Source organism: Runella sp. R0.1_18, from assembly GCF_057652155.1.
Genome location: NZ_JBYFCK010000001.1, coordinates 517337 through 632679, shown reverse-complemented (window position 1 = coordinate 632679; position 115343 = coordinate 517337). Strand labels below are relative to the sequence as shown.

At 45.2% G+C, this 115343-nt stretch carries 95 protein-coding genes (2 of these 95 running past the window's edge); 47 read left to right on the top strand and 48 right to left on the bottom strand.

Annotated elements, in window-relative coordinates; all coding sequences use genetic code 11:
- From AC23P2_RS02720 to AC23P2_RS02690, 7 genes are all read left to right on the top strand, one after another.
- On the top strand, positions 1-38 hold the end of the coding sequence (locus tag AC23P2_RS02720; RefSeq protein WP_487771762.1) for a hypothetical protein. It extends 1546 nt beyond the left edge of the window; only the last 38 of its 1584 coding nucleotides appear in the window; its start codon lies off the left edge, out of view; it ends in the stop codon at positions 36-38.
- Positions 39-134: 96 nt separating this feature from the next.
- Positions 135-1010, top strand: coding sequence for a class I SAM-dependent methyltransferase (locus AC23P2_RS02715; RefSeq protein ID WP_487771761.1), 876 nt, complete (start codon positions 135-137; stop codon positions 1008-1010).
- A 208-nt stretch (positions 1011-1218) separates the two neighbouring features.
- Entirely contained in the window at positions 1219-2157 is a 939-nt protein-coding gene (locus AC23P2_RS02710) for a glycoside hydrolase family protein (RefSeq protein WP_487771760.1), read from the top strand.
- A 109-nt stretch (positions 2158-2266) separates the two neighbouring features.
- Complete coding sequence (locus AC23P2_RS02705) at positions 2267-3103, top strand: phytanoyl-CoA dioxygenase family protein (RefSeq protein WP_028523866.1); 837 nt, start codon at positions 2267-2269, stop codon at positions 3101-3103.
- Entirely contained in the window at positions 3100-4074 is a 975-nt protein-coding gene (locus AC23P2_RS02700) for a glycosyltransferase family 2 protein (protein ID WP_487771759.1), read from the top strand. The genes AC23P2_RS02705 and AC23P2_RS02700 overlap by 4 nt, the downstream gene beginning before the upstream one ends.
- Entirely contained in the window at positions 4071-4886 is an 816-nt protein-coding gene (locus tag AC23P2_RS02695) for a glycosyltransferase family 2 protein (protein WP_487771758.1), read from the top strand. The genes AC23P2_RS02700 and AC23P2_RS02695 overlap by 4 nt, the downstream gene beginning before the upstream one ends.
- Before the next feature lie 86 nt (positions 4887-4972).
- The gene (locus tag AC23P2_RS02690) at positions 4973-5710 is read left to right on the top strand and encodes a glycosyltransferase family 2 protein (protein WP_122932564.1); all 738 of its coding nucleotides are present in this window, start codon (positions 4973-4975) and stop codon (positions 5708-5710) included.
- Between the two features lie 149 nt (positions 5711-5859).
- On the opposite strand, the gene AC23P2_RS02685 is transcribed toward AC23P2_RS02690, so the two are convergent.
- On the bottom strand, positions 5860-7662 hold the full coding sequence (locus AC23P2_RS02685) for a hypothetical protein (protein WP_487771757.1): 1803 nt from the start codon (positions 7660-7662) through the stop codon (positions 5860-5862).
- A gap of 290 nt (positions 7663-7952) precedes the next feature.
- A complete protein-coding gene (locus tag AC23P2_RS02680; RefSeq protein ID WP_487771756.1) occupies positions 7953-8966 on the bottom strand; it encodes a DUF4238 domain-containing protein in 1014 nt (337 codons plus the stop codon).
- Positions 8967-9163: 197 nt separating this feature from the next.
- Here AC23P2_RS02680 and AC23P2_RS02675 point away from each other — a divergent pair, with 197 nt between their 5' ends.
- Both AC23P2_RS02675 and AC23P2_RS02670 read left to right on the top strand, forming a co-directional pair.
- Positions 9164-9442, top strand: a complete 279-nt coding sequence (locus AC23P2_RS02675; protein ID WP_487771755.1) for a type II toxin-antitoxin system RelE/ParE family toxin — start codon at positions 9164-9166, stop codon at positions 9440-9442.
- Positions 9443-9456: 14 nt separating this feature from the next.
- Complete coding sequence (locus AC23P2_RS02670) at positions 9457-9798, top strand: HigA family addiction module antitoxin (protein ID WP_487771754.1); 342 nt, start codon at positions 9457-9459, stop codon at positions 9796-9798.
- A 126-nt stretch (positions 9799-9924) separates the two neighbouring features.
- Here AC23P2_RS02670 and AC23P2_RS02665 read toward each other — a convergent pair whose 3' ends face one another.
- The 4 genes from AC23P2_RS02665 to AC23P2_RS02650 form a co-directional block, all read right to left on the bottom strand.
- A complete protein-coding gene (locus AC23P2_RS02665) occupies positions 9925-11391 on the bottom strand; it encodes a TonB-dependent receptor (RefSeq protein WP_487771753.1) in 1467 nt (488 codons plus the stop codon).
- 138 nt (positions 11392-11529) lie between these two features.
- Entirely contained in the window at positions 11530-11748 is a 219-nt protein-coding gene (locus AC23P2_RS02660; RefSeq protein ID WP_487771752.1) for a hypothetical protein, read from the bottom strand.
- Between the two features lie 49 nt (positions 11749-11797).
- Positions 11798-12247 carry a hypothetical protein gene (locus AC23P2_RS02655; RefSeq protein WP_487771751.1) on the bottom strand — a complete coding sequence of 150 codons (450 nt, stop codon included), beginning with the start codon at positions 12245-12247 and terminating at the stop codon, positions 11798-11800.
- A 38-nt stretch (positions 12248-12285) separates the two neighbouring features.
- Positions 12286-12849 carry an RNA polymerase sigma factor gene (locus AC23P2_RS02650; RefSeq protein ID WP_487771750.1) on the bottom strand — a complete coding sequence of 188 codons (564 nt, stop codon included), beginning with the start codon at positions 12847-12849 and terminating at the stop codon, positions 12286-12288.
- Positions 12850-12971: 122 nt separating this feature from the next.
- Between AC23P2_RS02650 and gatC the strand changes: the two genes are divergently transcribed.
- Positions 12972-13259 carry an Asp-tRNA(Asn)/Glu-tRNA(Gln) amidotransferase subunit GatC gene (gene gatC, locus AC23P2_RS02645; protein ID WP_183978239.1) on the top strand — a complete coding sequence of 96 codons (288 nt, stop codon included), beginning with the start codon at positions 12972-12974 and terminating at the stop codon, positions 13257-13259.
- Between the two features lie 62 nt (positions 13260-13321).
- Here gatC and AC23P2_RS02640 read toward each other — a convergent pair whose 3' ends face one another.
- On the bottom strand, positions 13322-15130 hold the full coding sequence (locus AC23P2_RS02640) for a hypothetical protein (RefSeq protein ID WP_487771749.1): 1809 nt from the start codon (positions 15128-15130) through the stop codon (positions 13322-13324).
- Between the two features lie 219 nt (positions 15131-15349).
- Here AC23P2_RS02640 and AC23P2_RS02635 point away from each other — a divergent pair, with 219 nt between their 5' ends.
- The gene (locus AC23P2_RS02635) at positions 15350-16177 is read left to right on the top strand and encodes a DUF2911 domain-containing protein (RefSeq protein WP_487771748.1); all 828 of its coding nucleotides are present in this window, start codon (positions 15350-15352) and stop codon (positions 16175-16177) included.
- Positions 16178-16236: 59 nt separating this feature from the next.
- Here AC23P2_RS02635 and AC23P2_RS02630 read toward each other — a convergent pair whose 3' ends face one another.
- Together AC23P2_RS02630 and AC23P2_RS02625 are read right to left on the bottom strand one after the other, a co-directional pair.
- A complete protein-coding gene (locus tag AC23P2_RS02630) occupies positions 16237-19674 on the bottom strand; it encodes a 3-keto-alpha-glucoside-1,2-lyase-like domain-containing protein (protein ID WP_487771747.1) in 3438 nt (1145 codons plus the stop codon).
- A gap of 68 nt (positions 19675-19742) precedes the next feature.
- Positions 19743-21014 carry a Gfo/Idh/MocA family oxidoreductase gene (locus tag AC23P2_RS02625; RefSeq protein WP_487771746.1) on the bottom strand — a complete coding sequence of 424 codons (1272 nt, stop codon included), beginning with the start codon at positions 21012-21014 and terminating at the stop codon, positions 19743-19745.
- Between the two features lie 358 nt (positions 21015-21372).
- On the opposite strand from AC23P2_RS02625, the gene AC23P2_RS02620 reads away from it, so the two are divergent.
- From AC23P2_RS02620 to AC23P2_RS02600, 5 genes are all read left to right on the top strand, one after another.
- Positions 21373-21663: a helix-turn-helix domain-containing protein gene (locus AC23P2_RS02620; RefSeq protein WP_487771745.1), complete on the top strand. Its 291-nt coding sequence runs from the start codon at positions 21373-21375 to the stop codon at positions 21661-21663.
- A gap of 148 nt (positions 21664-21811) precedes the next feature.
- The gene (locus AC23P2_RS02615; protein ID WP_487771744.1) at positions 21812-22600 is read left to right on the top strand and encodes a hypothetical protein; all 789 of its coding nucleotides are present in this window, start codon (positions 21812-21814) and stop codon (positions 22598-22600) included.
- A gap of 173 nt (positions 22601-22773) precedes the next feature.
- Positions 22774-23277 (top strand): hypothetical protein, encoded by a 504-nt coding sequence (locus tag AC23P2_RS02610; RefSeq protein ID WP_487771743.1) that lies wholly within the window; start codon positions 22774-22776, stop codon positions 23275-23277.
- Between the two features lie 19 nt (positions 23278-23296).
- Positions 23297-25624, top strand: a complete 2328-nt coding sequence (locus tag AC23P2_RS02605; protein ID WP_487771742.1) for a TonB-dependent receptor — start codon at positions 23297-23299, stop codon at positions 25622-25624.
- Positions 25624-26463: a DUF4249 domain-containing protein gene (locus tag AC23P2_RS02600; RefSeq protein WP_487771741.1), complete on the top strand. Its 840-nt coding sequence runs from the start codon at positions 25624-25626 to the stop codon at positions 26461-26463. The genes AC23P2_RS02605 and AC23P2_RS02600 overlap by 1 nt, the downstream gene beginning before the upstream one ends.
- Positions 26464-26509: 46 nt before the next feature.
- Here AC23P2_RS02600 and AC23P2_RS02595 read toward each other — a convergent pair whose 3' ends face one another.
- The 5 genes from AC23P2_RS02595 to atpA form a co-directional block, all read right to left on the bottom strand.
- The gene (locus tag AC23P2_RS02595) at positions 26510-27337 is read right to left on the bottom strand and encodes an FkbM family methyltransferase (protein ID WP_487771740.1); all 828 of its coding nucleotides are present in this window, start codon (positions 27335-27337) and stop codon (positions 26510-26512) included.
- A gap of 23 nt (positions 27338-27360) precedes the next feature.
- Positions 27361-28806: a hypothetical protein gene (locus tag AC23P2_RS02590; protein WP_487771739.1), complete on the bottom strand. Its 1446-nt coding sequence runs from the start codon at positions 28804-28806 to the stop codon at positions 27361-27363.
- 575 nt (positions 28807-29381) lie between these two features.
- On the bottom strand, positions 29382-30272 hold the full coding sequence (gene atpG, locus AC23P2_RS02585; protein WP_487771738.1) for an ATP synthase F1 subunit gamma: 891 nt from the start codon (positions 30270-30272) through the stop codon (positions 29382-29384).
- Between the two features lie 70 nt (positions 30273-30342).
- Positions 30343-31263 (bottom strand): class I SAM-dependent methyltransferase, encoded by a 921-nt coding sequence (locus AC23P2_RS02580; RefSeq protein WP_487771737.1) that lies wholly within the window; start codon positions 31261-31263, stop codon positions 30343-30345.
- A gap of 27 nt (positions 31264-31290) precedes the next feature.
- Entirely contained in the window at positions 31291-32868 is a 1578-nt protein-coding gene (gene atpA / locus AC23P2_RS02575) for a F0F1 ATP synthase subunit alpha (RefSeq protein WP_183978253.1), read from the bottom strand.
- 305 nt (positions 32869-33173) lie between these two features.
- On the opposite strand from atpA, the gene AC23P2_RS02570 reads away from it, so the two are divergent.
- Complete coding sequence (locus tag AC23P2_RS02570; RefSeq protein WP_487771736.1) at positions 33174-33986, top strand: DUF5672 family protein; 813 nt, start codon at positions 33174-33176, stop codon at positions 33984-33986.
- Positions 33987-34049: 63 nt separating this feature from the next.
- Positions 34050-35198, top strand: coding sequence for a glycosyltransferase family 9 protein (locus AC23P2_RS02565; protein ID WP_487771735.1), 1149 nt, complete (start codon positions 34050-34052; stop codon positions 35196-35198).
- Positions 35199-35236: 38 nt separating this feature from the next.
- Here the strand turns inward: AC23P2_RS02565 and AC23P2_RS02560 are convergent, their stop codons facing one another.
- From AC23P2_RS02560 to AC23P2_RS02545, 4 genes are all read right to left on the bottom strand, one after another.
- A complete protein-coding gene (locus AC23P2_RS02560) occupies positions 35237-37948 on the bottom strand; it encodes a family 78 glycoside hydrolase catalytic domain (RefSeq protein ID WP_487771734.1) in 2712 nt (903 codons plus the stop codon).
- Positions 37949-38093: 145 nt separating this feature from the next.
- Positions 38094-39620 (bottom strand): bifunctional phosphoribosylaminoimidazolecarboxamide formyltransferase/IMP cyclohydrolase, encoded by a 1527-nt coding sequence (gene purH / locus AC23P2_RS02555; protein ID WP_487771733.1) that lies wholly within the window; start codon positions 39618-39620, stop codon positions 38094-38096.
- Between the two features lie 219 nt (positions 39621-39839).
- Entirely contained in the window at positions 39840-41876 is a 2037-nt protein-coding gene (locus AC23P2_RS02550; protein ID WP_487771732.1) for a M13 family metallopeptidase, read from the bottom strand.
- A 109-nt stretch (positions 41877-41985) separates the two neighbouring features.
- Positions 41986-42819, bottom strand: a complete 834-nt coding sequence (locus tag AC23P2_RS02545) for a lysophospholipase (RefSeq protein ID WP_487771731.1) — start codon at positions 42817-42819, stop codon at positions 41986-41988.
- 161 nt (positions 42820-42980) lie between these two features.
- Here AC23P2_RS02545 and AC23P2_RS02540 point away from each other — a divergent pair, with 161 nt between their 5' ends.
- Positions 42981-45737, top strand: coding sequence for a DUF1553 domain-containing protein (locus tag AC23P2_RS02540; RefSeq protein WP_487771792.1), 2757 nt, complete (start codon positions 42981-42983; stop codon positions 45735-45737).
- A 97-nt stretch (positions 45738-45834) separates the two neighbouring features.
- The gene (locus tag AC23P2_RS02535) at positions 45835-47232 is read left to right on the top strand and encodes an MBL fold metallo-hydrolase RNA specificity domain-containing protein (RefSeq protein WP_487771730.1); all 1398 of its coding nucleotides are present in this window, start codon (positions 45835-45837) and stop codon (positions 47230-47232) included.
- Positions 47233-47301: 69 nt separating this feature from the next.
- Here AC23P2_RS02535 and AC23P2_RS02530 read toward each other — a convergent pair whose 3' ends face one another.
- The 7 genes from AC23P2_RS02530 to acpP form a co-directional block, all read right to left on the bottom strand.
- Entirely contained in the window at positions 47302-47598 is a 297-nt protein-coding gene (locus AC23P2_RS02530) for a DUF952 domain-containing protein (RefSeq protein ID WP_028523896.1), read from the bottom strand.
- Entirely contained in the window at positions 47595-48665 is a 1071-nt protein-coding gene (locus tag AC23P2_RS02525; protein WP_487771729.1) for a TerC/Alx family metal homeostasis membrane protein, read from the bottom strand. The genes AC23P2_RS02530 and AC23P2_RS02525 overlap by 4 nt, the downstream gene beginning before the upstream one ends.
- A 133-nt stretch (positions 48666-48798) precedes the next feature.
- Complete coding sequence (locus AC23P2_RS02520) at positions 48799-49518, bottom strand: alpha/beta fold hydrolase (protein WP_487771728.1); 720 nt, start codon at positions 49516-49518, stop codon at positions 48799-48801.
- Entirely contained in the window at positions 49518-50756 is a 1239-nt protein-coding gene (clpX, locus tag AC23P2_RS02515; protein WP_487771727.1) for an ATP-dependent Clp protease ATP-binding subunit ClpX, read from the bottom strand. The genes AC23P2_RS02520 and clpX overlap by 1 nt, the downstream gene beginning before the upstream one ends.
- 253 nt (positions 50757-51009) lie before the next feature.
- Complete coding sequence (locus AC23P2_RS02510) at positions 51010-51615, bottom strand: superoxide dismutase (RefSeq protein WP_487771726.1); 606 nt, start codon at positions 51613-51615, stop codon at positions 51010-51012.
- 64 nt (positions 51616-51679) lie between these two features.
- Positions 51680-52126 carry a nucleoside deaminase gene (locus tag AC23P2_RS02505; RefSeq protein ID WP_028523908.1) on the bottom strand — a complete coding sequence of 149 codons (447 nt, stop codon included), beginning with the start codon at positions 52124-52126 and terminating at the stop codon, positions 51680-51682.
- 86 nt (positions 52127-52212) lie between these two features.
- Positions 52213-52452 (bottom strand): acyl carrier protein, encoded by a 240-nt coding sequence (acpP, locus tag AC23P2_RS02500; RefSeq protein ID WP_028523909.1) that lies wholly within the window; start codon positions 52450-52452, stop codon positions 52213-52215.
- Positions 52453-52943: 491 nt separating this feature from the next.
- Between acpP and AC23P2_RS02495 the strand changes: the two genes are divergently transcribed.
- Positions 52944-54443: a glycoside hydrolase family 32 protein gene (locus AC23P2_RS02495; RefSeq protein WP_487771725.1), complete on the top strand. Its 1500-nt coding sequence runs from the start codon at positions 52944-52946 to the stop codon at positions 54441-54443.
- Between the two features lie 51 nt (positions 54444-54494).
- Positions 54495-55424: a carbohydrate kinase family protein gene (locus tag AC23P2_RS02490; protein WP_487771724.1), complete on the top strand. Its 930-nt coding sequence runs from the start codon at positions 54495-54497 to the stop codon at positions 55422-55424.
- 79 nt (positions 55425-55503) lie between these two features.
- On the opposite strand, the gene AC23P2_RS02485 is transcribed toward AC23P2_RS02490, so the two are convergent.
- The 5 genes from AC23P2_RS02485 to AC23P2_RS02465 all read right to left on the bottom strand — a co-directional run bounded on the left by AC23P2_RS02485 (position 55504) and on the right by AC23P2_RS02465 (position 64283).
- On the bottom strand, positions 55504-56790 hold the full coding sequence (locus AC23P2_RS02485) for a monooxygenase (RefSeq protein ID WP_487771723.1): 1287 nt from the start codon (positions 56788-56790) through the stop codon (positions 55504-55506).
- A gap of 245 nt (positions 56791-57035) precedes the next feature.
- Positions 57036-57713: a hypothetical protein gene (locus tag AC23P2_RS02480; RefSeq protein ID WP_487771722.1), complete on the bottom strand. Its 678-nt coding sequence runs from the start codon at positions 57711-57713 to the stop codon at positions 57036-57038.
- An 80-nt stretch (positions 57714-57793) separates the two neighbouring features.
- Positions 57794-59518 carry a SusD/RagB family nutrient-binding outer membrane lipoprotein gene (locus AC23P2_RS02475; RefSeq protein ID WP_487771721.1) on the bottom strand — a complete coding sequence of 575 codons (1725 nt, stop codon included), beginning with the start codon at positions 59516-59518 and terminating at the stop codon, positions 57794-57796.
- A gap of 40 nt (positions 59519-59558) precedes the next feature.
- Complete coding sequence (locus AC23P2_RS02470; RefSeq protein WP_487771720.1) at positions 59559-62867, bottom strand: SusC/RagA family TonB-linked outer membrane protein; 3309 nt, start codon at positions 62865-62867, stop codon at positions 59559-59561.
- A gap of 651 nt (positions 62868-63518) precedes the next feature.
- Positions 63519-64283, bottom strand: a complete 765-nt coding sequence (locus tag AC23P2_RS02465; protein WP_487771719.1) for a patatin-like phospholipase family protein — start codon at positions 64281-64283, stop codon at positions 63519-63521.
- 87 nt (positions 64284-64370) lie between these two features.
- Here AC23P2_RS02465 and nspC point away from each other — a divergent pair, with 87 nt between their 5' ends.
- The 5 genes from nspC (at position 64371) to AC23P2_RS02440 (ending at position 68657) form a co-directional block, all read left to right on the top strand.
- Positions 64371-65528 carry a carboxynorspermidine decarboxylase gene (gene nspC, locus AC23P2_RS02460; protein ID WP_487771718.1) on the top strand — a complete coding sequence of 386 codons (1158 nt, stop codon included), beginning with the start codon at positions 64371-64373 and terminating at the stop codon, positions 65526-65528.
- A 145-nt stretch (positions 65529-65673) separates the two neighbouring features.
- Entirely contained in the window at positions 65674-66084 is a 411-nt protein-coding gene (locus AC23P2_RS02455) for an RrF2 family transcriptional regulator (protein WP_122932518.1), read from the top strand.
- Positions 66085-66155: 71 nt separating this feature from the next.
- Positions 66156-66569 (top strand): cytochrome B, encoded by a 414-nt coding sequence (locus tag AC23P2_RS02450; protein WP_487771717.1) that lies wholly within the window; start codon positions 66156-66158, stop codon positions 66567-66569.
- 180 nt (positions 66570-66749) lie between these two features.
- Positions 66750-67499: a hypothetical protein gene (locus AC23P2_RS02445; protein ID WP_487771716.1), complete on the top strand. Its 750-nt coding sequence runs from the start codon at positions 66750-66752 to the stop codon at positions 67497-67499.
- Between the two features lie 12 nt (positions 67500-67511).
- Entirely contained in the window at positions 67512-68657 is a 1146-nt protein-coding gene (locus AC23P2_RS02440; RefSeq protein WP_487771715.1) for a M28 family metallopeptidase, read from the top strand.
- Here the strand turns inward: AC23P2_RS02440 and pnuC are convergent.
- A complete protein-coding gene (pnuC, locus tag AC23P2_RS02435) occupies positions 68654-69319 on the bottom strand; it encodes a nicotinamide riboside transporter PnuC (RefSeq protein WP_487771714.1) in 666 nt (221 codons plus the stop codon). The genes AC23P2_RS02440 and pnuC overlap by 4 nt on opposite strands.
- A gap of 141 nt (positions 69320-69460) precedes the next feature.
- Here pnuC and glgB point away from each other — a divergent pair, with 141 nt between their 5' ends.
- Positions 69461-71494, top strand: coding sequence for a 1,4-alpha-glucan branching protein GlgB (glgB, locus tag AC23P2_RS02430; protein ID WP_487771713.1), 2034 nt, complete (start codon positions 69461-69463; stop codon positions 71492-71494).
- Positions 71495-71574: 80 nt separating this feature from the next.
- Here the strand turns inward: glgB and AC23P2_RS02425 are convergent, their stop codons facing one another.
- Positions 71575-72306 carry a hypothetical protein gene (locus AC23P2_RS02425; RefSeq protein ID WP_487771712.1) on the bottom strand — a complete coding sequence of 244 codons (732 nt, stop codon included), beginning with the start codon at positions 72304-72306 and terminating at the stop codon, positions 71575-71577.
- Between the two features lie 101 nt (positions 72307-72407).
- Here AC23P2_RS02425 and AC23P2_RS02420 point away from each other — a divergent pair, with 101 nt between their 5' ends.
- Entirely contained in the window at positions 72408-73532 is a 1125-nt protein-coding gene (locus AC23P2_RS02420; RefSeq protein WP_487771711.1) for a hypothetical protein, read from the top strand.
- 46 nt (positions 73533-73578) lie between these two features.
- Here AC23P2_RS02420 and AC23P2_RS02415 read toward each other — a convergent pair whose 3' ends face one another.
- On the bottom strand, positions 73579-76167 hold the full coding sequence (locus tag AC23P2_RS02415; RefSeq protein ID WP_487771710.1) for a TonB-dependent receptor: 2589 nt from the start codon (positions 76165-76167) through the stop codon (positions 73579-73581).
- Between the two features lie 212 nt (positions 76168-76379).
- On the opposite strand from AC23P2_RS02415, the gene AC23P2_RS02410 reads away from it, so the two are divergent.
- The 5 genes from AC23P2_RS02410 (at position 76380) to AC23P2_RS02390 (ending at position 86031) form a co-directional block, all read left to right on the top strand.
- The gene (locus tag AC23P2_RS02410; protein ID WP_487771709.1) at positions 76380-80222 is read left to right on the top strand and encodes a PVC-type heme-binding CxxCH protein; all 3843 of its coding nucleotides are present in this window, start codon (positions 76380-76382) and stop codon (positions 80220-80222) included.
- A gap of 68 nt (positions 80223-80290) precedes the next feature.
- Positions 80291-82687, top strand: a complete 2397-nt coding sequence (locus AC23P2_RS02405) for a TonB-dependent receptor (protein WP_487771708.1) — start codon at positions 80291-80293, stop codon at positions 82685-82687.
- Between the two features lie 111 nt (positions 82688-82798).
- Positions 82799-83383 (top strand): Crp/Fnr family transcriptional regulator, encoded by a 585-nt coding sequence (locus AC23P2_RS02400; protein ID WP_487771707.1) that lies wholly within the window; start codon positions 82799-82801, stop codon positions 83381-83383.
- A 238-nt stretch (positions 83384-83621) separates the two neighbouring features.
- Positions 83622-84908, top strand: coding sequence for a parallel beta-helix domain-containing protein (locus AC23P2_RS02395; RefSeq protein ID WP_487771706.1), 1287 nt, complete (start codon positions 83622-83624; stop codon positions 84906-84908).
- 25 nt (positions 84909-84933) lie between these two features.
- Complete coding sequence (locus AC23P2_RS02390; RefSeq protein ID WP_487771705.1) at positions 84934-86031, top strand: SO2930 family diheme c-type cytochrome; 1098 nt, start codon at positions 84934-84936, stop codon at positions 86029-86031.
- Between the two features lie 140 nt (positions 86032-86171).
- On the opposite strand, the gene uvrA is transcribed toward AC23P2_RS02390, so the two are convergent.
- The 4 genes from uvrA to AC23P2_RS02370 all read right to left on the bottom strand — a co-directional run bounded on the left by uvrA (position 86172) and on the right by AC23P2_RS02370 (position 93293).
- On the bottom strand, positions 86172-89024 hold the full coding sequence (gene uvrA, locus AC23P2_RS02385) for an excinuclease ABC subunit UvrA (RefSeq protein WP_487771704.1): 2853 nt from the start codon (positions 89022-89024) through the stop codon (positions 86172-86174).
- Between the two features lie 39 nt (positions 89025-89063).
- Positions 89064-89450 carry a hypothetical protein gene (locus tag AC23P2_RS02380; RefSeq protein ID WP_487771703.1) on the bottom strand — a complete coding sequence of 129 codons (387 nt, stop codon included), beginning with the start codon at positions 89448-89450 and terminating at the stop codon, positions 89064-89066.
- Positions 89451-89452: 2 nt separating this feature from the next.
- The gene (locus AC23P2_RS02375) at positions 89453-89998 is read right to left on the bottom strand and encodes an ADP-ribosyltransferase (RefSeq protein WP_487771702.1); all 546 of its coding nucleotides are present in this window, start codon (positions 89996-89998) and stop codon (positions 89453-89455) included.
- A 79-nt stretch (positions 89999-90077) separates the two neighbouring features.
- Positions 90078-93293, bottom strand: coding sequence for a S41 family peptidase (locus AC23P2_RS02370; RefSeq protein ID WP_487771701.1), 3216 nt, complete (start codon positions 93291-93293; stop codon positions 90078-90080).
- A 267-nt stretch (positions 93294-93560) separates the two neighbouring features.
- On the opposite strand from AC23P2_RS02370, the gene AC23P2_RS02365 reads away from it, so the two are divergent.
- From AC23P2_RS02365 to frr, 7 genes are read left to right on the top strand one after another with little or no spacing between them, the layout of a single operon-like run.
- Entirely contained in the window at positions 93561-93770 is a 210-nt protein-coding gene (locus tag AC23P2_RS02365; protein WP_487771700.1) for a hypothetical protein, read from the top strand.
- A 17-nt stretch (positions 93771-93787) separates the two neighbouring features.
- Positions 93788-93844, top strand: coding sequence for a hypothetical protein (locus AC23P2_RS02360; protein ID WP_487771791.1), 57 nt, complete (start codon positions 93788-93790; stop codon positions 93842-93844).
- Between the two features lie 35 nt (positions 93845-93879).
- Entirely contained in the window at positions 93880-95148 is a 1269-nt protein-coding gene (locus AC23P2_RS02355; RefSeq protein WP_487771699.1) for a glucuronyl esterase domain-containing protein, read from the top strand.
- A 47-nt stretch (positions 95149-95195) separates the two neighbouring features.
- Positions 95196-96098, top strand: coding sequence for a DMT family transporter (locus AC23P2_RS02350; protein WP_487771698.1), 903 nt, complete (start codon positions 95196-95198; stop codon positions 96096-96098).
- A 36-nt stretch (positions 96099-96134) separates the two neighbouring features.
- Positions 96135-96635, top strand: coding sequence for an acyl-CoA carboxylase biotin carboxyl carrier protein subunit (locus AC23P2_RS02345; RefSeq protein ID WP_487771697.1), 501 nt, complete (start codon positions 96135-96137; stop codon positions 96633-96635).
- 17 nt (positions 96636-96652) lie between these two features.
- Positions 96653-97372: a UMP kinase gene (gene pyrH, locus AC23P2_RS02340; RefSeq protein WP_487771696.1), complete on the top strand. Its 720-nt coding sequence runs from the start codon at positions 96653-96655 to the stop codon at positions 97370-97372.
- 41 nt (positions 97373-97413) lie between these two features.
- A complete protein-coding gene (gene frr, locus AC23P2_RS02335; RefSeq protein WP_487771695.1) occupies positions 97414-97974 on the top strand; it encodes a ribosome recycling factor in 561 nt (186 codons plus the stop codon).
- Between the two features lie 54 nt (positions 97975-98028).
- Here frr and AC23P2_RS02330 read toward each other — a convergent pair whose 3' ends face one another.
- The 3 genes from AC23P2_RS02330 to AC23P2_RS02320 all read right to left on the bottom strand — a co-directional run bounded on the left by AC23P2_RS02330 (position 98029) and on the right by AC23P2_RS02320 (position 101033).
- Positions 98029-98325 carry a rhodanese-like domain-containing protein gene (locus AC23P2_RS02330; protein ID WP_028523942.1) on the bottom strand — a complete coding sequence of 99 codons (297 nt, stop codon included), beginning with the start codon at positions 98323-98325 and terminating at the stop codon, positions 98029-98031.
- 13 nt (positions 98326-98338) lie between these two features.
- Positions 98339-100168 (bottom strand): T9SS type A sorting domain-containing protein, encoded by a 1830-nt coding sequence (locus tag AC23P2_RS02325; protein WP_487771694.1) that lies wholly within the window; start codon positions 100166-100168, stop codon positions 98339-98341.
- Positions 100169-100238: 70 nt separating this feature from the next.
- Positions 100239-101033 (bottom strand): PASTA domain-containing protein, encoded by a 795-nt coding sequence (locus AC23P2_RS02320; protein ID WP_487771693.1) that lies wholly within the window; start codon positions 101031-101033, stop codon positions 100239-100241.
- 199 nt (positions 101034-101232) lie between these two features.
- On the opposite strand from AC23P2_RS02320, the gene AC23P2_RS02315 reads away from it, so the two are divergent.
- The 3 genes from AC23P2_RS02315 (at position 101233) to AC23P2_RS02305 (ending at position 104006) form a co-directional block, all read left to right on the top strand.
- Positions 101233-102480: an ABC transporter permease gene (locus tag AC23P2_RS02315; RefSeq protein WP_487771692.1), complete on the top strand. Its 1248-nt coding sequence runs from the start codon at positions 101233-101235 to the stop codon at positions 102478-102480.
- Between the two features lie 63 nt (positions 102481-102543).
- Positions 102544-102990: a DMT family transporter gene (locus tag AC23P2_RS02310; protein WP_472492235.1), complete on the top strand. Its 447-nt coding sequence runs from the start codon at positions 102544-102546 to the stop codon at positions 102988-102990.
- A gap of 2 nt (positions 102991-102992) precedes the next feature.
- The gene (locus AC23P2_RS02305; protein ID WP_487771691.1) at positions 102993-104006 is read left to right on the top strand and encodes a DNA cytosine methyltransferase; all 1014 of its coding nucleotides are present in this window, start codon (positions 102993-102995) and stop codon (positions 104004-104006) included.
- Here AC23P2_RS02305 and AC23P2_RS02300 read toward each other — a convergent pair.
- Entirely contained in the window at positions 104003-105532 is a 1530-nt protein-coding gene (locus tag AC23P2_RS02300; RefSeq protein WP_487771690.1) for a hypothetical protein, read from the bottom strand. The two genes, AC23P2_RS02305 and AC23P2_RS02300, sit on opposite strands and share 4 nt — an antisense overlap.
- Positions 105533-105679: 147 nt before the next feature.
- Here AC23P2_RS02300 and argS point away from each other — a divergent pair, with 147 nt between their 5' ends.
- The gene (gene argS, locus AC23P2_RS02295; protein ID WP_487771790.1) at positions 105680-107458 is read left to right on the top strand and encodes an arginine--tRNA ligase; all 1779 of its coding nucleotides are present in this window, start codon (positions 105680-105682) and stop codon (positions 107456-107458) included.
- 54 nt (positions 107459-107512) lie between these two features.
- Here the strand turns inward: argS and AC23P2_RS02290 are convergent, their stop codons facing one another.
- The 3 genes from AC23P2_RS02290 to AC23P2_RS02280 all read right to left on the bottom strand — a co-directional run bounded on the left by AC23P2_RS02290 (position 107513) and on the right by AC23P2_RS02280 (position 110068).
- Positions 107513-108124 carry a Uma2 family endonuclease gene (locus AC23P2_RS02290; RefSeq protein WP_487771689.1) on the bottom strand — a complete coding sequence of 204 codons (612 nt, stop codon included), beginning with the start codon at positions 108122-108124 and terminating at the stop codon, positions 107513-107515.
- A 147-nt stretch (positions 108125-108271) separates the two neighbouring features.
- Complete coding sequence (locus AC23P2_RS02285) at positions 108272-109408, bottom strand: aspartate aminotransferase family protein (protein ID WP_487771789.1); 1137 nt, start codon at positions 109406-109408, stop codon at positions 108272-108274.
- A 141-nt stretch (positions 109409-109549) separates the two neighbouring features.
- Complete coding sequence (locus tag AC23P2_RS02280) at positions 109550-110068, bottom strand: Riean_0653 family protein (RefSeq protein ID WP_487771688.1); 519 nt, start codon at positions 110066-110068, stop codon at positions 109550-109552.
- Between the two features lie 210 nt (positions 110069-110278).
- Here AC23P2_RS02280 and AC23P2_RS02275 point away from each other — a divergent pair, with 210 nt between their 5' ends.
- Together AC23P2_RS02275 and AC23P2_RS02270 are read left to right on the top strand one after the other, a co-directional pair.
- On the top strand, positions 110279-110632 hold the full coding sequence (locus tag AC23P2_RS02275; RefSeq protein WP_487771687.1) for a hypothetical protein: 354 nt from the start codon (positions 110279-110281) through the stop codon (positions 110630-110632).
- 3 nt (positions 110633-110635) lie between these two features.
- Positions 110636-111058 carry a hypothetical protein gene (locus AC23P2_RS02270; RefSeq protein WP_487771686.1) on the top strand — a complete coding sequence of 141 codons (423 nt, stop codon included), beginning with the start codon at positions 110636-110638 and terminating at the stop codon, positions 111056-111058.
- Between the two features lie 30 nt (positions 111059-111088).
- Here AC23P2_RS02270 and AC23P2_RS02265 read toward each other — a convergent pair whose 3' ends face one another.
- From AC23P2_RS02265 to eboC, 4 genes are all read right to left on the bottom strand, one after another.
- A complete protein-coding gene (locus tag AC23P2_RS02265) occupies positions 111089-112462 on the bottom strand; it encodes an alkaline phosphatase family protein (RefSeq protein ID WP_487771685.1) in 1374 nt (457 codons plus the stop codon).
- Positions 112463-112564: 102 nt separating this feature from the next.
- Positions 112565-113761 carry a metabolite traffic protein EboE gene (gene eboE, locus AC23P2_RS02260; protein WP_487771684.1) on the bottom strand — a complete coding sequence of 399 codons (1197 nt, stop codon included), beginning with the start codon at positions 113759-113761 and terminating at the stop codon, positions 112565-112567.
- 98 nt (positions 113762-113859) lie between these two features.
- Positions 113860-115026: a 3-dehydroquinate synthase gene (locus AC23P2_RS02255; RefSeq protein WP_487771683.1), complete on the bottom strand. Its 1167-nt coding sequence runs from the start codon at positions 115024-115026 to the stop codon at positions 113860-113862.
- A 15-nt stretch (positions 115027-115041) separates the two neighbouring features.
- On the bottom strand, positions 115042-115343 hold the 3' end of the coding sequence (eboC, locus tag AC23P2_RS02250; protein WP_487771682.1) for a UbiA-like protein EboC. The gene runs 574 nt beyond the window's last position; 302 of the gene's 876 nt are visible here — the last part of the coding sequence; its start codon lies beyond the right edge, outside the window; the stop codon is at positions 115042-115044.

Sequence of the window (115343 nt, the reverse complement as noted above, 5' to 3'; positions counted from 1 at the left end):
AAGTAGAAAATACCCGTGTTTTTGTACGAACCGAATAATAAATCTATGCTTTGGTATAGAAACCAACTTTGCCAAACTATAAAAGTTGCGTTAATTTTGACCCAGTCGATGACTCTTTAAGAATCTTACATAGAATGACACATACTCAATTCCTTGCTTCATTGGTTTGCCCTAAAACGGGGCAGCCGTTACAAGTTGCCGAAGATGGCCAATCGCTCACTGCTCCCGATGGCACAGTTTATCCTGTATTGGATTCAAATATCATTGATATGGTGCATCCTCGTGAGTTGTTTGAAGATGACGCCCGCGAGCAGTACCTCTACGACCAAGCCTACCAGCGGTATGACCGTGGCGTTTCGTGGGTATTTGAAACGTTGAACCATTCAGACGAAGCAGCCACTCGTCAATTTATGATTGGATTGATGAACTTGCAAGCTGGTCAAACCGTCCTTGAAGTAGGAGCAGGAACGGGGAAAGATTCGGCCTTGATTATTGAGCAAATCAGTCCTGGGGGAACGGCCGTATTGTCGGATCTTTCACCCAACATGTTGCGTTTAGCGACCAAAAAATTGCAAGCTAGTGAGGTAAATATTCATTTCTTTTTAGGAAATGGGTCGTACTTGCCTTTTGCAGACGGGACGTTTGACTCGGTATTTCACTTTGGAGGAATCAATACATTTTCGGAGCGTAAAAAAGCATTTGCTGAACTAACCCGCGTGGTGAAAGTAGGAGGAAAAGTCGTGATTGGAGACGAAAGCATGGCACCGTGGCTTCGCAATGAACCCACCTACCAAACGCTTTGGAAAGCCAACCCACTGTTCCGTGCCGAGGTACCCATCGCTGACCTCCCTGCTAACGTTGAGAACTTTAAATTACACTATATATTCGGTAATTGCTTTTACGTGATGGAATACACCGTGGCAGCAAAAGCCCCTGAAATAGACATTGATTTGCCAATTCCTGGCAAAGATTTTGTGGATAATTGGCGTTTGAGAGCAGAAAAAGCTTAGTAGTATGCGTCTGACTATCGTCTGACGCGCACTAGATTTTGCGTCAGACGATAGTCAGACGCAAAAAATTGTATCGAACAAAGGGCTGCTTTAATCGTGCTAAGGGTTGCTCACAACCCGAATTTAGCAGGTTGTGAGCAACCTGTTACACTAACAGTATCAAAATACAAAGCAGAAAACGGGTAAAACCTGTAAACAGCAAACTGAAATGGCTTGGCAAAAAAAAGGAGTAATTTATAAACCAGATGGGTCGTTGGCGCACAGTCGTTCGCACGCACAGGTGCCTTATGCGTACAAACACCCTGATTTTTTACGTATTTATTTCTCGTCACGCGATGACAAAGGACAATCGCGCCCTACGTTTATCGACGTGGACTACGACGACCCTAAAAAGATTTTATACATCCACGATAAACCTGTATTGGAACTTGGCGGCCCAGGCGAATACGACGAAACAGGCGCCATGCCTGCGTGGTTTGTGGATATGCCTAACGGGGATATCTGGTTGTACTATACAGGCTGGAACCGCACGCACAACTCATATCGCCTTTCGATGGGGCTTTCGGTAAGCCATGATGGAGGGTTGTCATTTAAAAAAATGTTTACGGGACCTATCATGGATCGTAGCATTCAGAACCCACTATGGGCTGCGCAACCTTCGGTAATGCGTGAAGATGACGGAACATGGCGTATGTGGTACATTTCGGGGCATAAATGTGAGTATATTCACGGCTACCCTGAACCTTATTATCGTTGTCAGTCGGCCACTTCAACGGACGGAATTTACTGGACAATCAGCGATGTGCCTACGTTAGATTTTGACGATTTCTTACATGCCGTTGGTCGTCCGAGTGTATTTAAAGAAGACGGGGTTTATAAGATGTACTATTCGTACCGCCACACGCGCGACTACCGTACCGACCGTAATCAAAGCTACCGACTTGGGTATGCCGAATCGCTCGACGGAGTGCATTGGGAGCGTAAAGACCATTTGGTGGGCATTAATAAATCAGAGACGCCAGGGGATTTTGATTACAACATGATTGACTACGCCTATTGTTATGAACACAAGGGCAAAAAGTATTTGTTGTACAACGGCAACGGTTTTGGAGCGGCTGGTTTTGGATACGCCGTTTGGGAAGACTAAAAGTTGGAACGTTTGTCGTAACTTTACTTTTGATTTTTGACCAAGGTCATTCTTTCAAAAGGCCGTGATTCGTAACATTGGGGGTTGTTAAACCAAACAAATCAGTACCATGTCAACATTAGCAGAGCAATTTCGTCAAGATGGGTTTTTACTCATTCGTAACTTCTTAGATAAAAGTGTGGTGGAAAACATCTACCGCGAAGCGCGTGAAATATTTGCCGTTCAGATAAAGCATGTTACAGGCCGTACGGTTGATATCGACGACCGCGACGCCTTCGAAAATGCCATGTTTGAGTTTTTTCAAAAAGACTTTACAGCGTTTCGAAATACAGGCGTCACGGTGCAACATAGCTTGTCGCTGCACCAGTTTGCCGTGAGCGAAAAAATTGTCAACCTCTTAAAAGAAGTGGGCATTGAACAACCTGTGATAGGAGCGCGTCCTGCAATGCAATTTAATAGCCGTTTTTTGTCAAAAGATGGTAGTAAGCACTGGAAACTCGATGCCCACCAAGACTGGCGCACAGGTCAAGGCTCACTTGACAGCACGGTGATTTGGTTTCCGATGGTGGATGCGGGCGCTGATTTGGGTGCGTTGCAAGTGATTCCGCGTAGCCACACGTGGGGATTGTTGGAGTCGAGTACGTCGGGATATCAAGGAGGAATTACTGCCCAACTGAACGACGAAGATTTTGTCCAAACCGAATTCCAAGTAGGAGATTTGTTGATTTTCTCAGCTTTTTTGGTGCACCAATCGGGTAATAATATTACCAATAACATTCGTTGGTCGGTGCAGCTTCGTTACAACAACTTGGCTGAAGCCACTTTTATCGAAAGAGGTTATCCAATGGCCTATATATACAAACCAGAGGCTGAATTGGTGACACCCAATTTTCCAACTGTAGAACAACTTGAAGCTGTTTTTGCTTCACCAACACCTGCCGTATGATTAAAGTAAGCGTCACGATTCTTACGTACAACCAGAAAGAATTTATTGGCAAAGCCATAGAAAGTGCGTTGTCTCAGAAAACAAATTTCGATGTTGAAATATTGGTAGGAGACGATTGCTCGACGGACGGTGCGCAAGAAACTATTTTAGCTTACCAAAAAAAATATCCTGATAAAGTAAAGGCCGTTTTGCATTCCAAAAACTTGGGACAAAATGGCCTTTTCAATACCATTGAGACCCTCAAGCTGGCCAAAGGGACATACATTGCTCCGATGGACGGGGACGATTATTGGACCGACGACCAGAAACTTCAGCGACAAGTCGATTTCATGGAAGCACATCCTGATTTTTCGGCTTGTTTTCATAATGCACTCATTACCTACGAAGACGGTACGCCCTCGCACGAACTAAATTCGCCCGACCAGAAAAAAGTCGTTACAGCGGCAGATTTGGTGGGAGAAGATGAAATTTGGTTCATGGCTACGTCGGCGGTGATGTTTAAAAATGGCATTATGCACTACCCCGACTGGTTTTTGAAATCGTCGAGTGGAGATATTCCGCGTTACGTGATTTTGGCCAAATACGGCCCCATTGGGTACGTGCCAGGGGTAATGTCGGTGTATCGAAAAAATAGGGGAGGGGCAAGTTTTAAAGACCACTACCGCGATGCGCGCTTTTTGTATAATCGAATTGCGATGTACGAAGGCATTGATAAAGAATTAGATTATCTCCACCATTCGCTGCTGCGGCTTAACATCGCGCGTTATTACCGAATGCTTCTCGATGCCCGACAGTACCAAAAGAGTTATTTTCGTCGGGCGGCACTGGCGTTGAAATACCTCAAATTGGGAAAGCCACCCCGCGAAATTTCCAAAGAAATTATCCGAGATTACGTGCTTCCAAAGTGGATGATGAATGTTTATAGTTTCTTTGCGCTGTTGCCTCACCGTTTGAAAGAATCTTCCCGATGAAAGTTAGCGTTTGTGTTCCCACTTTCAACCACGAAAAATACATTGCACAAATGCTCGAAGGTGCGTTGATGCAACAAACGACCTTTCCGTTCGAGATTGTGGTGGGCGACGATGCTTCTACTGACGCAGCCCCGCGCATCATTCAGGAGTACGCCGAGCAGTTTCCTGACAAAATTAGGGCGTATCTTCACCCCGAAAACTTAGGGCCAAAAGAACCTCGTGAGTTTGGCGGGCGAAACAATGTGCTTTTTTTGCTCAAAGCTTGCCAAGGCGATTACGTGGCGCTCTGTGAAGGCGATGATTATTGGACTGACCCGCTGAAGCTGCAAAAGCAAGTCGATTTTATGGAAGCTCACCCAGATTTTGCCATTTGCCACCATAATCTGGAGGTGATTTACGAAGATAATTCACCGAGCCACCCCTTCAATGAACCTGACCAAAAGGCAGTTTCTACGGTAAAAGATGTGTTGGAAGACCGTTGGTTCATTGGAACGGCCAGTTTGTTATACCGAAATTTTTTCCGTACCGACGATTTTGCCGAATGGCATCACCGCGCGGCGGCGGGTGATTGGGCGTTGGTGATTCAACTGGCAGCGCGCGGGAAAATTGGGTATTTGCCCGAAACAATGGGAAAATATCGAAAACACCGTGGAGGACTTAGCAATGTTCACGCAACGACCAACCCGTACTTCCTCCAAAACCGACGCCAAATGTTTGCCGATGTAAACGAATGGCTTGATTTTATTTACGACGATACGGTTCAGAAAACCTTGCAGTATTACGACCGTTTACTGGAAAAAATTGGAAATTAGGTCAAAATGACCCAATTTTGCTGTATAATCCTCTAAAGATTAACTATAAACGCTCTCTCCCATTGGGGGTGGGGGGCTAACATTCAATGAAATTAAGCGTTGTCATACCCGCCTATAACGAACAAGATTCTTTGCCACAAACATTAGGCACGTTATACCAAACGTTGTCTAAATACGACATCCCGCACGAGATTTGGGTGACCAACGACAACTCAAAAGATAAAACTTTACAGGTTTTACAAGAGCTGTCGAAAGAAATTCCGACCTTAGTTTATGAAACCAACCCAGGGCCGAATGGTTTTGGGTACGCCGTTCGCTATGGTCTTGAGCGTTTTTCGGGCGACTGCGTGGCGGTTTTTATGGCCGATTTATCGGACGACCCTGAAGACTTGGTGAAGTTTTACAAAAAGATGGTCGAAGGAAACTACGACGCTGTGTTTGGATCGCGTTGGGGCAAAGGTGGAAACGTCTATGACTATCCGACGATAAAAAAAGTAATCAACCGTTTGGCCAATTTTATCATTCGGATGGTGATGGGCATTAAGTACAACGACACTACCAATGCCTTCAAACTCTATAAACGCGAAACCATGGAAGGGCTCAAGCCTTTTCTTTCTCCTCACTTTAACTTGACAGTAGAATTGCCGCTCAAAGCAATTGTGCGAGGATATAGCTACGCCGTTGTTCCAAACAGCTGGACGAATCGTAAGTATGGCGAATCGAAACTCAAAATCAAAGAAATGGGAAGTCGCTATTTCTTTATTTTGATGTACTGTTTTATCGAAAAAACGTTCTCTCGCGGCGATTATCGCAAGAAAAATTAATGTCGAATGCAGAGTGCAGAATGTCGAATGGGGCTGTGGGGCGGGTTGCTTACAACCCGATTGCCAGAGCAGCTAGGCTCACCTCCTTTCACGAACGTCTGGTTGTTCACAACCAGACGCACAGCTACAAAACCAGGCGCATATCCTACTTAATTCGTATCAACGGTTACGGTGGCAGAAGAACCGTTAGTTATACCCGTTCCGCAGGTGTTGTTGAGCGAAACTACTTTGTATTCGGTGGTAGTGCGTGGGTTGACCGTAATTTGGTACGGATTGATAAACGTACCATTGACGGTGGTTCCGTCCGATAACACAAAGGACCAAGGCGGCAGACCATTTTTGAACGCTACTCGTATCCGAGCCGCTCCTCCAGGCCGAATCACTCCTCCGCCCGTAACGGCTGCGGAAGCCGCGTTTTGCATCATTACGTTGATATTGGTAGGAACCCCCTCGGTAAACGGAAACGTGCCAATAACGCGCAATTGGTGCGTAGTGAGGGTATCTTTTAGGAATGGCGGTGAAATCTTAGCGCGAAGCGCACTTAAACCGCCTACTGTGGGAAGATTGACCCATTTTCCGCTGGTATCGGCAATTTGTACAATAAATTTATTGGCATTTTCAAAGCGGCCTGTGGTCGTAAACGGTACGGTAATTTCGGTACCTGAACAAATGATTTTATCCGAAAGGTTGCCCGTGGTGATGGTTGCAGGCGGGATTTTTACTTTGACCACAGCCGTTCCCGAAAACGTTCCTACTCCGCAGTACCCCCCCGCCGACGTAATTTTATAAGTCGTTGGGTCGTTAGGGCTTACCTTTAACGTGTAAGGCGTCACCCGAATGTCGTTTTGGTACGTACCGTCTGATAGTAAGACAAACCAAGGTCCACCACCCCCAAAATTAACAGTGAGGTTGGTAGAGCCTCCTTCGGGGATTTCGAGCGAGTCGCGGCGAAGGATCGCTGTGGCTGGAGCCGAAACGTTGACATCGACGGTATCACTAGAAATCGTTGGAAAAGTAGAAACCACCCGAAGTTTATAATTGCCTGGCTTCAATGAAAAAGGCGTTTTGGCCATGATGGGGCTTTCGGTGGCGAGTTCTGAAATGTTGGTAAAATTTTGTCCTGTGGTATCGCTAAGTTGGACAACGAAGCCGTTGCCAATGTTGTATTTTCCCGTCGCGTTGAAATTGATTTGAAAGGGCGTTCCTGTACAAATACGAAATCCTGCTTTGGGTACGGCTTTGAGGGCAATGACGGGCAACGTGTCTTGGCTTACTTGTACCACTAACTCGCCCGAACTAGTACCGCTTCCGCAGGCATTGAGGATGGACGTAACTTTGTACGAAGTGGTTTCTTTGGGGCTTACTTGCGTCACGTAGGGGTTGACCAAAGTATTAGTGACAACAGTGCCGTCCGAAACGGTAAACGACCAAGGAGCGGCTCCCGTGAGCGACACCCGATAGGTCGCCGCTTGGCCTGGGCCAATTTTAGCGATGCTGCCACCGTCGTTGGTTTCTATTTTAGCTTGGGGCAACGGCAGAACCATCATCCTAGTAGGCGCACTAACTACTTGTGGGTGCGTAGAAATGATGCGGACAGCTATTAATCCCGAACGGTTTTGGGGAAGTACAATGCGGGCAGGGCCGTGCCTGAGCGAATCAGAAAGGGTGATAAAACGTCCTGATACGTCCGAAATCTGAACCAAAAAGCGATTTTTTTCTTCAAATTTGCCATCGAAGTCGAACGGGACAAAGATGGTGCTGCCAGGGCAGACCGAAACGTGCGATAAGTCGTAGATACGGACGGCGGCGGTGATGACTACAGCGGCGGTGTCGGCGCGGTAGGTAGTGTCTCGTTGAAGACCAGTTGAGTTGGGCGTCGTTTGCTGTGCGTACGAACACAATCCTATTCCTGTGCAAATGACTAGAAGACAACTAACAATGATTTTGTACATAGTGAACAATTTATGCACAAAATTAGGTGTTAAGGCGTTCTTTATGCTAAAAAATAAAAAAAAGATTGGCTTGAGATAGAAAACTATCTTGTTGGGACTTTACAAACAAGAGTGGTTGTGTCTTACGTGAGGTATCGCAATTCCGCCCCAAAAGAAACCATTGAAAGATTCAAAGTAGGCATGTAACAAAGCCGTTCACATATTACTTTAGTAAATTATTCTAAAATTTCATCGCCTTCTCGTAGGTATAACCTATTCTTAACTTGGCTCTTCACTTGATCGTAACTTTATTAAACTGTATGTTCATCTCTTTTGCTGTCTTTCGTATAGTCGGGTACATCCTTAAGCTGTGGAATAAATTGGCACATATCATACCAAACATGGCGTAGGCTATTTTCATCGTTACTTAGCAGTTTTTGAAAACTGACTTCAAACGTTGCTCGATTTATCAACTTTACCAAATCAGGTTTGGCTAACTGATGATAAATCTGTTTTAGACTGCCTACCTGTTCAGTAGAGCGAGCTGTTATTAATAAAAGATATTTTGGAGTTAAGGGGAATACAAATTCGGCAAAATTGGAAAATTTGAGATTATGCACCCTTTCATTGTTGTCAATGCAAAAACCTGGATTATCCGAAGTAATAAATGGTCTCTGATGGTTTGTCTCAAAAATATACCATTCACAGCCAAGAAGTGAACCTGCTATTTCTTTTATGATAGTTTCTTCATTTTGATAAAGTTTTACTATACGTTCCGTATGAAGGTCTTGCGGAGTATTGGGGTCATGGGCAAATTTATGGACATAGTTACGACCATATTCTACAAAATCTTCAAAGCTCATCACACCTTCCCGCTTTAGTATTTTCTCAAACGTGGCTCGGGCTTCAAAAACTTCATCAAATCTTCGGTCAAATGCTGTAATTAGAGTTTGAGGACTTTCAAACACTCGTCTGAACATTGGATTGCGCTGCTTCATTGCAAGCAACATTACTAATACTTCTTTAGCATCTTGCATTGAAAGTGTTTGCAAGGGAGATAATAAACGAGCAAGTATCTTTTCAAATCTGTTTTCGACGCGGGCATTAAAAACTTTTTCAATAGCATCTTTATCTGATAGACCTAACCGTTCTAAGTTTTTTTCGTTTTTTATAGTATAAAAATCAGGTAGATAACCAAGCTGTCCTTTAGTTACCTCCTTCACGTACGGGGAAAATTTATGTGCTTTGTTATGAAGTGAATAAAGTTTTTTTCGGTTGCTCTCAAACTGTTTTAGATATACTTTAGGTACATAATGCTGATTCATGGTATAACTTTGAATTGATAAATCTGTATTAGGAGTTAGTTTTTATCAGGCTTTACCTGAATATCGGCCGATTTTCTTTTATTACTTATTCTGGCAGGCAATGAATTAGTTAAAAATTCTTATTTCACAAATATAAAAAATATTGCTTGTAACCCATAACGTTATATGTTATGTTTGTGACAATACTATGTACATGAATGATAGATAATTTCCAACATAAAGGTTTGCGGCTTTTTTTTGAAAAAGATGAGCATTCAAAATTACAACCGCACCATGTGGAAAAAATCCGTCGCATACTTTATCGGTTAGATGAAGCTCAAACAATTGATGATATGAATATTGTAGGTTGGGGGCTTCATCAATTGACGGGTAATCTGAAAGGCTTTTGGTCAGTCAAGGTCAACGGTAATTATCGGATTATTTTCCGCTTTGAAGACGGTAATGCTTATGACGTAGATTATATTGATTACCATTAAAAGGAGAAAAAAACATGAAAAGAGGAATGAGACCACCGCACCCAGGTTCAATGATACGTGACATAATTGAAGGTATCAAAGAGGAAACAGGGCAAGATTTAACCATTCGTCAAGTGGCGGAAGGGCTAGGTGTTACGCCTAAAACACTTTCAGGTATTTTGAACGAACACCAAGGTATCAGCTCAGAAATGGCTATTCGTCTTTCAGAAGCCTTCGGTGATAAACCTGATTTTTGGTTGAAGTTACAACGTGACTATGAACTCTGGCACGCAGAGCAAAGAGTAAACCGCTCGGTTATTAAACATTTTTGGCCTTTATCAGAGTCAAATACTCAAATGGGTTTACAAACAGCGTAGTCAAAGCAATCTATTAAAAGTAGAATGCCAGTGTATTGTTTATTATGGAACAAGAAAAAAATTGGAAATGACACACCCATCAAATGATTTTTGAGCGCGTTATTGAGATAAGACGTCCCTCCTTCTTTACAAATTCCCTACTGCTTGGTGAATGTGTGCGGCCATTTTTGGCTCGTACACCACGCAGGGGAATCCAAACAAGCACTTGTTTTTAATCATTTCGGCTACTTCGGTTGGTACACTTTCTTCCCAGCCAGGCTCGCCTCGCTTGATGAGTTCGAGAACGCGGTCGGTCGAAATCCGTAGGTTTTCTTCGTTGTAGTCGCGGATGTCCTCGATTTTATCGTTGCACACCAAATAGTGGAAAAGCGGCTGCAAATTGGTGGACAACTCGAAGTTTTGGCAGGTGTACAGTTTTCCGTTTTTAAACGTAGGATAAACAAACAGCTTCACATTGCGGCTAAACAAGGTCGAAAACGACTCCAAAATGCCGCCTGGAAGGTTTTGGTAATAACTTTCTTCAAAAATGTACTCCAAGTTAGGAACCCCCAAAACCAAACCAATTTTGAGGCGGGTGGTTTTGGCCAAAAACGCCACCAAACGGTGGTACTCGTGATAGTTGGAAATCATTACCGTCTGCCCAATCGAACTCAGCACGTCCACGCGGTCGAGGAAATCCTTCTCGTTGATGTCTTTTTCTGCTCCACGGAGGTTTTGGAGCGTAAGCTCGGCTACCATCATCACTTTCTTTTCGTCCACGTCGGGTTCGGCCTTAAACTGCTTGAGGCCATTGCGAAGCATATCAATGTGAACATTGGTGATGGGACGAAGCCGCCCGCGCAGCAACAAAATATGTTTTTTGTAGAGGGCTTCCGATGGTTGTAATACTTGCCCGTCGGGGCCAAACATGGCTACTTCGGTAAAGCCGTGTTTGACCAAGTATAAACTCAACAGTCGGTTGTCAACGTGGTTAAAATCAGGGCCTTGAATCCGAATCATGTCGATGTGGACACGGTCGGGGCCGAGGTCGTCCATCAACGACATCAACAACGTTTCGGGCGATTTGTAGTAGTTAAAACAGGCATAAATCAAGTTGACCCCAATTACTCCTAGCGCCTGTTGCTGCAAAATGCTGTCGTTGTCAAGCATTTTGATGTGAATCACCACGTCGTTGTACGGAGCACGGGGCGTCAGTTGAAAACGCAGTCCTAGCCAGCCGTGGCCTTCGTTGCTTTTTTGGTAATTGAGGGCAACGACGGTATTAGCAAACGCAAAAAACAAACTATCCGCACCGCGTTTTTCGGCCAAACGTTGTTCGACGAGGTCATACTCGTGCTGAATCATTTTCATCAAGCGCGATTCCACCACGTAGCGACCGCTGGGTTCGGGACCGTAAATTTCGTCGCTAAATTTCATGTCGTAGGCCGACATGGTTTTGGCGATGGTTCCTGAAGCGCCTCCTGCTTTAAAAAAATGAGCGGCAGTGTCTTGACCCGCCCCGATTTCGGCAAAAGAGCCATAAATGCGGCGGTCTAAGTTGATGCGAAGGGCTTTTTGTTTGGTGCCGATGTGTTTATCGTACTTGATGCTCATGGGAAAGACGTTTGTTGATACCCAGTTTTGTAACCTTTTCAAGGTTTTTTAAGACAATAGCTTGAAAAGAAAAGCGAATACTTGGTCTTGACAAAAATACAATAAACTCCCAAATCAGCACGCTTGCTTGCGGACAAACTACTCTTTTTCTGACATAAAATATGCTACGATGGTATAGGCGACGCCTACTAAAATTACCCTGAAAAACCAGTTTATGATTGTCTCCATGGTCGAATGAGAATGTTCATTGACCTCAATCAACGCGTGGACAGCGTACATGGCTACAAGGATAAACAATGCCCAACCAACGGGGGAGGTGGGCTTAAAAAAAATACCTTTTCGAATAAACCAGTGCATAAAAGTGGCGATTGTATAGTATATGGATGAAATATTGAGCCTGAAAAAATCAATGGAAATGCTGGAGAAGGGCGTGGAATCCGATAAAGAGGGCAGCTCCAAATCCCACAAAAATCAAGAAAAGATTCCAGAAACGTACTTTGAGTGTGATGATGAGCTCACGGTGTTCGGCATCGTAAAGCACGTTGAGGAGCGAGAGCAGGTTCATCCCTGCCGCTACCATCGGAAAAAGTACAAAGACTAAAGGCGAAAACCAGCCGCCGTGCGAGCGGTCAAAGGCTTCGAGGGTGTTGAATAGCATGTCCAACACGCGAATGCTGCCGCCCGAGACGAGTTGCATGACAACGCAGGCCAGCAACAAACATGGAAGTGCCACCAGCCACCACCCCATGGCTGCCGATTTGCGGGTGTTGAGGATGGGTAATTTTAAATACGCCTGATGTTCGGTCATCACCTGAGGTTTTTTTAAGTTCTGTAATTTTTTTTCGAATTCGTCCATTGGTTCCATGGCCAACTTGAGTTAAAGTGGTTGGGTAATTAGCCGCATTTTTGCCGTAAATAGTCGATACCCCGCGACAACAGTGACTTGATGGTGCCTTCGGGTTTGTCTAAAATAAGACTGATTTCAGCAATGCTTTTTTCTTCAAAATACTTGAGCGCAATCACCTCTTGGTATTTGATGTCGAGGGTTTTGAGGTGACGTTGTACGTCGGCAAATGCTTCATAATCGGCCATTTGGCGCTCGGTTTCGTTCTTTTCGCGTTCAAAAACAGTGAGCAGTTCGCGGTCAGAAAGCATATCGTCCGACAACTGTCCAAACAAATCGGGGCGGTATTTTTGGTTACGAAAAAAGAGTTTGATTTCGTTGGTGGCAATTTTGTACAACCAAGCGGAAATGTGGTGTCCTTCAAAACGGTATTTTTTTAGGTTTAAAAACGCCTTCAAAAACGTTTCGGCAGCCACGTCGCGGGCAATGTCATAATCTCCCACCCGACGAAAAGCGTATCCAAAAATTTTGGAATAATACGCATCGTAGAGTTGCCCAAATGCCTGTGCATCGAGGGGTTGGGAGACGTTTATGGGTTCAGCGACGGTTTTCAAACTCAATAACAATTTGAATCCATAATGCAAGAGCAGAAAAAAGGTTGCAGTTTTCCACCAAAATAATTTTTGATTCCTTCAAATTGTGGATAAAGTGATAATTTTGTGGAAAAATTGAGAGAATGCAAATAGATAAAGATACACTTCACAAAATTGCGCATTTGGCGCGTTTGGAAGTGAAACCCGAAGAAGAAGCTCCGTTGCTGAAAAGCCTAGAAAGTGTGTTGTCGTGGATGGAGCAGTTGGATGAATTAGATACGACAGATGTAGCACCTCTGACCCATATATCGGCCGAAATCAACGTGATGCGTGAAGATGTGGTTGGAAATCACTTGCCTAGAGAACAAGCGTTGGTCAATGCGCCTTCACAAGACGGAACATACTTCCGCGTGCCGAAGGTGATTGAATAAAATACAGAACCTCCCGAAAGTTCAAACCTCCCGAAAGTTTTGAACTTTCGGGAGGCTAATAATTACACCATTGCAGGCACAGGCAAGACAATTTGCTGTACGGCTTCTTCAAACTGCGCCAACTCCGCCCGCATTTCATTTAAGTAGCTTTCGGCCTCGTTTTTGAGTTGCGGAATCAGCCGCTGATAGTACGAAATCCCTTCCAAAAGATTGGCCTTGAATAACTGTAGCGACCGAAGTTTTTTGGTCGTAAGTTGTTCGGTATTTTTCTTCAAATCTTTCTCAAAATAGTCGATGTACATCCGAAGTTCATTCACAAACAAATTTGAGCGCTTCACCGAATTGAGCAAATTGGTGCGTCCGTAAATGTGATCCACCATTTGTTTGAACGAAAATATGCCCGAAAAATACGCCAAGTTAGGACCAGGGCATACCGAAACTGCCTTTAAGTTGTGGGCGGGAGCCAAACCGTCTTTCAACAAAGCCGAAGCGCCTAGCCCTTCACATAAACAATCTTTTTCGACCACCGTAGCAAGTTGTGTTTCTAAGTCGGCGGTAGTTAGCCCTTGTTCTTGCAATTGCTTGATTTTTAGGTGCTGATACTGGCGAGATGCGGCACAAATGGGAATTTCGGTAAACTCGGTATTGGATACCAAAAACTTCTTGTAACAGGGGCTTCCAGGGCGGTTTTTGGCAATGCGTTTTTCAATTTGCAGGTGTGCGGAGCTTTTGCGAAAATTATTAAACGGAATCCCAAGCGGTGAAGCGTGGCTCAGGTAATAATCGTCGGGCTTGGCCGTGGCAAGTTGATGAAGCGTGACTTCATCGACGCTGGTGGCTTCGGGAACCAACAAAAATGGACTTCCCCAGCCAGTGGCGTCGGCTTGGTAGTAGTCAAGTAAAAACTGGTTTTCGTTGGCGGTTCCAATTCCTCCTTGCACCGTAATCCGAAGGTGAGGAACGGTCGCAAAGGTGGGTGCTCCCTTGGTGGTTAGGGCTTGGTTGCAAAGTGTCCAAAGTTCTTCGGCGAGCGCTTCGCGGTTGTTTTTGAACTCTTCCATGATGGGGCCTAACAACAAGCCGTCGGTAGCAAAAGCGTGCCCACCGCAGTTGAGTCCCGATTCAATCCGAAATTCGGAAACCCATAAACCTTTTTTTGCCAATAGTTTACCTTGCGTAAGCGCCGAACGGTAGTCGCTCACTTTTAGGATAATTTTTTTCTTCAACCGACCTGTTGCGTCGGGTAGAAAGTCGGGAAAGGTGTCGATGTAGGCGTACAAGCGCGGGTTATAACCTGCGGAAAATACGACCGAGGATTCTAAGTCGCTGGTAGCAAAACCCCGTAAACTCGACAACGCATCCGAAAACTCCTTAGGAAGCATTTCGCCGTCTTTGGTGTAGGTATTACGATCGACTTTGGACATAATATTGACGTCGATAGCCCCCGCTTTTACTTCGCTCCGAAGCTGCTCTTGAAGTTCTATTTTGGCAGGGCCGTCTTCGAGCGTCGTCATTTTTTGGTAAATCAGCTTGACAGGCGAGTCGTCAGGAAGGAGTTCAAAGTACTTCACGAGGTCGTTTCCAAGGGAAAAAGGAAGATTTCGTAACGTTTCTATTTGTTGTTTGACGATACGGTTGACCAAGTTGAGGTACGACGCAATCCGACGCGCGCGGTAATCTTCTTCGTAGGTAGCAATGGGGGCAAAAGAATCATTCACCCATGGACTGTATAATTCTCGGAGGCGTTCCATGAGTTCGTCTTCAATGATTGAAATCACTGACGAAATCCCGTAACGAGCGACTTTAATGGGTGTTTCCATTGTAAACCCCAGCCCCATGACAGGAATATGAAAGGTGTGTTGTTTGGCCATGTGAAAGCAGTTGTTAGTAAAATAAAAACATAGATAGGCAAAAGCATACCTCTTCAAAAGTCGCGATATTCTGCGGTGGAAAAGATGACGTAGGTCAGGAAAAGTAGGATTAAAAACGTAGGCAGGTGAATTTTTTAGCCGCCGAATGAGTTTGTAGAATAGCTAATAGCCTATCGAATGTATTAGTTTATTTCCCAAAACAAAATCTCAAAAACTCAAATGAAAAAAGTCGCTGTACTTCTTTTGTCCCTCATCTCGCTGGGGTCAATGGCGCAAGGAATCAAGACGCCTGCTCCTAGTCCAACCCAAACCCTCAAGCAAGATTTTGCACTTTCGTCTATCGAAATCAACTACTCTCGCCCAGCTGCAAAGGGTCGTAAAGTATTTGGTGACTTAGTGCCTTTCGGAAAAATTTGGAGAACAGGTGCCAATGGCGCTACTAAAATCACGTTTGGTGAGGATGTAAAAGTAGGTGGAATGCCCGTAAAAGCAGGGTCTTACGCTATCTATTCGGTGCCTAATGCTAACGAATGGGAAATCATCATCAACAAAGGCGCGAATAACTCAGGTTTGACGGGATACAAAACCGAAGACGACGTAGCTCGTTTCAAAGTGAAGCCTATGGCATTGCCAATGAACATTGAGTCGTTTACAATTATGTTGGGCAACTTAACGGCTTCATCAGCAAGCGTACAAATTTTGTGGGAAAACACGGCGGTAGAATTCCCCGTTGTAGCTGATATCGACAGCAAAATCATGGCGCAGATCAATTCGGCTATGACAGTAGATAGCCGCCCGTATTTTCAAGCAGCTAGCTACTATTTCGATAACGGAAAAGACATTAACAAAGCATTGGAGTGGGCAAACAAAGCGGTAGAAGCTCAGCCTACGGCATTTTGGGTAATGCACTTGAAAGCTAAAATCCAAGCAAAAGCTGGTGACAAAGCAGGTGCAAAAGCAACAGCCATGAAGTCGATTGAATTGGCCAAAGAAGCTAAAAATGATGATTACGTAGTGCTTAATCAAAAATTGATTGCTACACTTTAGTCTTTAAATGAGTTAGTTGGAGGTGATTACACCTCCAACTAACTTTCAGTATTCTCCTTCTATTTTTTCTTCCGTTTTTTCTTATCAGTCGGAGCAGGTTCTGGGGCGGGTTGTTCAACAGGCGGAACTACCGTCAAATCTTTCACCCGAATGTTGCGGAAACGAACCACATCGCCGTGGCCCAAAAAGCCGATATATCCCGAAGTACGGTTCAAACCAGGGTGGTCGCGGTGGTCGGCAGTTCCATTTTTAGAAGCTTCGGCTAGATCGCCATCCAAAATGACTGTTCCGTTGAGGGTTACTTTTATTTTTGACCCTTTTACTACTACTTCTTGGTAGTTCCATTGTCCAAGCGGTTTGTGGAATCCTCGTTTGGCAGGGATAATTCCGTAAGCCGAGCCGTGGTATTGGTAAGGCTGTAACGACTTATAAATCTCGGCTTCGTTGTCCAAAATCTGTAATTCGGTTGCGCCTACATAAGCCGCATCACCCTGAAGCGGAGCGCGTATTCCAAGGCCGTTGTTGGCACCAGGTGTTAGTTGAAACTCAAAACGGAACTCAAAATCGCTGTATTCGTCTTTGGTATAAAGATTGCCTTTGCCACCACGATTAGGATAAATCACCATGTCGCCGTTTTCAATGATGTAGTCGGTGGTGTTGCCTTGCCATTCAAACATGTTGGTGCCGTCAAACAATACCTTGAAACCGTCTTTTTTCTCTTGTTCACTCAATGCAAATGGTTCAGGGCTAGGCAATTCTTTGACATAAATGTCGCGGTAGGCCACCAACGTACCGTGGGCTTGAAGTTCAAGCTGTTCTTTGGCAAAAATTGGAATTTTTCTATCCCAATAATTTTCCAAAATCACGTTGTCCACCACTAACTCGCCGTTCAAATACACCGTTACGCGGTCACCTTTCATGATAATACGGAAGGTGTTCCAATCGCCGATGGCATTGTCGGCTACCTTGAGTGGCTTGCTTGGGTTCTTTTGGTTGTTGTACAATCCACCCGAACCAACTTGCGCCCCCACCTCTATGCGTGAGGTATCCCATACTTGTACTTGCGGAGAGCCACGCAAGTAAATGCCTGCGTCGCCTTTCGGCTCGATTTTCCAGTCCACAAACATCTCAAAATCACCGTACTTTTTCACCGTGCAGAGGTTGTCGCCGTGACCCGTAAAAACCAAATCGCCATCTTTGACAATCCACCCTTTGCGCATGTTTTCGTCGGCTTTGAGTTGCTTGGCGGCGAGCGTATCGGGGTGCATTTTGGCGCGGGCAATTGGGTTGGCGACCAATCCTTTCCAGCCTGTTAGGTCTTTCCCATTAAACAATGATACAAAGCCATCTCCCGCTGGAAGTTCGGCCAAGTGTTTGCGTACGGCTTCCTTCTGGGCATCGCTTGATGCAAAATTGAGAGCTTTGCTGAGGTACGAACGAACTGCTGCGCCGTTGAAGTCTTTGTTGGACAACGCAGCATTGATGACTACTTGGGCGGCTGTTTGCTGGAGTGCGGCATCGTCTAAGTAAGGGCCTGCAAGTAAGAGGGCATTAAATGTACGATTGCGCACCAATTCTTTCAAAACACTTTCTTTTTGTGCCGATGTTTTGGCAATTGACAATGCTTCGCGCAGTGAAAGGACTCGCTGCGTTGGATTTTGCTTTGACGCCGTTACTGCGCGGATAATTCCCGCCACAGCTTGCTCGGTGAAAGAGGCATCGGTCGTGCTTTTTCCAATGTTGTGCAACTCAGGAATGGCACTTACATCCGACCAGTTGGCAAGGGCTGCCAGTGCTGCTTGTTGGGCTGAACTTGAGCCGTTGGTAAAAGAAGAACTCACAAACTGTAAGGCTTTACGGGTGCCGATGTTGGCCAAAACACGCAAATATGCGGGCTTTTTCTCTGCACTTACGTTGTTGATTTGTCCTAATAAAAGTTGGGTTTGTTGGTTGGCATTTCCTGTACCTTTGAGGGCAGCGGTAATGGCTTCTTGGGTAGCCAACAATTCAGTAGGTGCCGAAACCGTGCCTAAGAGTTCGTACAAGGTTGGTAAATCCTTCGGCATCGAAACGCGCTTAAGGGCAGAAAAAGCAGCATTTTTAACGCTGGGGTCATTATTTTTTAATTGTCCCAACACTACATCAATTTTTGAATCAGCCGCGCGAGCCGCCAAAAACTCAAGCAAAGCCACTTGGGCATTGGCTGGTTGTGTCGGCAGCGCCGTTGCTACTTGATTGACCACATTGTCTCCTTTGAGCGACAAAAGTGCCGTTTTTACGGCCTTCACTTCGTCATCTGAGCTTTTTTTCGATACCTCCAATAAGTTTTTCAAGACACTTTCTTGGCCAATTTTTGCCGATGCACCAATCGCCGCAATTTTAACCACACTTACTTTGCTAGAAAGTTGCTTGAGGAGTGCAGGAAGGGCAGTTTTGGCGTCGGCTTGCCCCAACATCGTAATCACCTCGGCTTGGGCTTCGGGTTTGAAACGTGGCAAAGCGGCTATCCACTGCTGCGTATTGGCGGGAGTAAGAAACTTTTGAGCCAGTTTCAAAGCGGCAATTCGCTCTTCTATGGCAGGACTAGCTACTGCTTTTTGGAGACTTGGGACGCTCAACGCTCCCTGCGCATCGGCCAAAATTTTCAAGGCAGCCGTGCGAGTAGGAGTTTGTTTGTCGGAGGGAGCGTTCTTTAAGAGTGCAGTGGCACTTTTAACAGCCAACGCTTTTTGACCATTTTCAACCAAACGTTCTAAATAGACAAGGTACGACGAAGTAGCGTTTGCAACGTCGTACGAATAATTGGCTTTAGCAGCGGCGTTCGATAACGTATATACAGAGGTGTTACCCCCAATTTGGGCCAAAGCGTAAAGTGTTACCTTTTGTAAATTGCCCGTGGCACCCGCAGCGATTCGTTCAATGGCAGGGGCGGCATCGCTAACTTTAGCGTCGCCAAGGGCTTCAATGAGGGAGATTTGTGCCTCACCCGTCGCGGTAGAAAGCGCTTGGTTCAAGGCTTTTGTCGCTTGGGCAGTTCCAATTTTACCAAGGGCTCGCGCAGCAGGGCCACTTAATTGTGCGTCTGTCAAGTAGTTGGCCAACGTACCTACTACCTCGTCTTTTCCTACTTGTTGAAGTTGAAAAATCAGAAAGGCTTGGTTGTTTTTATCGCTCACGCGAGGCAGGGCTTCGGCGTAGGCTTCGGCAGCCATTTGTCGCCATTCGTCTTTGCCAGCTTGGGTAACGTAATACGTAAATCCACCCACCGCGTATTGTACTTTGGCGTGTTCCGCCTTATCGGGCGATGAGAGCTGCGAAGCCAACGCCGTGATTCCTGTTTTGCCAAGTGCCGCCATGTCGTCCATGTTTTTTTGCTGCTGTTTGGCGTTTTGGGAGGGAAATTGCCGTAAAAGATTGGTAATTCGGGCATCCACTTGCGCCTTGACGGCGGTGGTACTCAGCCAGAGTCCTAAAAGTAAATGTATGGTATATTTCATAGAAAGTCCTGTTTGGTTGCGAAAAATTAAAAATTCGACATTCTAAACTCGTTATTCGACATTTAAAATTACATAGTCCAAGGGCCGCGCATGGGTTGGTCGATGAGGCGATTGGCGCCTTCGTCGTCCACAAAGAGCTGCTTGATGGGGTCAAACTTGAGCGAGCGACCCAAACGCAATGCCGTCAATCCCATGTTCACAATCGTGCAAGAACGGTGGCCATTCTCTTCGTTGAGCGCAAATTTTTGACGTTTTCTTACCGCTTCGGCAAAGTCAGTGACTTGAGGCTCGGGGTCGGGGAAAGCGGCTAATTTTTTCTCCAAATCAGGAATATCTGACCTGAAATTGGGGTAAAGTTTGCCTTTTGGTCCTTCGATATACGGAACGTTTTCGTCTTTTCCTTCGCCGTCGAGAATGATTTTACAGCCGTCGGCGTAGGTATATTCGATACGGTGCCAAGTGCCTACGGCGTCTGTATGTTGCTGTGGTGCATCAATTTCCACGCTGATGGGGCTGGTATCGTCTTTCCCGAGGAAATACTGGATAGGGTCTAAGTAATGTTGCCCCATATCGCCCAAGCCACCGCCGTCGTAGTCCCAGTAACCACGGAAGGTATTGTGGACGCGGTGGGTGTTGTAAGGCTTGTACTGCGCAGGGCCGAGCCACATATCGTAGTCAAGGTCGGCGGGAACGGGTTCGGGTGTTAGGTCGGTTTTACCTACCCAGTAAAACTTCCAATCGAAGCCCGTGTGGCGGCTTACGGTGACTTTGAGCGGCCAGCCCAATAGCCCACTTTCTACCAATTTTTTGATGGGACGAACGGTAGAGTTCATGCCATAAAAGTTGGACTCGAACCGAAACCAAGTGTTGAGGCGGAAAATCCGACCGTGTTGCTGTACGGCTTCCACCAAGCGTTTTCCTTCGCCGATGGTTCGGGTCATCGGTTTTTCGCACCATACGTCTTTGCCTGCGCGGGCGGCATCGGCAGCAATGATACCGTGCCAGTGGGGGGGAGTAGCTACGTGAACAATGTCCACTTCGGGCAATTGAATCAGTTCTCGGTAATCCCCAAAGGTTTTTACGCCTGAAGCATTGTTGCCTAGTTCGTCGAGGGCTAGTTTGATGTGTCGTTTGTCCACGTCGCACACGGCTACTACGCGCGTACCTGCGTACGGAATGTGGCCACGGCCCATGCCGCCTACGCCGACGATTCCTTTGGTAAGTTGGTCGCTAGGAGCGAGATAGCCTTTGCCCAGCACGTGCCGAGGCACAATAGAAAACGTGGCTAAGGTAGCCAGCGAACCTTTGAGAAATTTTCTCCGAGAAGTCTGTGAGGTCATAGCAGATAGTCAATTAGGTGCTTATGTCAGTAAGGCAACAGTGACTATACATTACTCATTTTTTTTAAAATAAGGCCAAGGGTTATTGAAGAAAAATAGAAAAGGGGAGAAGTACCCAAGCTTTGACTATTTAATCAATTTAAAACTAAATTCATTTGAAAATTAACGAAGCCAAATTATCTTTGTCCGTGGATATGCAAAACATACCCATTATTACCGCTAGACGGACTGCCCTATTTTTGACATTGAAATATACGTTACAAGTGACCGTTGCCAAAAGCGCGGGGTGTTGGTTTTTTATGCCTTTTAAGGCTTAACTAACTAACTAACTAACTAACAGTGTTTTTTAATTAAATGTATGGCAGCCAAACAAAATCAGACGGGAAATATTGAACAACCAAGCCGCTTAGAGGTATGCTTGTTGAAAGAAGGGGTAGCACTTAGCCGCCGAGAGTTGAAAGTGCTTGGGGCTGCTTTAGAAGGAAAGCCCAATAATGAAATAGCCGAAGAACTTGTATGTTCTCTTGCGACGGTTAAAACCCACAAAAACCGCCTCATTGCGAAGCTAGGTTTGCAGGGCAGGTGCGAATTCCATCAATTTTTATTGCATTTACGCGCAAAGTTGGAGAAAATTCAACCTTTGGGTTGACAAAACGTTGTTTTTTGTGCGTGAACTTTGCCGCTGACTATTGCGCATAGTTCAAAAAAAGAGAAAGCCCCGCGTCAGTTTGGCCACCGTGCGGAGCTTCTCGTAGCAGTTCAAACAATTATTTAATCATTTAAACCAGTACAAAAGTATGAAAAAAATCGTTTTATCAACGATGGGGGCGTTCTTTTTGACCGCCCTAGTAATGAGTTGTGACCAACCTAAAGAAACGGAGGTAGCGCCAACCACAGCTAAAACCGAAGAGGAACTATTAAGCGCGATAGACCAAATGGAAAAAGAGGAAGGGGTGAAGTTCTTTAAACAAGATGTGGTATTGAAGGATAAAAGTACAGGTACAAAAATAATTCTTCGATTAGCTAGTTTAGATAAAGAGACGCTCGAAGAACATCTGACAAACATTGATTTTCAGGTTAAGCCGTTGTTTGATGATGTTTCACCAAATCGACTAGTAAATGAACCTGAGCTTGAACAAAAATCATCGCCTAACCAAAGAAGCTCGATGATTGTGGAAGTTCTAGAAAAACAATTACCAAAAGGAGCTACAGGTTACCGTTTATCAGTAAAGGAAAAAACTATAAACGTATTAGGAGCTAAAAATGCTAAAGTTAATTTGGAACAAAAACAGTACGAGGTCATTAGTGATCCATGGCCAGAAGAATTCATTATTAAGGTTAATAGTGGACAAAATGTGTCTTATGCTTTGGATAAAAAAATGAACTGGACTAGTTCTTGGACTTCATTTTATCAGTCTGGGGGGTGGTATCCTCTCCAAGGTCCTACGACAGTTTCCCATTGGCTAGATGGGCCTCAATCCCATGGATTAAGTCCTTGGAAAGCTCGTGCAAAGGTCGTTTATTATTCTATGAGCCCAATGCAGGATGTGAGAGGATTCGACGCAGATTTTTTTGACCGTAAATGAGGTAGAATGCTTTTGCAATGGTTGTTTGAAAGTCACCTAATAATATCTTTAATAAATTTATTTTATTAAAGGCTTACAATCAATCTTCGCAAGTTAACGAATGAAGTAATAATTTTTTGTCTAACACTTTTGTGGGGAATATAAATAATTCCCCACTTTTAAAACATATTTTAATGAAATATCTGTCAATTTTTCTAGTAGTATTATTAGCCTGTCTTTTGAGCTGTAAAAATCAAGAAGATGCTATGATTGAGGCTGAATTAGACAAAGTTCGTACTTCTTGGAATATTCAGTCATTTGAGGTGAGTGGTAACGTTCCAGATTCCCTAAAAAACGTTTTAAAAAGCGGCGAGTTTTTACTAGAAAAGTGTGCTTATTCTAGAAAGGTAAAAAAAACTTCAACAAGAGCATGTACAGGAGATTTCTTTTTTAATGGGGATTTTTTTGGGGGGAGATACGAATATAGTGCAGATACAAAGCGATACGCGATATCTATCAGTATTCAGACTCAATTTCCTGACCCACCTAAAAAACCTACCTCTAGCCAGTTGAAGATAATGGCACTGATGAGTGGCGAGTGGTCTTTGAGTGTAGTGGATAAAAAAATGACTGCCGTCCAAATAAAAAATAGCACACTGCCAGAGGTAAAGGTAGGTTTTGTAGCTGCCGAAAAATAACACGTATTTAATTTCAGCTATGAACTATTGTTGGTTATTTGTTTTTTTGAGTGCTATCGTTCAGGCACAAACCGTTACGTTGAGTGGGTATGTTCGAGAAAAAGGAACGCAAGAAAGCCTAGTGGGAGTAAGTGTGGGTATGGAGGGGACTACGATTGGGACAGTCACCAATGCGTATGGATTTTATTCACTTCGTTTGCCTGCCAATCAGGTCGTTTTAATTCGGTTTTCGGCCTTGGGGTATGCCACTGAAGAACAGACGATGACCCTGACTCAATCACTACAACAAAATATAGCGCTTACTGCTCAAGCCAAAGAGCTAGACGAGGTCAAGGTAAGCGGGCAGCACCAACCCACGGAAGTAGCACAAATGAGCGTAGTGCGCTTACCCGTCTCACAAATCAAACAAATCCCAACCCTATTGGGCGAAAAAGATGTTATTAAAGCCTTGCAGTTGTTGCCAGGTGTGCAAAAAGGAACGGAAGGCAGTACCGCCCTTTATGTAAGAGGTGGAGGGCCTGACCAAAATCTCATTCTGTTGGACGAAGCCCAAGTATATAATGCCAATCATTTGTTTGGTTTTTTCTCAGTTTTTAACGGAGATGCAATCAAAAACGTTGATTTTTGGAAAGGGGGCTTTCCTGCTCGCTACGGAGGACGTTTGTCGTCGGTCATTGATTTACAGATGAAAGAAGGTAGCAAAGACAAAGTTCGAGGAGAAGGGGGAGTAGGGTTATTATCAAGCCGATTGACGCTAGATGGCCCAATCAAAAAAGGAAAATCGTCGTTTCTTTTTTCAGGCAGACGCACGTATTTAGACTTGCTAACGATGCCCTTGATGCCAAAAGAAGAGAAAGTAGGCTATCATTTTTATGATTTGAATGCCAAAATAAATCTGGATTTAGGCGAGAAAGACAAACTATATCTAAGCGGGTATTTTGGTAGTGATGCGCTACTTGTCAAAGAATACATTGAGCGAACATCTTCCACGATTAAAACCAACTCAGGCTTAGGGTGGGGAAATGCCACAGGCACTCTTCGATGGAATCATTTGGTGAACCAAAAGCTTTTTGTGAATACGACTTTAGCAGTGACCGATTTTCGTTTTCGATTATTTGACACATTTGAGCGTGTTCGTACTGATGGTGGAGAAAACAGCCATACTTTTACAGAATTTACCTCTTCCATTCGAGACTATACCCTTAAAACGGATTTTGATTATTTCCCCAACAATGCCCACCAAGTAAAATTTGGAGCATTGGTGACTCATCATCGCTTTAAACCAAGGGCGTATTTTAAAGAAAATCGAGAAGATAACACTCAAGAAAAAGATAATCAAGTTTCTAGTAATCAGGAGTTTGCTGTATATGCTGAAGATACGTATAGTTATAAGAGTTTGTCATTAAATGCAGGTTTGCGCCTGAATGGCCTCCAAACTGCTGCTCGTACCTATGTTTTTCTAGAACCTCGTCTGACGGCTGGGTATTCTTTGGCTCGCAATTTGTCCCTAAAAATGTCGTATGCGCGCAACAATCAGTTTATTCATTTATTAACAAACACAGGTACAGGTTTATCGACTGACCTATGGGTACCAGCCACGGAGCGGGTTCCTCCTCAGCAATCTGATCAAATAGCTGTGGGGTTGAGTAAAGTATTTCCTAAAGCAGGGCTTCAATTGACCATTGAAAGTTACCGTAAGTGGATGCGAGGCATTGTTGCGTACAAAGAAGGAGCCACATTTTTGTCGTTTGATGAAGGAGCCAAACCTTTACAATGGGAAAACAACGTAACGACAGGGCGTGCGTGGTCGTATGGCACAGAGGTGCTTCTTCAAAAAAATAAAGGTCGATTGACGGGATGGGTGGGTTATACGCTTTCGTGGACGGTACATCAGTTTGATTCGCTCAATAATGGAAAACGGTTCTATCCACGCTATGACCGTCGCCATGATTTTTCGTTGGTAGCTTCCTATAAATTATCTCCGAAAGTTACCCTTTCGGCCAATTGGGTCTATGCCACAGGCAATGCGTTGACAGTACCCCAAGGCTTTTATTTCACACAAGGGGGGCTAGGACAAACGTTTCCTGAGCGTTTTGACTATCTAGGGAGTCGCAATAGTTTTCGAGCCGAAGCTTACCACCGATTAGATGTTGCCGTGCAATTTCACAAGAAAAAACGCTGGGGAGAACGTACTTGGGAGGTAGGGCTTTACAATGCCTATAATCGCCAAAACCCGCTTTACTATTATTTAAAAACCGAAAACTCCCCTGAGGGACAGCGGAGTAGGCTGGTAAAACGAGCTTTGTTTCCTGTAATCCCTGCGGTAACGTATAACTTTAAATTTTGATGAAAATAGGTAACTTTTTTGTCGGGCTGGTGAGTATTTGCCTTTTGTCTTGCCAAAGTGGTGTTGAAATAGAACGAATTTCGGCTGAGAATTTAGTTGCCGTTAGTTCATTGATTTCTCCGCAAGATTCTATTGTAAAGGTATATGTTTATCAAGGGAAGGCACTGGGAAGTGTGGTTCGTTCGGGCGAAGCAGTCATCAAAGACGCCAAAGTCAGCATAGAGGATGATAGCACAGTACATTCATTGCCTTTTGATGCAAAAAATAATAGCTATTTTATTGATAATCGCACCCTAAAAGTTAGAGCATCAAAAAGTTACCGACTTCGAGTGTCACTTTCAACTGGTGCTATTCTCAAAGGAAATTGTACAGTACCACCTAATCCTGATAAGGTTGTCGTTGCGGGGAATAAAGAGGGAAATGATTATGCTTTTTCCATTCAAAAACCTGCAAACAATGTTTCTTTTTTTACCTTTAATTTTGAGCTAAAAAATATTGTTTTTGTCCCAAAATTAGGAGCTTCAACAGGGCCTTATTTAGGCTTGTTAGTTGGGAATGCGCTATTCGATGCGAAAGATTTTACAGTCAATTCTATTGAAAATAAGGTCTTTAATGCCTATTTGGCAGAATCTGTATCATTACAAACAATGCTTTATTCGCTTGACAGCCACAGCTATCATTACCTCAAAACAAAAACAGAAGCCTATACGTGGGGAGCGAACACGAGTGGCCTTATCCCTAATTTAAAAGAACCCAAACCTCTTTATTCCAATATTGAGGGAGGGGTAGGTATTTTTGGGGCGTATAACCAGTCGAAAGTAATTTCGGTAATCAAATAAATACAAGCAGGGCCTGTCTCCTCGAAGACAGGCCCTGCCCATTTGCCTACTTAGGCGTAGCGTAAATATTAATGGTTTTTTTCCAGTTGACAATTTCTTCCTTGGTGTTGATTGGAATAACCTCAGCGGTTGTTTCAAATTCTTCGACGTAATAAATTTGGTATCCGTGCTGGGCAATCGTCGTAAAAAGCTCCATTTTTTCAGCATCGGTATTTTTTCCAAAGCTTTCGGCTACGATTACAGGTTTGTATTGAGCTATTAAATCAGATATTGATTTGAGGATTTCTTTGTCATAGCCTTCGGTGTCTATTTTAATAAAGGACAATTTAGGCAACCATTCTGCATAATTTTTTTCTAAAAATTGCTTCATTGGTACCCCTTTAATTTTTTCGGGGTGGATAAATTTTCCATGACGGCTATCTTTGGTGGGCGAAATCCCTCCGTTGACAAAGGAGGCTTCGGAAGAAATAAAATAGAACTCTTCTTCTTGAACCGAAATGGCAAACGGCAAAGGGTGAATTGTTGCCTTATCTTGATTGAGCAAAGCGTTTTCTTGCAAGATTTTAAATACGTAAGGGTTAGGGTCAAATCCTAAAACAAGCCCATTTTTTTCCGCTGCTAACGCCATCGGGACGGTTGTATCTCCAATATTTGCCCCAATATCAATGGCCAAATCCCCTTCTTTGATAAACTGACGGAAAAAATCTACCATTTCTTGTTTTAGCCCAAGTGGCGTAATGAATGGATTTGTCCATTCTGCAAAGTCAACTTTGCCTTCTTTTTCCAAATAATATTGCTGAAGGCGGGATGGATACTCTTTGGTAAAACGTCGAGCAATTTTTCGCCGAAATGAGTTCTTGAAGTAATTAAACATAGAAATGATAATTTTAAAGGAGATTAAATGGAATAAATGGCGAATCGACCATCAAAAAAAGATAAATGGTATTCTTTTACAGTTTTTATACCTTTAATAGGATAAAAACTGGCAGATTCGCTTTGATAATCAATTAGAATAAAATGAACTTTATTGTTTCTAGCCCACTGGAAAAAATCATTAGCTGAAGCTTCTTTATTTTTTAACAAATTAGATTTCTGCAAATCAAAATTTGTATGAGATAAAAGGCTGTTAAAATATTTATATTCATTAAAATAAAAAGTGATTGGAACTAATCCTTTTCCTTTGGAAGGAAGAACAAGACGTAATGCTCTATATTTGTCAGGTAAATAATCAGAATAATTTTTATGAATAGTTTGTACACTCCCTACAAAACCAACGGTAATGTAAAAAAAAGAAACAATTTTTACGTACAAAGGCACTTTCATGTTTGTACTACTCGTATTCAATAACTCTAATATATAGATTATTAAAAAAGGAATAAACATTATCTCATATATACCACTAGCACGTTTTGTGATTAACCAAAAAGAAAGTATTAAAGATATAAGATAAATAGAAGTAATAGAATTTAGAGAATGCCAATTCTTTTTTAACCATATATTGGTGGTAATAAATAAAAAAGTTATGGCCTGTTGTTCAGGGGATTCAACAAAAAGCTTCGGAAATTCAATAACTACTTTTAATTTAGACCAGAGACCTAACGCATTTTGGGTAGCTGGGTCATGGCTAAACTGAAACCACCATGTTTCTACCCCATTAGATGTTGAAATAATATCGTAAAAATATAGAGAACTTGTTAAAAACGCTGATAGGCAGAATAAAACTAAATTAGTGCACTTTTTTTTGTATAGATAAGTAATGCCTCCTGCAATTATAAAAATAATACCATTTAAGTGACTTAATAAAGATAAACCAGCAAAAAAACCTGAGAAAAAAGCAAAATTCTTATTTGAACTGTTTCTATGAATGAAATAAAATGACCCAAAGCCGAAAGACGTTATCATCATCTCTGGCCTATTTTCAAAACTCATTTGAACCATCAAGGCATTTGAAAAAAGTAGCACATACATGAGTGGAATAATGAATGATCTATTTGGTGAGGACGAATATTGATGATAGATTATTTTGGTCATTAATAAAATCAACAATATAAAAAATAATAACCCGGATAGTTTAACAGCATAGAGAGATTCTGGAAATAATCCAGTAAGAATTGCTCCGACAGCAATAAATAGCTTATGACTTACTAAATATTGGTTTTCCCAACCTAATAAACCCCGAAAGAATTCAGAACGTACTTTACCTTCATGCCATAACCAGTAAGATTGCTCGGCAAACCAAGCATCATCCCCTGTTGGAAAACGGCGGTAGTATGTTAGAATTGCGAGAAAAAATAAAAATAAAGCTAAAGTACGTAGGTAAGTAGTGAGGCTTGTTTGTATCATAAATGATTGGTTATGTCTATTTTTGTCGAGCTGGTTTTTTTAGTAAGTAAACATAGAAATGATAATTATAAAGGAGATTAGAATAGAGAGTGAATCAATTAAGATTGTACCAAATATCAATATCAGGTTTTTCAGTAATTTCACCAGCCATATTAGTAGAAAGCCTAGAGTGGCCATAAAAAGCGACTGCCATGCCTCCAACAACTAAGAATTGTACACGGTGTTTATTTAAAGAGGTGAAGATGTACGAAATAGGGCTGTAACTCATGCTATCCCTTTGGTGTGGGCTTGTGATTTTTGGAGGTTATGTTTTTTTGTTCATCCCTAATATGCCCCATGAAGGTATTGGACATTGCGTGGCGCTTCATTACCTCAGTGGCATTAACTGAATTTATTGAAGTTGTGCTATCTTTCATTTCATGAAAGCTACTATATTTTTCTTTTTTATTCATATGAAAGTATTTCTTCGATTATACAAATATACAAAATAAGTGAGAAATCAGTTAATAATGCGAATCACAAAAAAAGCCTGTCTTCTCAAAGACAGGCTTTTAAATATAAAAATCGTTGGGGGATTATCCTTGGGATAAGGCTTCGGCACCACCCACGATTTCGAGGATTTCTTTGGTAATGGCCGCTTGGCGTGAGCGGTTGTATTCCAAACGCAACGCTTTCAAAAGCTCTTGCGCGTTGTCGGTGGCTTTGTCCATCGCCGCCATACGCGCACCGTGTTCCGAAGCATTAGATTCGAGTACAGCACGGTACAATTGAATTTTGAGCGTCTTAGGAATCAAATCTTGGACGATTTGCTCTTCTGATGGCTCAAATACGTAGTTAGCACCCGAAGCAGATACGTTTTGTGATGCTGTTTCGTCAGCGACGATTGGCAAAAACTGTTCGGTACGGATGATTTGGGTCGCAACGTTTTTAAATTCGTTGAAAACCACTTCTACCGCGTCGTATTTTCCTGCCTCAAAGTCGGCCATGATGCTTTCAGCGGCTTCTTTTACGACGCCAAAGCTCAAACGAGTATATACATCCATGTAGGTTGTATTTACGTTGAAGCCCCTGCGCTGAAATGCCTCACCTCCTTTTTTTCCCAACGCCAAAATCTCTACATTGCCTTTGGCAGCTTGCGTAGCGTATTTTTCGTTGATGAGAAGGTTGGCGGCTTTAGCGATATTGGAATTGAACGCCCCACAAAGGCCACGGTCAGAAGTAACAGTGACAATCAACACTTTTTCTACCGAACGGACCTGCTTAAATGGGCTTTCTGCGGCGGTTTCAGCCCCTGCTGATACCGTTGCAAGCATTTCACTTAACTTCTTGGCATAAGGGCGCATCTGAATGATGGCGTCTTGCGCACGGCGAAGTTTAGCGGCGGCCACCATTTTCATGGCCTTCGTAATTTGTTGCGTCGAGTTAACCGACGTGATTCTACTGCGAACTTCCTTCAGTGAAGCCATTGTGTGTTACCGTTAACTGTTATTTGTTAATAGTTTCCGTACAGGATAAAACTATTTAAACTTACTGCTTTTACTTGGTTTTTCTCAGCCAGATACTCGAACCTCGTCCGCGTGTGGCGTAGGTTGGCATGTGCTGTGATAACCATTCAGAATGAAACGTTTGAAGAAAATCGTTGTAAAACAACACTTCAAACTGGTTTTGGTACATCAAAAACGCCCGCATCATGTAGGCTTCATTCCAGCCAAAACGCCCGTTTCCGTCGATTACCCATGCTTTAGGGTACTCAAAAGGATAAAATACGTCGTGAACATGGACGATGACCCCAGGTTGGAGGCGCGGGAATATCTCGAACAAGAAATAGTTGACGTCGCTTCCTGTTTTTGATACGTGAGTCGAATCAATAAACAAGATGTCGTTTTCGCCTAATTGCTCAAAATACTCCACAGGAATATCCTGCAATGTTTTTTCAAAAATGGTTGTCTGTTGGCGGTCGGCGGGTGTCAACAACGAATACAAACGGTCGGGATAAGGCTCGATAAACGTGAACTTTACGCTTTGGTTTAAAAAACGCTCGTTGGTATCCAACATCACTGCCGACGAAAACCCAGACCCTGCTTCAATGATGTGCTTGGGTTTAAAGTGCCGCATCATGCAATGCAGCGTGGTGGCGTCGGCGTGAATAAAATATTTGTTGACAAAATAATACCGAAAGCCTTCTTGGGGGGTATCTGTAAAAGGAACACTCCCAAAGTAAGACGAGGCAAACGTCTGCATCAAGGCGACTTGCGCTTCTTCGCGAAGATCAATACCTGGCAACGTCCGTGGCGGAGGTGTGGGGTAAATCTGTTCTTCACGTTTACGTATTTCGTCCACCGATACAATTGGGCTATAAAAATGCCCTGCGGGTACCCGTGTGCGATATTTTCCGATAAATCGGGCTACGTCCCCAATGAGGGGCGTAGCCTTTACGATTTCTTTGATGCGAGACATTCGATATGAACCTGCTAATGCAGTAAATTAAGCGTATTTAGGAGCGAGTTCGCGACCTAGTTTCTTGATAGTATCTGTTACTGAATCATCCAATTTACCAGCAGCTAATGCTTTCAACACTTCTGGGTGCGAAGCTTTCAATTGGTGGATAAATTCGGTTTCAAATTCTTTTACTTTTGAAACGTTTACTTTGTCCAATACTCCGTTGATAGAAGCATAGATAATCGCTACTTGGTCACCTACACTTACTGGTGAGAACTGACCTTGTTTCAAGATTTCTTGGTTGCGGCGACCACGGTCGATGGTCAATTTAGTAGAAGCATCAAGGTCTGAACCAAACTTGGCAAACGCTTCCAATTCACGGAACTGCGCTTGGTCAAGTTTAAGCGTACCTGCTACTTTTTTCATTGACTTGATCTGTGCGTTACCACCCACGCGAGATACCGAGATACCTACGTTGATGGCTGGACGGATACCTGCGTTGAAGAGGTTTGATTCCAAGAAAATCTGACCATCAGTGATCGAGATTACGTTGGTTGGAATATAAGCCGACACGTCACCTGCTTGTGTTTCGATGATTGGAAGGGCCGTCAATGAACCACCACCTTTTACTTTGTCTTTCAACGAAGGTGGTAAGTCGTTCATGTTTCTAGCGATTTCGTCCGACGTGTTGATTTTCGCGGCACGCTCTAGCAAACGGCTGTGAAGGTAGAATACGTCTCCTGGGTAGGCTTCACGTCCTGGTGGGCGACGGAGCAAAAGAGATACCTCGCGGTAAGCAACGGCTTGTTTCGACAAGTCATCATAAACTACCAAGGCAGGACGGCCAGTGTCGCGGAAATACTCTCCGATGGCAGCACCCGTAAATGGCGCGAAGAATTGCATTGGAGAAGGATCGGCCGCCGACGCCGAAACGATAACGGTGTAGTCCATTGCTCCATAACGACGGAGGGTAGCTTCTACTTGCTTCACGGTAGAGGCTTTCTGACCGCAAGCTACGTAGATACAATATACAGGCTCACCTTTGTCGTAGAATTCTTTTTGGTTGATGATGGTATCAATACAAACGGCTGTTTTACCCGTTTGACGGTCACCAATCACCAATTCGCGTTGGCCACGTCCGATAGGAATCATGGCGTCGATTGATTTGATACCCGTTTGAAGAGGCTCAGTTACAGGCTGACGGTAGATTACCCCTGGTGCTTTACGCTCAAGTGGCATTTCGTACGTTTCGCCTTGGATAGGTCCCATACCGTCGATAGGTTCCGCAAGTGTGTTTACTACACGTCCGATGATTCCTTCACCTACTTTTACAGAGGCGATTTCGCCAGTACGTTTTACGGTATCACCTTCTTTAATTTCGGACGATTCGCCGAGCAATACCGCTCCGACGTTGTCTTCTTCGAGGTTGAGGGCAAGGGCTTTGAGGCCATTTGCAAACACGAGAAGCTCTCCTGCTTGTACTTTGGTAAGGCCATAGATACGGGCTACACCGTCACCTATTTGGAGCACCGTACCTACTTCTTCGAGTTGGGCGTCGGTTTTGGCTCCTGCCAATTGTTCCCGAAGTATCGCCGAAACCTCATCCGGTCTTACAGCTACCATATTATGATATAAAGTTTATAGTGATTCATAAATTTGCCGCAAAATTAACGATAAATTTTCTTTGATAATAGACGAGCGTATAAAAAATGTACAATTTTTTGCTAAACAGCAGGTAGATGCTCTTGTGAGACCAAACAGCCTATTTTTGAGGCCAAAATTACGAAGCATAACTATCGAAAGAATAAACCCCCATCGGGGGCTGATTTGAAAGGGTATCGGTAAAATTTTATTTTGGATAGACTTTTTCTTGTACCTTTGAGGGTCTTTTGTTACCCCAAAAAATTCGACACCAACCCAGAGGTGGTATGAACCCAGTCGTCGTCGTTATTCCCATATATAAATCTAATTTTACTGCATACGAACAGATTGCTTTTGTTCAATGCCTGAAAGTTTTAGGAAAATACTCCATTCAAATTGTTAAACCGCAATCACTCGACCTTCAATTTTTGACAGAAGTTCGGCCTCAACTGCAATTTGAGTCTTTTGATGATAGCTATTTTGAAAGTGTTCAGACTTACAACCGATTGATGCTTTCGACGGAGTTTTATGAGCGTTTCGCTAGCTATGAGTACATATTGATTTATCAATTGGATGCATTTGTGTTTCGGGATGAATTGCTGGAATGGTGCCAGAAAGGATACGACTACATTGGTGCGCCTTGGCGCCTTGAACGTGATTTTTCTTCGGTAACGGACAAGCTGATTTTTAGTCTCAAGAAACAATTGGCGATTTGGTTTGATTTGCGCGACAAAAACCGAAACAATCAACCGTTGGATGTGATTCTCAAAATGACCGTCGGAAACGGTGGCTTTTCGCTTCGTAAGGTTCAGAAAATGCTTGATATTGTGCGTTCACAACGCCCAACCATTGAGCGTTATTTGGCAGGGAAAGGCTCTTTTTACAACGAGGATGTCTTTTTTTGCATCGAAATGAACCGCTACATCCAGCGGGTACGGGTACCGCATTGGCGCGAAGCTTTACGGTTTGCTGTAGAAGATAAACCGTCCAAATCGTTTGAACTCAACGGCCGACAGCTTCCGTTTGGATGCCACGCTTGGGATATTCATGAGTTGGAGTTTTGGAAAGAGAAATTTAGCCAACTGGGTTACACTTTGTAAATAAAGAATTATAATTGATTAATGAAGCGATATTACAGCGGCACCCCTCGGGAGACAATTCCAATGCGTTTAACCGATTTTTTTATAGATGCCTATGCTAGGTGGTTCTATAAAAGGAGAGAACGCGGGTCTATTTCGGCCGCGCCTAAGGTGTTAGTAGCTTCGTTGGGGCACATGGGCGATGCCCTGACGGTATCGTATTTGTTCCCGTTGATTCGCCAAAAATACCCCAATGCCATCATTGATGTGATTACGCCAACATGGTGCAAGGCCGTTAATGAACATAATCCCTACATTCGTCAGGCTATTTACCTCGACCACATCTTGAGTAATCGTGCCAAAAGCAGTAATTGGCAGAAAATCAAGCAGTTTTATGCTACTTTCAAAACGGCAATTGAGATTTTAAAACAGGAAGAGTACGACTATTATATTGACGTACGCACCTCCAACGCGGTATCCCATTTTATCCTGCCTTTTACGAAAGTAAAAAAAGCAATTGGATTTAATCGACGAGGGCAGGGAGGTTTGCTTGATGTGGAATTGACGTTGCCCGAAAATACGTGTTTTCACCATTTTGATACTTATGGAGCGCTCTTGAAAGAGATGAATATTACGGCCAAACTCGAAGACGTAAAGCCGTATTTTCATATTCTTCCGTCAGTTTCTTGGGAATCCGTTGGGGCCAAACTCCCGTATCCACTGGCCAATTCCTACGTTATGCTTTTTCCTGAAACGGGAGAGCCGCATCGACAAATGAGCCTTGCTTTTTGGGCAGACATTGTCCGAAAAGTTTTGCAAGAATCGTCTTATTCGGTGGTGTTTTGTGGTCAGACTGATTTATCTGCTCGTATTATCAACGAAATAAATCCCTCGGCTGGCGATTCAAATCGCCTTTTGAATGCGTCTCGGCTGTTGTCGATTCAGGAGCTGGCATTGGTCGCTACCCAAGCTGAATATGCCTTAACGCTTGATTCTTTTCCCGAACACTTGGCCTGTATTTTTTGCAAAACCATTACTATTTATCGGGTTTCGGGCTTGCCCTTTTTCCCGATTGCCAATTTCCCTGCATTACTTTTTCATGGGCATCAACCTAGTGTAGGCATAGAATACGTCCGCCAAAACGTTGAAATTCACTACTACCCCGAAACGGATATTCCTGAAGTGAAGAATAAGATTTCGGAACGAATACTGCTAGCGAAAATTACTGCCTAGTCGCCAGTCGGGTTGCTCACAAACCGACTAATTTACCACTACCATTCAAACAAATATTCTCCACTTCCCACTTCCAATGCCCCTTCTACAAGCTTTAGTCGTTGGGTTTGAGCTATTTGATTTAGTTTGTCTGTACCAATGGCAGGAAGTTTGACAAGGGCTTTTGAATTGGCGGGTACGCTTATTTTTAGGGTAGTTTTCCCGTTTTGCTGTTCCCACGAAGAAGCTATCGTTCCGTACGGGGATTCATAGGTAGCTTTGGTAGAAGTAAACCCGCCGCCAGGTTTGGGGGCAATCACAAATTTTTTGAAACCAGGTTCTACCAAATCAATCCCTGCCATGTTTTGATACATCCAATCGCCAATGGCCCCGTAGGCATAATGGTTGTAGGAGTTCATGCTAACATCCTGAAAACTTCCGTCGGGTTTAATACCGTCCCAGCGCTCCCAAATAGTAGTTGCGCCCTTCTTAACGGGGTAGAGCCACGAAGGGTACGTTTCTTGATTCAATAGGTCGTAAGCAACGTCGTTTTTACCAAAACGAGTTAGTACATGACACAAATAAGGCGTACCCAGGAAGCCTGTAGTGAGGTGATTGCCGTGCCGCTTGATGTCTTGCACGAGGCGCTCAACGGCCTGCGGACGAAGATTTTCGGGCAGTAAATCGAAATAAAGGGCCAACACATAAGCCGTTTGGGTATTGCAAACCAACCGACCATTGGGAGAAACATATTCTTGCAAAAAGGCTTTTTTGATGTTTTGGAATAACTCCCCGTACAAGACCGCATCCGTGGCTTTGCCTAGGGTAAGTGCCGCTTTTGACGTTAGGTTGGCCGAATGGGCAAAAAAGGCCGTAGCAATAAAGTCATTGTCCGTTACGGGCTCTCCAAATTGCGCCGCACCACGGTATGAAAGCCAGTCACCAAAATGTTCGCCGTTGGTCCAGAGGAGCTTAGAACCTGCGTTTTTGCGAACATACTCCACCCATTTTTTCATGGATTCATACTGGGTTTCCAACAAACGTCGGTCGGAATAGACTTGATAAAGTGTCCAAGGGGCAATCGTAGCGACGTCGGCCCAGCCTGCTGATGACTTAATGTCGTCGGGGTTTTTGTTTTGAATCACATCAGGTACGACGTGCGGAACGCCGCCATTGGGCTTTTGGTCAATCGCCACGTCGCGTAGCCATTTGGTAAAAAAGCCAGCGACTTCTTTATTAAACGTAGCGGTTCGGACAAAAGCTTGGGCGTCACCTGTCCATCCTAGTCGTTCATCCCGTTGCGGACAATCAGTGGGAACATCCACAAAATTGCCAATTTGTCCCCAAACAATGTTTTTTTGTAGTTGATTGATAAGGGGTTTTGAGGTTTCAAACGTTCCTGAATTGGGGAAATCGGAGTGAATGACTACGCTCGTGAGGTTGTCGAGCGAAGGGGCGGTTGGCAAACCTTCGATACGAGCATAACGAAAACCCATAAAAGTAAAGCGGGGTTCGTAGGTTTCGATGCTGTCTCCTTTGAGGATATAAGTAAGTTCGCACTTGGCAGAACGCAGATTGGCGGTGTAAAAATTGCCTTTTTGGTCGAGGACTTCGGCGTGGGTAATACGGATTTTGGTGCCAGCAGGGCCTTGGACGCGTAAGCGTACCCAGCCCACCATATTTTGCCCAAAGTCATAAACGGTTTCCCCCGCTGGGGTTGTAAATACTTTGAGGGGTTTCAATTCTTGGGTACGTCGTACGGGCGGGCCTGCGGGGGCAATGAGGTTGTCTTTGGGGTAATTGCCAAGACGAACGTTCCACCACGTACTTTCGTCGAAACCTACGGCAGTCCAGCCTTTTTTCTCCAAACGTGCGTCGTAGGTTTCACCGTTGTAGAGGTCGTTTTCGCGGACGGGGCCGTTGTTGTTGGCCTTCCAAGTTTCGTCGGTGCCGATGATTTGCTCGGTTCCATCTTCGTATTTAATCACTAATTGGCTTAGGAGTGCGACGCGTTCGCCCCAGACGTTGCGGTTGTTTTCCCAAACCAAATAGCCACGGTACCAACCATCGCCAAGCATGGCTCCGATGGCATTGTTTCCTGCTTGGATAAATGCCGTGACATTGTAGGTAAAATATTGAATACGAGCTTGGTAGGCTGTCCAGCCTGGGCTCAGAACGTCTTTGCCAATGCGTTGACCATTGATGTACATTTCGTTGAGGCCACGGCTGGTGACGTACAAACGTGCAGAAGCTATTTTGCCTTTTGGTTTGGTCGTAAACTCTTTGCGAAGGAGGGAGGCAGGTTGTTGTTTTTTGAAATCAATTCCTTCTTTTTCGGGTTCAATCCACTTGGCTTGCCAGTCGGAAGAGGCCAAAAGCCCCATTTCAAAGAAATTGATGGCTGATTCGGCTACGTTTCCGTAATTGTCGGTGACTTTGACTTTCCAAAAATACCGTTGGCGGCTTTGAAGGTTAGGACCTTGGTAATCAATGAGGTGAGAGGCGTCGGAGGTGATGTCTCCTGATTGCCAAATGACCCCTTTTTTTGAGAATTTATCGTCTTTTGAGACTTGGATTTGATACGATTTTTGAAGGGTATTTCGCTCCTTGGAAAAGAGTTTCCAGCTAAAACGAGGAAGGAAGGCATCAATCCCGACGGGATTGGTTTTATACTCCACTCGAAGTTGCTCGACGCGCAAAGGCGAAGGTACAGGTGCTTGTGCAAGAGCCGAAAGCGATAAACTCAGAAAAAATAACAAAAAGCGATTCATTTGGCGGAAACAATTGATTTACTAGATAAAGGCTGAAAGGAGGAGAATCTACACGAAAGAAAAAAAGCGGTGGCTAGTTTCTAAACCAGCCACCGCTTTTTGAAAAACATGTACGGGTCGGGTTGTGAGCAACCCTCCACACTATCTAGTGTTTGAAGTGGCGAACGCCCGTGGTCACCATCGCCATGCCGTTGGCGTCGCAGTATTCAATTGAATCTTTGTCGCGGATAGAGCCCCCTGGCTGCACTACGGCTGTGATACCTGCATTGTGCGCGATTTCGACGCAGTCCGCAAACGGGAAGAACGCATCCGAAGCCATTACCGCGCCTTTCAAATCAAAACCAAACGAATTTGCTTTCTCAATCGCCTGACGCAGCGCGTCCACGCGAGAAGTTTGTCCTGTTCCACTGGCGAGTAGTTGGTTTTCGTTGGCCAACACAATCGTATTTGATTTGGTATGTTTACACACTTTCAACGCAAACTCTAACGCTTTTACTTCAGCGTCGGTTGGGGCTACTTTCGTCACCGTTGTAAACTGAGAAGCGGTTTCTACCACCAAATCTTTGTCTTGTTCGAGAACACCGTTCAAGATAGTTTTGAACATCTTAGTAGGGAGCTCGATAGCTTTACGCTGGAGAAGAATGCGGTTTTTCTTCGATTGTAACAACGACAACGCATCAGCTTCGTAGGCAGGCGCAATCAAAATCTCCATGAAAAGTTTATTCAATTCTTCGGCCGTTGCTAAGTCCACCGTCGTGTTGGTGATAATTACGCCACCAAAAGCAGAAACTGGGTCGCAAGCCAAGGCATTTACGTAAGCCTGATGAGACGTGGCAGCCGTTGCTACGCCACAAGCATTGGTATGTTTGATGATGGCAAAGGTAGGTTCTTCGCCAAACTCATCGATGAGCGATACGCAGGCATCTACATCCACCAAGTTGTTGTATGACAGATCTTTACCGTGAAGTTTGTCAAACATGGCATCCAAGTCACCATAAAACGTCGCTGCTTGGTGTGGGTTTTCGCCGTAGCGAAGGGTAACCCCAGCCCCCCAACCCCCAATGGGGGAGGTAGCTTTTTCCTCCGTTGCGCCTAAAAACCACTGATTGATGGCGGTATCGTAATGGCTTGTAGTGGCAAATGCCTCTTGCGCATAACGACGACGGTCGGAGAGGTCAGTGGCGCCGTCTTTTTCAGTAAGAATATTGAGCACGTCAGCGTATTGATTCCGCGACGAAACGATGAGAGAATCTTGGAAGTTTTTAGCACCCGCCCGAATCAATGAAATACCTCCAATGTCGATTTTTTCGATGATGTCTTCGGCACTAGCACCTGAAGCAACGGTTTCCTCAAAAGGATATAAATCGACAACCACCAAGTCGATCGATGGAATGTTGAACTGAGTGGCTTGCGCCAAATCGCCAGCGTCGTCACGACGGTACAAAATACCTCCAAAAACAGCAGGGTGAAGCGTTTTTACGCGGCCTCCAAAGATAGAAGGGTAGCCTGTAAGGTCTTCCACGGCAGTCACAGGAATTCCCATGTTTTCGATGAACGTCTGTGTTCCACCCGTTGAGTACAACTTTACGCCGTGTTGGTGGAGGAGTCTTACGATTGGTTCAAGACCGTCTTTGTAATAAACCGAAAGTAAGGCCGATTGGATTTTTTTCATTGGATTGGGAGTTTGCGCACTTCAAATTGTTGCTTTTAAATCGTGTTTTTTGGTTTAAAATACTTTGATTATTAGGCAATTAGTGCGTTATGTGGTGGTAAAATAACTAGGGATGACTTAGTTGTAAAAAATGAAGCCGCAAAATTAGGGCTTTTATAACAAAAAATCGCCTTGTCGATGAAGACAAAGGCGATTTTTAGGCTAAAAAATGAGAATCAATTACCAAATTTTCACTCGATTGGCTTCGGGGCGGTACATTTTATCGCCAGGTTGTACGCCGAATGCTTTGTAAAACGGCTCAAAATTGGATAATGGGCCATTGGCGCGGAACTGCCCAGGAGAGTGTGGGTCGGTGTTGACTCTCAAGCGAAGGGCTTCGTCGCGGAGTTTGGCGCGCCAAATTTGCCCAAAGGCCAAAAAGAAACGTTGGTCAGGCGTAAAACCGTCGATTTTTTCATTGCCTTTGCCTTGCTTGGTAAATGTCTTAAACGCTTCGTAAGCGACCGAAAGCCCACCAATATCAGCAATGTTCTCGCCTAAAGTCAGTTGACCTTTTACGTGTAAATTATCAAGCACAGTAAAGCCGTCATATTGGTCAATCACCACTTGGGCGCGTTGTTTAAACTGGTCGTTGTCGTCTTTTTTCCACCAATTCTTCAACATCCCCATGTAGTTGTACTGACGTCCTTGGTCGTCGAAACCGTGCGTCATTTCGTGGCCAATCACGGCACCGATGGCGCCGTAGTTGAAGGCGTCGTCGGCCTCAGGGTCAAAGAACGGCCATTGCAAAATTCCCGCTGGGAACGCGATTTCGTTGCGAAGAGGGCTGTAATAAGCGTTTACCGTTGGTGGCGTCATGCCCCATTCGGTTTTGTCAACGGGTTTGCCCAAGCGCCCCAACATTTCTTCGTAACGCCATTTGCCAAAGGCCCGCACGTTGCCGTAAAAATCACTGCGTTTTACGTTAACGCCTTCGTACGTTTTCCATTTTGACGGGTAGCCGATTTTGGGCGTAAAAGCATTGAGTTTTCGTAGTGCTTCTACTTTGGTTTCAGCAGTCATCCAGTCGAGTTCGTTGATGCGTTTTTCAAACACCTTCTGAAGGTTTGCTACCAACTCGTCCATGCGTTTTTTTGCTTCTGGTTTGAAGTGTTTTTCCACGTAAAGCTGCCCCAATAAATCGCCCGCGAGGTTGTCGGTAAGGCTCGAAATCCGCTTCCAGCGCTCTTGTTGCACTTTTTGGCCGTTCAGGGTTTTGCCGCTGTATTCAAAACTAGCTTCAACAAAAGGTTTGCTGAGGTAGTTGGCCGCGCCACTAATCACTGAAAATTTCATTTTTGCTTTCAACGTTTCGATATTGGCTTTGGGCAACCACTCGTTGAGGGCTTCGTAATACTTTGGCTGACCTACGATAATGCTATCGGTTTTCATGCGCATCGTCGCCAACGTATTCATCAAATTTAGGTTGGGTACTTTGGCGGCAAAATCTTTGACGGCAAATTTATTGTACATCGCTACAGGGTTTCTCATTTCGATGCGCCCCATGTGTGTCGCGGCGATTTGCGTTTCTAACGCCAAAATATCGTCGGCCAACTGTTGCGCTTTGGTAGCGTCTGTTCCTGTGAGGGTAAACAGCGTCGCGATGTATTTTTTGTAGGCATTGCGAACCTTGATAGTAGGCTCGTCGGTTTTGGTGTAATAGTCTTTTTCAGGAAGTCCTGTGCCCGTTTGGCGCATACTTACGATATACGTATCGGGGTTTTTGGCATCTTGCCCAATACCTGCACCAATAAATGTGCTTCCTCCGTCTTGGGGGTGAGTGGCCGAATAACGTAGTAAATCTTCGTAGTTTTTGATTTTGTCGATTTCGGTTAAAACGGCTTTAATGGGCTCGTAGCCAAGCTTTTCGATGGCAACGGTGTCCATGCCCGACGCAAAAAAGTCGCCAACGCGCTGTTTGACACTGCCCTTGGGAGATTTGCTCGCGGCGGCCTCTTCCAAAATGGCTTTGAGGTGTTTAGAGTTGCTGTCACGAAGAATATTGAACGAACCCCAGGCCGTTTCAGAGGCAGGAATATCGGTTTTCTTCAACCAGCTACCGTTAGAATACAAGAAGAAGTCCTCGCGTGGGCTAACGCTCAAATCCATGCCCGATAGGTCGAGTCCTTTGTTGGGTTTGGGGTCGTCTGATTTAATGAATGCGACAGAAAGTGCCCCTGCGAGCATCCAACTTGCCGTAAATCGTAGTCTTTCCATTTTTGGGTTGTTAGTTTGAATGATTGTTGGGCAAAATTCTGCATTAACCAAGGAAAACCGATGGCGTATAGCCCACTTTATGTACTAACCCGACGATTTTGTCGATAAATCAGTCTTTTATATCATGCTCCAACCACCCTAAAGTGAAATTAAAGACTTCTAATTTTTGGGGCTCATTGTGAATCTCGTGGTACATCCCATGCCACTTTTTATAAGTGACCGCACCACCGACCCGCCGAGCAAACTCTTCACTTGCGGGTTGGGAGGTGAGAAAGTCTTCGTCGCCGTGCATGATGAGGGTCGGGACGGGCATGGCACCGTCGTATGAATTGAGAAAAGCAGCGGCTTCCAGTAGCCCAATGCTCGCGGAGGCCGTGATGGTACCATGAACGAGCGGGTCGTTTTTGTACGCTTCTACGACAGCAGGGTCTTTAGAAATATGGTCTTGTACCAAGCCACTTCCTTGCGAAAATCCTGGGAGTACCTTGCGAAAAAGTTTACCGATGGTCACCAAAATAGGTTTTGGTTCAAACGCCAGTCGAATCCACGGGCCCGTCGCAATAAGCCCTTGGATAGGAGGTTGGCGGCGGATGGTGTAGTTGAGGACTAAATTGCCGCCCATCGAGTGTCCATAAAGGTAAATAGGTAGCTGAGGCGCTTGTTGTTTGGCATAGCTGAGGAGAGTTTCAATGTCATTGAGGTAGGCGTCGTATGAAGGGGCGTGGCCGCGTTTTCCCCCTGATTTTCCATGACCTCGGTTATCCATTGAAAAGACGGAATAGCCATTTTGGTTAAAAAAATCAGCAAAATGCGCATAGCGACCACTGTGTTCGCCAAATCCGTGAATGAGTACGATGACTGCTTTGGAAGAAGGTGCGAGCCAAGCGCGTGTAAAGAGTGAGGTACCGTCGCTGGCCGTGAGGGTAGTAGTAATTTCAGACATGGTTAAGGAGTTTTGGGGGGAAGATACAGAATTTGTGTCAAAAACTATCTGAACTATGTGTTCACAAAGTAGATTGCACAATTGGTTGAGTGAGAAAAAGATACCCAGTGTCTTTTTATAAGTGGAAAGGCTATGATTGGACTTTTGAAGATAATATCAGAATGAAATCAAAATGGATATTGATTGGAGCAGCGGCGATTGTATTGCTAAGTTCTTTTTCATTTTTAGGAATTTTTACCCATCAACTTAATTTTAATGAGGAAGTAAAGCCTATTCTGAATAAGCACTGCATGGCGTGCCACGGTGGGGTCAAAAAAGCAGGAGGCGTGAGCTTTTTGTTTGAGAAAGATATGTACGACCCTGCCAAATCGGGAAAACCTCCTGTGGTGGCGGGAGACGCCGAGGAAAGTGAAATGATGCGGCGAATTTTACTGCCCGAAGGCCACGAAGAGAAAATGCCCAAAGATGGTCCACCGCTTTCGGAAGAAGAGGTGGAAGTACTCACCAAATGGATTGATCAAGGAGCAAAATGGGGAAATCACTGGGCGTATAACCGTGTTGAGCGGCCGAGTGTGCCTTCTATTGGTAGCTTTTGGGCGCGATTGGGCCTCGCCGATGATGATGAAACGCGTTGGGCTAAAAATGAAATTGACCATTTTGTGCTGGAAAAACTGCGCGAACAGCAGCTAAAACCTGCTGCCGAAGCCGACCGCGCCACGCTGATTCGTCGAGTGAGCTTGGACTTGACGGGATTGCCTCCGACGGATGCGCAAGTCCAGCGATTTTTGAAAGATGCTTCTCCCAAAGCGTACGAAAATCTAGTCGATTCTCTGCTAAAATCGTCTGCCTACGGCGAACGTTGGGCGGGAATGTGGCTCGATTTGGCGCGCTATGCCGATACCAAAGGGTACGAACGTGACCCTGGTCGGAATATCTGGCGCTACCGCGATTGGCTCATTAAGGCATTTAATGAGGACAAATCATACGATAAGTTTGTGGTTGAACAATTGGCGGGAGATTTGCTCCCCAACCCAACCGATGCCCAGTTGATTGCGACGGGTTTTCACCGCAATACCATGAACAACGACGAGGGGGGGACGCAAGACGAAGAGTTTCGGGTAGCGGCGGTTATTGACCGAGTAAATACCACTTGGGATGTTTTTCAGGGGACGACATTTGGGTGTGTGCAATGCCACAGCCACCCCTACGACCCGTTTACCCACGAAGAATACTACAAATATTTGGCCTTTTTCAACAATACCCGCGACGAAGACGTGACGAGCGATACGCCGACGTTGCGGTTTTATGGCAAAGAAGATTCCGTACGGGTGCTCAAAATTGAGCAATGGATAAAGGCGCATCAAGGGAAAGCTGGGATGAAATTGCCCGATTTTCAGCGTTTTGCGCGGATTATGGAGCCCAAAGTCAACTCCCACGATTTTGACCAACACGTCAATGCCTCGTTGTTGGATGCCAAATACTTTGGGATACAAGACCAAGGAACGGCGCGCTGGCCCAATGTGACGCTGACGGGTAAAAATAGGTTATTGCTGAACATCGGGACCAACGCCGAAAATGCGCTCTTGCAACTTCACCAAGACAGTATCAAAGGGAAAGTCATTCTTTCGCTCGAATTGTCAAAAGTAGGAGATACCGTGATGGTGTTGCCTGTAGCGCCTGATGCGGGAAAACGTTCGCTATTTTGGACGCTCCATAGCCCCAAAACACCCAAAGAATGGGTGAGGATTAAGTGGGCGGCGTTTCAAGAAGCACTGCCAGGGAAAGAGGAAGTGGGGTTTGCGGAGGTGGAAAAACTGTACGCTGAAATTTTGACGGGTGGGGTAGAAAGCACGCCCATTATGTACGATGGCTATGGTGATTTGGCGCGTACGACACACGTTTTTGAACGAGGTAACTGGACAGTCAAAGGCAAGAAAGTAAATCCTGATGTGCCCAACCTCTTTAAAGAATCGGGAGCAAAAACTGCTTCCATGAAAAACCGCTTGGATTTGGCCAAATGGATGACTTCGCGAGAGCATCCACTGACGGCGCGGGTAGCGGTGAATCGGATTTGGGAGCAACTGTTTGGAACAGGAATCGTCGAAACGGTCGAGGATTTTGGCTCGCAAGGAATTACTCCTACCCACCAAGAATTACTGGACTGGCTGTCGGTGGAGTTGATGGAAACAAACCAATGGAGTCTCAAAAAGCTGCTCAAACAAATTGTACTGTCAGCAACTTACCGACAAAGTGCTACCGTCACTCCCGAAAAACTAGCCCAAGACCCCTTCAATAAATGGCTCTCGCGGGGGCCACGGGTGCGCCTTTCGGCCGAGCAAATTCGCGACCAATTGCTGGCTACGAGTGGTTTGTTGTCGCGCAAAATGTACGGACGTAGCATGATGCCCTTGCAGCCCGATAATATTTGGCTGTCGCCCTACGACGGGGCAAAATGGCAACTGAGCGCGGGAGAAGACCGCTACCGTCGGGCGTTGTATATTTATTGGAAACGTACCGCTCCTTATCCGTCGATGGTAATGTTTGATGCTCCTAGTCGTGAATTTTGTCAAGTAAGGCGCATCCGAACCAACACGCCATTACAGGCATTGGTGACCCTTAACGACCCCGTCTATTTGGAGGCAGCGCATTGTTTTTCGGAGGCCATTGCGGCGAAGTATGCGAGTCCACAGGAGCAAATTCGTGAAGCCTACCGTCGCTTGACGTACCAATCCATCTCTCCCAAACGTTTACAAGTTTTACTTAATTTGTATAACAAGTCATTGGCAAACTATCGAAAAGATACTGGCGCTACCAAAAAACTTTTGGCCAACGACGGCAACGCCACGCCCGAACTGGCTGCCTTGACCGTAACGACAAATGCCATGCTTAATTTGGATGAAATTGTAACAAAACCCTAAGGGAATGTCGAATGTCGAGTGCAGAATGTCAAATGAAAAAAACTTATTCGACATTCTGCACTCGACATTCGACACTCATTATTAAACTAAAAATCAGATGAAAATACAATTCTTTGGCGCGGCGCGCCGTGTGACAGGTTCTAAGCACCTGATTACGACCAAAAAAGGAACAAGAGTGTTGCTTGATTGTGGGATGTTTCAGGGGATTAATACCCAAGACCTCAATCAAAATTTTGGCTTTAAAGCCGATGAAATAGATTTTGTGGTGTTGTCGCACGCCCACATCGACCACACGGGGTTGCTGCCAAGGTTGGTTCGTAAGGGGTTTAATGGCCCGATTTACTGTACGCCACCTACGGCCGATTTGTGCAATATTATGTTGCTCGACAGCGCTTTTATCCAACAAAAAGACTTGGAGCGAATCAACGAACGCCGCAAAAAGCGTGGCGACGATGAACTGGAGTTGTTGTACGACGAAAACGACGTGCGTAAAACCCTCGAATTGCTGGTGACAGTCGATTATCACCAAGATTTTTGGCTCAATACCGACGAGATAAAAGTACGTTTTACCGATACGGGTCATATTTTGGGAAGCGCGGCGGTGCATTTGACCATCAAAGATCAAGGAGTTGATAAACAAATTACGTTTTCGGGAGATGTTGGTCGTCCTGACGATAAAATTTTACGCAGCCCCGAGGCATTCCCGCAGGCAGAAGTGATTATTTGTGAATCGACTTACGGAAACCGTCAGCACGAACCTGAGCCTGACATGAAAGCGCACTTGCTGCGGGTGGTGCGTGATACGTGTGTGACGCGTGGAGGGAAATTGATTATCCCTGCCTTTGCCATTGACCGTACTCAAGAACTCATTTATGCCCTCGACCAATTGGCCAACGAAGGACTTTTACCCCGTCTGAAAGTATTTATTGATAGTCCGTTGGCCATCAAGGCAACCTCAATCATGCGCAAGCACGATGAATACTTTAATCCTGATATTTTAGAATATATCGAGAAAGACGGCGATGCGTTTAACTTCCCTAACTTACACTATGTGTCTGATGTACAGGAGTCGAAGGCCATCAACGACCTCAAAGAGCCTTGTGTGATTATTTCGGCATCGGGGATGGCTGAAGCGGGACGGATTAAACACCACATCAGAAACAACATTCTCAACCCTGATAACACAATCATGTTGGTAGGCTACTGTTCTCCCGATAGTCTTGGTGGAGCGCTAAAACGCGGTGATGCAGAAGTACGAATTTTCGGGGAAACGTACCAAGTGAAGGCGAGGGTAGAGGTGATGGATTCGTTTTCAGCGCACGCCGATTACAACGAATTGATTCAGTTTTTGAAATGCCAAGACCCCGCGCAAGTGAAGACGCTATTTTTGGTGCACGGGGAGTATGACAACCAAATCGCTTTTAAACATCGTCTCGAAGCGGAAGGCTTCCGCCATGTTGAGATTCCAGACCAGTTTACGGTCTTTGAGGTGTAAAGCTAAAAACTCCCCGAAAGTTCTATACCTTCCCGAAAGTTTTAAACTTTCGGGAAGGTAGTTTATTAGCTACGAAACAGGAGTTACTTCCACCACCGCTTCGCGATTGATACCACCGTAAATGTGCGGGAACAATTCTCCGTTGTGTGGGGCAGGCTCGTAAAGCAGCGTTGAGGTAAGCTTTGACTCGTCGATGTGCAGCAAAACTAAGCCCGTGGCGCCCACATAATACCGCTCCAAAACCCCCGCAATCTGCTCCTGTAAGCTACAATGGATGAATGTTTCAGCGTCGAATGTTTCACTGAAATAAGCCGCTTTATCTTCAAATTCAGCCCAATAAGCCGAGGAAACGATGTGATAAATCATGCTTTAGCGGGTGTCTTTTCTTTGGGAGGAAACAACAATGAGGCGATTACCGCTACGGCCAAAATCCCAACAATGATATACAACGAGTACACCGTTTTGAAACCCCATTTTTCTAAATAGCTGTGCGCGACCATCTTGGTTCCGATAAAAGACAACAAAACGCCCAAGCCAGGCTTGAGGTAGTGGAACTTATCCATAATGCTCGACAAGAAGAAGAACATTGAGCGGAGCCCCATGATGGCAAACACGTTTGAGAAAAAGACAATATACGGGTCTTTGGTGATGGAGAAAATCGCGGGGATAGAGTCCACCGCAAAAATCAAATCGGTGAAGGCAATCACAATCACGACCACAAAAATAGGAGTGATGTACCATTTTTTGAACCGCTTGTGATAGACAAAAAAGTGGTCGATAACGTTGCGTTTGTAAACATTGAAGTACTTCGACGCAAATTTTACCGCAATGTGGTCATTGGGGTTCATTTGTTCGTCTTCTTCTTTCTCAAACAAGATTTTGACCCCTGTATATATTAGAAATCCACCAAAAATGTAAATAATCCATTCAAACTGTTGGAGCAAGGCCGAGCCTACAAAAATGAAGATAAAACGAAGCACGACTGCGCCCGAAATTCCCCAAATCAAGACTTTTTTGTAGAACTTTTCGTGGACACCAAACGAATTGAAAATCAGGATAAAGACAAAAATATTGTCGGCTGAGAGCGAATATTCCACCAAATAACCTGTGATATACTCCAGGGCCATGTTGTTTTCAAAGATTTGGAGACTCGCTTCAAAGTTATCAGGAACAAGGACAAGGTGTTTGGCGTATTTATCTACAATTTCTTGTAAATGAGCCATGTCTGATACGTCGTGGATGAGATAGCCGTATTGTTTGATAAAGAAATAGAAGGCAACCGATAGCGCCACCCAAATGGCACTCCAGATACCTGCTTCTTTAAAACTAACAACGTGGCTTTTTTTCTTGGAAAACACACCAAGGTCGATGAGCATTACGAAAATGACAAAAATCGTAAACGCTCCAAAAAATAGAGTTTCGTTCGAGAGCATATTTGTTTAGTGGGTAAAATAGCTTGAAAACATCCGCATGGAGGCTTTCGCAGGCGCCGTTTCTAGGGGTAGAAGCGAGAACTGTTGGTCAAAGTTCCATAGTTTCTTTCAGAAAGCCAAGAATAGTAGTTTCTTATTCGATATTTTTCAGAAACTCAGCAAGGGCATCGGCACAGGCTTGGGGTGCTTCAAACATACCCATGTGGCCTACATCAGCCAAGACAAGCGTTTGCGCATTTTGGGGAAGTTCACTGAGCCCGATATTCTTTTCAAAAGGAATCAATTTATCTTCTTTCCCAAAAATGAATAAAACAGGAAGAGACGTCGTCTCCAAAACCACCGTACGGTCGGGGCGATTCATGATGGCTTTGAAGCCCGCAATCACCGCGTCGGTAGGAAGTTGTGAATACGTTTGAATATGATTTGAAAGCGCCTCTGGATTCTTTTCGAGGTAACTTTCGGCGTACATGTTGGGCGAAGCTTGTTTGATAAACGCGGCCGCGCCATGGGTTTCCATGAAGCGGAGTGTTTTGGCCCGCTGCTCGCGCTTGGCGTCGTCGTCGGCGTAAGCGGTGGAGTGAAACAACCCAAATCCAGCCAATAATTCAGGGTATTTTTCGGCAAAAGCCAACGCAATGTAGCCACCCATCGAATGCCCAACTAGCACACAGCGCTCAATGCCTTGCTCCAACAACCACTCCCGAAGCCCTGCGGCGTAGTCTTCGATGCTCACAAAGCGAGTTTCGGAGGCAAGCTCAGGGGTAAAAATAGGGTACTCAGGAAGGCATTTTTTGATGCCTTCCCAAATTGAACTATCAATACCGTGGCCGTGAAGAAGTACGAGCGGTGTCATTAGGCTACTGATTTAAGTACGTGCATAGAAGAGCGCTCAAACTTCTCGCGGGCGTAATCGAGCGTAAGGGTAAACTCAGTAACGTCTTTGTTGGATGGCAAATCGAACATCGCATCGGTCATAATGGCTTCGCAGATGGAGCGAAGACCACGGGCGCCGAGTTTGTATGCCAACGCTTGATCAACAATGTATTCGAGCACGTCGTTGTCGAAATGGAGCTTGATGCCTTCCATCGCAAACAGTTTTTTGTATTGTTTCGTCAACGCGTTTTTAGGCTCAGTCAAAATCTGACGAAGCGCATCGCGGTCGAGCGGGTTGAGGTACGTCAGCGCTGGAAGACGTCCGATAAGCTCAGGAATCAAACCAAACGACTTGAGGTCTTGGGCTGCTACGTAGCGAAGCAAGTTGCCTTTGTCGAAAATTTCTCCCAAACGGCGGTCGGTCGTAAACCCAATCGGGCGAGAGTTGATGCGCTTGGCGATATGGCGGTCGATGCCATCGAAAGCTCCTCCGCAGATAAACAAGATGTTTTCAGTATTGAGTGGAATCAGCTTTTGGTCGGGGTGCTTGCGGCCACCTTGCGGCGGAACGTTCACCACTGAGCCTTCCAACAATTTGAGAAGCGCTTGTTGAACCCCTTCGCCACTTACATCGCGGGTGATAGAAGGGTTATCGCTCTTACGCGCAATTTTGTCGATTTCATCAATAAACACGATCCCGCGTTCAGCGGCTTCGGCGTTATAATCGGCTGCTTGGAGGAGGCGTGTCAGGATGGTTTCTACGTCTTCTCCTACGTAACCAGCCTCCGTCACTACGGTCGCATCGGCAATACAGAAAGGCACTTGGAGCATTTTGGCAATGGTACGGGCCAAATATGTTTTCCCCGTCCCTGTCTCACCCACCATGATAATGTTTGATTTTTCAATCTGCACTTCATCGTTTGACTTTGGCTGCATCAACCGCTTGTAGTGGTTATAAACTGCCACCGAAAGCGTTCGTTTAGCTTCGTCTTGACCAATGATGTATTGATCGAGATAGCGTTTCATTTCCAGCGGTTTAACGAGGTTAAACTTCGGCGTAGAAGGCTTTTCTTTTTTCTTTTTTGGGTACAACTCTTCTTGCACTACCCCGTATCCTTGTTCGATACAGAAGTTACAAATATGGGCGTCGATGCCCGAAAGCAGGAGCTGAACCTCGTTCTTGCGTCTGCCGCAAAATGAGCAATTAATTGCTGCCATGGAAGGTGTCAAAATAGGCGAAGTATGATTTTATCGTGCAAATGTAGATGATAACAATCACAATCGCGAATAAGTTTATTTTGTGAAATACGCAAAAGTTGCAAACCATGTTGCTATTTTTTCAAAAACGGCGACGAAGCTACCAACTAACGAGACGTATAGGACACGTCTCAACGTTTAGTAGTTAAAAAAAAACCCCCTCGAAGGAAGTTCGAGGGGGTTTTTTAGTCTTTGAGAAGACCCAAAAACAAGCTTACGCTCCTTGGAAAGTAGCTTCGGCTTTGTTCCAATCTACCACGTTCCAGAACGCATCCACGTAGTCGGGGCGTTTGTTTTGGAACTTCAAATAATAAGCGTGTTCCCACACGTCGAGGCCGAGGATGGGTGTACCTTTTACTTCGGCAATGTCCATCAACGGGTTGTCTTGGTTAGGAGTCGAAGTGATGGCTACGCCTCCGTCTGCGGTTTTGATAAGCCACGCCCAGCCTGAACCGAAACGACCCAATGCTGCTTTTTTGAACTCATCTTTGAACGCATCAAATGAACCAAACTTAGCGTCGATAGCCGCCGCCAACTCACCTACTGGAGCGCCGCCACCGTTGGGTGAAAGGATATTCCAGAAAAACGTGTGGTTCCAGTGGCCACCGCCGTTGTTACGAACGGCTGGTGAGATAGCACCTGCGTTGGCTACCAATTCTTCGAGGCTTTTGCCTTCGTTTGGTGTACCTGCCACGGCATTGTTGAGGTTTGTAACGTAAGTATTATGGTGACGACCGTGGTGGATTTCCATTGTCGTTTGGTCGAAATGGGGTTCCAACGCGTCAGATGCGTACGGAAGCGGATCTAATGTAAAAGCCATGTGATTGGTTGTTTATTTTAAAAGTAAGATTGTATGTTCGAGAGCAAAACATCATGCCCGCGTTTTATGTTCGCAGCTTGAGGAAAAAATTCTTCAGCAATTGCGTATTTTCTTCTTCAAGCACGCCTCGACGAACCAACGTTTTGGGGTGGAGCAGGGGCTGTTTGACGAGCGAAAAACCGCGTTTTTCGTCGGAAGCACCATAGACGACTTTGCCAATCTGTGACCAGTATAGTGCGCCCGCACACATCACGCAAGGCTCAAGCGTCACATAAAGCGTACAATCGCGCAGGTATTTTCCGCCCAAATACGAAGCAGCAGCGGTAATGGCCAAAATTTCGGCATGGGCAGTGACATCGGTCAGTTGTTCGGTTTGATTGCGGGTTTTGGCAATGATTTTACGTTGGCATACGACCACCGCTCCCACGGGGATTTCGCCTGCTTCGGCGGCGGCTTCGGCTTCGTAAAGGGCCAACTGCATGTAGTATTCGTCCGAGAATAAAGGGTACATAGTCGTGTACAGTAAGTCACAAAAATAAAGAGGATATGACCATCATAGCCATATCCTCTTAAAAGTGTTTGAATGGGTTGCTTACCTTAGGCGGCCATCGCAACGCTTTGTTCTTCTTCAAGGTACTGGATAAGTTTACTCAATGTCGTGAGTTTGTGATAATCTTCGTCGGGGATGCGCAAGCCAAACTCTTGCTCAAGCTTCATCATTAAGTCAACAGTGTCGAGGCTGTCAAACCCTAAATCTTTTACAAAATGAACATTTTCTGTGACGGCGCGACGCTCAACGCCAAATTCTTCAAGGATGTTTAAAATACGATCTTTCATGGCACTGTACGTTATGGTGACTACTGGTTTCTACTATGCTTGTTTAACGTCGAGTGAGGCATAAAAATTTCACAAAATAAGATGAAACGAATGCTTGGCTGCCTGTGCTTTGCACAACCGCCTTTGAAACAGTAAGATAGGAGAACCGTTTTTTGTAAAAAAAGTAGAATTTGGCTTTTTCGCTGCCTAATTTATTCTGAGGGGCTGAGTAGTCACTTGCAAAAAAAATGACGTATAGTTTAGAAAGATTTTTGTAAATTTCGCTTTGAACGGCATAGTACCGCACAGTTATTTGAAACAAGTTTTTTAAACTTGCCCACTTTCTTCTGAAATTGATATTTATACTAAAAATACTGATAGGTTAAGGAACGAATGAAAGCAAATGGTAGTAGTTAAATCACTACTACCATTGTCCATTTGGTTATCTTTTTTTTAGTAGCTTGCTCCCTCGATTTTTCTCCCTGTCGTTTTTTTTAACTAACACAGAATTTATGAAACAGCTATTGGCTAGCGTTTGCTTTTTGGCGACTTTTTTTTCGGGATTGGCGCAAGATTTTCGACCAACGTTCCATTATACGCCTCCTAAAAATTGGGTGAACGACCCCAACGGACTGGTCTATCTTGATGGGGAATATCATTTGTTTTATCAGTATAACCCGCTTGGCAACAAATGGGGGCACATGAGCTGGGGACATGCCGTGAGCAAAGACCTCACCAAGTGGGAAACGCTACCCGTTGCGCTACCCGAATATCCCAATGCAGACGGCACAACGACCATGGTGTTTTCGGGTTGTGCGGTGGTCGATAGCCTCAATACGTCAGGCTTTTTTGAGGAAGGGTTTCATAAAGGACTGGTGGCCGTTTATACGTCGCACATTGAAGGAAAAGCACAGCACCAAAGCGTTGCGTATAGCAGCGATAAAGGGCGGACGTGGCAACTGTATGAGAAAAACCCTGTGCTAGATTTGGGAATGAAAGACTTTCGTGACCCCAACGTAATTTGGTATCCTGAACACAACGCTTGGATTATGACCGTGGTAAAACCGCTGGAATACACTGTACAGTTTTATGAGTCCAAAGACCTGAAAACGTGGGCGTTGTTGAGTGAATTTGGAAAGCAAGGCGATATGACTAAGATTTGGGAATGTCCTTCGCTGATTAAAATGCCCGTAGAAGGGAAAGGTAAAAACCAATCGAAGTGGGTATTGATGATTTCGAGTGGGCATCGGCAAAAAGGGTATTTGGCGATGCAATATTTTGTCGGAGACTTTGATGGGAAGCAATTTAAACCCCAAAAACAGGAAGAAATTCTATACGTGGACGAAGGAAAGGATTTTTACGCGGGGATTCCGTTTAGCAATTTGCCCCCAAAACATAAAAAGCCAATTATGATAGGGTGGGTAAATGATTGGGAATACGCCAATGATATTCCCACGGGCGATACTTGGCGAGGGGCGTTTTCGGTGCCACGGGAGATGTCGCTACGCATGACACCCAATGGTTATCGGCTTTATCAACGACCTATTTCTGCGTTGCAAAAAGTGATGAGTAAAAAGGCGTTAGTAGCTAAAAATACGGCCATCAGTGGTGTATGGAAAGTACCTTTTCAAGGAGATTCGTACGATTTGCAGCTGGCGATTCAACCTCAAAAATCAGAAGGATTCACACTTCGGTTGCTTCAAAACGGAGAGGAAGCGACCTTGTTGCGGTATGATGTGGCTACCCAAGAACTTTCGCTCGACCGTACAAAATCGGGCTTGACCGACTTTCACCGCCGTTTTTCGGGCATTGATCGGGTAAATGTGCCGCTCCGAAAAGGTAAGTTGTACGTGAGGGTATTGGTCGATAAGTCAATCGTGGAGGTGTTTGCCCAAGGGGGAGAAAAAGTAATGACCAATTGGGTGTTTCCCACCAAAAACGCGGGTGAAATCTCAATTGCTTCAGAAGGTAGCAGCGTTAAAGTAAATTCCTTGTCTATCAAGACCTTCTAGTTTGCAAATCACGAAAGCATTTCTAACTTGCAGACCATTACTAATATACCTATGATGAACAGAAAATACGCTTTAGTATCGGTCGGAGAACTGCTGGCCGACCTTATCGGAACGGAGTTTACCCAAAACTTAACTGACACCACTACCTTTCAACGTTTTCAGGGAGGAAGCCCCGCCAACTTAGCCGCTAACATGGCACGTTTGGGCAACCAGACCGCGCTGGTGTCGTGCGTTGGCACCGACAATGTAGGCAATTATCTCATTGAGAAAGTGGCCGAAACGGGCGTTGATACAACTTATATCGCCAAAGATGCCCTGGCTCCTACGAGTATTGTGCTGGTGTCACGTACCAAAGGAACGCCCGATTTTATTGCATACCGCACGGCCGACCGAATGATTCAACGGGAACATATTGCGGACGAATTACTCCAAAATGCGTCGTTTTTTCATACTACTTGCTTTGCCTTGAGTCAAGAGCCTGCCCAAAGCGCCATTGTAGATGCGGCAGCAAGGGCGCAAGCAGCGGGCTGTATCGTAAGCCTAGATGCCAATTATGCACCACCCATTTGGCCTGACCGTGTACAAGCCCAAAAGGTGATTGCGGATTATTGTAAAAATGGTGCTTTTGTGAAACTAAGCGAAGACGACGCCGAGCGAATTTTTGGCGAAGTTCGCCCAAATGCAGAGATTATTCAGACTTTCCACCAAATGGGAGCGCAGTTGGTTTGTCTAACGTTGGGAGGAAAAGGAAGCATTGTTTCGTCTAATTATGGCAAAGACTGTGTCGAAATAGAAGGCCGCCCGATTGAAGTAAAAGACGCCACGGGTGCAGGGGACTCGTATTGGTCGGGTTTCCTAACGGCTTGGCTAGATGGCAAAACACCTGCTGAATGTGCTCAAGCAGGTGCCAATATCGCCGCGCTGAAAATCAGTACGGTAGGCCCGCTTCCTGCCAAAGTCGATAGGGCTATTTTATATTGATTTTGTTGGATTGGATTGATTGCGTCGGGTTGTGAGCAACCCGACTCACCGTGGAGAGGGTTGCTCACAACCCGACGAGTTACTTGTTAGCAGTAACTTGCAGTCGATTTTCGTCGCCCGTTTGGTAGGGAACGTAATAAATTACCATTTCCATCATTTCGGAGGTGGTATTCCAGCCAAAACCAACATCGCGGGCGGGTTTGAATGGATTGAGGAGGTTCTCTTCCGTATTGTCGTATGCTGCTTCGGCCAAAATAACGGTGCCGCGAGGTACTTTCACGAGCTTTTCAAACTGGTAGGTCATTTGCCAATTAAAATCCCAATTGTCAATTTTAATAAACGGCGCTAAATCGCCGTCGGGCGTGATTCCAAACGACTTGAACGTTTTTCCCAAATAGTGCATGTGGGGCAAAATCGAAATCGCTGAAATGTCTTCTTTGAGCGGGCCTAAGCTCATAAAAAACGACGCTTTTTGGTTAGCGCGAATCAAAAAAGGTGGGTTGGTGATGTGCTGCTCGTGGAGAATCAATGACTGGACTTCTCGCTCGACGGGTTTACGGGTGTAGTAAAGACGGATTTCTGATTGGTCGGTTTGGAAGGTGGCCGAGGGCGAGTAGTGCATGTACAAAATCAGGTTTGAATGCGCCTTGATTTTCTTAGCAACGCCATCGGGAAACTGAATGCGGTCATTGCCAGGCACCCAGCCATACAGAAACTCATCGGCCATCGGAATTTTTTGAAATTCGGCCAACTTTGGATCAGTGCCGTTCATCCCTTCCAATCCAGCCATGCGCCCGCTGGTATCGACCATCACACGGCTGTGGTGGACTACTTTACGGTTGCCAGGCAAAAACTCGATGGCTTCCACCATCACATCTTCGGTCAGCCCAGTGGGAATGTGAAAGTACCTAAATTCCTCAACGCCTGTATTGGGAACCGTAAACGCATTTTGCATTTTTAATATCAGGTCAGGCTGTCGATGTTTTGTCATACCGACGAAGGGGGTATCTTTCTCTTTTACCCTCTGCTTCTTCCCCTCCACACTCCCTTGCGCTACCCATTGCTGAATCAACGCAATTTCTTCATCAGTAAGCCCGCGTTCGTTGGCATAATGCTGAAAAGAGCGATCGGCAGGGAAAGGAGGCATGTAACGAATTTGAGTTACTTTGGCCACAAACTCCGACCGTTTGGCTACTTCTTGGTAGGTTTGAAGACTAAATGGCCCAATGCCGCCAGGGCGGTGGCAACCCGTGCAGTTGTTGGAGATGATGGGTTGGATGTGCTCATAAAAAGTTAGCTTCGTTTGAGCGAAGACCGAACCCAACGAAGCAATAAAGCCTACCACAAGTGCAAATTGTGTTTTCATCAAGACAAAATACAACCAGAGAGCTATAAAAACAAAAAGAGGTTGTCCAAAAAGTTTGGTATCACCAAATTATCTTCGGTTTTTGTTCAACCTCACCCCCTAAATCCCCCTCTACTGAAAGGAGAGGGGGATTTTTAGAGCCCTTCTCCAGAAAGGAGAAGGGTTGGGATGAGGTTGAATCCAAAGAATATTTTGTGACCTGTTACTTTTTGGACAGCCTCTTAATACAAGTTATTTACAAGTGCTTATCTTACAATAAAGTTCAAGCGGCAGTTTGCGTTAGCTTGTGATACTGGAGTAGGGTCAAGGCAGATACTGTCTTCGTTCCATACTTTGAACACCAAACCAGTAGAAGTTGTCAATTCCCAAGTGACTACAAAAGCATCGGCAGCAGCACCAGTTTTAGCACCTTGCAAACGAGCACCTGCAGGGCGAGGACGAGCAGGGTTATCAAATACTTTTACCGCATTTACTTTATCATACTTCACAGTAGCATCTTTGTAGAGGTTGTAAATCTCAGCAGGGGTAATGCTAAATGTATTCCACTGACGATTTCCAGCAGGAGCATCAATGGTTTTTACCACCTTTCCGCCGCTACCCAAAGAGACTGTTTTAGGGTTGCCATCAGGATCTGTATATGATTCAATCATGTCAACCTTGATAGCTATCTTGTTGACAGTTAGTTGATTGTCGAGGGATACCCAACGAATTTTAAAGTCAATTTTAGCACCGTCTTGGCCTGTAAGAGGGAAAGTTTTTGCATTGGCTGCAATATTAGCTTTTCCAGCTTCAGCTACCCCATCAAAAACGCCCCAGCCATGCACACCTGGCTCCCAAGGTTTGTTTGGGTTCAACGATTCATCACGGCATCCTACCAAAAGAAAAATTGCCAGAGATAGTGAATATATAAGTGTTTTTTTCATTTTTATCTTTCTTTATGTTTAGAGAGTGCAGAATATCAAGAGAAAAATTCGACATTCTGCATTCTAAATTCGACATTTTCTTAGAATTCCCACTTCACTTTAACTTTGTCCCAGAAGATTGGGTCGCGGTCAAATACCACATCTGTGATGTACTTAGAGGCGTTAGGGTTCAATGCACCTTCCGACTGAGGGTAAGGCAAACGCAATGCGTACTGACGTGGTGGTTTTGAGATTGGCGTCATGATACCTACCGAAAACTGCTTGAATTGGCCTTGAATAGGATAACCCGTGCGGCGTTGGAAGTTCCACAAATCCATCCCTTGGCCCCATGAGCAGAACCAAAGTTGTTTGGCCACTACGTTTAATTTAGCTGAATTACTTCCAGCGGCATCATAAAGACCTAACCAAGCTTTTACGTAAGCGTCCACATCAGCGGTAGCTGGTGCTTTGGCACGGGTTGGGTCCGACTTTAGCCCTTGTGCTACTACTACGGCCATTTGCTCGCGCATGGCTGCTTCAAACAACGCTTTTGCGTCGCCTGTTACACCTGTGTTATCCAAAATCGCCTCGATTTGGTAGTATTTTGTGTTCCAGCTGTGGATGATAGGCCATTGACCATCACCACCCGTGTTAAGGGAAGCCTGACCTGTAAGTCCAACGGCAGCTACGCTACGGTCAGAATAAACCCCACCTGCAGGATAACAACCTGGCGTAGCGCGAAGCGTTCCGTCAGCAGCAGCTCCTGATACGTCTCCACGGTCACGGCCAAAGAAACCAGCGATGTAAGCCAAGTCGGCCGCAGGAATATCACCTGTGATGTTAAAGGCTTTTTTATACTCATCTAAGAATGTAGCGCGCAATGGCAAGTAAGAACCACCAAAAGGCGTAGTACCACGGTCAGTTGGGTTATTTTGATCCAAGATACGGCTTGTCTGACGATAGAAATAGAACGGCAAGCGTGGGTCTTTGTTTAGAAGCATTTCCCCCATCAACTGGTGGTTGATGTAACTTGGGTCTCCAAGACCTGCGTATGTTGCATACCAAGGGTGCGTGTTTCTTTCAGGAGCTACTTGCTTAGAATACAAATATGACCAGTTTTGAGCGGCAGTAGTAATGTAACCACCTGCTTCAAAAGCAGCTTTCAATTCTGCATTTCCGTTGGCGCGGCCTTTGCGAGACGTAAGCAACAAGCGGAGTTTAACAGATTTTGCGATACGTGTCCAAGTAGCAGCGCTACCACCACCAAAGTAGTCGTTTTGTACGGCTACGGCTTGTGGCTTTGCCAATTCTACAACTGCTTGGTCACACAATTTGAGCAAGTCTTCATAAATCTCTGAGTCTTTGTCAAATTTAGGTGTTTTATTAGGTTCAGTAGCATTTCCTTTCCACGCTTCAGTGTAAGGAATATCACCAAACATATCTACCATGTGACCTACCGAAAATGCCTTCAAGGTCAAGGCAATGCCGCGATATACAGGGTTTTTACCATCGGCTGATGCTTTCAACATTTCTTCAATGGTCTGAAGCTCACGGAAACGTGCATTCCAAGTCCCTTGGTAAGAGGTATTGCTGAGGTTATAAGAGTCACTAACCGTGCTTAGACCCGCAAAGCCCATGGCGTCATTGTTGACTGCTACGTGTGCATTGAGAGCTGCGTTTTCTGCCACTGGCAACAAAAGAGCCAGTGAACCCGTTGCTGGTCGGTTGGGGTCGGTGTTAATATCCAATTCTGTCAGTTGGCAAGAACTTGCAATGGCAATAAGTCCTCCTAGCGACAGGGTTTTAACTATGTTTTTGTAATTCATTGTATGTCTCTTTTGAATGATGAATGAATTGGGCTACTGATTAGAACGTTGCCGTTATGTTCAGACCAAAACGACGAGTCGATGGTGAAGCCCCTAAATCAAATCCTTGGATGTTTGAATCCGAGAAGTTTGATAAAATCTCTGGGTCAAAGTTCAAGCCAGGCAACATGTTTGGAGCGTAGAACCACAAGTTACGACCCGAAGCAGAGAGGCGAAGCCCACCAAATACTTTCGCGTATTTTTTTAGGAATGTTTTTGGAACTTCATAACCCAAAGCAATTTCACGCAAGCGGATAACAGTAGCATCGTAGATGTTTACTTCATCAGCACCGTATGCCCCATAACCATCAGTGAAGTGGTACTGGAAGGCAGACATGGCGATTGTGTTTTTGATAGGCTTACCGTCGTCACCTAACAATGGCTTGTACGTAGCTGGATCACCCAATACACCTGGGATTACGCGCATTCCTTCACGATCTTCGGAAGTTTTCAACTGACCACGCAACAACAACGACGCCGCCGTAGATGAGAATAAACTTCCACCCGCTTTGTAATCAAGCAAGATATTCAAGTTAAATCCTTTGAAAGAGATGGTGTTTGTCCAACCTACAGTATATTTCGTGTTAGGGTCGCCGATGATGGATGCACTCGCCGCACGGATTGGCAAACCAGTGTTAGGGTTAATCAACAAGTTGCCGTTTTCGTCGCGGGCATTTACTGAACCGTAAATTTGTCCATAAGGCAATCCGTTACGGAAGATAGTTCCCAATGACGAAAGACCCGTACCACCAATGAAAATCTCGCCTCCAGGGCCTGCATCTTCCACTTTAGAGCGAATACGTGTGTAAGCCACAAATGAAGTCCAAGTAAAGCCATTACGCAATTTTACTGGTACAAGCGTTAAACCCAATTCCCATCCTTTGTTTGAGATTTTACCTGCGTTGGTAATTTCCGTGTTAAAACCAGTGGTATTTGGCAACTGGCGTGTTACGATCAAATCGGTAGAAACACGGCTAAAATGAGCTACGTCAACACCGATACGGTTGTTTAGGAATTGAAGCTCAGCTCCTAATTCAACTTCAGACGTAAATTCTGGTCTTAATGAAGCGTTGTTCAACTGGCTTGGTAAAGACGCGGTTGAAATGGCCGTTGCATTGTAGAAAGTACGACTCAAGTTGTAAGCCGTATTTACCTGATATGGATCAGCATCTTTACCTACTTTAGCGTAGTTGGCCCTGATTTTACCAAAATTGATAATATTCTTAGGAAGCGCTAAGATGTCTGTAACGATAAGTGATCCCGAAATAGCAGGGTACAAATAGCTATTGTTAGCCGCAGGTAGTGTAGAAGAATGGTCTTGACGAACCGATGCTGTAATAAACGCATAGTTGCCATAACCCAAAGTCAATTCAGAGAAAACACCATACAGACGACGTTTACGAGAATATTCGTAGGCAGTTTGGGTCAAAGTCGCTGCCGTTGTCATTACGTTTGGATCAATTACTGGAGAACCAGCTACGCCTGACTCACTATAGCTACGTTCGTTGGGGTTAAAACCAACCAACAGCTTGGCATTGAATTTTTCCGTAAAGTCATGTTGGGCAGTTGCTAAGAATGTAAAATCAACCTCGGTATTGGTCAAGTCTTGGCGTAAAACTGAACCCAATGGCTGGAAAGTACCACCTGGACGAATTTGGTTGCGGCGAATTTCTGAATAAGTGTTCAAACCACCGCGAGCCGTCAAATTCAACCAAGGCGTTACGTCGTAGCTCAATGCCATGTTTCCGTAAACACGGTTTACACTTGAGGTATAGAGATTGTATTTAGCCGTCCAAAGTGGATTGTCAAGTGCACGGTAGAATACGTTTGAACCATCCACTGGGTTTTCAAAAGGATAGCCGTTCAAATCATAGTTGCGTGGCAAATAAAATAACCGACTATAGATAGATCCAGCTGAAGCCAAACCACCGTAATCAGCATAATAACCAGCACCTGATTGTGGACTTGTTTGATTGGTACGTGTGTAAGCAACACTACCACTTACGTTTAGGCCATTGACCAAGGTAGCATTTCCACCAAAACTCAATGTAGTACGCTCTGTCGATGAATTAGGAACAATCCCATCATTTTTTGTGCGTGACATTGACGCATTGATAGATGTTTTGTCGCCTGTAGAGTTAATTTGGATACCGTTTTCCAATACTTTCCCTGTACGGAAGAATCCACCTACAATATCGTATGCTTTCAAAGGTACTGCAATACCACGGCCATTCGCTTGCAATAACTCAGGGAAAGCTGTTTTGAAACGCGCTGCACCGTATGGAACAGTTTGGTCCACCAATGGGTGAGGAATGGTACCTGCAGGATAATCAGGATCAATGATTTTAGAATAGCGTTCAAAACCTAACGCCGCATTGATTCGGTCAACGGCATCGGGCATGGCAGTACCCCAGTTTCCGATAAACCCACCATTATACGTTTGGTTTGAACCCTGAGAATAGCTATCTTGGTATTCAGGGAGTGAAGATATTTTTTCAACTGAATAGGAAGAATTATAGGTTACTTCCAATCCTTTACGGGCCGATTTGCTACCTGCTTTTGTGGTGATAACGATTACCCCGTTGGCAGCACGTGAACCGTAAAGTGCCGAAGCCGCCGCACCTTTCAATACCGTCATTGACTCAATATTATTAGGGTCAATGTCATACGCACGGTTTGATGCAACTGTGTTTTGGTTGTAACCTTGTTGCCCCGCATTAGTACCTCCAGCATTTACTGAGTTATCAAAAGGAATACCGTCCACAACGAAAAGAGGCTGGTTATTACCTGTGAATGAGTTGTTACCACGGATGGTGATACGAGTACCCGCACCTGGGGCACCGTTACCTGCTGTGATGTTTACCCCTGGCACTTTACCACTCAACGCACGAAGTGGGTCAGGCTCAGAACGTTGCTGTAAATCAGAACCTTTGACGTTAGAAACGGCAAAAGCCAACGCCTTCTTATCACGTTGGATACCAACCGCCGTTACTACCACTTCCGACAATTGCTTGGTGTCAGCTGACAAGGTAACGTTGATTTGGGTACGGTTGCCAACCGAAATTTCTTGAGAAACTGTACCAACAAAGCTAAACACTAGTGTAGAGCTGTTAGAAGCATCTATCGAATAGCTTCCATTCCCGTCGGTATTCACACCTTTCGACGTACCCTTTACTACTACCGACACACCTGGCAGGGCACTCCCGTCCTCTGCCGAGGTCACTTTTCCTGTAATCTTGCGATCTTGAGCCACTACTGTGACACAACCTGCGCATATCAACAGGAAGCTCAGAAATAGAATTTTCCTCATAGGGATGTTTGATTTGATTTAGTTTGGTTAGATAAGTGAAACATTAGTTATGGTTAAGAAAAACGCGTGAGCGCAAAAGCAAAAACGGCCATCTATTCATTGACAGAAACACCCACAGAATCCAGACCATAGAATAACTATATAAGACTACTATGGTAAGAATGTAGCTTGCGTTATTCGATGTTTTGAATCTGTCTGTCTGGAATGAAAAATAGCAGCGCTATTAGAAATACGAAGAAAAGGGTAAAGTAGAGTTTTTTGTCATATCAAGATTTAGTTAGGTTAAGAAAATTCCGTTCGTAAAGTAAATCAAATAATCCAAGAAATCAAACAGGAAGTAAATTCTGCAAAAGTGCCAATTTGCCAAAAATCATCTATGGAAATATGGGTACTTTGGAAAGAAAAATTTGCTATTATAAGCGTTTTTAAGCGAATATTCTAGGTATTTTAGGCGAATGATATGCTATAGTAAGGCCAGCGCAACGTTTTTTTTACGATGCAAATTTTAAATAAAATTCTTTAAAAAATACAATAAAAAAGCAAAAAAAGAATGTTAAATTTTGCAGACACTAATGTGTATCATTGAGGTTTTGGTCTTCAAAAAAAGGTAGTTCGTCTATTTAATGTAACTATTTCGGTGAGATGGAAGCCCTACTTTTTAACAAGGGAAGAAAGGAATATTGGTTGCTTGAGCGCACAACGATAACCTATCTGAAAAATCTCACGTGCTTTGCGCACGTCGAAAATATCATAACGGCCTACTTCTTTGGGTTCGAGCACAATGTCACAGCGTTGGAGTCTTTCTTGGGTTTTGTTGCGAACCGCCAAAAGCAAACTCCGTTCAATGATGGTGCGCGTAGAGTTGAGGGGTTTGTCCAAGGAATGTGGGTTGCAATTGGAAGCGATGAGAAAATCGGCTTGACGGTCGAGCAGGGGTTCAATGGGAAGGTTGTTAAGAACTGCCCCATCGACTAACATCCTTTTTTGAAAATTAACGGGGGCAAAAATACCCGGCAGGCAGCTTGAAGCCATAAGTGGACGAATGAGCTCGCCCTGGTCAAAATAAACAATCTCGCCTTGCTCGATGTCAGTAGCTGCCACAATGAGCGGGGTTTTGAGCTGGGCAAACGAATTATGGGGGATGAGCTGGAGGTATAAATCTTCTACTTTGTCCATTTTCAGTAACCCTGGGGCTGAAAATGAGGGACGTAAGTATTTGAGAAAATTGGTCTTTAGCAGGATTTGCAATACTTCGTCGGGGCTGTATCCATGAGCTACCAAAGCACCTGCAATGGCTCCTGCGCTTGTGCCAGCAATAAAATCGGGGACGATTCCTTGTTCGTACAATGCTTTAATAACGCCTAAGTGCATGATGCCACGGGCGCCTCCTCCCGATAGTACAAGTCCGATTTTCATATTATAGTTTTATATTTGTCGTCTGTATCGCAACAAATTTGTGTAAAATAAAGATTCAATCATTCGTCACTCGACAATATAAATAACATGTCTATTGATTTTACAACCCTTCCGTCGCCTTGTTTTGTATTGGAAGAGCGCTTATTGCGTCAAAATCTACAACTTATCAAAGGGGTGATGGACGAGGCTGGGTGCCAAATTATTTTGGCCCTGAAAGGTTTTTCGATGTTTAGTGCTTTCCCGATTGTAAGGGAATATTTGCCTGGCGCAACGGCTAGTTCGCTAAACGAAATTAAACTGATTAATGAGTATTTAGGATACCCATCGCATACGTACATTCCTGCCTACAAAGACAATGAGTTTGATGAAGTATTGGAGCGCAGTAGCCACATTACCTTCAATTCGCTTTCTCAATGGAACCGTTTTAAAGACAAAGTAAGTGCTTACAATGCTGCTCACCCAGAGGCAAATGTTTCGTGTGGGATTCGGGTCAACCCGCAGTATTCGGAAGTAGATACTGACATGTACAATCCATGCGTGCCTGGCTCACGCTTGGGCGTGACTCGTGACCACTTTGGAGAAACGCTTCCTGAGGGCGTTGAAGGTATTCATTTTCATACACTTTGTGAAAACGGTTCGGATGTGCTTGAGAGAACATTGGAAGCCTTGGAAGCGCGGTTTGGAGATTTGTTGCACCAAGCCAAATGGCTAAACATGGGCGGAGGCCATTTAATGACGCGCGAGGGATACGATATTCCAAAACTCATTCAATTGGTAAAAAGGTTAAAAGAAAAATACCAATTAGATGTTATTTTAGAGCCAGGTTCGGCGATTGCTTGGAGAACAGGGTATTTGACTTCTACGGTTTTGGATATTGTCAATAGCCAAGGAATTGAGGTGGCGATTTTGGATACATCATTTGCGGCGCACATGCCTGATACCCTTGAAATGCCGTACAAACCGCGTATTTTGGGGGCTTATAATGAGCCACAGGTAGGAAAACCAACCTATCGCCTTGGCGGAATGACTTGCTTGGCGGGTGATTTTATGGGAGATTATTCCTTTGACCAGCCGTTGGAAATCGGGCAAACGCTGGTCTTTGATGACATGATTCACTACACAATGGTCAAAACGACCACCTTTAATGGGGTAAATTTGCCCTCGATTGGTATATTTCAGCAAAATGGTACTTTTAAACTTGTGAAAGAATATGGCTACGATAGTTTCAAAGACCGCTTGAGTTAGGCCAAGTGTAATGTACTCAAATTTAATAGACTATAGAAAAAAGTCGTAAAAAATATGTGTTGAACATGATAATCTATTGTTCAAATCGACTAAATTTGCAAAAAAGTCTTTTTCGTTTATAACCCTCAACCATAATGATTAACTCATGATTTCTAAAAAAGCCAAATACGCCCTCAAAGCTTTGAAAGTTTTGACCGAAGAGCATGGTAAAGGCCCCGTGCTTATTTCTCATATTGCAGAGCGTGAAAATATACCTAAGAAGTTTTTAGAGGCTATTCTGTTGGAATTGCGTAATCACGGTATTTTGTCAAGCCAAAAAGGCAAAGGTGGAGGGTATATGCTGAGAGTTGATCCAGAACGTGTCAATTTTGCGCAAGTGATTCGGGTTATTGATGGTCCCATTGCCCCAACGCCGTGTGTGTCTTTGCATTTTTATGTAAAATGCGACGACTGCATTGACGAAGCTACGTGTGCATTGCGCCCCATCATGGAAAATGTTCGGGATGCAAACTTGGGCGTCTATGAGTCAACAACACTTTCGATTTTTGTGAAATAGTTGAAAGCCTGGCATTTAGTCAACAATTAACAAATAACAGTGGCTCGCCACTTTAAACACCCCAATCCCAAATGGAAATTCTCGTTCGTGCCCACTCTGGCCTACGTTATGTCGTTTTAGGGCTTCTCTTAGCCGCGATTTTTACGGCATTTAGTAAAAAAAGTGAAAGCAATGCCCCGTATTCTAAAGTGTATTTGTTTGCGATGATTGCCACGCATACGCAGCTTCTTATTGGATTGATTTTGTATTTCATGAACATAGGTGTAAAAGTACGGTTTGACATGATGAGCGATAAGTTTTATCGTTTTTATGCCGTTGAGCACCTTGTCGGGATGCTGATTGCTGTAGCCCTTATTACGGTCGGAAACGCCCAAGGCAAAAAAGGAAACCACGCCAAAGTGTTTACATTTTACACAATTGCGTTGGTGGTTATTTTCCTCTCGATTCCTTGGCCATTCCGTAATTTAGGCGCAGGTTGGTTTTAGTAATCGGTCAGACGATAGTCAGACCGAACCTACGACTTTAACATTCAGTCTGACTTAGACACTACAAACAAAATCGGTCAAATAAAGGTAGGCAAACCTTTGTTTGACCGATTTTGCTTGTAGCGCATCTGGCATTTTCGTATATTAGCCACATATTCAGAATTTTAACCCTCCCTGCCCATGAAACACGGTTACGCGCTTGCTGGATTGTTGTGGTGGTTTTCGTTGTTGTCAGGATTTTGCCAAAACCGCCTTTTTAGAGGACACTGGTACGTAGGTACCGACGTCGGTATTTTTAGCAGCCAAACCCGCATGGTGGCGGGAGAACTCCAGAAATATAGCTCAGGAGGCTCGGGGATTATGCCCATCTACGGCCTCAAAGTAGGAAGAATTTTGAACCCTTATTTTTCGGTAGAAACGGGGGCGTATGCTTTACCGCTCAACCTTGTCTATTTGTACCAAACCGACCGGGTCATTGGAACTAACTCTTTTCGTTTCTTGAGTATCCCTATTCGTGCTAACTGGCGAGTACGGGTTTTTCATGATAAACTGGAAGCACACCTCGGTGCAGGGTTACAATACGTTCGTTCTAATACACCCTATAATTTTACTAAGTTTAGTGGCCTAATCACATCGCGTGGGCATACATGGACTGATTCGTTGACGTATTCAGGTTCGGTTGGGGTAGTTCGCCAACATTCGATAAATGCCGAACTCAATGCAGGTATTCATTGGGCATTGTCACGCCGTTGGACATTGAGCATGTATGCTCGCCAAATGGTTGGTATGATGAACATTGCGCAGATGGAAGTGGCGATTAAAAATAACCAAGAACCCACCGATAAAGCAAGGTTTGTCTCCAAAGGCGCGGGCTTTACCACTGGTATAGGTATCCGATATAATCTTGCTCCTAAACGACGTTTCAACTAGCCCCCAGTACGAATGGCTTTACAAACATCCTCACTTTTACGACAGCTTACTGCTTTTTCGCACCGTGGTGTTGGAAGTAGCTCAAACACAAAAACGGCGACCCTGATTGCCGAAACCCTTCAAAAAATCGGTTTTACGGCCGAAAAACAAGCATTTCAAACCCCTGCTACTTACGTTCCTATACTGTATTGGTTGGTTGGGGTTTTGGCGATTGGGTTGTTAAGTGTACAATGGTGGGGAATGGTTTCGGTGCTTTTGGTGGCCATCGCTGCGGTCAATGGCGTTTTATACTTCGACTGGCGGCCTTCTTGGTTGTTATATGTTCCGCCTTTGGTACGTGCCGAAAACGTGATTGGGCGTTATGGAAAAAGCTCCAATGGCCGAAAAGTGATTTTAATGGCTCACTTTGATTCGGCGCCAGTGTCGTATCTGTACCGACGCCAAACCAAAGATGGTTTTCGTAATTCTATCCGTGCCAGCATGATTTTGATGGCCTTGTCAGTGCCAGTGGTAGGACTAAGTTATCATTTGGCCCAAAACCAGTATTTATTGGTCATTAGGGTATTATTAGTGACCTATTTTCTGGGGCAAGCAATTTTGGGAACAGTAGGTTTTTGGCAAAAAGGCTTCACCAACGGCGCCAGTGATAATGCCACGGGCGTAGTCGCCGCGCTTACAACTGCTGAAAAGCTGAAAGGATTGCTGAAAGATACCGAAATAGAAGTAGTTCTCACCAATGCCGAAGAGGCGGGCATGATAGGAGCTTATCATTACTTTCAGAAAAAGTTTGATAAAAGCCGCCAAAACTACTTGCTCAACTTTGATACATTGGGCAATGGCCAGTTGAATATCATCACCAAAACAGGGAGTTTGTCGCTGATAGAGTACAATAATGACCTTACCAAATTGGCTTTAGCATTGATTCAAAACGAGCCTCAATTTAAAGAAATAGCCGTAGGGGATTGGCACACTGCTGATTTTGACTCCGCGTGGTTTGTGAGAGCAGGGATTCCTTGTATGACGCTTTCGGCGCTCGATGCCGAAGGGACAATGCCCAACATTCACCGCCCTGAAGATACCCTAGATCATGTAGATGAAACCCCTATGCACCAAGCAATAGATTTTGCCGTGGCAATTGCCCAAAAAGTGACGACTTAACCACTTGCAGGGCGGTGACTGCGGTATTCTTTGGTCCAGTTATAAGCACCAAAGGCTGCAATAAAGCAAAACACAAAGTAAAGGAGTGCATAGAGCTTCACGTCTTTGAGCGAATACATGTAGGTAGAAATGGCATCTATTAAGAGCCACACGTACCATGCTTCAATTTTTTTGCGAATGAGCATAAAGGTAGCGACAATGCTCATTACTGTAGTGAAAGAATCCATGTAAGGAAATGCACTTGGCTGACTAAACAATGTAGGCACCCATTCGTGTAAGTTTTTGGCAAAAGTTCCCAAGAGCGCTGTGCAGATGAGCCCGCCGACGCCTAATAAAAGCCATTGTTGAACTGATAATTTGCTAATTCTAAGTTCATTTTTGAGGTTAGCTTCTGCCGCCTTCGGGTATTTCCATTGCCACCATCCAATGAGGTTGGTAATAAAAAAGAATACCTGCAAAAACATATCGGGATATAATTGTATCTGATAAAACAACGCAAAAGCAAGTACCACATTGACTAAGCCGATGATCCAGCTCCAAACATTCTCGCGGGCGGAGAGCCACACCGCCACACCGCCACTGACCGTCGCCCAAAATTCGAGGTGGCTCATTTGGTAGCCTAATGCCTCAAAAAAGATGTTATTGATGTCAAAAAAATCCATTTGTGTAGGTAGCCCGTTAAAGATGTAGGGTGAGTATTTTAAATTGAAAAAGATTTTTTAAACTTAATAGTACAATTATGGCTCGAAAAAATCTATTTTGCGGCATATAACCTATAGTGAACCAACTCTAAGCTCAATATTATGGCAAAATCAACCAAAACAAAAAAAGAAGTTGTAGCCGAACCCTCTGTCCCTAAAAAAACGCGCAAGAAAGCCGAACCCGTTGTGGAAGCAGTAGAAACTGCCGAAATAGCGGTGGAGTTGAAAAATGTTGAAGAATATTCCCTGTTTTCCGAATTTGATATTTACCTTTTTAAATCAGGAAAGCACTACAAACTGTACGAAAAACTCGGTTCGCACGTCGTCGAGTTCAAAGGTGTCATTGGTACTTATTTTGCAGTATGGGCTCCCAATGCGCGTTTCGTCTCGGTGATTGGAAATTTTAACGGCTGGAACCGTGGAAGCCACCCACTAAGCGCTCGCTGGGATGGCTCAGGTATTTGGGAAGGGTTTATCCCAAATATTGGTCGTGGCGAAGTTTACAAATACTTTATTCACTCCAATAACCACGGCCAAGACCTCGAAAAAGCCGACCCGTTTGCGCTTTGGTGCGAAGTTGCGCCCAAGACAGCTTCGGTGGTTTGGGATACGTGGTACGAATGGCAAGATGATGCGTGGATGCGCGACCGTCGTAAGAACAATGCCCTCAATGCGCCGATGTCGGTCTATGAGGTACATTTGGGTTCATGGATGCGCGATCCCGCCGATCCCGAACGCTTCCTTAATTACCGCGAGATTGCCGATGCAATGGTACCTTATGTCAAGGAAATGGGCTTTACCCACGTAGAGTTTATGCCCATCATGGAAGCGCCCTATCCGCCATCGTGGGGGTACCAAATCACAGGTTATTTCTCGTGTGCGTCGCGCATGGGAGCACCACAAGATTTGATGTACCTGATTGAAAAACTTCACGAAGCGGGCGTTGGGGTGTTGATGGACTGGGTGCCTTCTCACTTCCCAGGCGATGCGTACGGGTTGTACAATTTTGACGGTACACACCTCTACGAACACGCCGACCCACGCAAAGGTTATCATCCCGACTGGAAGAGCTACATCTTTAACTACGGCCGCAACGAAGTGCGCTCGTTTTTGATTTCTAATGCTTTGTTCTGGTTGGAACGCTACCACGCCGATGGCTTGCGGGTGGACGCTGTAGCGTCGATGTTGTACCTTGATTATTCGCGCAAACACGGAGAATGGATTCCTAACGAATTTGGAGGCCGTGAAAATTTAGAAGCGATTTCGCTCTTGCGTGAAATGAACGAAGCCGTTTACAAGGAGTTTCCTGATGTACAAACCATCGCCGAAGAATCGACGGCCTTCCCTGGAGTTTCACGCCCTGTGTATCTGGGTGGATTGGGCTTTGGTATGAAATGGATGATGGGTTGGATGAACGATACATTGAAGTATTTCGAAAAAGACCCGATGTATCGTCGTTGGCACCAAGACCAAATTACGTTTAGTTTGGTCTATGCCTTCTCCGAAAATTTTATGTTGCCACTCTCGCATGATGAAGTGGTGTACGGAAAAGGCTCATTGATTGGCAAAATGCCAGGTGATGAATGGCAACGTTTTGCCAACCTCCGTTTGTTGTTTACGTACATGTACACACACCCTGGAACGAAGCTCGTATTCATGGGTGGGGAGTTTGGACAAGAACGCGAATGGAATTTCCAGCAGTCGCTCGACTGGCATTTGCTCAACCATGGTTCGCACCAAGGCATGAAAGCCTGCATGAAGGCCCTTAACCAAACACTGCGTACCCAACCTGCTTTACACGATTACAACTTTTCACCCGAAGGGTTTGAATGGATAGATGCCCAAGACCGCGACAACTCAATTGTGGTTTATATGCGCAAAGGCATTAACCCAAGCGATACGATAGTAGTTGTGCTCAACATGACGCCAACGCCACAGTATCAATACCGCATAGGTGTTCCTGCGGCGGGTAGTTGGGAAGAGGTGTTTAACAGCGATTCGGCTACGTATTTTGGGAGTGGCGTGAGCAATGCGGCGCCGATTGAGGCCGAGCCTACCAAGTGGCATGGGCGGGAGCAGTCGATGTTGATTACGATTCCACCGTTGGCGGGTATCGTGTTGAAGAGAAAAAGTTAAAGAAGATAACTGATTTTTTTTGACGCTTCCCCAAACTCTTTGATGAGTTGGGGAAGCGTTTTTTATTTGTAAGGTTCGAGTTAGAAGAGTAAACTTAAACCTCCTCCAAAGCTCAATAAACCTATTGGGTGTACTTCTCTAATTTTGTCATCTACCTTATCTTCACCAATGGTGAGGGTGCTGGTGAGGTTGTTGTACGACGCACGCGTGCTGATGTAGTCGGCATGGACGGCGAGGGCAAAATTGCGGGTTACTTTCACACGAATGCTGCTGCCAGCACCTACAGAAAACGAACCGCTTTTGGTTTGGGATGTTTTGATGGTCAAAGGCACATCATAGAACTGCCCTTTGAGCTCGGTCGATGGACGCTCAATCCAAGAATAACCTCCTGTGACGCGGGCATCAAACATCAAAAGCCCTTTGGATAACGTCAGGTAAGGGCCTACCATGAAGTGCGAGCAGTTCCAAGTACCTCCCGTAACACTCCAACTCCCTCCAGAGTGACTTGTTTGGATATTTTGTACTAACTTTTGGGTACTTGATTCATTTAAACAATTGGTAAATGAACCTACCACCCCCAAACGGCGCGTAAGACGATAGCCTCCTGTGATTTGTACGGAAGTGCCACGCAAGGCCGAAACGTCGGAAGGAGCCGTGGGGTCACCTTTCATAAGCGACTTCACAGGCATACTTATACCCCCCGAAAGGTTGATAAAACCACGGTGGTCGATGTGTGATAAAATAAACTTTTGCTGGCCAAAACTCATACCTGCGATGAGCATAGCAACAACCGATGTATATACTTTTTTCATTTTATTGTATGGATTAAGGTTACTTGATTAGGGTCTATCAAACTCCGTGCCAAACTTTTAAATCGCTGATTTACAGTTGGGGTTTGGGGCTAATGTTTTTGATGAAAAAGATTTTGCGATATTCGTACATGGATTTAACTAGCGCAGAACTACTGGAGAGAATCATCGGAAAAATTGCGGCTTTGCAGTCGAAAGGGGATGCGTGTTTTGATGAAGGGCTTTTTCCCGCCCAGCGCGTCAACCGCGCGATTGGGTATGTAAGACAAGATACGACGGTGTTTTTTACGGCTGTTGTTGTGTTTACACTACAAAAAATAAAGTCAACATTGCCCAAGAAAGCCCAACAACAGGTGGAGGTAATTGAAGAAAAAGCTTTAAAAACGTACCCGCTTTTTCGGAACAAAGATGGTCTTAAAACGTATAATTTTTGGAAGACTCGCCCTTCTAAACATTTTCCTAATGGCTATTTATTTCGCCGATTCGAACATTTTCGGATTCCTGACGACGTGGACGATACAGCCATGATCTATTTGACATCTTCGCCTACCGAAGAGGAAGTGCGGTGGCTAAAAGAAAAGTTGATTCTACACGCAAATTTGACGAAGCTACAGGTGAAGAATACGTACGACGACTATCGGAATTTACGGGCGTATTCCACTTGGTTTGGGAAAAATATGTACATCGAATTTGACGCCTGTGTCTTGGCCAATTTGATGTATTGTATTTATGAATACCAACTTCCGCTCAATCGACACGACGATGATAGTTTGACCTATATTCGGTCGGTGATTGAGACCAATCGCTACTTAGAAGCGCCTTTTCGTTGTGCACACGAATACCCAAGAACGGTTCCGATTATTTATCACGTAGCTCGGCTCATGGGCGCTTTTGTCATTCCAGCGTTGGAACCCATTCGGGCAAAATTGATTGCAGATACGCAGGAGTTGTTGACCCAAAAACAACCGATTTTGGACGAAATTGTGCTAAAAACATCATTAATGCGCTTGGGTGTAACAGCAGGTATAACCGTGAGCCGCGATGTGTCGAGCTTAACGAAGGCCGATTTTGAAGGATTTTACTTTTTTATTGCAGGGTTACTGACGGCCTATGAGCACCCGTGGCTTTACCGATGGGCCAATTCTCCATTGGTACAAATGCGGTGGGAATGCGAGGCGCACTGTTGGGCGTTGGTTGCTGAGTATGTGACCTTATCACAAAGTTTGTAACGGTACTTCAAGCCACTGTTTGTTGCTTGAAGTACCGTTGTTGGAATTAGAAATTAAAACGAAGTTTACCAAAGAAGGAGCGACCCATATAGCCCATTTGCACCGATTCGTACATACCTCCCGTTTCACTTGAGTTGGGGTTGTGGTTGCTGGTATAAGTGCCAAGTAGGTTGGAGCAGCCGAGGATTAACCGAGTACCTTTTTTGAGCAGAAATCCGACCGAGGCATCAGAAATAACACGGGCGTTATAGATGTTTGAAATGTAGTTTCCTTGGTCGTCTTGCTCGTGGCTTTTAATGTCAATTTTTGAAAAACCGATAAAACGTAGGTTCGCATTGAACTTGGGTTGTTGAAGCGCAAAAGTCAGGTTGAATTTATATTTTGGTGCAGCGTATAAAACGTAAGACTGGTCACGTTCCGAAAAATAGTAGTCTTCTTTGCCTGCCAAAGACGCCGTTGTGTTGATTTTTCCCAAAGAAAGGTAGTTATAATTCATGGAAAACATCGTTTCGAGCTTTCCTTTTTCACCAATTTCAGAAAAAGCCGTTCCCACAATGTCCACCCCATAACTTTGTGTACTCAGGGCATTGGTGAAAAATAAGGCCGATTTCACGTCCAAAGGTTGGAGGTATTTGGCAAGGTCGGGGTCGTCTTCGCTAAAATCTCCTGTCAATAAAATACGGTTTTTGACCGACACATAATAACCGTCCACGGTGAGGCTAAAGTTGGTATTGGGCTTAAAAACAGCACCTGCACTGGCGTTGATGGCGGTTTCTTGCTTGAGCGGCTTTACCCCAAGGGCGCGCGTAATGGAGCTATTGTTGGCGGCCAGTACTTTTTCAAAGGAGACTCCATCCACAACGTCGTTGAAGATTGAACTAAAATGAGACTGTGCCAACGAAGGCGCGCGGAATCCCGTACTGGCTGACCCTCTGAGGGCAAAGGTTTCATTTACTTTCAGTCGAAATGAAACTTTAGCGTTAAGGGCATTTCCAAAATCGCTATAACGCTCAAAACGAGCCGCAAAAGTGGCCAACAGCGAGCGCGTAAGGTCGGTTTCTAGGTCGGCATAAGCGCCAAAATTGGTACGGACTGCATTCACTTCGTTGTCGGGTCGATAGCCTGGGAATGTCTGAGCACCGCCAGGTAAATCGGCGGCGTTGGGGTATTTTTTCCAAGAAGCTTCTTCACCTGCAAACACGTAATAGTCTTCAACCCGTAATTCGGTGCCCAACGCTACGTGGGTCGTACGTAGGCCATTCCGAAATTTACGCGTCAGGTGTGCTCCTGTTACGTTTTGTAATAACCCAAAGCCACCTGCATCAAACGACCGAGGGGAATTGGCTCCCAATGAAGCGTTGAGGGTATTGGCGACGGTATAGTGCATTTGGTTTTGGCCAAAAGTATTGTTTATGTCAAAGTTCCAAGCATTATTGGTTTTGGTTTTTACGCCTACCGAAAGCGTTCCATCCCAAATTTGTGACAAAATACGAGGTTCAAAACCATTGGGATAAATCGCTTTGATGTTTCGTTCGTTGTCGGCTTCATACGTCCAAGAATTAGCATCCGTACTGCGTGATTGCACCCCACCAAAAGCATAGAAAAATAGTTTTTTCTGACGGTTAAAAGGCGCTTCAGTGTTAAAATACACGCTATAACTGTTCACTTTGGCATCGCCAAACATAGCACGGGGTACTTCATTATAGGCACTGCTCGAAGGCCGATACAAACGCCCTCGGCCTATATAATCGGCAGTTACATCAAAAAAACCGTCGTTTTTAAGTGCTTTCCCGTAGTGCAAACTGTAGTTTTGAGAAAAGCCGTCTCCTTGGTCGGTAATGCTGTGGTTGGTATTGACTTTTAGTCCATTGGTGCTAGATTTCAGTACAATATTAATAACACCCGCAATGGCATCCGAACCATACTGGGCACTGGCACCATCACGTAATACTTCGACGCGGTCAATCGCCGCTACTGGAATGGTGTTGAGGTCGGTAGGGGTGTTTCCACGGCCTGTGGTTCCAAACAAGTAAATAAGTGAAGCTTGGTGCTTACGTTTACCATTGATAAGTACCAATACTTGGTCTTGTCCAAGTCCCCGCAGTACGGATGGGTCAACGTGGTCAGCACCATCCGAACCCGACTGGCGGTTGGAGTTGAACGAAGGGAGTACAAAATGGAGTAGTTGACTTAAATCCAACTGCCCAAAAGCATCGGCAAACTGCTCAATCTTGAGGTTGTCGATGGCCACGGGGGTGTCGGTGTACGTACGGGTATTGGCGTCGCGCGTGCCGACCTCGGTTTCTTCCTGCGTAAGGTCGCTAGAAACGCGCATGGAGATGTTGAGTTGATAATCAACAACGCCAAAACGAATGAGGGTGCGGTAAGTGACGTAGCCTGGCATTGTAACTCGGACAAAATACTCACCCCGACTGACGGGGATACTGTACCTTCCGTCGCGCCTTGTGGGGGCTGAGACATCAAGCCCTTCGACTGTCACCTGGGCTCCAATGAGGGGTTTCCCTGTTTGATTTTCATACACGCGCCCTGTGAGTTGTTGGGCAATGGCGGCAGAATAGGCAATAACAAGCAAGAGTAAAGTTGTAATAACTTTTCTGGTAGAGAATAGCAGCATGATGGATTAGAGTAGTGTTGAGGTCAATAATTTCTACTTTGTTAAAGTGGTGTTTTTATGAGTTATGTCTTGACTTTGGTATATGCCTCATTTTTGAGCCACCTAAAAAGTAGCGTTATATTAAATCAATTGTTTGAAAATAACAATGATTTGTAAAAGGAACATTTTGTATTTGAATGCTTTTAAGAATAAATAGGCTTAATTCAATAGATATGAAGAGATTATCTGCGTTTTTGGGATTCATTTTATGTTTATTAGTAGGAATGGCATTCGTTCCAAAGGAAAAACAACAGCTGAAAACCCCGCCAAAAAAGTCGGTGTTACATGCTGTTTACGACTCAAAAAACTCAACAATTTCGGTAGCTCGTTTAGGTATAAAGCAGCCGATTTTGGTACAAAATGTAAAGCCCGACCACCGACCTTATCTGCATCCCATCGTGGCCCCCGACGGTAAAGGGATTTTAACGGAGTACAGCCCAGGTCATCACAAACACCAAACGGGTATTTACTGGGGATTTACGCGGGTCAACGGCCGCGATTATTTCCATCATCCCGAAGGCGATTATTGGCGTAAAGTTTCGGCCAAAGTCATCAAAGCACAGGGCACAGAAGTAAAATGGGAAACAGTTTATGACTTGCTAGACGAAAAAGGCAATGCCGTATTGACCGAAACCCAGACGTGGGTCATGCGGGAGCAAGATGGTCGCTATCTCTTGGATTTGGAATGGGCGGGAGAGGCCCAAACCGACGTTACCATTGGCAAGTATGACTATGGCGGGTTGTTTGTACGGATGCCGTGGAAGCAGGGTATCAAAGGAGAAGTAATCAATGCTGCGCGTCAGAAAAACGAAAAAGCCGAGGGGCAGCGTGCGGGCTGGGTGGACGTAGGCATGCAAATCGAAGGTCGTAGCGACTGGGCACATATTGCGGTACTTGACCATCCCGAAAACAAGGGTTTCCCGCAGCATTGGCGGGTGGACGGTCAGCTCGGAATAGGGCCTGCCAAAGCACGCCTGAACGACTGGATGATTCCGAAAGGTAAGGTAGAGATAATCAAACATCAACTGGTGATTTATACGGGCGAGCTCAACGACGTGAAAATGAACACTACGTGGAGCGACTACAGCGGGCAGGAAATGATGTATTCGTTGTGGGGTATTGCGCAGCAGGAAGGCCGTGACGCTAAGTTTCTGACGCCCGAAGAAGCCATCGCAAATATGACATTGAAGGAGGGTTTCAAGGTAAATACGTGGGCATCGGAACCAATGATGACGCAACCGATGGCTTTTTGCTGGGACGACCGTGGTCGCCTATGGGTGGCCGAAAATCGCGATTATGAATCGCGGGGAAGCGGCTTTTCAAACGCGGGCAACAGCCGTATTCTAATTCTGGAAGATACCAATCACGACGGAGTAGCTGATACCAAAAAGGTGTTTTGGGAAGGAATTGCCTTTCCTGCGGCCATGGCGGTGGGTTTCGACGGGTTATATCTGGGCGCTCCGCCAAACTTGCTTTTTGTGCCCGACCGTAACCACGACGACGTGGCCGACATGAACGATATTGAAGTACGCCTGACGGGCTGGGGTATCCGTGACCGCCACGAAACGCTGAACAGCCTGCATTGGGGACCTGATGGCTGGTTGTACGGCTGCCAGGGTTTTGCAACGCCGTCGAAAGTGCGTAAACCACAGGGCAAAGGAAAGCTGTACCGCCACAAAGACCCGTTCCCCGAAGATATTCTGCAAGGGGAAGGGGTGGACATCAACGGTGGCGTGTGGCGTTATCATCCGACTAAGGATAAGTTTGAAGTAGTGGCGCACGGATTCAGCAACCCGTGGGGGATAGACTACAACGCCAAAGGTCAGTTGTTTATCAGCGCCTGCGTGATTCCGCACATGTGGCACATCATTTTGGGCGGAATTTACCACCGTCAGGGGGGGCAGCACTTCAATCCCTACATTTACAGCGACATACGAACCATTGCCGACCACAGCCACCGTTCGGCGCACGGCGGGGCGCGGGTGTATCAGTCGGACGCGTTTCCTGAGGAGCACAAGGGGCGAATTTTTATGGCTAACATCCACGAACACGCTGTTCTTTCGGACGTACTTGCGCCTCGGGGGTCGGGCTTTGTAGCCAAACACGGCGACGAATTGTTGATGGCCAACAACGCCCAATGGGTGGGATTCAGCATGGAAGTCGGGCCTGACGGCGGGTTGTACGTGCTCGATTGGCACGATGCCGATATTTGCGGAAAAGAAGTTGTCAACGGCGAAACAGGACGAATTTTCCGAATTATGCCCAAAGAGTCATTGGCTAAAAACTGGGACGGCCGCTACGATGATTTATCAAAACTAACGGACAAACAACTCGCTGCTTTGCAAACCAGCCCGAGCGATTGGCACGCGCGCCGCGCACGGGTGATTCTACAGGCACGGGCCGTCAGAGGAAGCATTGCTGCGGATGCAGTAACAGAACTCCAGACAATTTTTCAGCAAAATTCCAATCCCGATTTTCGTCTTCGTGGAATGTGGGCGTTGCACGTAACCAACCGTTTGTCCGCTAACGATTTGCAGGTATCGCTGGCGGACAAGGACGAATACGTGCGGGCGTGGGCGATTCAGTTGTTGTGCGAAGATAAAGCCCCCAGTTCGGGGGCACTGGCCGCATTTGCAAAAATGGCCAAAGACGACCCTTCGCCCGTCGTTCGGTTGTATCTGGCATCGGCCATGCAGCGGGTGGATACCGAAACGGCGTGGAAAATAGCGGAGCAATTGTCCCGTCACGGTGAAGATAACGAAGACCATAATTTGCCCAAAATGATTTGGTTCGGACTGGAACCACTTGTAAAAACCAATCCACAACGGGCACTGGAGTTGGCCACTCAGGCGCAGATTCCGCTGGTTTCAAAATACGTAGCTCGTCGATTGATTGATGCCAACTCACCCGAGAGCGTAGTGGGAACTTTGGCAAAGTTCCAAACTTTGGCAAAGCTAAATGTTGTCAGCATGTTAGAAGGAATGCGCGACGGTTTAGAAGGTAGATTTGACCTGAAAGCACCCGCTAACTGGGCTGCTTTGTATGCGAAATTGAAACAAAGCGGCGGAGAAATGGCGCAATTGGCGTTACAGATTGCCCAACGTTTTGGTGATACTGAAGCCACGCAAAAGTCGATGGTGACGCTTAAAAATAAAAATGCCCCGCTGGCACAGCGTCAGCAGGCATTACAGGCCATCGCGACGCGCAAGCGCGAGGAACTGGTGGCTGAATTTCCTGCTCTGCTTAACGAACCAAAATTGAGGTTAGATGTGATTCGGGCCATTGCCGATTATGACAAAGAACCGTTGGCTAAGTTGTTGATTACGAATTACAAAGACTTTACGGCCGCCGAAAAACAACAAGCCATTCAAACCTTATCGTCACGGCCAAAATACGGCTGGCAGTTGACACAAGCCCTTAAAAGTCAGACGATACCTAAGCGGGACGTGCCTCCGTATGCTGCGCGGCAGTTACTGCGGGTAGTTGGTAGTGGGTTCATCGAAGTGTGGGGGCCGATTGAGCAAGAGCCATCGCTGGAAAAATCGTACGCCAAATACCAGCGCATGATTACCGAAAAAGCCGTGGCAACCGCTAACCCAGTGAAAGGAGAGGTTGTTTTTCAGCGGACGTGCGGTAGTTGTCACAAAATGTACGGCAAAGGCGGGAACATCGGCCCCGATTTGACAGGCTCCAACCGCGCCAGTCTCGACTACCTCTTGTTCAACGTGCTGAATCCCAGCGGCGAAATTCAGGACGATTATAAACTCGTCGTTGTTACTACCCGTGACGGACGAATCTATTCAGGCAACGTCATTGCGGAAAACGAGCGTCAGCTGACGATGCGGATTGTGGGGCAAGAGGCCGTAGTGGTCAATAAATCCGCCATTCAGTCGCGGGAAGTCATGCCTACCTCACTGATGCCCGTCGGTTTATTCGACAACCTCACCGAGCAAGAAGTGCTTGATTTGGTCAAGTACCTGCGCTCGGTAAAAGGCGAAAAACAAGCGAAGAAATAAGATTTTCCCCTCCCGAAAGTTCAAACTTTCGGGAAGGGAGGTCAAAGCTACTTATCCCCCTAAACCCTATGCGAAACCACTATCTTCTAGCTTGTTTGCTCCTATTGAGCAGCTTTTTAAGTGTAGTAGCGCAAACCAAAACCCAAACCGTTCGAGGAAGAGTGATTGACCGTGTCAATCGGCAACCGATGGTCGGCGTGTCGGTCGTAATGGTTGGAACAACGCAAGGTACTCAGACCAATGCGCTGGGAGAATTTGTATTGTCCAACGTGCGTATCGGGCGAACGTCCGTGAAATGCTCAATGGTGGGGTACGAAGACTATACGACCGAAGAATTTATCCTGAACTCAGTGCGGGAAGTGGTGTTGAACATCGAATTGAAAGAAAACCTCTACAACTTACAAGAGGTAAAAGTCGTATCATCCCAAAACCTCAGTCGGCCTGTCAACGATCTCGCGTATGTCAGTGCGCGTTCGTTTACGGTCGAAGAAACCGAGCGGATTCCTGCGTCGGTCAACGACCCAGGGCGGATGGCGTTGGCGTACCCAGGCGTAAAAGCGGGACGTGATGAAAACGAAAACAAAATCATCGTACGGGGCAACTCTCCTTTTGGTATTTTGTGGCGTTTGGAAGGAATCGACATTCCTAATCCCAATCACTTTGCCCAGCCAGGTTCGGGAGGGGGAGGAATTTCGGTATTCAGTGCTCAGTTGCTCGGTCGTTCCGATTTTTTTACGGGAGGAATGCCTGCCGAATATGGCAATGCGTTATCGGGGGCTTTTGACATTCGGTTTCGGGAAGGGAACCTACAAAAACGAGAATATCGGGCCAAAGTTGGGGTATTGGGATTAGATTTTTCAACCGAGGGAGCGATTAAAAAAGGCCGTTCGTCGTACTTGGTCAACTACCGTTATTCGACACTGGGGCTGCTGAGTCAAATGGGTTTTTATTTGGTGGGCGAACGTGTCACGAACCTGTTTCAAGACTTGTCGTTTAATTTGGCTTTTCACAGTAAAGATGGCAAACGTACTACGACCGTTTTTGGATTAGGAGGTCTCAGTGAAGAACATTATATGCCAGTAGAACCTGCCGAAAAACGAGTAGCTGGCAAAGCCGATAACTGGGAAGACCGCGTACGACCTGCCAATATGGGGGCGTTAGGAGTGACGCATACCGCCAATCTCAGCGAAAAATCGTCGATAAAATACGTCGTAGCGGTGATTGGAAGTGGCATTAAGCGAAATTCGGATACGCTCAATTTACAAGACGTACGGTTTCGGTACGACACCCAACAGTACGATGAGTTTCGGTTGGCTGCTACTGCCGCTTACAATTATAAATTTGATGCCAAAACGCGCCTGAAAGCGGGGCTTATTGCCAATTATATCAAATTTTCATTCTTCAAAGAAACCGCCCCACGCGCTTCCGTGACCGATATTAATGTGCTCAATGCGGGTCGCCAACAGTCGGTGAATGGCAAGGGAACGACCCAAACGGTGCAAGCGTACGCGCAAATTGTCCGCAACCTTACCGACCGATTGGTGATGAATGCGGGGCTTCATTCGATGTACTTGGCGTTAAATAATACAACTTCTTTGGAGCCGCGTTTGTCGTTTCAATACCGTTCGCCCAAGGCCCATACGGTAAGTTTGGCATACGGGCTTCACAGCCAACTATTGCCGATGAGTACTTATTTTTACCTTAAAAAAGACACCATTGCGGGGAAAATCGTGGAATCCTACCCCAACCAAAACGCCGCTTTCCCACGGTCACATCATTTGATTTTGAGTTATAACTACATCACGCCAAGTTTGTGGAAGTTTTCGACCGAAGTATATTTACAACTACTGCGCAAAGTTCTTGTAGAACCTAACGCAGGTTCGGCTTATTGGATGCTCAACGGCGCGGATGGATTTCCTGAATTTACAACGGTAGCGAAAGGCAAAGGGAAAAACTACGGAATAGATATGTCGGTTGAGCGATTTTTCTCGAAAAAATACTACTTGCTTATCACAGGTTCATTGTTTAACTCAACGTACCAAACCGCCGACAGTAAAACGTACAATTCGGCCTTCAACGACCGATTTAGCACAGCGTTGACCTTCGGACGGGAGTTTACGTTTAAAAATGGTTCGGTATTTCAACTAGGCGCTCGTTCGATGTACAACGGCGGGTACCGTTATACCCCGATTGATGCGGTGGCCTCGGCCAAAGCAAAACGTTTCATCCCCTTGGCGGGAGCCGACTATGCTGCACAAGCTCCTGCGTATTTCAGGGTTGACGGGCGAGTGTCGTATCGCTCTAACCGTAAGAAATACGCCACTGTTCTTTCGCTCGATGTACAAAATGCGACGAACAACCTCAATTACACCAGCACCAGCTACAACGTCGTAACCAATACCCTTGAGCCTCGTCGCGCTGGAAACGGTTTTGTGCCTGTATTGAGTTATCAAATTGATTTTTAGGGGCTTGTGTGTCGTTGATAGTTGGTAAAAGGTATGAAGCTTTCTTTGGGCAAATACATAGTGTTCTTGGTGGTTAAAATAAATTGAATGCTGAAACTGAGGGCTTTTGCTATGGAATGGAGACAAAACTTTATTACTTACTTACAGGGTTTTATTCCGCTGTCGTCGGAAGCAAAAATGGCACTGTTGGACGCATTGCAAGTTCGGCAATACGCTAAGCGTGAGCATATTGTGCCGCTAAACGGGGTCAGCGATGTCATTTCTTTTATTGCCAAAGGGTGCGTGCGAGAATATTATCACAACAACCAAGCGGAAGAAGTAGTGGTGTGGTTTGGAATAGAAAATGACATTGCGGTGTCTTTGCCAAGCTTCATTTCCCAGCGACCCAGTCATACGGCGATTCAGGCCATTGAACTCACCAACGTGGTACAACTAAGCCGCGCGGATTTGTACCAACTGTACGACCAATTTCACGAGATTGAACGTTTGGGACGTATTATTGCTGAGCACTATTTGATGAACAGTGATGCGTATATCAAAGAACTACAAACCCAAAATGCCGCCGAACGTTACCACAACTTAATGACGCTAAAACCACAAATCCTACAACGGGTACCGCTATCCATGATTGCTTCTTTCTTGGGAATCAGCGGTGAAACTTTGAGTCGAATTCGTGCCAAACGAGCAAATTATTGATTTTTAGTTATTTAGCTTTTGCATTTTGCGTCAGAGACGCAGTGCCATTTTGACCCAAATGATAGTTTGGGTCAAGCTCGACAAGCTCACAAGCTCGTCCCGACATTATGTCGGGACGAAATCGGTACGAAGTCTCTGACTTTAGCAAATAATTACGATTTTTTGACAAATGTCAAGGAACAGTCTTCTTATAACACTCTATTTTTGTCCCATAACCACTAAACCCATTGCCTGTACCATGAACTTCTTAAAAACCCTCGTTGGGGCCGCTATGGTCGTAGCTTTACTTACTGCCTGTGGCTCCCAAGAAACCAAAAAAAGTAAGCTAGACATTGCTTCTTTGCCAAAAGCGACACCCGAACAAATGGAGGCGTTGGTTGCGAAGTTTATTGAAGCAAAAGAAGGCGAGACAATTGAAATTCCCGAAGGATTTTACGAAATGAATACCCAATTGATTTTGGATAAAGTCAATAAGGTGACCATTAAAGGAGCAGGAATGTACAACACCGTGATGTCGTTTAAAAATATCAAAACGGGTGGTGAAGGAATGAAAATAGCGGGCGATGGGATTACGCTCCAAGATTTTACGGTGATGGATGCCCCTGGCGATTGCATCAAAACGCAACATTGCAACAGCATCACGTTCCGTGGGGTGAACACGACTTGGACCAACGATAAAAACTCTAAAAATGGCACATACGGCATTTATCCCGTTCAGTGCAAAAATGTATTGGTAGAAAAATGCGAGGTTTCGCACTCGCGCGACGCGGGTATTTACGTGGGGCAGTCCGAAAATATCATTGTACGCGACAACTATGTGTTTGAAAATGTAGCAGGCATTGAGATTGAAAACTCGGATAACGCGGAGGTCTATAACAACCTCGCCGAAAACAACACAGGAGGAATTTTGATTTTCAATTTGCCAGGTTTGCCCAAAGCCTTTGGGTCGCGTACGAAGGTATATAACAACACGCTTAAAGAAAACAACCATGAAAACTTTGCTGAAGTAAGTAATGGTCAAAATGGCAATGCCGTTACGATGATTCCGCCTGGGAGTGGGATTATTGTCTTGGCAGGCAATGAGGTCGAGATTTTTAACAATAAAATCTTGAATCACAAGACATACTCGATTGCGATTGCGAGCTACCACATCACCGAATTGCCCATTCCGAATCACCCTGGATGGTCACCATTTACCACCAACGTTTCGGTGCATGATAATACGTTTGAGCGGACGTTCGGGGTGCCTGATTTGACCAAAGAAATGGGGAAACTGGTGGCAGCAAAGTGCTTTAAATCGCAGGATGTGATTTATGACGGAATCATCGACGAGAAAAAAGGAAAATCGGCGGAGCAAAACCCGATGAATATTTGCATTAAGGAAAACCAGAAAGATTTTCGTTTTTCGCGCTTCTTAATCCCTGCCAGTGGCGCAGTGACCGAAATTGAGGTCTTTAATGATGTCAAGCCGTTTGCAGCGTGTAATGTAGAGGTAAAAACGGATGTGAAAAACCTAAGCCTATAAGGTTTTGAGATTAATACTTTCAACTATGTTCAAATCAAAACTCCTCTGGCTGGCGCTGGTAGCAGTAACCCTAAGTTGGTTGTACAGCTGTAGAGTGCAAAACCAAGCAACGGCGCACCCTTCCCAGCTTAACTTTAGCGAATTTCCCCTTAAAAAACTGTCAGACTACGGCTTTTACAAGGGCGAGCTAAAGCAATTGACTCCCAACGACAACGTACTCGAATACGAGCCCGTAGCGACATTATTTACCGATTATGCCTTCAAAAAACGCTTTGTTTGGATGCCTGAGGGAACGTCGGCGACGTTTGATGTCAACCAACCCAACGAGCCTCTCGATTTTCCTGATAAAACGATTTTGGTCAAAAATTTCTACTATCCACATGATTTCTCTAAACCAACGGGCGAGCGACGAATTCTTGAAACGCGCTTATTGGTAAAAGACAAAGGAACATGGAAAGCCTATCCTTACCGCTGGAAGGACGACCAAACCGAAGCCGATTATAAAATTACGGGCGAAACGATTCCCGTAAGCTGGAAAGACGAAGCAGGGAAAACGCACCAAATCAATTACGCCATTCCCAACAAAAATCAGTGCAAAAGCTGCCATAATCGGAAGGACGTTTTTATGCCAATTGGGCCAAAAATTAAGCAGTTAAACCACGAGCTTGCCTACCAAGACGGGAAAGAAAATCAGTTGACACGTTGGCAAAAAGTGGGTTATCTGAAGGCCAAAGCCGAAGATATTGCGAAAGTAATACCGTTGGTAAGCATGAACGACGCGAAGGCATCACTCAATGACCGTGCGCGTTCGTATTTGGATGTCAACTGTGGGCATTGTCACCATGCTAATGGCCCAGCTTCTACCTCAGGGCTTTACCTGAACGTTGAAGAAAAAGACCCGTTTCATTGGGGTGTGATGAAATCGCCCGTCGCAGCAGGAATGGGAGCGGGGCCGTACCGATTTGACATTAATCCAGGGAAAGGAAAAGAATCCATTCTTACCTACCGTATGAACTCCGTACATCCAGGCGTAATGATGCCCGAAATTGGCCGCGTGAGCATCCACAAAGAAGGCGTAGCGCTAATTACGCAGTGGATTGATGGGTTGGGGAAGGGGAAATAGGAGATACGTCTATGTATTTATAGTCTGAACGTATTAAAAAATAGAGCCCCATTTATTACTCCAGAGGAGCTAAACCTTAGTAGAAAAAATGAATTGGATCTTTATTTATCTTTTTCTACTAAGATTTAGCCTCGCCGAGGCTACTCCAACTCCATTTTCAAAAACTTCCCAGTAAAGCTTTCCTTTACCTTCGCCACTTGTTCGGGAGTACCTTCGCCGATGATGCGCCCGCCGCCGCTGCCACCTTCTGGGCCAAGGTCGATGACGTGGTCTGATACCTTTATCACATCTAAGTTATGCTCAATAATCAGTACCGTGTTTCCTTTGTCGGCTAGTTTGTCTAAGACATGAAGTAAATGTTTAATGTCCTGAAAATGAAGCCCCGTCGTAGGCTCGTCCAAAATATAGAGCGTTTTGCCTGTGTCTTTTTTAGAAAGTTCTTCGGCCAATTTTACACGTTGCGCTTCACCACCCGAGAGGGTAGTAGCGTGTTGTCCAAGCGTAATATAGCCCAAACCGACGTCGTTGAGGGTCTGTACTTTACGGTGGATTTTGGGAATACTTTCAAAAAACTCCAGGGCTTGTTCCACTGTCATGTCGAGCACGTCGGCCACGGATTTTCCTTTGTAGCGTACTTCCAAAGTTTCACGATTAAAGCGTTTGCCTTTGCACGTATCACAATCGACATAAACGTCGGGCAAAAACTCCATTTCGATTTTTTTCATTCCCGCACCTTCGCAATCCTCACAACGGCCGCCTTTTACGTTGAACGAAAAACGCCCAGGTTTGTAACCACGAATTTTGGCTTCGGGAAGTTCGGCAAACAACGTGCGAATTTCTGAAAATAAGTTGGTGTAGGTCGCAGGGTTAGAGCGAGGCGTACGGCCAATGGGCGATTGATCCACCTCAATCACCTTGTCGATATGTTCTAATCCTTCGATGTTTTTAAAGGGAAGAGGCTCGCGTTTTGAATTGTAAAAATGGCGGTTGAGAATCGGGAAAAGCGTCTCGTGAATGAGGGAAGATTTACCACTGCCGCTTACGCCCGTTACACTTACCATTTTACCAAGCGGAAGTTTGAGTGTTACATTTTTGAGATTATGCCCCGTTGCGCCTTTCAACACAATGGCATTACCGTTTCCTGCGCGACGTTTTTTAGGAATTTCGATGGCGCGGCGGCCACTCAAAAAGTCGGAAGTAAGGGAGCCGTTTTTAAGAAACTCTGCGGGAGTTCCGTGGCCTACCACTTGCCCGCCGTGGCGACCCGCGCCAGGGCCGATGTCGAGGATGTAATCTGATTCGAGCATCATGTCTTTGTCGTGTTCGACGACGAGGACGGTGTTACCCAAATCCCGTAGTTTTTTCAGTGAATCAATCAGACGAACGTTATCGCGTTGATGCAGTCCAATACTGGGCTCATCCATGATATAAAGCACGCCCGTAAGTTGCGTCCCGATTTGCGTGGCCAGGCGAATGCGTTGCGCTTCTCCGCCCGAAAGCGTTTTCAAAGGGCGATTGAGCGTTAAATAATCCAAGCCAACGTCCAATAAAAAGCCAACTCGCTTGCGAATTTCCTTGAGCACTTCACGGCCAATCAACCGCTGACGTTCGGTGATACGGTCTTCCAGCCCATCGTTGATCCAGCGGCTCAATTCGCTAATATCAGCTTCGGCCAATTCGGCAATATTTTTATCCCCAATTTTAAACCAAAGTGCTTCTTTTTTCAAGCGGGCTCCTTTGCAATCGGGGCAGGTATTGATGTGCATAAAATCCTTGAGCCATTCCTGAATTTTCTCCGTTCCGTTTTCTTGTTGACGGCGCAAAAAAGGAATGATACCCTCGTACTTGGTGTTCCATTCGGTACCTTCGTACTTTTTGGAAGGTACGGGTACAGGCTCGTCGGTACCGTTGAGCATAATGTCAATGGCCTCGGGGGGATACTTTTCAATTGGGGTATTGAGGTTTATCTTGTAAGGTTTGAGTAATACTTCAAGTTGTTTGAATATCCACAAATCACGGTACTCGCCGATGGGAGCAATAGCGCCCTTGCTGAGGCTGAGGGTTTTATCGGGTAAGATACTTTCCTCCGTAATTTCCTCGATCACCCCCAGACCTTGGCAAGTAGGGCACCAGCCGTAAGGGGAGTTGAAAGAAAAACTGTTGGGAGCAGGATCATCATAACTGATTCCCGACTCAGGGTCCATGAGGTTTTGGGAGAAATAATGCACTTGGTTTTTCGCGTCCAAAAGCATCATTACACCCTTACCTTGCTTGAGGGTAGTTCCGACCGATTGGCTAAGACGAAAACGATCTTCAGCTGATGGAATCAACCGATCAATAACAATTTCGATGTCATGGATTTTGTAACGGTCGAGCTGCATTTTGGGCGTAATGTCCTGCACTTCACCGTCCACCCGCACTTTGGTGTAGCCTAGTTTGGCAATTTGGACAAACAATTCGCGGTAGTGCCCTTTCCGTCCTTTGACAACGGGAGCGAGTAGGATAGCCTTTTGACTCTCAAACTGACCGAGAATTTGGTCGATGATTTGGTCTTGTGACTGTTTAATCATCGGTCGGCCCGTCACGTAGCTGTAGGCATCGCCAGCGCGGGCGTACAAAAGGCGCAAAAAGTCGTAGATTTCGGTTACTGTCCCGACCGTAGAGCGGGGATTGCGCGAGGTAGTTTTTTGTTCAATGCTGATGACAGGACTGAGCCCTTCGATTTTGTCCACGTCGGGGCGCTCCATGTCACCCAGAAAACCACGGGCATAAGCCGAGAAGCTTTCCATGTAGCGGCGTTGCCCTTCGGCATAAATGGTATCAAACGCGAGCGAAGATTTGCCACTGCCGCTGATACCCGTCACCACTACGAGTTTATTGCGCGGAATAGTAACGTCGATGTTTTTTAAATTATGTTCTCGGGCACCCATAACCTCAATGCGGTCGTGGCCTGTGAGTTCGATGTCTGTTAAAATAGGCTGATTGTTCTCCATGAATTGGTAACGCAAAACGAAACCGTAAAGTTACCAAATCTATTGGGAGGGCGTATTGGAGACTAGCTTTGTTTCGAGCGAAGATTGAAATTTTTTGTGTAAACGCCACTCGGGAGTAGTTGTTAGCTCGTTTTCGTTGTTGGCAGTTGCTTCCGCTGTAGGAAGGGATGAATTTGAGGTTTGGGCTTCGAAGAAATCTTGAAGCTGATCTAACAGATGAATCAAACGAGCTTTCGTACGTTTTGATAAATGTTGGTCTCTCAACTTTTGTTTTACATCATTCATAAAATCAATAAGAATCTCTTTATTAATACGCATGTCGGCTTCATCGTAACTTTCTTGGTAAGAAATACGCAGCGATTCTAAGAGAGTATGAGAAAACAAATCAGGCTTTTCTTCCTTAGGTTTGTGGGCAAGTACAGCCATAATCAAATTTCGTAAAGTACTACATTTAACAAGTTACCACGTTCGTCTTGTAAAATATCAACAACTTCAAAAGAGGTGTTACACCGAAAAAGTACTTCACGTTCATTTTGAGAGTCGTTTATCCCAAAGTTAGCAATATGTTCAATCATTTTACCCGCCTTACTGTAAATTTTTACCGACGTCTTACCAAACATATTTGCAATCTGTTTACTCCTGCTTGATGAAAAAAACTGACTTTTGGTTATGACCAGATCGTTCTCAAATGCGCTGATGTATATTTCTGCCTGCATTTTTGATAAATCTTCGCCTCTGTAAACAACTCCCTCATAATCTGGCAATTTTGACAAACACTCATCAAGAAGTTGAGCAAATAGTGGTAAGTTGTGGCCTTGATTTAACCGTAGTAGTTTATTTACATCTTCGTATCCAGTGTCAGAATATTTGTAAATAATTGCTTTCTCAAAATTTGTAAGTAAAGGCTCTGGTTTATTTTTTACCAATTGAATTTCTTGTTGTAAATAAACCGTAGCATATTCCTCTACTGTCATACTGTAATTCTTATTGTTCAAGAACCCTGTTGACGGTACTTAATTAGGTATGGTAACAGGGTTCTTGAAAATAATTTTTCTACTTCACCTCTTTCACCAATTCTTCTACCGCACGTTCTAGCTGCTGGTCTTTGCCTTTGCCTACTACGTCGTACTCGTTAGAAACCTTGATGTTGGGTTCGGTTTGGGCGTTTTCTAGGTACGTACCCGCCATGCTTTTCACTCCCACAGGCGGCACACCCCAACGAATGCTTGGGTCTTGCAATGTTTCCCAACCTGCAAACGTACAAGTGCCTGGTACGGGCATCCCGACGAGCTTATTGAGTGAAGCCGCTTGTGTCATGTGGGCATAGCAGTGGCCGTCGGAATAGTTGGCTTCGTTGGCCAACGAAATACTCGCTTTACTCCAACGATAGCTTGGTTCCGAATACATAACGCGTTTGTCGGTGGAGTTGTACATATACGTTTTACCCGAAAAGAAGGTCGCTAAATCAGACACCAAGTCGCCGCCGCCGTTGTTGCGGGTATCGACGACAATGCCTTTTTTGAGCGCATACTTACCCATTACTTCGTCGTACGTAACGCGGAAAGGGCCATCGGCCATACCAGGAATGTGAATATAGCCCAGTGTTCCGTTGCTCTGTTTTTCTACTTCATCTTGGTTTCTACGCACCCAACGTTTGTAAAGTAATTGGCTTTCCTCACCCACCGAAATGGGTTTTACCACTACTTCACGACGCGCTGTACCTTCAAGCAGAGTGAGTAAGACGTTTTTGCCTGATTTACGATTCAGAAACTGCGCATAGTCGCGGTCAGGAGTAAGGGTTTCGCCGTCGATGGCTTCGATGATGGTTCCTGCTTTGATGTTTAAGCCTGCTTTGTCGAGCGGGCCATCTTTTATCACTTCCTCTACGCGCATCCCCGTGCCTGTAAAGTTTTGGTCGTAAAAAACACCCAACGCAGCCGTAGCATCGGCTCCCGCAGTTCCTCCTCCAAAATACGAAGCGCCTGAGTGTGAGACGTTAAGTTCTCCCAGTAACTCTGAAAGCAATTCTGAGAACTCATAGTTGTTCCCGATATGAGGAAGGTGTTTTTCGTAATCGGGTTTGTAGCTATCCCAATCAACGCCGTGGAAAGTGGCGGTGTAAAAGGTAGTTTTGGTACGGCGCCATACGTGCTCAAACATAAACGCCCGTTCTGCGGCCACATCTAGGTTCATTTCGCCGCTGATACCAATGCTTTCTTGTTTGCCAGAAGTAGGGTCAATTTTTGAAATTCGCCCGTCGGAGTTCAAGAAAATAGATTTTTGTTCTTTGTCCCACACCATGCTACCACCGCCGTTGGCATTAAGTGTCACCAGTTGTTTGGTTTCGCGGGTGCGGAGGTTGGTGCTCCACAGATTATAACCTTTTTCAAAGCGCGAAAGATAATAAAGCATATCGCCGTCTTTGTTGATAAGGGCATCCGAGAGGTTGGATGAATGAATCGTCAAACGGGCTTTGCGCAATTCCAGCCCGTCGAGTTCAATCACCACTGTGGAATCTTTCTTGGCATCTTTCTTTTTGGTCGTATCGGCTTTTGCTGCTTTTTCTTCTACTTCTTTGGCCAAAGCAGCTTCTTCTTTACTCAATTTAAACTTGTCGAAAGCGGCTTGGGTGAAAAACATCGCATAAACGTCCGATTGAGAATTGCCACCCTGAGAGAGGCTTTTCAAACCTTCGCGGTTGCTAAACCACAACATGGCTTTTCCACCTTGTACCCACTTGGGGGTATCGTCTTCAAAGCCACTTTGGGTAAGGTTGGTGATTTTACCTTTGCCGTCGGTAGAAATAAGACCTACTTCACCTTCGCGGAGGTTGGGGATTTTATAATCAAATAAGAACCATTTTCCGTCGGGGCTCCATTGAAAATACTGGTCGTGGTCGCCCCACGAAAACAAGTCTTGGTTGGTCAGAATTGTACGGGTTTGTTTGGTGGCCAACGTTAGAATTTTGAGCGTCGCGCGGTCTTCAACAAAGGCGAGTTCTTTGCCGTCGGGAGAATACTTTGGCAGGTAGTTTTCTTTCTCATTCGCAATGAGTTCGCTTTCTTTTAATAAAGTCGAGGCATAGAAGTAGGGTTCTTCTTTGCGACTGATGCGCGTCTCGAAGATTTTCCAACGATTGCCCCGCTCCGATGAATACACCAAGGCTTTTCCATCGGGCGAAAAACTTACGCTCCGCTCTTGGCCCGCGCTGTTGGTGATGCGTTTGGTGATACCGCCTTCCACCGAACTGACAAACACTTCGCCACGAAAAATATAAGCTACTTCTTTTCCATTGGGTGAAACGGCCATGCTGCTTACTCCACCATTGACCGATAGTACGCGGTCGTTGTTGGCGCGGGTATCTGCCGCGATGCTGACGTTTACTTTTTTTGGACTTCCTCCCTCAGTGGGGTTAAGCGTAAAAATTTCACCATTAAACCCAAAGCAAAGTACTCCTTCATTGGCTCGACTTAAAAAACGTACAGGGTGTTTTTTGAACGAAGTAATGGCCTGGGACTGAGCCGTATTGTCCAAAGAAAGTTTGTGAATGTTGAACGAACCATTGGCTTCGCTTAGGTAAAAGAGCGTTTTTTCGTCGCTCCAAACGGCGTTACGATCTTCGCCCGCGAAATTGGTAATTTTGGTATGTTTCTGCGTTTTGGTGTCATACACCCAAAGGTCTCTTGCGATGGCAGACGTATGGTGCTTGCGCCAACTGTTTTCTCCCCCTTTTCGATCATGATAGACAAACTTGCTGCCGTCGCGGTTGTATTTGACGTCTTCAGCGGGGGTGGTGAGGAGTTGTTTGACGCGCCCTCCATTGATTGAGACGCTGTAAAGCTCCGTCATGTAACCTGCGGGGTACTGACGGTTGGTTGCTAAATCTTGGCGAGCACTTCCGAAAACAACGTTCTGGTTGTCGGTGCTAAAATCATAAGGAAATTCATTGGCAGAATGGAATGTAATGCGCTTGGCTTCCCCACCTTCTACAGGAATGGTGAATACATCGAAGTTGCCGTGGCGGTCGGAGGCAAAAGCGATTCGCTTACCATCGTGCGACCAGACGGGCATGTAATCGTGGGCTTCGTGGAGGGTAAGTGGAACGGCCGCCCCGCCCGAAGTAGCAACTTTCCAAATGTCTCCTTTGTAGGTAAAAACAATGGTTTTACCATCGGGAGAAATACTAGGATAGCGGAGCCACGTCTGGGTACGTCCTAACGTAGCTAACAAAACCAGACATAGCGTAGAGAAGTAAAAAGGGGTTTTCAATGGACAAATAAGGTTTAATGATGAAATGTAAATGGGAATAAAAAAGGGTCTAACCAGAAAAACCAGCATAAATATCCTAATAGACAGGCGATACTACCAAAAAAGAGCAAAGAAATTCGCTGAGATAGCGACCAATGGTTGAAAAGAATCTTAAATCCCCAATAAATGTACAGGCAGATGAGAATTGGATTGAGGTAATAATCAAGACGATAACAGCTTAATTTGGCGAAGCTACTGCTAGAACTTATATTTGTTTACCAAACAATTATGAAAATTGAGTTAGAAGTTCCTGACCATAAGGTAGCTTTTGTAATGGAGTTGTTGACAAGTATTCCATTTATCAAGGCGAAACTTTCTTCAAAAAAAGCTAAACAGGATACAACTGAGTATTTATTGAGCTCGGAAGCGAATAAAGAACGTTTACTTGCTGCTATTGAAAGGTCAAAAAATGGCGAAGTTATAGTACATACACACTAAGGGACGAACACAGGCTTGTGTATGAAGTGAAACAAGATAGTATTCACATCATACAGTGCCGTTTTCACTATTAAATGGCTCAAGGTAGAAACACAAAAAATAACGACGTATGAAACAGATAGCTATGGCCTTGGTGCTTGGGTTGGCAGTTGGGAAGGTAGTTGCGCAAAAAATCCCCGTCAATTACGACGAGAGCCAAATGCCCACATATACGTTACCCAATCCGTTGGTACTTTCCAATGGAAAACCCGTGACGTCCGTTTCGGTATGGGAAAAAACACGTCGCCCTGAATTGCTCAAGCTGTTTGCGGAAGAAGTCTATGGAGTGAATCCTTTCCCAAATACGATCAAAAGTACGGTTGAGGTCAAAACCGTAAACGAAAATGCGTTGGGTGGGAAAGCTATTTCCAAACAAATTACCCTACGTTTCCCAACCATTTCGCCTACTGCGGTGCTGAATGTTTTGTTGTATTTACCCAAAAATGTAAAGAAAGCTCCTGCCTTTGTCAGCCTCAATTTTACGGGCAATCACAGTACTATCCACGAAAAAGATATTTTAGTCACTGAAAATTGGGTAAATGCAGGTTTTGATAAAAGTTTTGTCAACAACCATGCGACTGAAGCCTCACGCGGCATCGCCGAGCGGCGTTGGCCTTACGAAGCGATTATTGCTCGTGGTTATGCGGTAGCGACGGCCTATTATGGTGACCTTGAGCCTGATCACGCCGAGGGCTGGAAAACAGGAATTCGGGCGGTGTTGATGCCTGAGCAGCGTGAAAAATGGAGTGCCTTGGGCGTATGGGCGTGGAGCATGAGCCGCATGGTCGATTACTTGATTCAGCACGAAAGCCAGATTGATGCCCAAAAAATCATTGGTGTGGGGCATTCGCGCATCGGAAAAGCGACGCTTTGGGCGGGAGCGGAAGACCCGCGTTTTGCGGTGGTGATTTCCAACGACTCGGGCGAAGGGGGAGCGGCATTGTCTCGTCGATGGATAGGAGAAACCGTAGAGCACCTCAACACGCAGTTTCCTCATTGGTTTTGTGCCAGTTACAAAAAATACAACAAAGCAGTGCAAGAAATGCCCGTTGACCAACACGAGTTGTTAAGTTTGATTGCGCCTCGTCCGCTCTATGTAGCGAGTGCTTCAAAAGACACGTGGGCCGATCCTAAAGGAGAGTTTTTGAGTGCCTTAGAAGCAGGAAAAGTGTATCAATTGTACAAAAAAACAGGTTTAGGGGTTGCAGAAATGCCTGTAGTAAATACGCCTGTAGGGCAAACAATCGGCTATCATTTGCGCGAAGGAGGCCATGATATTTTGCTTTATGATTGGGAACAATACATGAACTTTATCGACAAGCACATTAAAATCCAATAAACCCACTATTTTTGCAAAATAAAAATATCAAATAAGCTCAGTTTGTCGTGGACGATTCTTCTAAAAATCCTTTGCAAGCGTGGATTTTACTGATTCTGGTAGCCCTCACGTGGGGGACGTCCTTCATTTTAATTAAAAAGAGCTTAGGAACGTTTAGTGTTACGGAAGTGGCAGCGGGGCGATTGTTTTTGGCTTCGCTTTTTTTTGTGCCTATTATGATCAAAACCCGTAACCAAATTCCGCTCGACCGTTTTCCCTTTATATTGGTATCGGCATTGATGGGCTACGTGATTCCTGCGTTTTTGTTTGCCAAAGCAGGCACACGTCTCAATAGCTCGTTATCGGGGATGCTCAATTCGCTTAGTCCACTTTGTACGTTGGTGTTGGGAGTGTTGTTTTTTGCCCAACCGCGCCGCCCTATGCAAATTGCGGGTATTATATTGGGGTTATTGGGGTCTTTATTACTAATTCTGTCGAATCTAACGGGGGCCATTAACGTGGCAGACCCTTATGCTTTTTTGATTTTGAGTGCTACGCTGATGTATGGCGTCAATATCAACACCATTGCGTTTCGATTGAGCCACTTACCCGCCCTTACCATGACAGCTTGGACGTTTGTGTTCATCGGCCCTATTTCACTGATTGCATTGTTTACCACCGATTTTTTTGTCAAAGTAACAACTCCCCAAAACCTGCAACCTTCGCTGTATTTGCTGGCGTTGGGAGTGGTAGGTTCAGGATTGGCATCGGTGTTGTTTAATCGGGTGGTTCAATTGGCTTCGGGACTGTTTGCATCGTCGGTGACGTACTTGATTCCGATTGTGGCAATTGGCTGGGGAATTTTGGATGGGGAGCGAATTAGCTTTCAACAGTACCTCGGAATGGGAGTAATTTTAACGGGTATTTATTTAGTAAATCGCCGAGTGAAATCCTCGGGGGTAGAGTCGTAGGCATTCAATCTCACAATTTATAAACTACCTAGTACCATGTTAAAAGTAATCATCAACGAACAACAAGCTTTTGAAGTAGAGACAAAAAATGAAACCACGACACTCAACGGGCAACCGTTTGCGTGGGATTTGGTGGCGCTAGACAATGGTCATTTTCACATCATCAAAGATGACCGCTCGTTTAATGCCGAAGTAGTAGAGGCCAACTACGCCGATAAGAGTTTCAAAGTAAAGGTAAACGAAACCATTTATAACGTAGCTGCCAAAGACCGTTTTGACCTGTTGCTTGAACAAATGGGGATAAACAACAGCACCAAAAACAAAGTAAATAACCTCAAAGCACCGATGCCAGGGCTGATTTGGGACATCAAAGTGCAAGTAGGAGATGTCGTAAAAGCAGGTGATGTGGTGTTGGTGTTGGTGGCAATGAAAATGGAAAACGCCCTCAAATCCTCAGGCGATGGCGTGGTAAAAAGCATTAAAGTCAACAAAGGCGATAGCGTTGACAAAAATCAAGTACTAATAGAGTTTGAATAAACTGATTTCATTATATTATGCAACAACCTAGATACAAACGTATTCTCCTAAAACTCAGCGGTGAAGCCCTCAGCGGCTCCGATAAAAAACAAGTCATTGACTTTGATGTTCTCCAACAGTTTGCCCAAGAAGTAAAAACAGTGGTTGATGCAGGAGTTCAAGTAGCGATTGTAATTGGGGGAGGAAATATTTTTCGCGGTGCTTCTGTCGAAAAATCGGGCATTGACCGCGTTCAGGGAGATTACATGGGGATGCTTGCAACGGTTATCAACAGCATGGCGATCCAGAGTTCGCTCGAAAAACACGGGATGTACACTCGCCTTATGTCAGCCATTAAGATGGAACAAGTGGCGGAGCCGATGATTCGCCGTCGTGCGGTACGTCATTTAGAAAAAGGACGAGTAGTGATTTTTGGGGCAGGTACTGGAAACCCTTACTTTACGACCGACTCGGCAGGGGCACTTCGCGCCATCGAAATCAATGCCGATGCGGTGTTGAAAGGGACGCGCGTCGATGGTATTTACACGGCAGATCCTGAAAAAGATCCAACAGCGACGCGCTACGAAAAAATTACGTACGATCAAGCTTTGTCGGAAAACCTAAAAATTATGGATTTGACGGCTTTTGCCCTTTGCAAAGAAAACAACTTACCAATCATTGTCTTTGACATGAATAAGCCTGGAAACCTCTTGAGATTGGTCAATGGAGATTCGGTTGGAACGCTGGTGTCGAATTAATTTTAGAGCATAATTATCAATAGAATAACGTAAATCAACCAATGGAAGAAATCGAATTGTATCTCGACGATGCGAAAGATACGATGGACAGAGCCATCAAGCACTTGACGATTGAGTTGTCGAAAATTCGTGCGGGGAAAGCTTCCCCTAACATGCTAGACGGAATCCAAGTAGAATACTACGGAGTGATGTCGCCTATCCAAAACGTAGCTTCGATAACCACTCCCGACGCACGTACGATTGCGATAAAGCCTTTCGAGAAAAAGATAATTGGAGAAATTGAGAAAGCGATTCGTAATAGCTCGCTCGGCTTGTCGCCTAACAACGACGGCGAAAACATCCGCTTGAGTATTCCAATGCTCACCGAAGAGCGTCGCCGCGATTTGATGAAACGAGTAAAGCAAGAAATCGAAACGGCTAAAGTGAACGTTCGTAATATTCGTCAAAGCACGAATAATGAACTTCGCAAATTGACAAAAGAAGGAGTTTCGGAAGACGAAGTAAAACGCGCCGAAGAACGCGTACAAAAACTAACGGATAGTTTTATCGCTAAAATCGAAACGATTTATACCGCTAAAGAACAAGACGTAATGTCGGTATAAAACAAAAATGGGGAGCTTAACGCTCCCCATTTTTTGTATGGCGTACGGCGAAGCTTAGTCAAGTTCGTTGTAGGCAAGAATACCACCAATTACGTTACGCACATTCGTAAAGCCTTGGCTTTGCATAAACCGTTGGGCGGTTTCGCTTCGCTTTCCCGAGCGGCAATGTACCAATACCTCCGCCTCTTTGAGGTGGTCGATTTCAGAAAGGCGATGCGGAAGATCGCCCAATGGAATCAACAAGCCTCCAATGTTATCGGCTTCGTATTCGTAATCTTCGCGGACATCAATGAGGTTGATTTCTTCGCCGCTTTCGATGCGTTGTTTTAGTTCTTCTACTGTAATATCCATCGTTGTTCTTAATTTATTTGCTCAACAAAATTTTCTTCACGACAGTTTTCTTTTCGTTGGAAAGCCGTAAAAAATAAATTCCATCTCCTAATGGAGTCAAGTCAATGCTGCGTTCGGCGGGCTGAACTGGCTGAGAACGCAATCGTGTACCGTTGAGTTGATATACTTCAATGTATTTTACATCTCCCGAATTCCAACTTACGATGCCTCGGGTAGGGTTTGGATATACCTCCCATTCGGTTTCTTCGGTGGGTTCGACTGACGTCAGCGGGTCTGATTGCTTCACGGTTCCCAACACGGGGCGCAGCATCAAACTTCCTTGAAAATATGCCAAACTCGCGTCGTTTTTGAAACTCGTATAAGGTACCCATTCTTGTCCAGAATTGATAAATATCTTGTCTTCGTTAGCATTGTTGCGGTCGAGGCCAACGGGGATGCCATCTTGCCCAATTTGAAGCCAGCCAACGTAAAATGTATCACGAACGGCCACGCCATAATCGAACGGGAATTCAATAAACTGGTTAAATTGGGCAGGATATGATACTTTATACGCTTTTTGGTATAAAATACTTTTAGGACGACCTCTTTCACTGCTCCACACTTGAATTGTGATGGATTGGCCCGAAACATCTTTTACAATTGGCACGATATTCATCCGAACGCCCGAAAGATTATCAGGAGTATTGACCGTAAACCGAACCGCAGTACGCCCCAGCGAACGGTTGAAATAAACCGCACTTTCGGCACTGCCGTCGTCGTAGGCATAGTAGTCAGAAAGCTCAGTGATGCCCGAAATACTATCATTTCGGCGTAGGTCAATGCCTGGAATAGACGAGTTCTGGTTGTCGGTTGTCAGTACTTTAAACTGGGTTTTCAAGACTACTCTTTTGAGGGTATCCGAAAAAGAGATAGGGGCGGGTTTAAAAATAACGGGTTTTTGAGACGAAGACGAAATGTTGTCGGGCAATTGGGTAAAATCTATGTGCAAGCGATTATTAACAATATCTCGAACCGTATATGAAACCGTAATAGGGTTAAAACTATTAAAGAGGTTGTTGAGTTCGCTCTTTAGGGAGTCTGTGGTTTCGGCAACGGAGCGGGCCAAGTATTGTTTGATTGGCATGGCTGTGTAGCGCTTCAAGAATGAATTGACTGGAAGGCGATAGGCAACATCTCTGATAAACTGATCGGGTAGCCGACGGCCGCTGTTGAGATAAACATAATCCAAGTGCCACATATCAAATTGTCCCGACAAACGGCCATAGGAAATAAAGCGAAACTGGAAGTTGGGGTGAAAATATTCTGGCTCAACGGCCAGTTTTGTGTAATTAAAATTGTTATCAGGTTTTAGACCTTCTTTTTCCCACACCTTTTTCCACTCTCCTTGCTGATTTAGAAAATACAAATGGAGGAAATCGGTAGTGTCAGGCAGTTCGCCCAAACCGCGCAATTGTACATAAAAACTTAAATAAGTTGAAGTATCTTTAACCGAAGATAAATCAATGGGTTGGGATGCAAGTGTATCACCATAGCCCTGGGCAAAAGGACTTGCAAAGTTATAGGGGCGGCCTGTGGCATCTGCACCATCGAAGGTAACGACATTGAGGGTCGGCTGGCCTATTGTCAGTGTGTTGTTTACATAGGTACCACCGTTTTGCCACAAGTTGGGGTCGGGGCGGCCATTGGTTGACAATGAAAAATCGTCAAAAAAAGGCAAGGTAAGCGCTTGGGTACGCGCTGCTTTTTGGGGATTTGTAGAAGCCGACGGCCCAACGGGGACAACGACCCACTGAGCAGCTAAGGACTGGCATAACCCAAAGAAAAAGACGAGAGATAGGAACATGTTTAATGCCCTATCTCTCGTAATAAATAACATGCCGCGATGGCTACCTTTCTGCACTGTTACGTTACTTCTAAAGTTGTTCATTCTGTGGTTGCTGTTGCGTATCTGGCGACCCGACTACCCACAAGTCGATAATTTCACCGACGTGGATTTTATTGCCTGCTCCTGCCTCAGGGTTTTGCCGTACGATGGTTCCTGGCGGCTGACTTGGGTCATCCACATATTGAATCAGTGGTTTTCCTAAGTTGGAGCCTTTTAAGACAAAAAGGGCATCTTCGAGTGTTTTACCTACAACGTCAGGAACATCAAATTCAGTATTTCCGATGCCATCTCCTAGGTTAAGATCTATTTTAGAGCCTTGTGGAATGAGCGTACCAGGCAAAATGGGCTTGCCGTTGTAGAGCTGTTCCAGTACAGCGTCGTGGGCAGGGTCAGGTATGTAATTGATACGTCCTAACATTAACCCAAGACGTTTTAGCTCGGCAATGGCGCTGTTTTTGGTGCGATCCACTAGCTGCGACATTTTTACATTAGGCGCATTGAGGGTCGTGATATACAAATACAACTTCCGTCCTTCTTTTACCCGCATTCCTGCTTTGGGATGTTGTCGAATGACGCTGAGCGGTTTCTGCCCAACGACAAACGTACAATCGGCCACTTCATACCGAAGATTACGCTCATCGAGGTAGTCCTCAATTTGGTCTAAGGTCATTCCTTTGAGGTCAGGCACCGTGATACTTTGTCCGTGATTGGTTGTAAAAGGTAAATACACGAAAAAGAACCCCAAAAATAATGCCACAACCAGAGCTACTACCAGAGCAATATGTACATAAAGGTCTGTGCGCGAATTGGTACTGATTTTCATACAATAGACTGTGCTAACTATGAGTTTCCTGCAAAGAAAATCTAAATTTCTGAATTGGTACTACATCCAACGCCACTTTTATCGTCACCAATTAAACTACGGGATTGCCACTTGTGTAAAATGTTTGTGAAAAAAGCGTCATAAATCGAATTTTGTTTTCAATACCGAAAATTCCGTAACAACTTAACTATTAGCGGCCATGAAGTTTTTTCGACAAACCTTTGAGAGTTTGCGTTTTGCTTGGCAAGCACTTCGCTCAAATATTCTTCGTACTACCCTTTCTTTGTTGGGCGTAACCGTCGGGATTTTTGCGATTGTGGGCGTATTTACCATTGTGGATTCGTTGGAAAAAAATATCCGTCAGAGCTTGGCCGAAATCGGTACCGACGTACTTTATGTCCAAAAATGGCCTTGGGGTTTTGGGGGTGAATACCAGTGGTGGAAATATTTTCAATGGCCTGAAACCTCATACAGCGATTATAAGTTTTTGGCCGAACGCATCGAAGGGGCAGAAGCTACCGTTGTGATGGATTTTAAAGGTGGATTGACGGCCAAAAATGGCAATAATAGCATGGATGCGCTCCTTCAAGGGGTGTCGTACGAATACAACAAAGTTTCGGAAGTAACCGTAGAAAAAGGTCGCTACTTTACCCCACAAGAAGTGGATGCAGGCCGCAGTGTGGCTATTATCGGGGCAGAAATTGCCGAAAATCTCTTCCCAAGTGACCCTGACCCGACGGGAAAAAGCTTTAAAATCAAAGGTTTAAAGTACATGATTGTGGGGGTTCAGAAGAAAAAAGGCAAAAGTCTGTTTGATATTGCGGGTAATCCCGACACCAAGGTGTTGTTGCCATACTTAACTTTTGCTAAATCTTTTCAAAATCGGGTTGAAAACAGCGTCGATATTGTGGTGAAAGGAAAACCTGAAGATGAAGGGCAAGTGGAGTTAGAAGCGGAGATTGTGGGCTTGCTACGTACCAAAAGAGGGCTTAAACCGACCCAAACTACCAACTTTTCCATCAACCGCCCTGAAGCAGCGACCAAAGCTGTGTCGGGGGTATTTGGCGTGATTACCATTGCTGGGTGGGTCATTGGTAGTTTTTCGATTTTGGTAGGTGGTTTTGGCATTGCCAACATCATGTTCGTATCGGTCAAAGAACGTACCAACCTCATCGGGATTCAAAAATCATTGGGAGCGAAAAACTATTTTATTTTATTCCAATTTTTGTTTGAAGCCATTTTCTTGAGCTTGATTGGTGGCTTGGTTGGCATTGGGCTGGTGTATCTGCTGTCTTTTATTTCGTTAGGAAGTTTGGATATTATTCTTTCGCCCCAAAATATCGTTCTCGGACTCAGCGTGTCGAGCATCATTGGGGTAGTAGCAGGCATTGTTCCTGCCCTTGGAGCTGCTCGAATGGATCCTGTAGAGGCCATCCGTTCAAAATAGCCGCGCTTTTTATTCCAACATATTTTTGGGAAGTTTGTACGTGAGATTCAACGACAGCTTCCCATGTATTACTTTTTTCTGCTTTTAGCTTTTTTGATTGGCGTGACCAACACCTTTCAGTCGGGTGTGAACGCTCAGCTTCGGTTGGCGACTCAAAATCCTATTCTTTCATCCATTATCTCGTTTGTGACGGGGCTGGTTGGCTTGTTGGTTTGCTATGCCTTGTTCAACAAAGCCCCGATGCCCTCGTGGGATACCCTGCGGAGCATCGCGTGGTGGAAGTGGCTGGGAGGGGCGTGTGGGGCGTTTTATGTACTCACAGTTATTTTTATTGTCAAAGACATTGGCCCTGCCAATTTGCTGTGCTTGATCATTGCGGGGCAGCTCGTGGCGGGTGTGCTTATCGACCACTTTGGGTGGGTGGGCTTTGCAGTTCATCCCATCAATGCGTGGCGGGTACTGGGCATTGCGCTGATTATGGGCGGCGTGTGGCTGGTGCTCAAAAATTAATCATGTCTATGCTATTGGATACTTCCAAAACACCTTGGTTTACTTTTATCGACTTATTTGCGGGAATTGGTGGTTTTCGTATTGCCCTACAACGTTTGGGTGGGCGCTGTGTATTTAGCAGTGAATGGGATGTACAAGCGCAAAAAACGTACGAAGCTAATTTTGGCGAACGCCCCTACGGCGACATCACACTCGAATCGACCAAGGCGCACATCCCCGACGGCTTTGATGTATTGTGTGCTGGCTTTCCGTGTCAGGCATTTTCGATTGCAGGGCGGCGAGGTGGTTTTGAAGATACGCGCGGGACGCTTTTTTTTGACGTTGCCGATGTTATTCAACGAAAACGGCCAAAAGCGTTTTTTTTGGAAAATGTCAAAGGGTTACGAACGCACGACAAAGGAAAGACCCTTGCCACAATTCTTGCGACCCTGCGCGATGACTTAGGCTATTTTGTGCCCGAACCTCGCGTGCTCAATGCCCGTGATTTTGGCGTGCCTCAAAATCGGGAGCGAATTTTTATTGTAGGATTTCGGGGCGATTTGGGTGTGGATTCGTTTGAATATCCCGCACCTACCAACTCAGCAGCAGTGTTTGGAGAAATAAAAGAGCCACAGCCTGTTTCGGCAAAATATTATTTATCGACTCAGTACTTGCAAACATTGATTAACCATAAAAAACGCCATGAAAGCAAGGGGAATGGTTTTGGATACGAAACTATCTCGGACGAGGGCGTGGCCAATGCCATCGTAGTTGGGGGCATGGGGCGGGAGCGAAATCTCGTGTACGACCATCGCCTTACGGATTTTACGCCCCAAACGCGCATCAAAAGCGAAATAAATCGGGAGGGCATCCGCAAAATGACCCCGCGTGAATGGGCACGTTTACAGGGTTTTCCTGAGGATTTTAAGATTGTAGTGGCCGATATTTCGGCTTATAAACAGTTTGGAAACTCAGTGGCTATTCCTGCCATTCAGGCAACGGCCCAAAAAGTACTGGAAAAGTTGATGTTACGTTAATTTTCTTTCTTCGCTTCTGCTTTGGCATCTGGGCGGGGAGCATTGGGGTCGTAGGAGAGTTTGTTGACATAAAAAACGTCGCGCGAACCGCTTGCCCACTTTTCTCCACCCACTTTCTGGTACCCGTACGCCACAAAAAAACGGTCGTACCAAGCCGCTAATACGCCTTGCTCACTGTCAACAATTTTTTCACCTTCAACGGCTGTTTTCAGTTCGTGGATTTCTTTTTCTCGCACTACGCGACTGCGTTCGATGACTTCCGTATGAATTTTTTCCTCTTTGGGATAGGCCAATACCAGCAGCCCATCGCGTCGGGTGACTTGCACCATTGGCACAAGCTCAATATTCTCGACGTTTTCGAGGGCAAAGCAGTTGTCCCACAGAAGCTTCCCCGATTTGTCGAACCCACAAACAATGGCGTGGGTATATCGAAAAGCATCATATTCGCGGTGAATGTTTGACCTTCCACCACCGTAATACATATTGCCACTTTTATAGACAGGATAATAAACTTCGGCCACGAGGATAAACTCCTCTCCATTTTTAATGATGTCGTGTACCAACATTCGGTAACGGAACTTAGGCTCTTTTCCTTCTTCTTTTTGTCTAGAAATTTTTTCAACTACGCGTTGTTTTCGCTTGGGTTTGAGATAGTTGAAGAAGTTTTCTAGTTTAGAAAAATCAACCCATTGAAAACCTTCGGGTTCGGCGTCTTTGATTTTAGCAAAATACAATCCTTGCGAATATTGCGTACAACCTTGGGCATAATTGCCAACAATAAGCGAGGACGATTCGTCGAGCGATAAGATTTTTCCCGTAATCAGTCCGTTATCGTTTTCAAAAGGCATGGCAGTGGTTTTGACGAGTTTGCCTTCGTACGAGTAGGTTTTGATGGAAAAATGGCAATCGCTGCGCTTGGTAGTGTAAAGCAACACATGGAGCTGATTTTGCTGCTCGTCAAGTTCAAGGTTGCTGATTTCGGTATTGGTGGTGTACAAAAACGGTAGTGCTTTCACACTTTTGTCAAAAAATGAAAAAGCCATCACCATGGGGCGGCTGTTGTGATAACCACCGATAAAAGCCACATTACCAAGTACTTTGAAGTGAACGATGTCGGCGCGGGTGTGCAAATCTCCTTTGAAGGTTTCGGTTTCGCCATTTTGAAGGTCAAGACGCAGTACCATTACTTTGTCGGTATCGGTTTCTTGAAGTAGCCAATACAAAAAGTGTTGATTGTGGTATGACTTAATCGGGTGAAGCTGGTCTTCTAGGGTATATTCTGACATCCACCGCTGTTTGAGCAAGTTATCAAAACGATAGAATGTCCATTTCTCTTTTTTAAAATATTCTTCTTTCCGCTGGGTCACCAACAGCCCATCTTCGTTCAAAGGAGTGACGTCGAAGTATTCTTCGAGGCTTTGGTTTACTTTAAATTCTAAACGTACTGACTGTTCCAACTGCGCCGATGCAGGGAGTGTTAGCCAACTGATGACCAATAATAGGAGGGTAACTACCTTATTTTTCATTTCATGGCAAAGCTAAATGTGGAGAATGATACGAAAATAGAACCAATTTTTGGGAATACAAGTATTTGCTTGTCGAATTTGCCGTACTTTTGCGGCTTATTTAGCTGTCTCCGCTTACTAGGAGGAGCAACCAACGAACCACGTCTTATGCAAATCGAAGCCATTATCAAAACTTCTCTCCAAAGTGCATTAAAGGAGATTTATAATGTTGAAGAGCCAACAATCGCACTTCAACCTACCAAAAAAGATTTTGAAGGTTTTTATACATTCGTAACGTTCCCGTACACCAAAAGCCTCCGCAAGCCTCCCGTTGAAATAGGAAATGCACTGGGAGCATATGTGTTAGAGAAGTCGGGAGTAGTGAGCAATTTCAACGTCGTACAGGGGTTTCTGAACCTAAGTATTGACGAATCAGCTTGGGTCGGGGCACTTAATGCCTTGGCGCTTGACGAAAACTTCGGCTTTGCCGCACCCAATGGGCAGTCGGTGATGGTGGAATTTTCGTCTCCCAATACCAACAAACCACTTCACTTGGGGCACTTACGGAATAACTTTTTGGGAGATTCAGTAGCCCGTATTTTGAAAGCCAACGGTTACGACGTTATCAAAACTTGCCTTGTCAACGACCGTGGGATTCACATTTGTAAGTCGATGTTGGCCTATGCCAAACTGGGCAACGGCGAAACGCCCGAGTCGGCTGAAATGAAAGGTGACCACTTGATTGGGAAATATTATGTGTTGTTTGACAAAGAATACAAACAGCAAATCCAAACCCTTGTAGCTGAGGGAATGACCAAAGAAGAAGCAGAGAAAAAAGCGCCGTGGATGCTCGAAGCCCAAGAATTGCTCCGCAAGTGGGAACAGGGTGATGAAGCCACCGTTTCGCTTTGGAAAACCATGAACGAGTGGGTATATGCGGGTTTTAACGATACCTATCAGAAAATTGGGGTGAGTTTTGACAAGACGTATTATGAATCAAATACGTATTTACTCGGAAAAGATGCCGTAGAAGAAGGATTGGCCAAAGGGGTATTCTTCAAAAAGGCCGATAATTCGGTATGGATTGATTTGACCGAAGAGGGGCTGGACGAAAAGCTAGTTTTGCGCGGTGATGGTACGTCGGTTTATATTACCCAAGATTTGGGAACAACGGATTTGAAGTTTACCGATTTCTCTACCAATAAGTCAATTTGGGTAGTAGGAAACGAACAAGATTATCACTTCCAAGTGCTTTTTGCGATCCTCAAACGCCTTGGTCGTACCTACGCCGACGGCTGTTACCACCTCAGCTACGGAATGGTGGATTTGCCATCGGGAAAAATGAAGTCGCGGGAAGGAACGGTGGTGGATGCCGACGAACTCGTAGCAGAAGTAACCGCCGCAGCAGCTGAAGAAGGAAACGCCAAAGGTAAAATTGATGATTTTTCCGAAGCCGAAAAGCAAAAGCTCTTCTCGATGCTTGGCCTTGGGGCGTTGAAGTATTATTTGTTGAAAGTTGACCCACAAAAACGGATGTTGTTCAACCCTGCTGAATCAGTAGAGTTGCACGGACACACGGGGCCGTTTATTCAATACACCCACGCCCGTACGCGGTCGGTGTTGCGCAAGGCGGTGCAGTTAGGTATTGACTGGAACAAACCTGCCTCGACGGTAGCGTTGACGGCTTCTGAACAAGAAGTAATTTTTGCTCTTACGCAATTCCCTGACCGCGTGGCGGATGCAGGTCGCAACTATTCACCTGCGTTGATTTCGCAGTATGCGTACGAATTGGCGAAAGTATATAATACGTTTTACGCTGAAGTTTCAATTTTACAAGAACCAAACGCGGAAGCACAGCACGTTCGTTTGCTACTGACCCAAGCCATTGCTGATTCGATTCGTAAAGCGATGGAACTCTTGGGGATTGAAGTTCCCGATAGAATGTAGGGGAATGTCGAATTTCTCTCAAAACCGCAAGGCCGTATGGGCATTGCGGTTTTTTTATGGATTTGCGATTTCTAGCCCTCTATAAAGCCGTTTAAGAGACAGCGGACATTGCTGAATAGCGTACAAAATAGCCGTGGCATCGTCGCCGTCGTAGTCGCGGACAATCCAGGTGGCATCGGGTTGTTTGGTATAGACCGATACGTGTTTTCGGTCTTGATGCACCAATACGTACTCTTTGAAACTTGGAATGGTGCGGTAATACTCGTATTTGAGGGTTCGGTCGTACTCTTTGGTGGAGTCGGATAGTACTTCTACGACGACTAGAGGGTTGGTAATTGTATCTTTTCGGTTTTGGTAAAATGCTGGTTTTTCACAAATCACCACCGCATCGGGATACACAAACTTGTTGTACTGCTCAATTCGGATTTTAGTGTCGCTATTACTCACCAGAAGATTTATATCATTACTTTCCAAAAAAGAATCAATAAGATTGGCTGTTTTTTGAGCCAATCGATTGTGAGTTAGTTGTCCTCCTGCCATTTTCTTGATAATGCCGTCGTGGTATTCATGTTTATAAATGGATTTTTCTTCTGCCCTGAAATATTCTTCAATAGACACCTTTTGGGGAGGCAGTAGTGCTTTTCGACGAGAGGTTTTTGTTAACATGGTCAGTTTCTTTAAAAGTATCTTTGGTAAAGATAAATAAAAAACCCTGAAAAAGGTAGATTACTCTTTCAGGGTTTTTACGGTGGGTAAAAACGTCGGAGACGTTATACCGTTGGAGTCCCGAATAGTATTTCGGGACTAGTTGAATTAAGCTAAAACGCGAATTTCTTTGCTCAACGCTTCTAAGAATAAATCAGCTTCTTCTTTTTTGAGCGCAAGCGACGGCAACAAACGAATGGTGTTTTTACCTGCTACGCCCGTGAATAATTTATAGTCGAACAAGAGCTTATTGCGGAGGTCTTCGATGGCGAAATCATATTCGATTCCAATCATCAAGCCTCGTCCGCGAAGCTCTTTGTAACCTCCGATTTCCGCAATCCCTTTCATCAAATAGTCGCCAATTTCGACGGCGTTGTCCATGAGGTTTTCGTCTTTCATGATGTCGAGGACGGCGATGCCCGCCGCACACGCCAAATGGTTTCCACCGAAAGTAGTACCCAACATGCCGTATTTGGCTTGGAACTTAGGCGAAATCAATACACCCGCGATTGGGAAACCGTTACCCATGCCTTTGGCGGTGGTGTATAAGTCGGCGTGAAGGTCGGTGTAGTGTTGGTTCGAGAAAAATTTCCCCGAACGTCCATAGCCGCACTGTACGCTGTCCAAGATAAAGGTAGCGTTGCTCTCGTCGCATTTCTGACGAATGGCCCGCAAAAACTCTTCCGATGCCACTTGAATACCACCCACGCCTTGAATGCCTTCTACGATGATGGCACACACGTCGGTCATGTCGTGTTGACGAACGGCTTCGGCGTCGTTGAACGGCAAAAATGTGACGTGCTTGTTGTAGTTGACGGGTGCAACAATCGACGGGTTGTCGGTCATCGCAACCGCCCCTGCCGTGCGGCCGTGGAATGATTTGGTAAAGGCAACTATTTTGCTGCCGCCGTTGTAGAAAGAGGCCAACTTAATGGCATTTTCGTTGGCTTCGGCACCTGAGTTGCACAAAAAGAGCGTATAATCTGGATAACCAGCCAAATCGCCTAATTTTTGGGCCAATTCATCCTGTAACGGTATCCTGACAGAGTTGGAATAGAAGTTAATTCGTCGCAACTGTTCCGTCATTTTTTCGACGTAATGGGGGTGACAATGACCCACCGAAATCACGGCGTGACCGCCGTAAAGGTCGAGGTACTTCTCGCCTTTGCTGTCCCAGAGCCAAGAGCCTTGCGCTTGGACGGGTTCGATGTCGTAAATCGGATAAACGTTAAACAGGTTCATGATACTGAGTGGCAAGCCACCGTTAATTGTTATTAGTTAGTCGTACAACAAACACGTTATCAAACTAACTTGAAATAAAAAACTCCGCAAAGATACCGAATCTGGCGGAGAATGTGGCGGAATGGGGAAGTTGATTTGAAACACTTACTCATACTTAACATCAAAGCGCCCTTCGGTGACTTTTACCGTTTCTTTGGAAACAACAAATTCGGCATCAAAAGCAAATCTGCCCGAGACGATTCGGTTCACGGTGTCCAATCGAGAGATGACCACTTGCCCAGGATTGGATGATTTTGTCTTGAAAATCTTAAAGTTGTTGTCGTAATAAATCCCGAAAGGTTTGTCATACAAATCTTCCAATAGATTGGTACCCACGACTCCTTTGGGTAGCGTTAGCTGAACGCGGTCTTTGGTACTGGCATTGGTATGGATAAACAAATAAAAAGTAGTAGCGCTCAATCGCTTAAACTCAACTTCGATGGCCTTGGCGGCAGGCCCTTGGTCATTACGAATGCCATCTGCAACCCATACTTTTCCGTTGATTTTACAACCAAAAGTATTGAGGCCCTCGGTGGTGGGAGCGGGCAAAGCGTCTTCTTTGGGTTGGCAGCTGTTGAGGGTGAATAGCCCCAAGAGTAGTAGTGTTAGTGAAAAATTCTTCATAATAAAGGTGTGGGAAATCGTAGATATATGCCTTGAGTGTCATAAAAATCAACCCTAAGGTGGAGAAAAATCAACCCTAGGGTGGATTTTTTATCATTTGAAGTAAATAATTTTGTGCGTCTTCTGATGTGAGTCTAAAGTTATGATTACAGAGATAAAGCGTTTTTACTATTTATCTAACCTTGAAAGGGCGTAATTTCCTGAATAATAATGAAAAAGAAGTTTTTTGTGTTCGCTATTTTAGTGGTGTTTATTGGCCTTTGCAATACTGGTATCGGTAGCTGGATCATGGGGATGCTTACTTATACAGACACGTTTATGGGAGATGCGAGGAGGTATAAATTTGTGAGTGGCAACAGTGGCTTTAAACACTCTTTATCTGGTGGATTTAAGTATAAAGACATAAAAATGTCATTTGAAGACTATAAAAAAACGCACCCAAACGATACTATTCTCTACAGGACATTTCACAAAAACCCCATTTTTTTTTGGAAATGGAGGGTGTATTTATTTGAGGAGATGTATCAATTACCGTACAAAGACCATCCTACGGCGAGGAACTAACCAATGAAAAAACGCCTCTTCCTTCCTCTTTTTTGCTTTTTGTGCAGTAGCGCAAATGCCCAAGAAAAACACTTTGGAGAAAGAGGGTATGAGGCAAGGTTTACGCCAACGGAAAAGGATAGTCTTGTCGTGTATGTAAAAGATGCTCAGGATAATAGGCCAATACCGAGTGCGTTTATTTGGTTAAACAAACATAAAGCGGGAGAGGCTAAGGGAAGGTATGTTACGGATTCGTTGGGAATGGCAAAAATCAGCTTGGCTGAAAAACTAAAGGCAGTAACAATCATAAGTTTGGGATACCATCACGCTAAAATTGGTCGAGTTTTTAGGGGGAATAATAACGGAAAATGGACGCTGACTGTTTACATGATACCTGTTCAGGCTAGTTTTCCCAATGAGATTTTTTATCCGAGAAAAAAGAAATGATAGCCCATTTTTCTCGGATAAAAACCCAACTTACTCTTTCTCAAACAAATGCCCCCAAATCACGTCATAGACATCAGTAGCTTGGAGTTCGGCTTGGGTGAGGGGAGTGTCCGTAATGCAAATGGGATAAAATTCGCGGGGCGCGCTGATGCCTCCGTGAGAACCTTTAATGAGCGTAGCATCCAGCGGAATAACGTCCATTAAATAACGGAAACCGAGCAACTTACGCGCTAATTTATACCCCGCTCTGAGTTTGATAAACGGATTTTTGGGATCCATAAACATCTCGACGGGGTCGTAGCCTGGTTTTCGGTGAATGTCCACCAAATGCGCGTAATCGGGTGCTTTGGCGTCGTCGAACCAATAGTAGTACGTAAACCAGCTGTCGGGCTTGGCTACCGCGACCAAATCGCCTGCCCGCTCATGGTCGATGTGGTGCGCTTTTTTACCTTCTTCGTCCAGTACAAGTTCGATACCTTCGGTTTGTTCGAGGCGCTTTTTTACCTGCGCTTTTACGGCGGGGTCATTGATATAAATGTGGGCAATTTGGTGGTCGGCAGCGGCAAAAGCTTTAGAAGCACCCGCGTCGAGTAGCTCATACCAACGCTCCGTACGTACCGAAATCAACCCTTCTTCCCGCAAAATACGATTGATGTGAACAGGACGGTGAACGGGGTTGATGCCGTATTCGGAAAGTAAAATAATGCGGGTGTTTTTGGATTCGTAGTATTTTACTAAATCGGCTACCACTTGGTCGATTTCGTTTAATTCTTTGCTGATTTTAGAGAAATCAGGGCCAAATTTTTGTAAACAATAGTCCAAATGTGGTAAATAAATGAGCGTCAGCGTAGGGTCATTTTTACGGTCAACCCATACGGAAGCATCCGCAATCCACTTCGTCGATTTGATATTGGCATTAGGCCCCCAAAAGTTAAAGAGTGGAAATTGCCCCAAATCTTGTTGAAGTTCATCGCGCAACGACGCAGGATAAGCGTAACAATCGGGGGCTTTTACTCCGTCGGCGTGGTATTGGGGGCGAGGTGTGACCGAAAAATCGGCGGTGGAGTACATATTGTACCACCAAAACATCTTGGAACACGTAAACGACGGGTCTTGGCGTTTGGCGGCATCCCAAATTTTATCGGCCTTCACGAGTTTATTGGATTGTTTCCAAAATTTCATTTCGGCGTCATCGCGGTCGTACCAGCCATTGGCCACAATCCCGTGTTCCGACGGCCATTTACCAGTGACATAACAACTCTGCGAAGTAGTGGTTACGGCAGGCAGTACGGGTTTAATGGGCGTGATGTGGCGGGATTTAACGTACTCGCTCAAAAAAGGAGTATGTTCTCCGATGAGATTGGCACTTAAGCCAACAATATCTATGACAACGGTTTTGTTCATTGTTTTGAAAAAGAGTGTCGAATGCAGACAGGGTCGCCTGTGCGATGCAGAATGTCGAATTTAGTACCTTCATTCGACATTCTGCACTCTACCCTCGACATTTCAAACTAGTTGTTCATTCACCCATTGCATTTCGCGGACAATAGACTCGCCAATGGGTTTTTGCATATCTGTAGGCAACACGCCCCACGTATAAGTTTCGACTTCGAGGTGTTGAGTGAACGGGGTGGCTCTGTGCACCGCGAGCGTTTTGACGATTTCAGTTTGTGTTGAGTCGAGCAAGCCGTACGAATCAATAAACAGCGGTACGTGAAAATGAATCCGCCATTCGTTGTGGGTACTTGTGTCGGCTTGGAGAGCTTCGGCCAAATCAGGGAATTTCTGGAACGTACCATCTTCGGTTTTGGCTACTACTTGGTGTAAATACACGGGCTCGTCGAAGTTTCGAATCGCCTCTAATTTTTCGGCGCGTTGGTCGTTCAATGTCATTTTTACGGCCGAACTGATTTGTATTTTACCAACTCGGATTCCCAGTTCTTTGAGCTGGTCAACAATGACTTGTGGCTCTTCATAACTGACCGCAAAGTGACAGACATCGTAACAAAGTTGGACGTGTGTCAGCAAGGTTTCTTGGGCAGTTTCGGGCGTAAGACCATATTTTTCGACCAAAAAAGCAGTTCCTTTTGGCAAAAAATACTCACTGTACCACTCGATAAATTCCTGCCCATTTTCCAAGATACCGTCGGGCTCAGGCTCAATATCAAGGTGCATCAGTTTGCCTGTCGATTGCCGTAATTCCATCAGCGTTTCGACCACCTGTAAAATATTTTCGGTGGCCGTTTTGATGGCTTGTTGTTTATCTTCTTCCGTTTCCCACCAATAGCGGTACGAAAGGGGAGAGGTAGAAACCCCGCCTTCCATTCCTTCGGGGAGCAACTGAGCCAAAATCCCAAACAAACGCTTCGTATAAGCCGTGCGGTCGTCGGTGGTCCAGTCGGGTGTATGAACGTCGTCTTTAACGCGCGTGGCATGAAAACCTCCGTAGGGGAAACCGTTCATGGTAAAAACGTAGATACCGTTGGCCGTCAACCATGCCTTAAACTCTGCCAGCTTTTCGGGCTCAGCCAACTCGATAGACGCATCATTGGCGAGCCGAAGCCCTAAGGCAAAAGGCTCGTTGGGCGAGAGTTTTGATTTGATATAAGGAAGGTTGTCTTGCAAGGTTTGAAAATGATTCTCCCATCGTTCGCCAGGGTGAATATTGCTACAATAAGTGAGGTGTCCGTAGGGAGTTTTCATTGGAATAAAATTTATTACCACTACTAAAGAGGCATTAATGCCTAAAAAATACCCGAAGAGTCGAGGCTTTTAGGCATTAAAAAATGTAAGCCATGAAGTTAGCCTACTTCCATATTTGCATAATTTCCTTCCAAATAATCTACGGATTCGGCAATGAGGTCGGCGTCCATTTCGTGGACTTCCACGCCCCTTCCGATGCGGTCGAGGAGCATAATAGTCAGGCGACCGCCCAAGTGTTCTCTAAATTCTTGGAGGCCGTTGCGAAGGTTGATTTTATCGTTTTCGGCGAGTTTGGGGTGATAAAGGTCAAACCCTAATTTTTGGATAACCGTTAGAATACGCTGCAATTCGGTATCAGTGAGCTTCCCTACTTTGACCGAATACACGCAGTCGAGGGCAATGCCAATGGCGACTGCTTCGCCGTGGCGTACTTGAAAATCAGTGAGATATTCTAGTTTATGAGCTGCCCAGTGACCAAAATCCAACGGCCGAGACGAGCCAAATTCAAAGGGGTCGCCGCTGCGGATGTGTTCAACGTGCATTTCGGCGCAACGATGAATCAAGTAAGCCATCACCTCTTCATTGCGTTGGGCAAGGGCTTCTGCATTGGCTTCAATCCACTCAAAAAAAGCTTGGTCTTTGATAAGCGCTACTTTAATGGCCTCGGCAATTCCCCCACGCCAATCGCGGTTGTCGAGGGTTTGAAGAAACGTTGAGTCGTTAAATACTGCCACGGGCGGCGCAAACGTCCCCAAAAAATTTTTCTTTCCACGGTAGTTGATGCCATTTTTTACTCCTACACCCGAATCGTTTTGGGACAATACCGTCGTCGGAATGCGAATATGTTTGACGCCTCGATGCGATACGGCAGCCGCATAACCTACCAAGTCAAGAATAGCTCCCCCGCCAATGCCGATGACAAAAGAATGACGGTCAATGCCGTAATTATCAATGGCTTCTACGAGTTCGTCGAACAAGGTGGGGTCGTTTTTCGCCGCTTCTCCACCTGGTAAAACGAGCAGCTGAGGTACAAGCTTCACAAGGTCTTCAAGGGATGAAAAATAATGGTTAATCTCTTGTTGAAGTTGTGGATGATGGGCTAAAAAACCTTCATCAATGGCTATCAATACTTTACGTTGAAAGCCTGCTTGGCCAAACGAACCAAAAAACGAGCGCAACGTATCGTTAGCAACGTCGAATAGTCGTTTGGTGAAAAAAATGGAATAGGTATATGGAACCTGAAAAGTTTGTTGTAAGGTTTGCATAAGTGTAAAAACTCGCTAAGTCACCGCAAAAACACGGGCCAATAGTATGGATAATGGGAGCAGCAATAGAACACCAAGCGCTACTGGCCAGTTCCCAAAAGCTACGCACCAAGACGCATCCATCACAATAAGCGATAAAACGCCAGATTTTACCGCCTTGCCAATGTTGGGGCCAATAGGATTTTGTAGGGCCGTCCACAACGGACGCCCTACCAACCACGCATGAAGGGCAATGAGAAGGAATGCCAATGGGGCATTTCCTTGTTGAAGTGCTACTAGAAATTGCACTGCATGGACGGTGGTGTATAACGATGCAG

Bases quoted from the DNA above. Each gene is read 5' to 3' on its own strand.
- AC23P2_RS02715 (WP_487771761.1), top strand. From the start codon at position 135: ATGACACATACTCAATTCCTTGCTTCATTGGTTTGCCCTAAAACGGGG.
- AC23P2_RS02710 (WP_487771760.1), top strand. From the start codon at position 1,219: ATGGCTTGGCAAAAAAAAGGAGTAATTTATAAACCAGATGGGTCGTTG.
- AC23P2_RS02705 (WP_028523866.1), top strand. From the start codon at position 2,267: ATGTCAACATTAGCAGAGCAATTTCGTCAAGATGGGTTTTTACTCATT.
- AC23P2_RS02700 (WP_487771759.1), top strand. From the start codon at position 3,100: ATGATTAAAGTAAGCGTCACGATTCTTACGTACAACCAGAAAGAATTT.
- AC23P2_RS02695 (WP_487771758.1), top strand. From the start codon at position 4,071: ATGAAAGTTAGCGTTTGTGTTCCCACTTTCAACCACGAAAAATACATT.
- AC23P2_RS02690 (WP_122932564.1), top strand. From the start codon at position 4,973: ATGAAATTAAGCGTTGTCATACCCGCCTATAACGAACAAGATTCTTTG.
- AC23P2_RS02685 (WP_487771757.1), bottom strand. From the start codon at position 7,662: ATGTACAAAATCATTGTTAGTTGTCTTCTAGTCATTTGCACAGGAATA.
- AC23P2_RS02680 (WP_487771756.1), bottom strand. From the start codon at position 8,966: ATGAATCAGCATTATGTACCTAAAGTATATCTAAAACAGTTTGAGAGC.
- AC23P2_RS02675 (WP_487771755.1), top strand. From the start codon at position 9,164: ATGATAGATAATTTCCAACATAAAGGTTTGCGGCTTTTTTTTGAAAAA.
- AC23P2_RS02670 (WP_487771754.1), top strand. From the start codon at position 9,457: ATGAAAAGAGGAATGAGACCACCGCACCCAGGTTCAATGATACGTGAC.
- AC23P2_RS02665 (WP_487771753.1), bottom strand. From the start codon at position 11,391: ATGAGCATCAAGTACGATAAACACATCGGCACCAAACAAAAAGCCCTT.
- AC23P2_RS02660 (WP_487771752.1), bottom strand. From the start codon at position 11,748: ATGCACTGGTTTATTCGAAAAGGTATTTTTTTTAAGCCCACCTCCCCC.
- AC23P2_RS02655 (WP_487771751.1), bottom strand. From the start codon at position 12,247: ATGGACGAATTCGAAAAAAAATTACAGAACTTAAAAAAACCTCAGGTG.
- gatC (WP_183978239.1), top strand. From the start codon at position 12,972: ATGCAAATAGATAAAGATACACTTCACAAAATTGCGCATTTGGCGCGT.
- AC23P2_RS02640 (WP_487771749.1), bottom strand. From the start codon at position 15,130: ATGGCCAAACAACACACCTTTCATATTCCTGTCATGGGGCTGGGGTTT.
- AC23P2_RS02635 (WP_487771748.1), top strand. From the start codon at position 15,350: ATGAAAAAAGTCGCTGTACTTCTTTTGTCCCTCATCTCGCTGGGGTCA.
- AC23P2_RS02630 (WP_487771747.1), bottom strand. From the start codon at position 19,674: ATGAAATATACCATACATTTACTTTTAGGACTCTGGCTGAGTACCACC.
- AC23P2_RS02625 (WP_487771746.1), bottom strand. From the start codon at position 21,014: ATGACCTCACAGACTTCTCGGAGAAAATTTCTCAAAGGTTCGCTGGCT.
- AC23P2_RS02620 (WP_487771745.1), top strand. From the start codon at position 21,373: ATGGCAGCCAAACAAAATCAGACGGGAAATATTGAACAACCAAGCCGC.
- AC23P2_RS02615 (WP_487771744.1), top strand. From the start codon at position 21,812: ATGAAAAAAATCGTTTTATCAACGATGGGGGCGTTCTTTTTGACCGCC.
- AC23P2_RS02610 (WP_487771743.1), top strand. From the start codon at position 22,774: ATGAAATATCTGTCAATTTTTCTAGTAGTATTATTAGCCTGTCTTTTG.
- AC23P2_RS02605 (WP_487771742.1), top strand. From the start codon at position 23,297: ATGAACTATTGTTGGTTATTTGTTTTTTTGAGTGCTATCGTTCAGGCA.
- AC23P2_RS02600 (WP_487771741.1), top strand. From the start codon at position 25,624: ATGAAAATAGGTAACTTTTTTGTCGGGCTGGTGAGTATTTGCCTTTTG.
- AC23P2_RS02595 (WP_487771740.1), bottom strand. From the start codon at position 27,337: ATGTTTAATTACTTCAAGAACTCATTTCGGCGAAAAATTGCTCGACGT.
- AC23P2_RS02590 (WP_487771739.1), bottom strand. From the start codon at position 28,806: ATGATACAAACAAGCCTCACTACTTACCTACGTACTTTAGCTTTATTT.
- atpG (WP_487771738.1), bottom strand. From the start codon at position 30,272: ATGGCTTCACTGAAGGAAGTTCGCAGTAGAATCACGTCGGTTAACTCG.
- AC23P2_RS02580 (WP_487771737.1), bottom strand. From the start codon at position 31,263: ATGTCTCGCATCAAAGAAATCGTAAAGGCTACGCCCCTCATTGGGGAC.
- atpA (WP_183978253.1), bottom strand. From the start codon at position 32,868: ATGGTAGCTGTAAGACCGGATGAGGTTTCGGCGATACTTCGGGAACAA.
- AC23P2_RS02570 (WP_487771736.1), top strand. From the start codon at position 33,174: ATGAACCCAGTCGTCGTCGTTATTCCCATATATAAATCTAATTTTACT.
- AC23P2_RS02565 (WP_487771735.1), top strand. From the start codon at position 34,050: ATGCGTTTAACCGATTTTTTTATAGATGCCTATGCTAGGTGGTTCTAT.
- AC23P2_RS02560 (WP_487771734.1), bottom strand. From the start codon at position 37,948: ATGAATCGCTTTTTGTTATTTTTTCTGAGTTTATCGCTTTCGGCTCTT.
- purH (WP_487771733.1), bottom strand. From the start codon at position 39,620: ATGAAAAAAATCCAATCGGCCTTACTTTCGGTTTATTACAAAGACGGT.
- AC23P2_RS02550 (WP_487771732.1), bottom strand. From the start codon at position 41,876: ATGGAAAGACTACGATTTACGGCAAGTTGGATGCTCGCAGGGGCACTT.
- AC23P2_RS02545 (WP_487771731.1), bottom strand. From the start codon at position 42,819: ATGTCTGAAATTACTACTACCCTCACGGCCAGCGACGGTACCTCACTC.
- AC23P2_RS02540 (WP_487771792.1), top strand. From the start codon at position 42,981: ATGAAATCAAAATGGATATTGATTGGAGCAGCGGCGATTGTATTGCTA.
- AC23P2_RS02535 (WP_487771730.1), top strand. From the start codon at position 45,835: ATGAAAATACAATTCTTTGGCGCGGCGCGCCGTGTGACAGGTTCTAAG.
- AC23P2_RS02530 (WP_028523896.1), bottom strand. From the start codon at position 47,598: ATGATTTATCACATCGTTTCCTCGGCTTATTGGGCTGAATTTGAAGAT.
- AC23P2_RS02525 (WP_487771729.1), bottom strand. From the start codon at position 48,665: ATGCTCTCGAACGAAACTCTATTTTTTGGAGCGTTTACGATTTTTGTC.
- AC23P2_RS02520 (WP_487771728.1), bottom strand. From the start codon at position 49,518: ATGACACCGCTCGTACTTCTTCACGGCCACGGTATTGATAGTTCAATT.
- clpX (WP_487771727.1), bottom strand. From the start codon at position 50,756: ATGGCAGCAATTAATTGCTCATTTTGCGGCAGACGCAAGAACGAGGTT.
- AC23P2_RS02510 (WP_487771726.1), bottom strand. From the start codon at position 51,615: ATGGCTTTTACATTAGATCCGCTTCCGTACGCATCTGACGCGTTGGAA.
- AC23P2_RS02505 (WP_028523908.1), bottom strand. From the start codon at position 52,126: ATGTACCCTTTATTCTCGGACGAATACTACATGCAGTTGGCCCTTTAC.
- acpP (WP_028523909.1), bottom strand. From the start codon at position 52,452: ATGAAAGATCGTATTTTAAACATCCTTGAAGAATTTGGCGTTGAGCGT.
- AC23P2_RS02495 (WP_487771725.1), top strand. From the start codon at position 52,944: ATGAAACAGCTATTGGCTAGCGTTTGCTTTTTGGCGACTTTTTTTTCG.
- AC23P2_RS02490 (WP_487771724.1), top strand. From the start codon at position 54,495: ATGATGAACAGAAAATACGCTTTAGTATCGGTCGGAGAACTGCTGGCC.
- AC23P2_RS02485 (WP_487771723.1), bottom strand. From the start codon at position 56,790: ATGAAAACACAATTTGCACTTGTGGTAGGCTTTATTGCTTCGTTGGGT.
- AC23P2_RS02480 (WP_487771722.1), bottom strand. From the start codon at position 57,713: ATGAAAAAAACACTTATATATTCACTATCTCTGGCAATTTTTCTTTTG.
- AC23P2_RS02475 (WP_487771721.1), bottom strand. From the start codon at position 59,518: ATGAATTACAAAAACATAGTTAAAACCCTGTCGCTAGGAGGACTTATT.
- AC23P2_RS02470 (WP_487771720.1), bottom strand. From the start codon at position 62,867: ATGAGGAAAATTCTATTTCTGAGCTTCCTGTTGATATGCGCAGGTTGT.
- AC23P2_RS02465 (WP_487771719.1), bottom strand. From the start codon at position 64,283: ATGAAAATCGGACTTGTACTATCGGGAGGAGGCGCCCGTGGCATCATG.
- nspC (WP_487771718.1), top strand. From the start codon at position 64,371: ATGTCTATTGATTTTACAACCCTTCCGTCGCCTTGTTTTGTATTGGAA.
- AC23P2_RS02455 (WP_122932518.1), top strand. From the start codon at position 65,674: ATGATTTCTAAAAAAGCCAAATACGCCCTCAAAGCTTTGAAAGTTTTG.
- AC23P2_RS02450 (WP_487771717.1), top strand. From the start codon at position 66,156: ATGGAAATTCTCGTTCGTGCCCACTCTGGCCTACGTTATGTCGTTTTA.
- AC23P2_RS02445 (WP_487771716.1), top strand. From the start codon at position 66,750: ATGAAACACGGTTACGCGCTTGCTGGATTGTTGTGGTGGTTTTCGTTG.
- AC23P2_RS02440 (WP_487771715.1), top strand. From the start codon at position 67,512: ATGGCTTTACAAACATCCTCACTTTTACGACAGCTTACTGCTTTTTCG.
- pnuC (WP_487771714.1), bottom strand. From the start codon at position 69,319: ATGGATTTTTTTGACATCAATAACATCTTTTTTGAGGCATTAGGCTAC.
- glgB (WP_487771713.1), top strand. From the start codon at position 69,461: ATGGCAAAATCAACCAAAACAAAAAAAGAAGTTGTAGCCGAACCCTCT.
- AC23P2_RS02425 (WP_487771712.1), bottom strand. From the start codon at position 72,306: ATGAAAAAAGTATATACATCGGTTGTTGCTATGCTCATCGCAGGTATG.
- AC23P2_RS02420 (WP_487771711.1), top strand. From the start codon at position 72,408: ATGAAAAAGATTTTGCGATATTCGTACATGGATTTAACTAGCGCAGAA.
- AC23P2_RS02415 (WP_487771710.1), bottom strand. From the start codon at position 76,167: ATGCTGCTATTCTCTACCAGAAAAGTTATTACAACTTTACTCTTGCTT.
- AC23P2_RS02410 (WP_487771709.1), top strand. From the start codon at position 76,380: ATGAAGAGATTATCTGCGTTTTTGGGATTCATTTTATGTTTATTAGTA.
- AC23P2_RS02405 (WP_487771708.1), top strand. From the start codon at position 80,291: ATGCGAAACCACTATCTTCTAGCTTGTTTGCTCCTATTGAGCAGCTTT.
- AC23P2_RS02400 (WP_487771707.1), top strand. From the start codon at position 82,799: ATGGAATGGAGACAAAACTTTATTACTTACTTACAGGGTTTTATTCCG.
- AC23P2_RS02395 (WP_487771706.1), top strand. From the start codon at position 83,622: ATGAACTTCTTAAAAACCCTCGTTGGGGCCGCTATGGTCGTAGCTTTA.
- AC23P2_RS02390 (WP_487771705.1), top strand. From the start codon at position 84,934: ATGTTCAAATCAAAACTCCTCTGGCTGGCGCTGGTAGCAGTAACCCTA.
- uvrA (WP_487771704.1), bottom strand. From the start codon at position 89,024: ATGGAGAACAATCAGCCTATTTTAACAGACATCGAACTCACAGGCCAC.
- AC23P2_RS02380 (WP_487771703.1), bottom strand. From the start codon at position 89,450: ATGGCTGTACTTGCCCACAAACCTAAGGAAGAAAAGCCTGATTTGTTT.
- AC23P2_RS02375 (WP_487771702.1), bottom strand. From the start codon at position 89,998: ATGACAGTAGAGGAATATGCTACGGTTTATTTACAACAAGAAATTCAA.
- AC23P2_RS02365 (WP_487771700.1), top strand. From the start codon at position 93,561: ATGAAAATTGAGTTAGAAGTTCCTGACCATAAGGTAGCTTTTGTAATG.
- AC23P2_RS02355 (WP_487771699.1), top strand. From the start codon at position 93,880: ATGAAACAGATAGCTATGGCCTTGGTGCTTGGGTTGGCAGTTGGGAAG.
- AC23P2_RS02345 (WP_487771697.1), top strand. From the start codon at position 96,135: ATGTTAAAAGTAATCATCAACGAACAACAAGCTTTTGAAGTAGAGACA.
- pyrH (WP_487771696.1), top strand. From the start codon at position 96,653: ATGCAACAACCTAGATACAAACGTATTCTCCTAAAACTCAGCGGTGAA.
- frr (WP_487771695.1), top strand. From the start codon at position 97,414: ATGGAAGAAATCGAATTGTATCTCGACGATGCGAAAGATACGATGGAC.
- AC23P2_RS02330 (WP_028523942.1), bottom strand. From the start codon at position 98,325: ATGGATATTACAGTAGAAGAACTAAAACAACGCATCGAAAGCGGCGAA.
- AC23P2_RS02325 (WP_487771694.1), bottom strand. From the start codon at position 100,168: ATGTTCCTATCTCTCGTCTTTTTCTTTGGGTTATGCCAGTCCTTAGCT.
- AC23P2_RS02320 (WP_487771693.1), bottom strand. From the start codon at position 101,033: ATGAAAATCAGTACCAATTCGCGCACAGACCTTTATGTACATATTGCT.
- AC23P2_RS02315 (WP_487771692.1), top strand. From the start codon at position 101,233: ATGAAGTTTTTTCGACAAACCTTTGAGAGTTTGCGTTTTGCTTGGCAA.
- AC23P2_RS02310 (WP_472492235.1), top strand. From the start codon at position 102,544: ATGTATTACTTTTTTCTGCTTTTAGCTTTTTTGATTGGCGTGACCAAC.
- AC23P2_RS02305 (WP_487771691.1), top strand. From the start codon at position 102,993: ATGTCTATGCTATTGGATACTTCCAAAACACCTTGGTTTACTTTTATC.
- AC23P2_RS02300 (WP_487771690.1), bottom strand. From the start codon at position 105,532: ATGAAAAATAAGGTAGTTACCCTCCTATTATTGGTCATCAGTTGGCTA.
- argS (WP_487771790.1), top strand. From the start codon at position 105,680: ATGCAAATCGAAGCCATTATCAAAACTTCTCTCCAAAGTGCATTAAAG.
- AC23P2_RS02290 (WP_487771689.1), bottom strand. From the start codon at position 108,124: ATGTTAACAAAAACCTCTCGTCGAAAAGCACTACTGCCTCCCCAAAAG.
- AC23P2_RS02280 (WP_487771688.1), bottom strand. From the start codon at position 110,068: ATGAAGAATTTTTCACTAACACTACTACTCTTGGGGCTATTCACCCTC.
- AC23P2_RS02275 (WP_487771687.1), top strand. From the start codon at position 110,279: ATGAAAAAGAAGTTTTTTGTGTTCGCTATTTTAGTGGTGTTTATTGGC.
- AC23P2_RS02270 (WP_487771686.1), top strand. From the start codon at position 110,636: ATGAAAAAACGCCTCTTCCTTCCTCTTTTTTGCTTTTTGTGCAGTAGC.
- AC23P2_RS02265 (WP_487771685.1), bottom strand. From the start codon at position 112,462: ATGAACAAAACCGTTGTCATAGATATTGTTGGCTTAAGTGCCAATCTC.
- eboE (WP_487771684.1), bottom strand. From the start codon at position 113,761: ATGAAAACTCCCTACGGACACCTCACTTATTGTAGCAATATTCACCCT.
- AC23P2_RS02255 (WP_487771683.1), bottom strand. From the start codon at position 115,026: ATGCAAACCTTACAACAAACTTTTCAGGTTCCATATACCTATTCCATT.